107 protein-coding genes and 1 pseudogene (1 of these 108 running past the window's edge) are annotated in these 111,434 nt (G+C 71.0%); 55 read left to right on the top strand and 53 right to left on the bottom strand.

The window, feature by feature from the left end:
- The 3 genes from msrA to KVT45_RS25440 all read right to left on the bottom strand — a co-directional run.
- Positions 1 to 213, bottom strand: partial view of a peptide-methionine (S)-S-oxide reductase MsrA gene (gene msrA / locus KVT45_RS25450; RefSeq protein WP_217551216.1) — the 5' portion only. 300 nt of this gene lie to the left of the window's left edge; only the first 213 of its 513 coding nucleotides appear in the window; its start codon is at positions 211 to 213; its stop codon lies beyond the left edge, outside the window.
- A gap of 214 nt (positions 214 to 427) precedes the next feature.
- A complete protein-coding gene (locus KVT45_RS25445) occupies positions 428 to 1,810 on the bottom strand; it encodes an APC family permease (protein ID WP_217551214.1) in 1,383 nt (460 codons plus the stop codon).
- 50 nt (positions 1,811 to 1,860) lie between these two features.
- Positions 1,861 to 2,733, bottom strand: a complete 873-nt coding sequence (locus KVT45_RS25440; protein ID WP_217551212.1) for a carbon-nitrogen hydrolase family protein — start codon at positions 2,731 to 2,733, stop codon at positions 1,861 to 1,863.
- A 79-nt stretch (positions 2,734 to 2,812) separates the two neighbouring features.
- On the opposite strand from KVT45_RS25440, the gene KVT45_RS25435 reads away from it, so the two are divergent.
- Genes KVT45_RS25435 through KVT45_RS25425 form a run of 3 tightly spaced genes read left to right on the top strand, consistent with a single transcriptional unit; the run spans position 2,813 to position 5,523 of the window.
- Positions 2,813 to 3,571, top strand: a complete 759-nt coding sequence (locus KVT45_RS25435; RefSeq protein WP_254647331.1) for a FadR/GntR family transcriptional regulator — start codon at positions 2,813 to 2,815, stop codon at positions 3,569 to 3,571.
- 58 nt (positions 3,572 to 3,629) lie between these two features.
- Entirely contained in the window at positions 3,630 to 4,748 is a 1,119-nt protein-coding gene (locus KVT45_RS25430; protein WP_217551208.1) for a serine hydrolase, read from the top strand.
- 31 nt (positions 4,749 to 4,779) lie between these two features.
- Positions 4,780 to 5,523, top strand: coding sequence for a hypothetical protein (locus KVT45_RS25425; RefSeq protein ID WP_217551206.1), 744 nt, complete (start codon positions 4,780 to 4,782; stop codon positions 5,521 to 5,523).
- Here the strand turns inward: KVT45_RS25425 and KVT45_RS25420 are convergent.
- Positions 5,505 to 5,888, bottom strand: a complete 384-nt coding sequence (locus tag KVT45_RS25420; protein WP_217551204.1) for a VOC family protein — start codon at positions 5,886 to 5,888, stop codon at positions 5,505 to 5,507. The genes KVT45_RS25425 and KVT45_RS25420 overlap by 19 nt on opposite strands.
- A 124-nt stretch (positions 5,889 to 6,012) precedes the next feature.
- Between KVT45_RS25420 and KVT45_RS25415 the strand changes: the two genes are divergently transcribed.
- The 3 genes from KVT45_RS25415 to KVT45_RS25405 all read left to right on the top strand — a co-directional run bounded on the left by KVT45_RS25415 (position 6,013) and on the right by KVT45_RS25405 (position 9,218).
- The gene (locus KVT45_RS25415; protein ID WP_217551440.1) at positions 6,013 to 7,029 is read left to right on the top strand and encodes an iron-siderophore ABC transporter substrate-binding protein; all 1,017 of its coding nucleotides are present in this window, start codon (positions 6,013 to 6,015) and stop codon (positions 7,027 to 7,029) included.
- Positions 7,030 to 8,022, top strand: coding sequence for an iron ABC transporter permease (locus KVT45_RS25410; RefSeq protein WP_217551202.1), 993 nt, complete (start codon positions 7,030 to 7,032; stop codon positions 8,020 to 8,022).
- 152 nt (positions 8,023 to 8,174) lie between these two features.
- Positions 8,175 to 9,218: an iron chelate uptake ABC transporter family permease subunit gene (locus KVT45_RS25405; protein ID WP_217551200.1), complete on the top strand. Its 1,044-nt coding sequence runs from the start codon at positions 8,175 to 8,177 to the stop codon at positions 9,216 to 9,218.
- 1 nt (position 9,219) lies between these two features.
- Here KVT45_RS25405 and KVT45_RS25400 read toward each other — a convergent pair whose 3' ends face one another.
- Complete coding sequence (locus KVT45_RS25400; RefSeq protein ID WP_217551199.1) at positions 9,220 to 10,263, bottom strand: NAD(P)-dependent alcohol dehydrogenase; 1,044 nt, start codon at positions 10,261 to 10,263, stop codon at positions 9,220 to 9,222.
- A 174-nt stretch (positions 10,264 to 10,437) separates the two neighbouring features.
- Between KVT45_RS25400 and KVT45_RS25395 the strand changes: the two genes are divergently transcribed.
- Positions 10,438 to 11,331, top strand: coding sequence for a helix-turn-helix domain-containing protein (locus tag KVT45_RS25395; RefSeq protein ID WP_217551197.1), 894 nt, complete (start codon positions 10,438 to 10,440; stop codon positions 11,329 to 11,331).
- A 120-nt stretch (positions 11,332 to 11,451) separates the two neighbouring features.
- Here the strand turns inward: KVT45_RS25395 and KVT45_RS25390 are convergent, their stop codons facing one another.
- From KVT45_RS25390 to KVT45_RS25370, 5 genes are all read right to left on the bottom strand, one after another.
- Complete coding sequence (locus tag KVT45_RS25390; protein WP_217551439.1) at positions 11,452 to 14,700, bottom strand: S8 family peptidase; 3,249 nt, start codon at positions 14,698 to 14,700, stop codon at positions 11,452 to 11,454.
- Positions 14,701 to 14,990: 290 nt separating this feature from the next.
- Positions 14,991 to 15,674 carry an ABC transporter ATP-binding protein gene (locus tag KVT45_RS25385; protein WP_217551195.1) on the bottom strand — a complete coding sequence of 228 codons (684 nt, stop codon included), beginning with the start codon at positions 15,672 to 15,674 and terminating at the stop codon, positions 14,991 to 14,993.
- Between the two features lie 232 nt (positions 15,675 to 15,906).
- On the bottom strand, positions 15,907 to 17,388 hold the full coding sequence (locus tag KVT45_RS25380; RefSeq protein WP_217551193.1) for an ABC transporter permease: 1,482 nt from the start codon (positions 17,386 to 17,388) through the stop codon (positions 15,907 to 15,909).
- Positions 17,370 to 17,681 (bottom strand): GMC oxidoreductase, encoded by a 312-nt coding sequence (locus KVT45_RS56460; protein WP_308310861.1) that lies wholly within the window; start codon positions 17,679 to 17,681, stop codon positions 17,370 to 17,372. Before KVT45_RS56460 ends, KVT45_RS25380 begins: the two co-directional genes overlap by 19 nt.
- A 93-nt stretch (positions 17,682 to 17,774) precedes the next feature.
- Complete coding sequence (locus KVT45_RS25370) at positions 17,775 to 19,040, bottom strand: MFS transporter (protein ID WP_308310860.1); 1,266 nt, start codon at positions 19,038 to 19,040, stop codon at positions 17,775 to 17,777.
- Between the two features lie 135 nt (positions 19,041 to 19,175).
- Here KVT45_RS25370 and KVT45_RS25365 point away from each other — a divergent pair, with 135 nt between their 5' ends.
- Complete coding sequence (locus KVT45_RS25365) at positions 19,176 to 19,781, top strand: ABATE domain-containing protein (RefSeq protein WP_217551189.1); 606 nt, start codon at positions 19,176 to 19,178, stop codon at positions 19,779 to 19,781.
- A gap of 92 nt (positions 19,782 to 19,873) precedes the next feature.
- Here KVT45_RS25365 and KVT45_RS25360 read toward each other — a convergent pair whose 3' ends face one another.
- The gene (locus KVT45_RS25360; protein WP_254647329.1) at positions 19,874 to 21,118 is read right to left on the bottom strand and encodes an Ig-like domain-containing protein; all 1,245 of its coding nucleotides are present in this window, start codon (positions 21,116 to 21,118) and stop codon (positions 19,874 to 19,876) included.
- Between the two features lie 223 nt (positions 21,119 to 21,341).
- Positions 21,342 to 21,689 (bottom strand): hypothetical protein, encoded by a 348-nt coding sequence (locus KVT45_RS25355; protein ID WP_217551186.1) that lies wholly within the window; start codon positions 21,687 to 21,689, stop codon positions 21,342 to 21,344.
- Between the two features lie 109 nt (positions 21,690 to 21,798).
- Between KVT45_RS25355 and KVT45_RS25350 the strand changes: the two genes are divergently transcribed.
- Both KVT45_RS25350 and KVT45_RS25345 read left to right on the top strand, forming a co-directional pair.
- The gene (locus tag KVT45_RS25350; protein ID WP_217551184.1) at positions 21,799 to 22,116 is read left to right on the top strand and encodes a hypothetical protein; all 318 of its coding nucleotides are present in this window, start codon (positions 21,799 to 21,801) and stop codon (positions 22,114 to 22,116) included.
- A 41-nt stretch (positions 22,117 to 22,157) separates the two neighbouring features.
- Positions 22,158 to 22,940, top strand: coding sequence for a hypothetical protein (locus KVT45_RS25345; RefSeq protein ID WP_254647328.1), 783 nt, complete (start codon positions 22,158 to 22,160; stop codon positions 22,938 to 22,940).
- Positions 22,941 to 23,066: 126 nt separating this feature from the next.
- Here the strand turns inward: KVT45_RS25345 and hutH are convergent, their stop codons facing one another.
- From hutH to KVT45_RS25330, 3 genes are all read right to left on the bottom strand, one after another.
- On the bottom strand, positions 23,067 to 24,605 hold the full coding sequence (gene hutH, locus KVT45_RS25340) for a histidine ammonia-lyase (protein WP_217551435.1): 1,539 nt from the start codon (positions 24,603 to 24,605) through the stop codon (positions 23,067 to 23,069).
- Between the two features lie 104 nt (positions 24,606 to 24,709).
- Complete coding sequence (locus KVT45_RS25335; RefSeq protein WP_217551182.1) at positions 24,710 to 25,855, bottom strand: sensor domain-containing diguanylate cyclase; 1,146 nt, start codon at positions 25,853 to 25,855, stop codon at positions 24,710 to 24,712.
- Positions 25,856 to 26,055: 200 nt separating this feature from the next.
- Entirely contained in the window at positions 26,056 to 26,856 is an 801-nt protein-coding gene (locus tag KVT45_RS25330; protein ID WP_217551180.1) for an enoyl-CoA hydratase/isomerase family protein, read from the bottom strand.
- Positions 26,857 to 27,068: 212 nt separating this feature from the next.
- Here KVT45_RS25330 and KVT45_RS25325 point away from each other — a divergent pair, with 212 nt between their 5' ends.
- The 3 genes from KVT45_RS25325 to KVT45_RS25315 all read left to right on the top strand — a co-directional run bounded on the left by KVT45_RS25325 (position 27,069) and on the right by KVT45_RS25315 (position 35,746).
- Positions 27,069 to 27,779: a hypothetical protein gene (locus tag KVT45_RS25325; RefSeq protein WP_254647327.1), complete on the top strand. Its 711-nt coding sequence runs from the start codon at positions 27,069 to 27,071 to the stop codon at positions 27,777 to 27,779.
- Positions 27,780 to 27,956: 177 nt separating this feature from the next.
- The gene (locus KVT45_RS25320; RefSeq protein ID WP_217551178.1) at positions 27,957 to 35,399 is read left to right on the top strand and encodes an RHS repeat-associated core domain-containing protein; all 7,443 of its coding nucleotides are present in this window, start codon (positions 27,957 to 27,959) and stop codon (positions 35,397 to 35,399) included.
- Entirely contained in the window at positions 35,396 to 35,746 is a 351-nt protein-coding gene (locus KVT45_RS25315) for a hypothetical protein (protein ID WP_217551176.1), read from the top strand. The genes KVT45_RS25320 and KVT45_RS25315 overlap by 4 nt, the downstream gene beginning before the upstream one ends.
- Before the next feature lie 18 nt (positions 35,747 to 35,764).
- On the opposite strand, the gene KVT45_RS25310 is transcribed toward KVT45_RS25315, so the two are convergent.
- The gene (locus KVT45_RS25310) at positions 35,765 to 36,877 is read right to left on the bottom strand and encodes an adenylate/guanylate cyclase domain-containing protein (protein WP_217551174.1); all 1,113 of its coding nucleotides are present in this window, start codon (positions 36,875 to 36,877) and stop codon (positions 35,765 to 35,767) included.
- A gap of 327 nt (positions 36,878 to 37,204) precedes the next feature.
- A complete protein-coding gene (locus tag KVT45_RS25305) occupies positions 37,205 to 38,080 on the bottom strand; it encodes a biotin--[acetyl-CoA-carboxylase] ligase (protein WP_217551172.1) in 876 nt (291 codons plus the stop codon).
- 110 nt (positions 38,081 to 38,190) lie between these two features.
- Here KVT45_RS25305 and KVT45_RS25300 point away from each other — a divergent pair, with 110 nt between their 5' ends.
- From KVT45_RS25300 to KVT45_RS25290, 4 genes are all read left to right on the top strand, one after another.
- Positions 38,191 to 39,783: an acyl-CoA carboxylase subunit beta gene (locus KVT45_RS25300; protein WP_217551170.1), complete on the top strand. Its 1,593-nt coding sequence runs from the start codon at positions 38,191 to 38,193 to the stop codon at positions 39,781 to 39,783.
- Positions 39,784 to 39,792: 9 nt separating this feature from the next.
- Positions 39,793 to 40,002, top strand: a complete 210-nt coding sequence (locus KVT45_RS25295; RefSeq protein ID WP_217551169.1) for an acyl-CoA carboxylase epsilon subunit — start codon at positions 39,793 to 39,795, stop codon at positions 40,000 to 40,002.
- A gap of 109 nt (positions 40,003 to 40,111) precedes the next feature.
- Positions 40,112 to 40,240, top strand: coding sequence for a morphogenic membrane protein MmpB (gene mmpB, locus KVT45_RS57735; RefSeq protein WP_093499434.1), 129 nt, complete (start codon positions 40,112 to 40,114; stop codon positions 40,238 to 40,240).
- Positions 40,241 to 40,277: 37 nt separating this feature from the next.
- Complete coding sequence (locus KVT45_RS25290; protein WP_217551167.1) at positions 40,278 to 40,880, top strand: nucleoside triphosphate pyrophosphatase; 603 nt, start codon at positions 40,278 to 40,280, stop codon at positions 40,878 to 40,880.
- On the opposite strand, the gene KVT45_RS25285 is transcribed toward KVT45_RS25290, so the two are convergent.
- Entirely contained in the window at positions 40,852 to 41,397 is a 546-nt protein-coding gene (locus tag KVT45_RS25285) for a hypothetical protein (protein WP_217551165.1), read from the bottom strand. The genes KVT45_RS25290 and KVT45_RS25285 overlap by 29 nt on opposite strands.
- A 375-nt stretch (positions 41,398 to 41,772) precedes the next feature.
- Between KVT45_RS25285 and KVT45_RS25280 the strand changes: the two genes are divergently transcribed.
- Together KVT45_RS25280 and KVT45_RS25275 are read left to right on the top strand one after the other, a co-directional pair.
- On the top strand, positions 41,773 to 43,545 hold the full coding sequence (locus tag KVT45_RS25280) for a biotin carboxylase N-terminal domain-containing protein (RefSeq protein ID WP_217551163.1): 1,773 nt from the start codon (positions 41,773 to 41,775) through the stop codon (positions 43,543 to 43,545).
- A 71-nt stretch (positions 43,546 to 43,616) separates the two neighbouring features.
- Positions 43,617 to 44,183: a TetR/AcrR family transcriptional regulator gene (locus KVT45_RS25275; RefSeq protein ID WP_217551161.1), complete on the top strand. Its 567-nt coding sequence runs from the start codon at positions 43,617 to 43,619 to the stop codon at positions 44,181 to 44,183.
- Between the two features lie 90 nt (positions 44,184 to 44,273).
- Here KVT45_RS25275 and KVT45_RS25270 read toward each other — a convergent pair whose 3' ends face one another.
- Positions 44,274 to 45,215 carry a DeoR/GlpR family DNA-binding transcription regulator gene (locus KVT45_RS25270; RefSeq protein WP_302832552.1) on the bottom strand — a complete coding sequence of 314 codons (942 nt, stop codon included), beginning with the start codon at positions 45,213 to 45,215 and terminating at the stop codon, positions 44,274 to 44,276.
- 189 nt (positions 45,216 to 45,404) lie between these two features.
- Entirely contained in the window at positions 45,405 to 46,853 is a 1,449-nt protein-coding gene (locus KVT45_RS25265) for an NAD(P)H-quinone dehydrogenase (RefSeq protein ID WP_217551157.1), read from the bottom strand.
- A gap of 96 nt (positions 46,854 to 46,949) precedes the next feature.
- Here KVT45_RS25265 and KVT45_RS25260 point away from each other — a divergent pair, with 96 nt between their 5' ends.
- From KVT45_RS25260 to KVT45_RS25245, 4 genes are all read left to right on the top strand, one after another.
- Positions 46,950 to 47,390, top strand: a complete 441-nt coding sequence (locus KVT45_RS25260; protein ID WP_217551155.1) for a gamma-glutamylcyclotransferase — start codon at positions 46,950 to 46,952, stop codon at positions 47,388 to 47,390.
- Between the two features lie 142 nt (positions 47,391 to 47,532).
- Complete coding sequence (locus tag KVT45_RS25255) at positions 47,533 to 48,357, top strand: purine-nucleoside phosphorylase (RefSeq protein WP_089099808.1); 825 nt, start codon at positions 47,533 to 47,535, stop codon at positions 48,355 to 48,357.
- Between the two features lie 422 nt (positions 48,358 to 48,779).
- A complete protein-coding gene (locus tag KVT45_RS25250) occupies positions 48,780 to 50,411 on the top strand; it encodes a phospho-sugar mutase (protein WP_217551153.1) in 1,632 nt (543 codons plus the stop codon).
- A gap of 182 nt (positions 50,412 to 50,593) precedes the next feature.
- Positions 50,594 to 51,781, top strand: a complete 1,188-nt coding sequence (locus KVT45_RS25245) for a hypothetical protein (RefSeq protein ID WP_217551151.1) — start codon at positions 50,594 to 50,596, stop codon at positions 51,779 to 51,781.
- Between the two features lie 279 nt (positions 51,782 to 52,060).
- Here the strand turns inward: KVT45_RS25245 and KVT45_RS25240 are convergent, their stop codons facing one another.
- Positions 52,061 to 53,035, bottom strand: coding sequence for a zinc-binding dehydrogenase (locus tag KVT45_RS25240; RefSeq protein WP_217551149.1), 975 nt, complete (start codon positions 53,033 to 53,035; stop codon positions 52,061 to 52,063).
- Positions 53,036 to 53,136: 101 nt separating this feature from the next.
- Here KVT45_RS25240 and KVT45_RS25235 point away from each other — a divergent pair, with 101 nt between their 5' ends.
- Entirely contained in the window at positions 53,137 to 53,469 is a 333-nt protein-coding gene (locus KVT45_RS25235; RefSeq protein ID WP_217551147.1) for a helix-turn-helix transcriptional regulator, read from the top strand.
- Positions 53,470 to 53,526: 57 nt separating this feature from the next.
- On the opposite strand, the gene KVT45_RS25230 is transcribed toward KVT45_RS25235, so the two are convergent.
- On the bottom strand, positions 53,527 to 53,886 hold the full coding sequence (locus tag KVT45_RS25230; protein WP_308310859.1) for an ATP-binding protein: 360 nt from the start codon (positions 53,884 to 53,886) through the stop codon (positions 53,527 to 53,529).
- A 329-nt stretch (positions 53,887 to 54,215) separates the two neighbouring features.
- On the opposite strand from KVT45_RS25230, the gene KVT45_RS25225 reads away from it, so the two are divergent.
- Positions 54,216 to 55,067, top strand: coding sequence for a helix-turn-helix transcriptional regulator (locus tag KVT45_RS25225; protein WP_217551143.1), 852 nt, complete (start codon positions 54,216 to 54,218; stop codon positions 55,065 to 55,067).
- A 10-nt stretch (positions 55,068 to 55,077) separates the two neighbouring features.
- Positions 55,078 to 55,260 (top strand): DUF397 domain-containing protein, encoded by a 183-nt coding sequence (locus tag KVT45_RS25220; protein ID WP_217551141.1) that lies wholly within the window; start codon positions 55,078 to 55,080, stop codon positions 55,258 to 55,260.
- A 21-nt stretch (positions 55,261 to 55,281) separates the two neighbouring features.
- Here the strand turns inward: KVT45_RS25220 and KVT45_RS25215 are convergent, their stop codons facing one another.
- The gene (locus KVT45_RS25215) at positions 55,282 to 55,923 is read right to left on the bottom strand and encodes a hypothetical protein (RefSeq protein ID WP_217551139.1); all 642 of its coding nucleotides are present in this window, start codon (positions 55,921 to 55,923) and stop codon (positions 55,282 to 55,284) included.
- A 363-nt stretch (positions 55,924 to 56,286) separates the two neighbouring features.
- On the opposite strand from KVT45_RS25215, the gene KVT45_RS25210 reads away from it, so the two are divergent.
- Positions 56,287 to 56,958, top strand: a complete 672-nt coding sequence (locus KVT45_RS25210; RefSeq protein ID WP_217551137.1) for a formylglycine-generating enzyme family protein — start codon at positions 56,287 to 56,289, stop codon at positions 56,956 to 56,958.
- Positions 56,959 to 57,101: 143 nt separating this feature from the next.
- Positions 57,102 to 57,866, top strand: a complete 765-nt coding sequence (locus KVT45_RS25205) for an SDR family NAD(P)-dependent oxidoreductase (RefSeq protein WP_217551135.1) — start codon at positions 57,102 to 57,104, stop codon at positions 57,864 to 57,866.
- Here the strand turns inward: KVT45_RS25205 and KVT45_RS25200 are convergent.
- From KVT45_RS25200 to KVT45_RS25190, 3 genes are read right to left on the bottom strand one after another with little or no spacing between them, the layout of a single operon-like run.
- Positions 57,853 to 58,479 (bottom strand): TetR/AcrR family transcriptional regulator, encoded by a 627-nt coding sequence (locus KVT45_RS25200; RefSeq protein WP_217551134.1) that lies wholly within the window; start codon positions 58,477 to 58,479, stop codon positions 57,853 to 57,855. The genes KVT45_RS25205 and KVT45_RS25200 overlap by 14 nt on opposite strands.
- Before the next feature lie 44 nt (positions 58,480 to 58,523).
- Entirely contained in the window at positions 58,524 to 58,853 is a 330-nt protein-coding gene (locus KVT45_RS25195; RefSeq protein WP_217551132.1) for a branched-chain amino acid transporter permease, read from the bottom strand.
- Positions 58,846 to 59,559 carry an AzlC family ABC transporter permease gene (locus KVT45_RS25190; protein WP_217551130.1) on the bottom strand — a complete coding sequence of 238 codons (714 nt, stop codon included), beginning with the start codon at positions 59,557 to 59,559 and terminating at the stop codon, positions 58,846 to 58,848. The genes KVT45_RS25195 and KVT45_RS25190 overlap by 8 nt, the downstream gene beginning before the upstream one ends.
- A gap of 62 nt (positions 59,560 to 59,621) precedes the next feature.
- Here KVT45_RS25190 and KVT45_RS25185 point away from each other — a divergent pair, with 62 nt between their 5' ends.
- Entirely contained in the window at positions 59,622 to 60,080 is a 459-nt protein-coding gene (locus tag KVT45_RS25185; RefSeq protein ID WP_254647324.1) for an Lrp/AsnC family transcriptional regulator, read from the top strand.
- A gap of 226 nt (positions 60,081 to 60,306) precedes the next feature.
- Here KVT45_RS25185 and KVT45_RS25180 read toward each other — a convergent pair whose 3' ends face one another.
- Positions 60,307 to 60,990 carry a PH domain-containing protein gene (locus KVT45_RS25180; protein ID WP_217551128.1) on the bottom strand — a complete coding sequence of 228 codons (684 nt, stop codon included), beginning with the start codon at positions 60,988 to 60,990 and terminating at the stop codon, positions 60,307 to 60,309.
- Positions 60,991 to 61,210: 220 nt separating this feature from the next.
- Here KVT45_RS25180 and deoC point away from each other — a divergent pair, with 220 nt between their 5' ends.
- From deoC to KVT45_RS25165, 3 genes are read left to right on the top strand one after another with little or no spacing between them, the layout of a single operon-like run.
- Positions 61,211 to 62,161: a deoxyribose-phosphate aldolase gene (gene deoC, locus KVT45_RS25175; RefSeq protein WP_217551429.1), complete on the top strand. Its 951-nt coding sequence runs from the start codon at positions 61,211 to 61,213 to the stop codon at positions 62,159 to 62,161.
- 20 nt (positions 62,162 to 62,181) lie between these two features.
- Positions 62,182 to 63,618 carry an aldehyde dehydrogenase family protein gene (locus KVT45_RS25170; RefSeq protein WP_217551126.1) on the top strand — a complete coding sequence of 479 codons (1,437 nt, stop codon included), beginning with the start codon at positions 62,182 to 62,184 and terminating at the stop codon, positions 63,616 to 63,618.
- Positions 63,611 to 64,498 carry an aldehyde dehydrogenase family protein gene (locus KVT45_RS25165; RefSeq protein WP_217551124.1) on the top strand — a complete coding sequence of 296 codons (888 nt, stop codon included), beginning with the start codon at positions 63,611 to 63,613 and terminating at the stop codon, positions 64,496 to 64,498. Before KVT45_RS25170 ends, KVT45_RS25165 begins: the two co-directional genes overlap by 8 nt.
- A 101-nt stretch (positions 64,499 to 64,599) precedes the next feature.
- On the opposite strand, the gene KVT45_RS25160 is transcribed toward KVT45_RS25165, so the two are convergent.
- Complete coding sequence (locus KVT45_RS25160) at positions 64,600 to 65,001, bottom strand: hypothetical protein (protein WP_217551122.1); 402 nt, start codon at positions 64,999 to 65,001, stop codon at positions 64,600 to 64,602.
- Between the two features lie 127 nt (positions 65,002 to 65,128).
- Between KVT45_RS25160 and KVT45_RS25155 the strand changes: the two genes are divergently transcribed.
- On the top strand, positions 65,129 to 65,767 hold the full coding sequence (locus KVT45_RS25155) for a uridine kinase (protein WP_308310858.1): 639 nt from the start codon (positions 65,129 to 65,131) through the stop codon (positions 65,765 to 65,767).
- 246 nt (positions 65,768 to 66,013) lie between these two features.
- Here the strand turns inward: KVT45_RS25155 and KVT45_RS25150 are convergent, their stop codons facing one another.
- Positions 66,014 to 66,751 carry a SigE family RNA polymerase sigma factor gene (locus KVT45_RS25150; protein WP_217551120.1) on the bottom strand — a complete coding sequence of 246 codons (738 nt, stop codon included), beginning with the start codon at positions 66,749 to 66,751 and terminating at the stop codon, positions 66,014 to 66,016.
- 248 nt (positions 66,752 to 66,999) lie between these two features.
- Here KVT45_RS25150 and afsQ1 point away from each other — a divergent pair, with 248 nt between their 5' ends.
- The 4 genes from afsQ1 to KVT45_RS25130 all read left to right on the top strand — a co-directional run bounded on the left by afsQ1 (position 67,000) and on the right by KVT45_RS25130 (position 70,758).
- Positions 67,000 to 67,677, top strand: coding sequence for a two-component system response regulator AfsQ1 (gene afsQ1 / locus KVT45_RS25145; RefSeq protein WP_174855921.1), 678 nt, complete (start codon positions 67,000 to 67,002; stop codon positions 67,675 to 67,677).
- A gap of 50 nt (positions 67,678 to 67,727) precedes the next feature.
- On the top strand, positions 67,728 to 69,230 hold the full coding sequence (locus KVT45_RS25140) for a HAMP domain-containing sensor histidine kinase (RefSeq protein WP_217551118.1): 1,503 nt from the start codon (positions 67,728 to 67,730) through the stop codon (positions 69,228 to 69,230).
- Entirely contained in the window at positions 69,230 to 69,862 is a 633-nt protein-coding gene (locus KVT45_RS25135) for a hypothetical protein (RefSeq protein WP_217551117.1), read from the top strand. Before KVT45_RS25140 ends, KVT45_RS25135 begins: the two co-directional genes overlap by 1 nt.
- 443 nt (positions 69,863 to 70,305) lie before the next feature.
- Positions 70,306 to 70,758, top strand: a complete 453-nt coding sequence (locus tag KVT45_RS25130) for a transposase (RefSeq protein WP_217551115.1) — start codon at positions 70,306 to 70,308, stop codon at positions 70,756 to 70,758.
- 258 nt (positions 70,759 to 71,016) lie between these two features.
- On the opposite strand, the gene KVT45_RS25125 is transcribed toward KVT45_RS25130, so the two are convergent.
- Entirely contained in the window at positions 71,017 to 71,952 is a 936-nt protein-coding gene (locus KVT45_RS25125; RefSeq protein WP_217551113.1) for a MerR family transcriptional regulator, read from the bottom strand.
- A gap of 131 nt (positions 71,953 to 72,083) precedes the next feature.
- On the opposite strand from KVT45_RS25125, the gene KVT45_RS25120 reads away from it, so the two are divergent.
- From KVT45_RS25120 to KVT45_RS25095, 6 genes are all read left to right on the top strand, one after another.
- The gene (locus tag KVT45_RS25120) at positions 72,084 to 72,455 is read left to right on the top strand and encodes a nuclear transport factor 2 family protein (protein WP_217551111.1); all 372 of its coding nucleotides are present in this window, start codon (positions 72,084 to 72,086) and stop codon (positions 72,453 to 72,455) included.
- A 125-nt stretch (positions 72,456 to 72,580) separates the two neighbouring features.
- A complete protein-coding gene (locus tag KVT45_RS25115) occupies positions 72,581 to 73,531 on the top strand; it encodes an alpha/beta hydrolase fold domain-containing protein (protein ID WP_217551109.1) in 951 nt (316 codons plus the stop codon).
- A 178-nt stretch (positions 73,532 to 73,709) separates the two neighbouring features.
- Complete coding sequence (locus KVT45_RS25110; protein ID WP_143604716.1) at positions 73,710 to 74,126, top strand: nuclear transport factor 2 family protein; 417 nt, start codon at positions 73,710 to 73,712, stop codon at positions 74,124 to 74,126.
- A 205-nt stretch (positions 74,127 to 74,331) separates the two neighbouring features.
- Complete coding sequence (locus KVT45_RS25105; protein WP_217551107.1) at positions 74,332 to 74,634, top strand: putative quinol monooxygenase; 303 nt, start codon at positions 74,332 to 74,334, stop codon at positions 74,632 to 74,634.
- A gap of 859 nt (positions 74,635 to 75,493) precedes the next feature.
- Positions 75,494 to 76,045 (top strand): VanZ family protein, encoded by a 552-nt coding sequence (locus KVT45_RS25100; protein ID WP_217551105.1) that lies wholly within the window; start codon positions 75,494 to 75,496, stop codon positions 76,043 to 76,045.
- 95 nt (positions 76,046 to 76,140) lie between these two features.
- Positions 76,141 to 76,338: a PspC domain-containing protein gene (locus tag KVT45_RS25095; protein WP_089099209.1), complete on the top strand. Its 198-nt coding sequence runs from the start codon at positions 76,141 to 76,143 to the stop codon at positions 76,336 to 76,338.
- An 82-nt stretch (positions 76,339 to 76,420) separates the two neighbouring features.
- Here KVT45_RS25095 and KVT45_RS25090 read toward each other — a convergent pair whose 3' ends face one another.
- Positions 76,421 to 76,774: an ATP-binding protein gene (locus KVT45_RS25090; RefSeq protein WP_217551103.1), complete on the bottom strand. Its 354-nt coding sequence runs from the start codon at positions 76,772 to 76,774 to the stop codon at positions 76,421 to 76,423.
- Between the two features lie 151 nt (positions 76,775 to 76,925).
- Positions 76,926 to 78,083, bottom strand: coding sequence for an adenosine deaminase (locus KVT45_RS25085; RefSeq protein ID WP_217551101.1), 1,158 nt, complete (start codon positions 78,081 to 78,083; stop codon positions 76,926 to 76,928).
- 123 nt (positions 78,084 to 78,206) lie between these two features.
- On the opposite strand from KVT45_RS25085, the gene KVT45_RS25080 reads away from it, so the two are divergent.
- Positions 78,207 to 78,971, top strand: a complete 765-nt coding sequence (locus KVT45_RS25080) for an alpha/beta fold hydrolase (protein WP_217551099.1) — start codon at positions 78,207 to 78,209, stop codon at positions 78,969 to 78,971.
- Between the two features lie 238 nt (positions 78,972 to 79,209).
- Here the strand turns inward: KVT45_RS25080 and KVT45_RS25075 are convergent, their stop codons facing one another.
- The 3 genes from KVT45_RS25075 to KVT45_RS25065 all read right to left on the bottom strand — a co-directional run bounded on the left by KVT45_RS25075 (position 79,210) and on the right by KVT45_RS25065 (position 81,555).
- On the bottom strand, positions 79,210 to 79,647 hold the full coding sequence (locus tag KVT45_RS25075; protein ID WP_254647322.1) for a hypothetical protein: 438 nt from the start codon (positions 79,645 to 79,647) through the stop codon (positions 79,210 to 79,212).
- Positions 79,648 to 79,700: 53 nt separating this feature from the next.
- The gene (locus KVT45_RS25070) at positions 79,701 to 80,216 is read right to left on the bottom strand and encodes a SigE family RNA polymerase sigma factor (RefSeq protein ID WP_308310857.1); all 516 of its coding nucleotides are present in this window, start codon (positions 80,214 to 80,216) and stop codon (positions 79,701 to 79,703) included.
- A 385-nt stretch (positions 80,217 to 80,601) separates the two neighbouring features.
- Positions 80,602 to 81,555 carry a LysR family transcriptional regulator gene (locus KVT45_RS25065; protein WP_217551093.1) on the bottom strand — a complete coding sequence of 318 codons (954 nt, stop codon included), beginning with the start codon at positions 81,553 to 81,555 and terminating at the stop codon, positions 80,602 to 80,604.
- Between the two features lie 63 nt (positions 81,556 to 81,618).
- On the opposite strand from KVT45_RS25065, the gene KVT45_RS25060 reads away from it, so the two are divergent.
- Complete coding sequence (locus KVT45_RS25060; RefSeq protein WP_217551092.1) at positions 81,619 to 82,887, top strand: MFS transporter; 1,269 nt, start codon at positions 81,619 to 81,621, stop codon at positions 82,885 to 82,887.
- 238 nt (positions 82,888 to 83,125) lie between these two features.
- Positions 83,126 to 84,139, top strand: a complete 1,014-nt coding sequence (locus tag KVT45_RS25055; RefSeq protein WP_217551090.1) for a sigma-70 family RNA polymerase sigma factor — start codon at positions 83,126 to 83,128, stop codon at positions 84,137 to 84,139.
- Here KVT45_RS25055 and KVT45_RS25050 read toward each other — a convergent pair.
- A complete protein-coding gene (locus KVT45_RS25050; RefSeq protein ID WP_308310866.1) occupies positions 84,023 to 84,298 on the bottom strand; it encodes an STAS domain-containing protein in 276 nt (91 codons plus the stop codon). The two genes, KVT45_RS25055 and KVT45_RS25050, sit on opposite strands and share 117 nt — an antisense overlap.
- Before the next feature lie 263 nt (positions 84,299 to 84,561).
- On the opposite strand from KVT45_RS25050, the pseudogene KVT45_RS25045 reads away from it, so the two are divergent.
- Positions 84,562 to 84,849: pseudogene (locus tag KVT45_RS25045) on the top strand (AEC family transporter); the annotation flags it as partial.
- A gap of 10 nt (positions 84,850 to 84,859) precedes the next feature.
- Here KVT45_RS25045 and KVT45_RS25040 read toward each other — a convergent pair.
- From KVT45_RS25040 to KVT45_RS25000, 9 genes are all read right to left on the bottom strand, one after another.
- Positions 84,860 to 85,444, bottom strand: coding sequence for a Uma2 family endonuclease (locus KVT45_RS25040; RefSeq protein ID WP_217551086.1), 585 nt, complete (start codon positions 85,442 to 85,444; stop codon positions 84,860 to 84,862).
- A gap of 95 nt (positions 85,445 to 85,539) precedes the next feature.
- The gene (locus tag KVT45_RS25035) at positions 85,540 to 86,817 is read right to left on the bottom strand and encodes a thymidine phosphorylase (RefSeq protein ID WP_217551425.1); all 1,278 of its coding nucleotides are present in this window, start codon (positions 86,815 to 86,817) and stop codon (positions 85,540 to 85,542) included.
- 73 nt (positions 86,818 to 86,890) lie between these two features.
- Positions 86,891 to 87,295 carry a cytidine deaminase gene (locus KVT45_RS25030; RefSeq protein ID WP_217551084.1) on the bottom strand — a complete coding sequence of 135 codons (405 nt, stop codon included), beginning with the start codon at positions 87,293 to 87,295 and terminating at the stop codon, positions 86,891 to 86,893.
- Entirely contained in the window at positions 87,292 to 88,554 is a 1,263-nt protein-coding gene (locus KVT45_RS25025) for an ABC transporter permease (protein WP_217551082.1), read from the bottom strand. The genes KVT45_RS25030 and KVT45_RS25025 overlap by 4 nt, the downstream gene beginning before the upstream one ends.
- Positions 88,554 to 89,675, bottom strand: coding sequence for an ABC transporter permease (locus KVT45_RS25020; protein WP_217551080.1), 1,122 nt, complete (start codon positions 89,673 to 89,675; stop codon positions 88,554 to 88,556). The genes KVT45_RS25025 and KVT45_RS25020 overlap by 1 nt, the downstream gene beginning before the upstream one ends.
- Positions 89,672 to 91,390, bottom strand: a complete 1,719-nt coding sequence (locus tag KVT45_RS25015) for an ABC transporter ATP-binding protein (RefSeq protein WP_217551423.1) — start codon at positions 91,388 to 91,390, stop codon at positions 89,672 to 89,674. The genes KVT45_RS25020 and KVT45_RS25015 overlap by 4 nt, the downstream gene beginning before the upstream one ends.
- A 272-nt stretch (positions 91,391 to 91,662) precedes the next feature.
- The gene (locus KVT45_RS25010) at positions 91,663 to 92,721 is read right to left on the bottom strand and encodes a BMP family protein (protein ID WP_217551078.1); all 1,059 of its coding nucleotides are present in this window, start codon (positions 92,719 to 92,721) and stop codon (positions 91,663 to 91,665) included.
- A gap of 266 nt (positions 92,722 to 92,987) precedes the next feature.
- Complete coding sequence (locus KVT45_RS25005) at positions 92,988 to 94,019, bottom strand: BMP family protein (RefSeq protein ID WP_217551077.1); 1,032 nt, start codon at positions 94,017 to 94,019, stop codon at positions 92,988 to 92,990.
- Between the two features lie 347 nt (positions 94,020 to 94,366).
- Positions 94,367 to 95,584 carry a M20 family metallopeptidase gene (locus KVT45_RS25000; RefSeq protein ID WP_217551075.1) on the bottom strand — a complete coding sequence of 406 codons (1,218 nt, stop codon included), beginning with the start codon at positions 95,582 to 95,584 and terminating at the stop codon, positions 94,367 to 94,369.
- Between the two features lie 260 nt (positions 95,585 to 95,844).
- On the opposite strand from KVT45_RS25000, the gene KVT45_RS24995 reads away from it, so the two are divergent.
- Positions 95,845 to 96,501, top strand: coding sequence for a class I SAM-dependent methyltransferase (locus tag KVT45_RS24995; RefSeq protein WP_217551073.1), 657 nt, complete (start codon positions 95,845 to 95,847; stop codon positions 96,499 to 96,501).
- A 47-nt stretch (positions 96,502 to 96,548) separates the two neighbouring features.
- Here KVT45_RS24995 and KVT45_RS24990 read toward each other — a convergent pair whose 3' ends face one another.
- The 3 genes from KVT45_RS24990 to KVT45_RS24980 form a co-directional block, all read right to left on the bottom strand.
- On the bottom strand, positions 96,549 to 97,637 hold the full coding sequence (locus KVT45_RS24990) for a glutamate--cysteine ligase (protein ID WP_217551071.1): 1,089 nt from the start codon (positions 97,635 to 97,637) through the stop codon (positions 96,549 to 96,551).
- Between the two features lie 486 nt (positions 97,638 to 98,123).
- Positions 98,124 to 99,032 carry a hypothetical protein gene (locus tag KVT45_RS24985; RefSeq protein ID WP_217551069.1) on the bottom strand — a complete coding sequence of 303 codons (909 nt, stop codon included), beginning with the start codon at positions 99,030 to 99,032 and terminating at the stop codon, positions 98,124 to 98,126.
- Positions 99,032 to 99,436 carry an ATP-binding protein gene (locus KVT45_RS24980; protein WP_217551067.1) on the bottom strand — a complete coding sequence of 135 codons (405 nt, stop codon included), beginning with the start codon at positions 99,434 to 99,436 and terminating at the stop codon, positions 99,032 to 99,034. The genes KVT45_RS24985 and KVT45_RS24980 overlap by 1 nt, the downstream gene beginning before the upstream one ends.
- Before the next feature lie 191 nt (positions 99,437 to 99,627).
- Between KVT45_RS24980 and KVT45_RS24975 the strand changes: the two genes are divergently transcribed.
- A complete protein-coding gene (locus tag KVT45_RS24975) occupies positions 99,628 to 100,470 on the top strand; it encodes a helix-turn-helix transcriptional regulator (RefSeq protein ID WP_217551065.1) in 843 nt (280 codons plus the stop codon).
- Positions 100,471 to 100,479: 9 nt separating this feature from the next.
- On the top strand, positions 100,480 to 100,716 hold the full coding sequence (locus KVT45_RS24970; protein WP_217551063.1) for a DUF397 domain-containing protein: 237 nt from the start codon (positions 100,480 to 100,482) through the stop codon (positions 100,714 to 100,716).
- Here the strand turns inward: KVT45_RS24970 and KVT45_RS24965 are convergent.
- The 4 genes from KVT45_RS24965 to KVT45_RS24950 all read right to left on the bottom strand — a co-directional run bounded on the left by KVT45_RS24965 (position 100,643) and on the right by KVT45_RS24950 (position 104,570).
- Entirely contained in the window at positions 100,643 to 101,725 is a 1,083-nt protein-coding gene (locus tag KVT45_RS24965; RefSeq protein ID WP_217551061.1) for a hypothetical protein, read from the bottom strand. The two genes, KVT45_RS24970 and KVT45_RS24965, sit on opposite strands and share 74 nt — an antisense overlap.
- A 48-nt stretch (positions 101,726 to 101,773) precedes the next feature.
- Positions 101,774 to 102,913, bottom strand: coding sequence for an SPFH domain-containing protein (locus tag KVT45_RS24960; RefSeq protein WP_254647321.1), 1,140 nt, complete (start codon positions 102,911 to 102,913; stop codon positions 101,774 to 101,776).
- 166 nt (positions 102,914 to 103,079) lie between these two features.
- Complete coding sequence (locus KVT45_RS24955) at positions 103,080 to 103,586, bottom strand: carboxymuconolactone decarboxylase family protein (protein ID WP_217551057.1); 507 nt, start codon at positions 103,584 to 103,586, stop codon at positions 103,080 to 103,082.
- 90 nt (positions 103,587 to 103,676) lie between these two features.
- Entirely contained in the window at positions 103,677 to 104,570 is an 894-nt protein-coding gene (locus tag KVT45_RS24950; RefSeq protein WP_217551055.1) for an AraC family transcriptional regulator, read from the bottom strand.
- An 87-nt stretch (positions 104,571 to 104,657) separates the two neighbouring features.
- Here KVT45_RS24950 and KVT45_RS24945 point away from each other — a divergent pair, with 87 nt between their 5' ends.
- From KVT45_RS24945 to KVT45_RS24935, 3 genes are all read left to right on the top strand, one after another.
- Positions 104,658 to 105,671 (top strand): aldo/keto reductase, encoded by a 1,014-nt coding sequence (locus tag KVT45_RS24945; RefSeq protein WP_217551053.1) that lies wholly within the window; start codon positions 104,658 to 104,660, stop codon positions 105,669 to 105,671.
- 68 nt (positions 105,672 to 105,739) lie between these two features.
- Positions 105,740 to 106,435 (top strand): TetR/AcrR family transcriptional regulator C-terminal domain-containing protein, encoded by a 696-nt coding sequence (locus KVT45_RS24940; protein ID WP_217551051.1) that lies wholly within the window; start codon positions 105,740 to 105,742, stop codon positions 106,433 to 106,435.
- A 102-nt stretch (positions 106,436 to 106,537) separates the two neighbouring features.
- A complete protein-coding gene (locus tag KVT45_RS24935; protein WP_217551049.1) occupies positions 106,538 to 107,527 on the top strand; it encodes an NAD(P)-dependent alcohol dehydrogenase in 990 nt (329 codons plus the stop codon).
- A 27-nt stretch (positions 107,528 to 107,554) separates the two neighbouring features.
- On the opposite strand, the gene KVT45_RS24930 is transcribed toward KVT45_RS24935, so the two are convergent.
- Complete coding sequence (locus tag KVT45_RS24930; RefSeq protein ID WP_217551047.1) at positions 107,555 to 108,340, bottom strand: IclR family transcriptional regulator; 786 nt, start codon at positions 108,338 to 108,340, stop codon at positions 107,555 to 107,557.
- A gap of 100 nt (positions 108,341 to 108,440) precedes the next feature.
- Here KVT45_RS24930 and KVT45_RS24925 point away from each other — a divergent pair, with 100 nt between their 5' ends.
- Both KVT45_RS24925 and KVT45_RS24920 read left to right on the top strand, forming a co-directional pair.
- Positions 108,441 to 109,928, top strand: coding sequence for an MFS transporter (locus tag KVT45_RS24925; RefSeq protein WP_217551045.1), 1,488 nt, complete (start codon positions 108,441 to 108,443; stop codon positions 109,926 to 109,928).
- A 47-nt stretch (positions 109,929 to 109,975) separates the two neighbouring features.
- On the top strand, positions 109,976 to 111,434 hold a 1,459-nt coding region (locus KVT45_RS24920), incomplete at its 3' end, for a thiamine pyrophosphate-binding protein (protein ID WP_217551043.1).

Raw genomic sequence — 111,434 nt, 5'->3', positions numbered from 1 at the left:
CTCCAGGAGTGCCCGGTAGTCGGTCTTCGTGGGGTCGAAGAGGATCTCGATGGCCTCCGCGTGCGTGCCGTGGTTGCGGTACGTCGCGTTCTCCACGTCACCCCCGGTGTATCCCACCCGGGTCGCCGTCACGCCCGGCTGCCTGCGGATCAGGTCCTGCATCCCCCAGAAACATCCGCCAGCCAGCACGGCCCTCTGCGCCTGCACAGTCATCGCGGCCCCTCCAATACTCGTCGGCCTGGTCATTCGGGCTACCCGGCTCGCACACCACCGGCGTCCGATGCCCACCCTCCTCAACGCGTGAGGGTTCCCGTCGATTCCGTGCCCCGTGCCTGTTCGGACACCGCGGGAAACGCAGGCGCCGCCGGCCGGGAGGGACCCGGTCGGCAGCGCCCGGTGCGTTCGCCGCGGGGGCTCGCGGCCGGGATCAGTGGGCCGGCTGCGGATCGGTCGCCGGGGCCGGTTCCTCGTCGAAGGTCATCTCCGGCGGGGCCTTGCGGAAGCCCCTGGTCAGGTAGGCGAGGTAGCAGACGCCGATGGCCAGCCAGATCAGACCGAGGGTGCGGGCCTTGTCGTCGAGGTGGCACAGCAGCCACACGTCGACGACGGCACCGATCGCCGGGAGCAGGACGTACGACCACACGGCGGGACGGCGGCCCGCGCGGCGCTCCCGGACGTAGGTCGCGATGACGGAGAGGTTGACGAAGGTGAAGGCGGTGAAGGCGCCGAAGTTGATGAAGGACGTGGACGTGGCGACGTTCAGGCGCAGCGCGATCAGGCCGACCGCGCCGGCGAGGAGGATGTTCAGGGCGGGGGTGTGGTACTTGGGGTGGATGCTGCCGAAGACCTTCTTGGGCAGTACCGAGTCGCGGCCCATCGCGTAGAGCAGCCGTGCCGTGCTGGCCTGCGCCGCGATCCCGGAGGCGAACTGGGCGACGATCAGGCCGGCCAGGAACACGGAGGAGAACACGTCGCCGCCGATCGCCTTGGCGATCTCGAACGCGGCGGAGCTGGAGTCGGTGAACGCGTACCCGGGGTGTGCCAGCTGGGTGGCGTAGGCGACGACGACGAAGATGCCGCCGCCGAGCAGCGCGGTCAGCATGATGGCGCGGGGGATGGTGCGCTGCGGTTCGACGGTCTCCTCGGTCAGCGTGGTGACGGCGTCGAACCCGAGGAAGGAGTAGGCGGCGATGGCGGCGCCCGCGGAGATGCCCGCGAGGCTGGTCGCGTGGTTCGTGAACGGCGTGGCGCTGACGAGTCCCGACGCTCCCTGGTGCTGGAAGACGTGCCGCAGACACAGCAGCGCGAAGATCACGACGACCAGCACCTGGAAGACCATCAGCAGGTCGTTCACCCGCTCCGCGGTCTTGATGCCCCGGATGTTGAGCGCGGTGGTGACGGCGATGAACGCGATGATCCACACCCAGAACGGCACCGAGGGGTACTCGGCCTGGAGATAGGCCCCGCCGATGAGCCAGATGACCATGGGCAGGAAGAAGTAGTCCAGCAGGGTGGCCCAGCCGACGAGGAAGCCGATCCGGGAGTCTATGGAGCGCCGCACGTAGGTGTAGGCGGACCCGGCGACGGGGTGGGCCGCGGCCATCTTCCCGTAGCTGTGCGCGGTGAAGAGCATGGCGCCGAGGGCCAGCAGGTAGGCCGTCGGGACGGAGCCGTGGGTGCTGTCGGCGACGACGCCGTAGGTGCCCAGGACGATGATCGGGGCCATGTAGGCGAGCCCGAAGAGCACGACGGATCTGAGGGTCAGGCTGCGGGTGAGGGTAGGCGGAGAGGCGGGAGCGGGAGCGGACATGGCGTTCCTTGTGCCGAGGGGACGGGGAGAGAGGGGGAACAGGCAGTGGCTCAGTTGTCGGCGATCCGCCAGCGGCGGGGGTCCAGGCGGCCGTCGTAGAGCGGGAGGTCGATGGGGGCGTCGGCCTCGGTGAACTGGTTCCACATGCGGTTCAGGCCGGCGGTGCCGAAGGTCCGTACGCGGGTCACGTCGTCCAGGTCGAGGACGTCGGTCAGCACGGTGGGCGCGGAGTCGGCGGCCTGGACGCGGACGCGTCCCTCGGGGTCGACCACCAGGCTGCGTCCGGTGCCGAGGGGGCCCGCGGTGTTCACGCTGACCACGTAGACCTGGTTGACGATGGCGTTGGCCCGGGCGAGGACGAGTTCCTGGGCGCGGTCCGCGGAGGTGGTCATGACCGGGTTGACGATGACCTCGGCGCCCATCCAGGCCAGGTGCCTGGCCACCTCCGGGAACCAGGCGTCGTAGCAGATGGCGAAGCCGACGCGGCCGGTGTCCGGGAGGTCCAGGACGACGAAGCGGTCGCCGGGGGCGTACGGCTCGAAGGGCCGCCACGGGAAGACCTTGCGGTAGTGGGCGGCGAGCCGCCCCTGCGGGGAGAAGGCGAGGGCGGTGTTGAAGAGCTCGCCGGCCGGACCGCGCTCGCAGACGGTGCCCGGGAACAGCCATACACCCAGGTCGCCCGCGAGTTCGGCGAGCTGTCGCACGCGGGGGCCGTCGAGCGGCTCCGCCGCGTCCTGCAGCCGGCTCTCCGACTCTGCGGGCGGGCCGTCGGTGCCGCACAGATGCAGCTCCGGGTAGGCGACGAGGCGGGTCTGCGGGAAGCGCGCCAGCACTTCCCCGACGTCTTCGGCGAAGCCGGACAGCGGGTCCGTGGCCAGGCGGGGAGGGGCCTGGACCAGGGCGACGGGGAGGGGTCGGGACATGGCCAGGAAATTAACTCAATATGAGTCCTTATACAATGGTCTCATTATGAGCAGTTTTACTGGCCGCTACATTGAGGGCATGACCGGCACCCCGAACGGATCCGCACCCGCGCACCCCGAGGGGACCGTCCTCGCCCTCAACTCGCCCAAGCTGAACGGGATCCGCCGGCTCACCGCGCTGGACACGGTGCGCGCCCGGATCGCCATGGCGGTCGACCTCGGGCTGCTCTCCCCCGGCGAGCGGCTGCCCCAGACCGACGCCATAGCCGAGGCGCTCGGCGTCGGGGAGATCACCGTGCGCCGGGCGCTGAGCACCCTGTGCACGGACGGCGTCCTGGAGCGCAGGCGCGGCCGCAACGGCGGCACCCTCGTCGCCGAGCAGCCGACCCGCGGGGTCGTAGACGCGGCCGAGGCGTACCACGGGCAGACCGCGGAGGTGCACCGCCTGATCGACGAGCGGGTCGTCCTGGAGTGCGGGATCGCCCATCTCGCGACCGGCGCCGCGTCCCCCGCCGCCCTCGACGAGCTCGACCTGCTGGTCGCGGCCATGGACCGGGCGGAGAGCTGGGCGGAGTTCCACTCCTGTGACGAGCGGTTCCACCTCGCCGTGGCCCACGCCACCGGCCTCGACGCGAGCGTGCAGACCTACGGGACCGTGCTGCGCCGGCTCTACGCGTACTACCTCCCCTACCCCCTCGCCGCCCTGCGCGAGTCCAACGACGAGCACCGGGCCCTGGTGGCGGCGCTCCGCGCGGGTGACGCGGCCCGGGCGGCCGACATCGCACGCCGCCACGTGGAGACCCTGCACCGGACGATGTTCGTCGGGTTGATGCATTGAGTACCGGTGCACGGATATTCGGTTGCCGGGCGGCGCTCGCGCGGGCTCAATGGCGTACATGGCCGACATCCAAGGCTCGTACGACGAGCTGTTCACCGCCGTGCCCACCGCACTCGCCGGACTGATCGACGACGGCGACGTGGGAGGTGCCGTGGCCGTCTTCGTCGACGGGAAGCCCGTGGTGGACGTGTGGGCCGGGTTCGCCGATGCCGGCCGGACCCGGGCGTGGGAGCGGGACACGATCGTCAACGTGTTCTCCGTGACCAAGACGATGACCGCGCTGTGCGCGCTCGTCCTGATCGACCGGGGCAGGCTGGACCCGGACGCGCCCGTCGCCCGGTACTGGCCCGAGTTCGCCGCGGCCGGCAAGCGACACGTGCTGGTGCGGCATCTGCTGTCGCACACCGCCGGGCTGCCCGACTGGGAGGGACCGGTCGAGGAGCTGTACGACTGGACGGCCGCCACGGCCCGGCTCGCCGGCCAGGCCCCGCAGTGGGAACCGGGCACCGCGGCCGGGTACCACTCGCTCACCCAGGGGTTCCTCGTGGGCGAGGTGCTGCGCCGGATCACCGGGCGGAGCGTGAGCGAGTTCTTCGCCGCGGAGGTGGCCGGGCCGCTGGGCGCGGACTTCCACATCGGCCTCGGCCCCGAGCACGACCCGCGGGTGGCGCCGACCGTGCCACCGCCGGGCAAGGACGAGGACTACACGGCCAGCGCACCGGGCCGCGACGCGACCGCCCCCACCGCCCCCACCGCCGCCACCCCCGTCCGCGTCCGGGACGGCAACAGCCTCGCCTGGCGCCGCGCGCAGATCCCCGCGGCGAGCGGCTACGGCAACGCCCGCTCGGTCGCCCTCGTCCAGTCGCTGCTCGCCTGCGGCGGAACCGTGGGCGGGGTGCGGGTGCTGTCCCCGCAGGGGTGCGAGCGGGCCCGGGAGCTCCAGTTCGACGGCGAGGACCGCGTCCTCGGCATGCCGACCCGGTACGGCCTCGGCTACGGCCTCTTCGGCAGCGCCCTCGGCTGGGGCGGCTGGGGCGGCGCGCTGGTCTGGGCCGACCCCGACGAGCGGCTGGCGATCGCGTACGTGACGAACCAGATGCGCGAACCCGCCGCCGACAACCGGGGCATCGAGCTGATCATGGCCGCCCAGGACGGGCTCAAGGGACTGCGGGCCTGACCGGGACGCAGGGCACGGGAGGGACCTCTTCGTGGGTGGCGGGACTTTTCTGATCGGTGGCGGCTGGGACGCGCCCGAGGTGTACGGGCCGCTGCTGCGGGCCTCGGGGGGCGGCCGTATCGGGTGTGTGATCGTCGACGAGGGGGACGGCGAGGAGCAGTTCGCGCGGTACGCGGAAGCGTTGCGGAGCGCGGGGGCGGGCGCGGGGACGGCGGTGCCGCTGCTGGTGCCGCTCGGCAAACGGTTCGAACCCGGCCCGCTGGTGGGCGGACTGGGCGGGCTGCTGGTGTGCGGTGGACTCACGCCCGCGTACCAGGACGCGTTCGCGGAGTGCGCCGGGCGGCTGACCGGGCGGCTCGCCGAACGCGGCATCCCCTACGCCGGGTTCTCCGCCGGTGCCGTGCTCGCCGCCCGGCGGGCCGTGGTCGGTGGCTGGCTGGCGGACGGTGTTCCGGTCTGCCCGCCGGACACCGCCGAGGATCTCGAAGAGGTCGAGGTACGGCCGGGGCTCGGTCTTGTGCCCTTCTCCGTGGACGTGCACGCGGCCCAGTGGGGCACGCTGGGGCGGCTGGTGGCGGCCGTGTCGCAGGGGTCGGTGCCGTACGGCGTGGCGATCGACGAGAACACCGTGCTGGAGGTGACCGGCGCGACGGGCCGGGTCGGCGGGCGCGGGCGCGTCCACGTCGTACGGCCCTCGGGCGCCGCGGCGGGTGCGGCCGTACGGTCGTACGCGCCCGGTGAGTCCGTCCCGCTTGGTCAGCCGCCGCTGCCGTAGGGGCGGGTGAGGATCTCCAGACGGTGGCCGTCGGGGTCGTCGAAGTAGGTGCCGCGGCCGCCGTCGTTGGTGTTGATCTCGCCGGGACGGCTGTGGTGCGGGTCGGCCCAGTAGCCGATGCCGGCCGCCCGGACGCGGGTGAAGATCTCGTCGAAGTCGTCCTCGGAGACCAGGAAGGCGTAGTGCTGCGGCGGGATGTCCCCGGGGGTGTCCAGGTAGTCGAGGGTGACGCCGTTCGGCAGCGCGACCGGGACGAACGGACCGTATTCCGGGCTGACTTCAAGACCGAGGATGTCGGCGAGGAACCTTGCCGACGCGTGCTTGTCGTGTGCGGCGACGATGGTGTGGTTCAGGTTCACGGTCATCGTGGGACCTCCTCCTGTCCAACGTACCCCCGGCACCGGCTAAGGTAAGGCTCGCCTTAGTCACCGATCGGAAGAGCTAGTCGTGCGTGCGTTGAGGTTGAGGACTGTCCTGGCCGTGTCCGCCATGTCCGTTATGGGCGGTCTGCTGGCCGGCTGCTCGTCGTCCGGCGGTGGCGACGACGCCGGTACCGCGCACGGCGACGGGACCGTGAACAAGGTCGCCGGCGCCTCCGAGGGCCCCTCCGCCGCGCCGAGCGCCCTCGCCGACGGGATGGGCTCCGACACCGACACCGACGGCGTCTTCCCGCGCACGGTCACCCACTTCGAGGGCACGACCACCATCAAGGCCGAGCCGAAGAAGATCGCGGTGCTCAGCACCGGGCAGCTCGACGACCTGCTCACCCTCGGCATCGTCCCGACCGCCGGCACCCGCGCCGACAACGCGGGACTCGTCCCCGACTACCTCACCGACGCCTTCCCGCAGTACAAGAAGAAGCTCGCCGCGATGACCGACGCGGGCACCCGCCAGTCCCCCAACCTGGAGTCGCTGGCCGCCGCCAAGCCCGACCTGATCCTGGTCAACGACTCGCTCGGCGACCTCTACCCGCAGCTGTCGAAGATCGCGCCCACCGTGGTCACCGCGGGCCAGGGCATCAACTGGAAGCGGGACCTGCTGCTGGTCGGGGACGCGGTCGGCGAAGGACAGAAGGCCCAGGAACTGCTCACCGACATCGTCGACAACGCGAAGGCCGGCGGGTCCGCCCTGAACGGTTCGGCCACCGTGTCCATGGTGCGCTTCACGCCCGACCGCACCCGGATGTTCGGCGTGTCCTCCTTCACCGGCTCGATAGCCGTCGACATGGGCCTCTCCCGACCCAAGTCGCAGCAGTTCAACGCCATTTCGCAGGACATCAGCGCGGAGAAGGTCGACACCGCCGACGGTGACTGGATCTTCTACTCCGTGCAGGGCGACGCGGCGAAGACGGACGCGGCGACCGTGCTCGCCGGGCCGCTGTGGAAGTCCATGAAGGCGGTCGAGGCCGGGCATGCCGTGCAGGTCGACGACGACCCCTGGTACCTCAACGCCGGTCCCACGGCGGCGCGTCTGGTCGTACGGCAGCTCGCCGAACACCTCCGGTAAGTGCGCCGCGCCCTCGTCTGGCCGACGGCCGCCCTCGCGGTGGCCGTCGTCGCCGTACTCAGCCTCGCGGTCGGCACCCGTGCGGTACCGCCGGCCGCGGTGTTCGACGCCCTCCTGCACGGCGGGTCCTCCCCCGACGCGCTCGTCGTCCGCTCCCTCCGCCTGCCCCGCACCGAGGTCGGCCTCACCGCGGGCGCCGCGCTCGGCCTCGCCGGCGCCGCACTCCAGGCGGTCACCCGCAACCCGCTCGCCGACCCCGGCATCCTCGGCCTGAGCCAGGGCGCGGCGGCCGGGGTCGTGCTCGCCATCGTCCTGGGCGGCTCCGGGTACGGCTTCGGGGCCTACGTCTGGTACGCGTTCACCGGCGCCGTCGTCGCCGCGTGCCTGGTGTACGGCATCGCGGCGCGGGGGCGGGGCGGTGCGTCCCCGGTGAAGCTGGCGCTGGCCGGCACGGCCCTGTCCGCGATGACCGCGGGCGCCACGACGGTCGTCCTCACCTCCAGCTCCGCCACCCTCGACCAGTTCCGGTTCTGGCAGGTGGGGGCGCTCAGCGGGCGGGACGCGGGGACGGTCGTACGGATGCTGCCGTTCCTGGCGGCGGGCGCCGTGCTGGTGCTGTCCTGTGCCCGGGGGCTGGACGCACTGGCACTGGGCGACGAGACCGCGCGTGCGCTGGGGCACCGGGTGCATGTCGTACGGGGGTGCGCGGCACTGGGGGCGACCCTGCTGACCGCGTCCGCGGTGGCGGCGGCCGGGCCGATCGCGTTCGTGGGGCTGGTGGTGCCGCATCTGGCGCGGCGGTTGGTCAGGGGCGGCGGGTACGGGCGGGTGCTGCCGCTGTCGGCGCTGCTGGGAGCGGGGTTGCTGGTGGCCGCGGATGTGCTGGGGCGGGTGGTGCGGGCTCCTGCGGAGGTGCCGGCCGGGGTGATGACGGCGTTGGTGGGGGTACCGGTGCTGGTGGCCCTGGTACGGAGGAAAGGTGCCGTGACATGAGACGTACCCGGGGCTGGGGGCGGGGGGTGTCGCTCACCGGCGCTGGCCGGGTGCCGCTGCGCCCACCCGTGCCGCCCCAGCGGCACGACTGCCCGCAGCTATGTAGCCCCGTAAGGGGCGCGGGGCTGTATTTGATTTGCGGCTGCCGCCGCGTGGACGCGACCAGCCTCCACCGGCCCGCAGTCGTAGTACTACGGCCCCACCCCCGCTTCTCCCTCGTCCTCCACAAGCGTTCGGTTCTCGTCGCCCTCGCGCTTCTCGGCCTCCTCGCCGTCGCCATGACCGCCTCCGCCTCCCTTGGCCAGACCTACATCCCCCCGGCCGACGTCTGGCGCACCCTCAGAGGCGGCCGAACCCCCTACGACCTCGTCGTCAACGAGCTGCGCGTCCCCCGGATCGTGCTGGGTGCTCTCGTCGGCGTCTCGCTCGGGCTCGCCGGAGCCCTGGTGCAGACCGTCACCCGGAATCCGCTGGCCAGTCCGGACGTGATCGGCGTCGGGCACGGCGCCGCCGCCGCGACCGTGCTCGCGCTGGCCACGGGGGCCGTCGCATCGCCCTCCGCGATGCCCGCGGTGTCCGTGGCCGGCGGCCTCGGTGCCGCCGCCCTCGTGTACGTGCTCGCCTGGCGGCACGGCATGCAGCCCAGCCGTTTCGTGCTCACCGGCGTCGGTATCGGCGTCGCCCTGTCCGCCGTCGTCCAGCTGTACCTCACCGACAGCGAGCTGGACGCGGCCGAGCAGGTCAAGCTGTGGCTGACCGGGAGTCTGAACGGGCGGGGGTGGGAGCAGGCCGGGCCGCTCGCCGTCGTGCTCGTCCTCGCCCTGCCGGGGCTGGTGTGGGCGGCCCGGGCGGCGCGGCCGCTCGGGCTCGACGCCGACACCGCCGCCGCCCTCGGCCTCCGGGTCGACCGGGCCCGGCTCGGTCTCACCGCCCTCGGCGTCGTGCTGGCCGCCACCGCGACCGGTGCCGCCGGGCCGATCGGGTTCGTCGCGCTGACCGCGCCGCAGCTGGCCAGGCGGCTCACCCGCACCCCCCAGCTGCCGCTGGTCTGCTCGGCGCTGACGGGCGCGCTCGTGCTGGTGACCGCCGACCTGGTGGCCCGCACCCTGGTCCCTCCGCTGGAGATCCCGGTCGGTGCGCTGACCTCCCTGGTCGGCGGCCCCTATCTGCTGTATCTGCTGGGCAGACGGAAGTGACTCAGATCGTCGCCGTGTCGATCACGAAGCGGTAGCGGACGTCGCTGTTGACGACCCGCTCGTACGCCTCGTTGATCTGGTCGGCGCCGATGAGTTCGATCTCGGCGCCCAGGTGGTGCTCGGCGCAGAAGTCGAGCATCTCCTGGGTCTCCGGGATGCCGCCGATGCCGGAGCTGCTCAGGCTGCGGCGGTTGCCGAAGACGGAGGAGAGGAGGATGCGGACGGGCTCCTCGGGGATGCCGACGTTCACCATGGCGCCGTCGGTCTTCAGCAGCGACAGGTACGCGTCGAAGTCGAGCGGGGCCGACACCGTGTTGAGGATGATGTCGAAGGTGCCCTTGAGCTCCTCGAAGGTCTTCGGGTCGCTGGTCGCGTGGTAGTGCGTGGCGCCCAGCTTCAGGCCGTCGTCCTTCTTGCGGAGGGACTGGGAGAGGACGGTGACCTCCGCGCCCAGGGCGGCGGCGATCTTCACGCCCATGTGGCCCAGGCCGCCGAGGCCGACGACGGCGACCTTCTTGCCGGGGCCGGCGTTCCAGTGCTTGAGCGGGGAGTACGTGGTGATGCCGGCGCAGAGGAGCGGGGCGGCGACGTCGAGGGAGAGGCCGTCGGGGATGCGGACGACGTAGTTCTCGTCGACGACGACCTTCTGCGCGTAGCCGCCGTAGGTGGGCTGCCCGTCCTTGCCGACGGCGTTGTACGTCCAGGTCGGGCCGCCGCCGGTGCAGTACTGCTGGAGCCCGGCCTTGCAGTTGTCGCACTCACGGCAGGAGTCGACCATGCAGCCGACACCCACCCGGTCCCCCACCGCGTACTTCGTGACACCCGGGCCGACCTCCGAGACGACGCCCGCGATCTCGTGACCGGGCACCATCGGGAAGATCGCCGTACCCCAGCCCTCGCGGGCCTGGTGGATGTCGGAGTGACAGATACCGGCGAACTGGATGTCGATGAGGACGTCGAACTCGCCGACCGCGCGCCGCTCGATCGTGGTCCGCTCCAGCGGGGCCTTCGCGGCAGGCGCGGCGTAAGCAGCAACAGTGGTCATGAGGGGGGTTCTCCTAGAGGTGTCTTCGCACCCGGTCGCCTTCTTCCGTCCCGGGCACGTCTACAGACTCCTCCACGCTACGTCCGTCACCCAGCCCCCGCCTCTGCGTACGTCTGCCGTGCCTACCACTGGCGGGGTCAGGTTCCTGTGCGTACGACCGTGAATACTGGATGTATGGAAGACCACCCCCTGCCCTCCTCCCCGCCCCTGGACCTGCGTGCCGAGCTCAGCGAGTTCCTGCGCACCCGGCGGGCGCGGCTGCGCCCCTCCGACGTGGGGCTGCCGGACTTCGGGCGGCACCGCAGGGTGCCGGGGCTGCGGCGCGAGGAGCTGGCGCAGCTGGCCGGGGTGTCGGTGGCGTACTACACGCGCCTGGAGCAGGGCAACGGGCGGAACGTGTCGGCGGAGGTGCTGGACTCGATCGCCCGTGCGCTGCGGCTCACCGACGCCGAGCACGCGCATCTCACGCATCTCGCCAAGGGCAAGCAGCACAAGAAGAAGGCGTCGGCGCGGCCGCAGCAGGTGCGGGCGTCGCTGGGACAGCTGCTGGAGTCGATGGAGGGCGTGCCGGCGTACATCGTGGGGCGGCGCTCGGAGGTCCTGGCGTGGAACCCGATGGCGGCGGCGCTCTTCGGTGACTGGGCGGAGCTGCCGGTGACGGAGCGCAACTGGGCCCGGCTGACGTTCCTGCGGCCCGACTACCGCGAGCTCTTCGTCGACTGGGAGCAGAAGGCGATCGACATCGTGTGCCAGCTGCGGATGGACGCGGGCTGCTATCCGGACGACACCCGGCTGTCCGCGCTGGTGGGCGAGCTCTCGGTGAAGAGCGAGGAGTTCCGCCGGCTGTGGGCGACCCACGACGTCAAGGAGAAGTCGTACGGGATGAAGCGGATGCACCACCCGCTGGTGGGTGAGCTGTCCCTGAACTACGAGTCGTTCCGCGTGCCCGGCGACCAGGACCAGGCCCTGGTCACGTACCACGCGGAACCGGGCTCGGCGTCGGCCCAGGCGCTGCGCCTGCTGGCCAGCTGGGGCACGGACGCGACCCGGGTCGCCCCCACCGCCTGAACCCGCCGCCTGAACTCACCGCCTGAACTCACCGCCTGAGCCCGCGCATGGAGAACGGCCCGCCGGAAGCCGCGCTTCCGACGGGCCGCTCGCTGGGGTTCTACTCAGCGGCCGACGCGCTCACTTGGCGTAGTACGCGTTGTAGATGGAGATCGTCGACTTGTTGCCCTTCTTGTCGGCGATCTTGGCGTGGAACGAGATGGCCTTGCCCTTGGCCGGGTTCTTGACGGTGATCTTGCCGTGGCTGACCGTCAGCTTCTTCCAGGTCTGGCCGTAGTCGTACGACACCCAGACCCCGAGGGACTTCAGGTTGCGGCCGGCGGCCGCGCCCTCGACGGTGACCGGGAAGGTGACCTTCTTGCCCGCCTCGACGCGGCTGTCCAGGCCGGTCTTGGCGCCGAAGTGGACGGTGGAGGCCGGGAGCTGGGCCAGCATGGTGCTGCTGCCCGGCTTCTTCGAGTGGAAGGTCCAGCTCGCGTCGATCCGGGTGGAGGCGGCGGCGACCTTGACCGAGCGGATGACCGAGGTGGTCAGCTTGTACTCGGCGTCAGCGGACGGCACGTTGAAGACGCCGTCGCCGAACAGCGGGTCCTTGTTGGAGCCCACCTTGGTGCCGTTGCGGTACAGGGTGGTGTTCACCGACAGGAAGTCGGAGGACCCGGCGTGCTTGGCGCTGTCGGAGAACAGCGGGACGATGCCGAAGATCTGGTTGCCGTCGCGGTACAGGCCGTAGTCGGACGTCAGGTGCGGGCCGAAGACCGCCGTGTTGAAGGTGTTCCCGTAGGACTTGCCGGCCTTGTACGTCTTCGGTTCGCCCAGCGTGTAGTAGGCGTCGATGATCGGCAGACCCTGGGGGTCGTGGCCGGAGTACTGCATGGCGTCGAAGGCCCACTGGGCGTCGTCCACGGTGGAGACGTGGAAGGTGCGGGTGCCGGGCAGCTTCTGCTCCACCGCGTCGCCCATGACGAGGTCCTCGCCGACCACGCCCCACGGCGCGACCGAGCCGGTCTTGTTGGAGGCGGAGGCGCCGACGGCGTTCTTGACCGTGGCGAGCTCACCGGTCTTGAAGTGCCGGACCTTGTCGCCCTGGATCTTCTTGACCTGGGCGCTGGTGGCGACGTCGTACTCCTCGTCGGCGCCCTTGGTGAACTGGCCGCTCCAGGTCTGGGTCAGACCGCTCGCGACCTCACCGCCGAGCGGTGCGAGCCGGATGTTGGCGAAGGTGTCGAAGCCGACCCCGAACCCGATGCCGGCCGGGTCGTACATGTAGTCGACGGTCGCCGAGTGCGGGGTGGCCTGGGCGTCCGGCACGGTGACGTCGGCGGCCTTGGTGGTGCGGGCGTCGATGGTGAGCGTGAGGTCCTTGGTGACGCTCAGCTTCGGGTTGACCAGCCAGTCGAGACCGCCGTCGAAGGTGGTGAAGTCCTTGGCGATCCAGGCGTCGAGCAGATACGTGCCCTTGGGCACCCGGAAGGTGGCGGTCCCGGAGTCGGAGACCGGCACGACGTAGTCGCGGCCGTTGCCGAGGCCCGAGTAGCCCGCGAGGTCGGTGGCGTAGACACCGGTCGGGTTGCCGTCGCGCCCGATGTGCTTGACGGTGACGGTGTACGACTGCACCTCACGCGTGACCGCGGCCGCCGTGCGGATGCTCTGCCCGCCGCCGGTCGCCGTGACGTACGCCGAGTAGGCCCCGTCGAGGGTGCCGCCCAGCTTGGTGTTGACGGTGAGGTCGACGGCGGCCGTGCCGCCCGCCGGGACGGTCACCTTGGTCGCGCCGAGCTTGAAGAAGCCGGCCGGGGCCGCCGCGCCCTTGGGGTCGGTGGCGATCGCCGCGAGGCTGAGGGTGACGTCCTTGGTGCCGGTGTTGCGGTAGGTCAGCTGCTTGGTGACCGCGGTGTCGTCGGTGTGCGGCCACTGCTGCACACCGAAGTTCACCGACACCGGGTCGGCGAGCACGGTCTGCTTGATGGCCTTGTCGACAGCGATCCGGCCCGAACCCTGCTGGAACGGCGTGTACTTGCCGCCCTTCGCGGAGCCGGTCAGGGCCGCCTTCAGCTGCTGGTAGCCCCAGTCGGGGTGCTCCTGCTTCAGGATCGCCGCGGCGCCCGCGACATGCGGGGTCGCCATCGACGTACCGGAGATGGTCAGGTAGCCGGGCGGGTTCTCGCCGACCTCCTGGTCGATGACGCTGCCCTTGGCCGCGGCCGCGGTGATGTCGACGCCGGGCGCGGTGACGTCCGGCTTGATGGAGCCGTCGGCGGCGGGGCCGGTGGAGGAGAAGTCGGCCAGCTTGTCGTTGCCGTCGACGGCGCCGACGGTGAGCGCGTCGGCCGCGCTGCCCGGCGAACCGATCGACTCGGGGCCCTCGTTGCCCGCGGCGATCGCGAACAGGATGCCCTTCTGCTCGGAGAGCTTGTTGACCTCGGCTTCGAGCGGGTCGATCTCCGGGGTGTCGAAGCCGCCGAGGCTGAGGTTGACGATGTCGGCGCCCTCGGTCGCCGCCCACTCCATGCCGGCGAGGATGCCGGAGTCGTCACCGGAGCCGGTGTCGTCCAGGACCTTGCCGTTGAGGATCTTCGCGCCGGGCGCGACACCCGTGTACTTGCCGTGCGACTTGGCGCCGGTGCCCGCCGCGATGGACGCGACGTGCGTGCCGTGGCCGAAGTGGTCCGAGGCGTCGGCGGCCGCGCTGAAGTTCTTGGACTCGATCACCTGGTCCTTGAGGTCCGGGTGGGTCGTGTCGACACCGGTGTCGAGTACGGCGATCTTGACGCCCTTGCCGTTGTAGCCGGCCTTCCAGGCCGTGGGCGCGCCGATCTGCGGCACGGACTTGTCCAGGCTGGCCTTGCGGACGCCGTCGAGCCAGACGTGCGCGATGCCGGAGGCGGCCTTGTTCCCGTTGGTGACCGCGTCCCAGAGCTCGGGCGTGTCCTTGACCGGGGTCTGCACGGCGTCGGCGTTGAGCGTCTTGAGGCTGTGCCGCAGGGTGCCCGCGTCCCGCACGTCGGCCTTGGTGGCCGTGGCGGCGCCGCTGTACCCGACGATGACCTTCAGGCCGTTCTTCTGCGCCCTGCGGGTCGCGGCCTTGTTCAACTCGGTGACGTCGAAGAGCCGTTGGTCCAGCTTGCCGGAGGCCACCAGCTGGACGGCGTCACCGGGGACGACGAGGGTGTGCCCGTCGACCTTGCTGATCCGGAAGGGTATGTGCTGGCGCCCCTTGGCCCGCTCCAGGCCGACGACACGGCCCTTGGCGTCCAGAGCGACCCGGTCGCCGGTGATCAGGGTGACGTGGTGCTTGGCGGTGAGCGAAGAGGCAGCGGCGGCCGAGGCGGCCCGCTGTTCCGGCTTCGCCGACGCCGGGCTGGTCATGCCCGCGGCGAGCGCGACGGCTGCTGCGGTGGCCACGGTGGCCGCGGCAGCTCTTTTCACTTGTCTGCGCAAGACTCCCCCAGGAGACGGTGTGCCGGGCGAATTCCCCGTTCACCCGGCCGGGGGCAGTCCCGTACGCACATACGTCAACCCCCCGGAATACGGAGTATGCCGGGGGGTGATCAGCGGGCTCAATAGATGAGAGGCCGGTAAGAAGAGTGCGGGCCAACTGTTACGCGCCGGGGCTGACACCGTTACACAACCGCGCGGTTGTACGCGGCGCGCCGGTGTTATGCGCCGGCGTTCTCCTTGACGGTGATCTTTCCCTTGCGGATGGTCGCGAGGCGCGGGGCCTTCTTCGCGATCGCGGAGTCGTGGGTGACCATGATGAAGGTCAGCCCGTGCTCCTTCCACATGCGCTCCAGTACGTCCATGATCTCGTCGCGCATGCCCTCGTCGAGGTTGCCGGTGGGCTCGTCGGCGAGCAGCACCTTGGGCTGCTTCACCAGGGCCCGGGCGATGGCGACACGCTGCTGCTGGCCGCCGGACATCTCGCCGGGCAGGTGGCCGAGGCGCTCGCCGAGACCGACCGACGTCAGCGCCTCGGCGGCGCGTTCGCGCCGTTCCTTGGTCTTGACCCCGAGCGGGACGAGGGCGGTCTCGACGTTCTCCTGGGCGGTGAGCGTCGGGATGAGGTTGAAGGACTGGAAGACGAAGCCGATGTTCTCGCTGCGGACCCGGGTCAGCTTGGTCTCGGAGAGCTTGGCCAGGTCGGTGCCGTCCAGGACGACTTCACCGGACGTCGGCCGGTCCAGGCCGCCCAGCATCTGCAGGAGGGTGGACTTGCCGCCGCCCGTGGGCCCCTGGATGACCAGGCGGTCACCGTCGGCGATGGTGAGATCGATGCCGTCGAGAGCGCGGACGGTGTCCTTGCCGCGCGTGTAGAGCTTGGTGACGTTTCTGAGTTCGTACATGGTGGCTCCTGGAGGGTGTTCGGGGTGGGGCGGTCGGGTGTCCGCTGCGGGCCGGTGGGGGTTGCTCGCGCAGTTCCCCGCGCCCCTGAAGGGGCGCTTCAGCCGCGGGCGCCTTGTCAGCTGACGTAGCTGCGGGCAGTCGTGCCGCTGGGGCGGCACGGGTGGGCGCAGCGGCACCCTGCAAGCGCCGGTAAGCGTTCCCACCCCCGCCCCCAGCCTCGACGGACGTCAGCTACTCGACGCGCCGAAGTGCATCCGCCGGCCGCAACCTGGACGCGCGCCAGCCGCCGAACGCGCCCGCGATCAGGCCGCCGGCCACCGCGAGGCCCACCGCCAGCGCGATCGTCGTCACGCTGACCGGGGCCGTGAGGGCGACCTCCAGGGTCTTCGCGGTCTGCCGGCCGGGACCACCGCCGAAGCCGCCGCCACCGGTGCCGCCGCCGAAGCCGCCACCACCGGTGCCGCCACCGCCACCGCCGCTGCCCAGGGAGGCCTGCAGGGTGGGGCTGATCGCGGTGACCACGTACGCGCCGACCAGACCGAGCCCGATCCCGAGCGCACCGCCGACCAGGCCGTTGACCATGGCCTCGCCGATGACCTGCCGGGTGACCCGGCCGGACTTCCAGCCCAGCGCCTTCAGCGTGCCGAACTCACGGACGCGGCGGGAGACCGCCGAGGAGGTGAGCAGGCCGGCGACCAGGAACGCGGCCACGAGCACCGCGATGGACAGCCACTTGCCGACGTTGGTGGCGAGCGAGGACGCCGTGGAGAGGGAGCCGGAGACGGTGTCCGCGAGGTCGGCGGAGGTGGTGACCGTGGTCCCCGAGACGTTGCTCTGGATGGTCTTCTTCACCGAGGAGATCTGCTTGGAGTCGGTCGCCTTGACGTAGATCGTGGTGACCTTGTTCTTCTCGTCGGCCAGCGTCTGCGCCTGCTTCAGCGGCATGTAGAGGTTGGCCGCGGCGTCACCGCTGTCGGCCGTCGCGATGCCGATGATCGTGTACTTGACCTTGTTGATGGTGACGGTCGAACCGACCTTGTACTTCTTCTCCTTGGCGAACGCCGAGTCGGCGACCAGCACCTTGGCGTTCGTCTCGGTGGTCTTGAAGGTACGGCCGCTGGTGATCTTCGACGAGGTCAGCGGGCCGATGTCCGTCTGGGTGACGTCGGTGCCGTAGATCGTGTACGAGTTGACGTCGAAGTTGGCACCGCCGCCCTGGACTTCACCCTGCGGCGCTCCGGTGCCACCGCCGCCGCGGGTGCCGCCGGTGCTGCCGGAGCCCTGGTCCTGCTGGAACTGACCCCGGGTGAACTGGCCGCTGATCTTGACCACGTTGAGGTTCAGCCCGCCGACCGCGGTCGCGACGCCCTTCTGGTCGCCGACCTTGGTGACGGTGGTGGAGGCGAGGGTGGTGAAGCCCTGCACCATGACGCGGTCACTGCTCTGCGTGCTCGACGAGCCGTTGTTCTGCGCGTCGAAGTTGAAGCGGGGGCGCTGGGAGGCGCTCGTGGACGCCGACGCGGCCTTGGTGACCGTCATGTCCGTACCCAGGCCGTACAGCGACTGGAGGACCTTGTCCTGCGCCTTCCCCATGCCGTTGGACACGGAGTTGACCACAATGACCAGTGCGATGCCCAGCGCGAGGCCGGAGGCGACGACGAGAGCCGCCTTTCTGCGGCGGCGCAGTTCGCGCCTCAGGTAGGTGAAGAACATGACCGCAAGGTAGGGACGCACCGTGATGGCTCGATAAGGCCTAAATAAGAGATGCATGAGAAGGCTGTACGGAGGCCAGGAATGACCCCGCACCGGGCTGTCAGCGGCGCCCGGGCACGCGGATTACGTCCGCGGCACGTTCGGCGGGCATGGTCACGGGGGCGTGGGTGTGCGCCCGTTACGAGGCCGGGCATCGCGGCGGCGTCCACCACCCGCAGACCGCTCACGCCCCGGACCGCTAACGCCGGGTCGGCCAAGGCGTGTTCGTCCGTACCCGTCCGGCAGGTGCTCACCGGGTGGTGGCGCTGCCGCCGGCTGATCCGCTGCTCGGCGCGTTCGGAGCAGGGCTGCGGGTCGTCGTGGTCCCAGCCGGCCAGGCCCGCCTGTCAGCGGGCGGCCGGCACGCCGTCCGGACCGGCGGCGGGGGCGGTGACCTGCTCCGCCGCCGGGGCCGCGGTCGGGCGGGCGCGCAGCACGTGCCGGAGGAGGGCGAGGCCGGCCAGGATCATGACCAGGCCGCAGACGCCGTTCCAGCCGAAGGCGGAGTACGCGCGCACGCCCAGCCATGAACCGGCGCTGCCGCCGAGGAACGCGCAGGTCATGTACGCGGTGTTGAGACGGGCGCGGGCCTCGGGGCGGAGCGCGAAGATACGCGCCTGGTTGGCGACCTGGCCGGACTGCATGGCCACGTCGAGCAGGAGCATGCCCGCACCCAGGCCCACCAGGCCGACGGCGCCGCCGAACTGACCGGTCAGCAGCAGGGCGCCGGCGGCGATGGCGCCCACCATGCACACCAGGTTGACGGCGTCGGGGCCCTGCCGGTCGGTGCGGCGCCCGGCGATCGGGGTGGCGAACATACTGGCCGCGCCCACCAGGGCGAGCACGCCGACGGCCGGGGTGCCCAGGTGGTAGGCCGGGCCGGTGATGTACAGCGCGAGGGCGGTCCACGCGGCGCTGAAGGCGGCGAACACCAGCACCTGGTTGAGGGCCGAGCGGCGCAGCTGCGGCTCGGTGCGCAGCAGGCGCAGGGAGGCCGTGAGCAGCGCCGGGTAGGGCTGGTCGGTGCTCGGCGTGGTGGTGGGGAGCGCGATGGCCAGGGCCAGGGCGAGGACGAGCACCAGGCCGGCGGCGACCAGGTAGGGGGCGCGCCAGCCCAGCCACTCGCCGAGGGTGCCGGAGAAGGCGCGGGCCAGCAGGATGCCGCCGATCAGGCCCGACAGCAGGGTGCCGGTGACCGCGCCGCGGCGCTCCGGCGCGGTCAGGCCGGCCGCCATGGGGATGAGGATCTGCGGGACCACGGTGGTCAGACCGACCAGCGCGCCGGCGCCGGCGAGGACCGGCAGGGCGGTGGCGGTGCCCGCGAGCACCAGACCGGCGCAGGTCACCAGCAGCAGGGTGGTGACCAGGGCGCGGTGGCGCAGCCGGTCGCCGAGCGGGACCAGCAGGAAGATGCCGGCCGCGTAACCGAGTTGGGCGCAGGTGACCACGACGGCCGCGGACTCCGGGGAGGTGTGCAGGTCGTCGGCGATGAGCGGGCTGATCGCCTGCGGGAAGTAGATGTCGGCCACCGCGACGCCACAGGCGACGGAGAGCAGCAGGATCAGGCGCCGGCTCAGCGTCGGCGCGGAGGGGGAGGGAGGCCCAGCGGACACGACACACCTCTGGCGAGGAAGGGGGACAGGGACAGGGACAGGGAAGAGGGGCGGAGCCGCGAGCTCCGCATGGAACCGTTTTAACCGGTTCATCGACGGTACCAGTTAAACCGGTTCCACAGTAGGGTGGTTCCCATGCCCGACACACCCGCGCCCACGGCCCCCCGCTTCCGCAGCGGCGCGGGCCGGATCTGCCTGGACTTCATGCGCACGCTCTGGCTGCGCGGCATGGACGGCGCCACCGAGGAACTGGACACCCCCGAGGCCCTGACCGCCTGGGTCGCCCAGCTGGGCCCCTATCCCGACGGCACGGCCGTCCCGGCCCCGGCCCCGGACGTGCTCCGCGAGGCACAGGCGGTACGGGAGGCGGTGCACGCGCTGCTGACGGCGGCCCGCTCTCCCGCCGGCCCGGCCGGCTGCCCGCCCGGGGAGCGGGAACTGCTCAACCGGGCCGCGGCCACGGCTCCCCCGGTTCCGGTGCTCGCCGAGGACGGCACGGTGGCCTGGACCGCCGCGGATCCGGTGGGCGCGGTCCTCGCCGACGTCGCGCGGGACGCGCTCGCGCTGGCGACCTCGCCGGCCCTGGACCGGGTGCGGGCCTGCTCCGGACCGCACTGCGCCGCCTGGTTCCTCGACACGTCCCGGCCGGGGAACCGCCGCTGGTGCTCGATGGAGACCTGCGGCAACCAGGCCAAGAAGCAGACCTGGCGCACCAGGCACGCGACCACGCCCACGGCCTGACGAACCGCCACCTCACCGGTAGTCCGTGGAACGCGGAAGGCGGCCGTCCCGAGGACGGCCGCCTTGCGTGTGGCGTGTGGTGTGCGGGTGGCTCAGACGGCCGAACCGGCCTTCCACTCCGTCCAGTTCATGTTCCAGCCGTTGAGGCCGTTGTCGGGGGCCACGGTCTTGTCGCCGGTGTGGGAGACGACCACGACGTCACCGATGATCGAGTGGGTGTACATCCAGTAGGCGGGCGTGGTGGTGTCGTTGGCGCCCTTGGTGTCGGACAGGCCGACACAGCCGTGGCTGGTGTTCACGGCGCCGAAGACGGACTTGGCGCCCCAGTAGTTGCCGTGCAGGAAGGTGCCGGAGCTGGTGAGGCGTATGGCGTGCGGCACGTCCTTGATGTCGTACTCGGCCTTGCCGTCGTTGTCGGTGAAGCCGACGGTCGTGCCGTTCATGCGCGTCTGCTTGTACTTCTCGGACATCACCATGATGCCCTCGTACGTCGTGTGCTCCGGCGAACCGGCCGAGATCGGGATGGTCTTGATGGTCTTGCCGTCCTCGGTGACCTTCATCTCCTTGGTCTTGGCGTCGACGTAGGAGACCTGGTTGCGGCCGATGTGGAAGGTGACCGTCTTCTGCTGGACGCCGTAGACACCGGAGGCGCCCTCGACACCGTCGAGCGCGAGCTTCAGCGTGACGGTGGAGTTCTCCTTCCAGTAGTCCTCGGGGCGGCAGTCCATGCGCTGGGTGGAGAACCAGTGGCAGACGACCTCCTGGCCGCTGCTGGAGGTGACCGTGATGCCCTTCTGGACGGCGGCCTTATTGGTGATCTGCTTGTCGAAGTTGATCGACACGGGCATGCCGACGCCGACGGTCGAACCGTCCTCGGGGGTGAAGGTGCCTATGAAGCTGTTGGTCGGGGAGACCGTGGTGAAGGAGGCGTTCTCGTGCGCGACCAGGCCGGCGGAGTCCTTGGCCTCGGCGGCGACCTTGTAGGTGGTGGACCGCTCCAGCTGGGCGTCGGGCTTCCAGCTCGTCTTGTCGGCGGACAGCGCGCCGGCGACCGCGGTGCCGTCGGCGGTGGTCATGGTCACGCCGGTGAGGGTGCCCTTGCTGACGGTGACGGCGGCCGAGTTGTTGATGGACGCGTTGTCCGAGCCGTCCTTGGGCGTGATCGTGATGTCGGCCTTGGACGACTTCTTGGCCGCCGCCGCGTCCGCCTGGGACTGCGCGCTCTCACCGCTGCCGGACGCCTTGTCGTCGCTGCCGGAACACGCCGTGAGCACCAGTACACCGCCGAGCAGTGCGGACGCGGCCATCAGGCCCTTGCGCCGCTTACTGTCCGTCATCACACGCTTCTCCATCGTTGCCGAGTCCGCGAACACACCGAGAGTCCCCATCAAGAAAGCTCAACGCTACGGCCGCGTCGCCCCGTTCCACATTCTTCGGATCTGTGGGGCACACCACGTCCACAGGGGCGGCCGATGCGGGAGGGGCGGGCCCGCGCGCCCTCTGAGACGACGAAACCCCGGACGGCGGTTGCCGCCCGGGGTCACCGGTTCCCCGGATCGCTCAGCCGATGCCGCCCTCTTCTTCGTCGTCGCGCTGGTCATCATCCTCGTCGAGATCCCAGTCCGGCGAATCAGGATCGTAGGAAATCGGCTCGCTGGACCAGGAGGCCTGCTGGAGCTCGATCCCGGGCACCTCGCTGACCAGGTCGAACGGATCGACGAGATAGGCGAGGGCCTCGGCGGTGTCTTCCGTCACAGCGACCTCGGACTGCGCCCGCTCGTCGGCCGGCAGGTCGGGATCCCCGGCGATCCGGCTCAGTGCGGCCTTGGTGACCTCGGCGGCGTCCTCGACCTCAAGGACCAGCTCCACCCGAAGCCGCACAAATCGTGATGTCTCTGGAGTGCTCATGGCGGGAGCGTACGACCGAATCGCCCCGTGACTTTCCCGTGACCCGCGATTTTCACTAACATCGCCTCACACGGCCAATTCGCCAGCGCCACAAGGGGATCGATATTCCGTGTCATCCGCTCGCCGCCCGTTGCTGACCGCCACCGCCGCAGGCACGCTCCTGTGCGCGCTGTGGTTCGTCCCGTCCGCCAACGCGTCGCAGGACGCCCCGGCGAGAACCGGCACGTCGGAGGGTACGGCGGCCCGTGTCACCCAGCAGGCCCGGGCACTGTCCGAGGCCACCTCCGAGGCGACCGGGGACGCCACCCAACTCGCCGACACCGGCAGCCCGGACACCACGCCGTACGTCATCGGCGGCACCCTTTTCCTCGCCGTCGGCGCGGGCTTCGTGGTCTATTCGGTCCGCCGCGAACGGCTGGAATTTTAAATAACTTGACCGACCTTTGACCCGGCGCTCACAGTCGCCCCATGAAGAGATCATCGGGCGTGCGGATCCGCGCCCTCGCCGTCGGCGGCGCACTGTCCCTCGCCCTCATCGCGGGCTGCTCCGGCGGGAGTTCCGAGGACACCGCGGGCACCGCGCGGGAGGCGTCCACCGTCAGGGCGCTGAGCACCGGGGAGTTGAAGCAGCGGATCCTCGCGCAGGGCGAGGTGGACGGCTACAAGGTCAACGCGATCGGCGAGGCCGCTCCGCCCCGGAGCACCATCAGGTCCGGCGACGCGAAGTGCCGCCCGCTGGCCTACGTCCTCACCGGCCTCGCCCCGGCCGCCCCGGCCACCGAGATCGGCCGCACGGTACGGGAGGACAAGAAGGACCCCACCGACGACGCGACCTCCCTCGACGACATGGCCGACGGCAAGTTCGAGAGCGCGCTCAAGGACTCCCTGAACCTGGACATCACCTCCGTCAGCCTGTCGTCGTACGACGGGAACGGCGCCGAGGAGGCCCTGCGGGCCCTCTCGACCGCCCTCAGGAACTGCACGACAGGCTTCACGGGCGGCGCCTCCGGCGACGAACAGAAGGTCACGAAGGTGACGGCGGCCAAGGCCTCGGGATCGGGCGACGAGTCCGTCGCCTTCACCGCCACCACCGACATGGACGGCGACAAGGGCCCCCTGCACGCGGAGGTGGTCCGCTACGGCAACACGGTCGCCACGTACTTCACGATGAACATCGGCGCGATGATGACCGGGAAGACGTACACCGTGCCACCCGCAGTGATAAAGGCCCAGTCGGCAAAGCTGGGGTGATTGCGCAGTTCCCCGCGCCCCTTCGGGGGCGCGGGGAACTGCGCATCTTGGGGGCGCGGGGCCGTATCGATATGCGGCTACCGCCGCGTGGGCGCGACCAGCCCCCACGCACCCGCGGCCGACGAACTACCGCAACGCCCCGGTCACCTTCTCCGCCGCCGCGACAACGCCCCCGCCCCGCACGAACTCCTCCGCGGCGGCCAGATCCGGCGCGAGGAACCGGTCAGGCCCAGGCCCCTGCACCCCCGCGGAGCGCACCGCATCGATCACCGCCTGCGAGGCCGGTGCCGGTGCCAGGCCCTCCCGCAACTCGATGGCCCGGGTGGCCGCATACAGCTCGACGGCGATGATCCGCGCCAGATTGCCCACCGCCGTCCGCAGCTTGCGCGCGGCCGACCACCCCATCGACACGTGGTCCTCCTGCATCGCCGAGGACGGAATCGAGTCGGCCGACGCCGGAACGGCAAGCCGCTTCAGCTCGCTCACCAGCGCCGCCTGCGTGTACTGGGCGATCATCAGCCCCGAGTCGACGCCCGCGTCGTCCGCGAGGAACGGCGGCAGACCGTGGCTGCGGTTCTTGTCCAGCAGCCGGTCCGTCCGCCGCTCGGCGATGGACCCGAGGTCGGCCACGGCGATGGCGAGGAAGTCGAGGACGTAGGCGACCGGCGCACCGTGGAAGTTGCCGTTCGACTCCACCCTGCCGTCCGGCAGCACAACCGGGTTGTCGACGGCCGACGCCAGCTCCCGCTCGGCGACCAGCCGCGCATGCGCCATCGTGTCCCGCCCGGCCCCGGCGACCTGCGGAGCACACCGCACCGAGTACGCGTCCTGGACGCGCGGCGCGTCGCCCTGGTGGTGCCCGGTCAGCTGGGAGCCCTGGAGCACGGCGAGCATGTTGGCGGCGCTGTCGCCCTGCCCCGGGTGCGGGCGGATGGCGTGCAGCTCGGGCGCGAGCACCTTGTCCGTACCGAGCAGCCCCTCAAGGCTCAACGCGGCCGTGACATCGGCGGACTTGTACAGCATGTCCAGGTCGGCGAGGGCCATGACCAGCATGCCGAGCATGCCGTCGGTGCCGTTGAGGAGCGCGAGCCCCTCCTTCTCGCGCAGTTCGACGGGGGCGATCCCGTGCTCGGCGAGCAGCTCACCGGCGGCCCGGACGACCCCGTCGGGGCCCTCGGCATCCCCCTCGCCCATGAGCGTGAGGGCGCAGTGGGAGAGCGGGGCCAGGTCGCCGGAGCAGCCGAGGGAGCCGTACTCGTGCACGACCGGGGTGATGCCGGCGTTCAGCACGTCCGCCATGGTCTGGGCGACCTCGGGACGCACGCCGGTGTGTCCGGAGCAGACGGTCTTCAGCCGCAGGAACATCAGGGCCCGTACGACCTCGCGCTCGACCCGCGGCCCCATGCCGGCGGCGTGCGAGCGGACGATGTTGCGCTGCAGCTGGGCCCGCAGCTCCTGGCTGATGTGCCGGGTCGCCAGGGCGCCGAAGCCGGTGCTGACGCCGTAGACCGGCTCCGGCTTGGCCGCCAGCGCGTCCACGATCTCGCGGGCCGCCGCGAGGGCCGTGACGGCCTCGGCGGACAGTTCGATCCGGGCGCCGCCGCGCGCCACGGCGAGAACGTCGGACGCGGTGACACCGGACGTCCCCACCACCACAGTGTGCATATCCATATTCAGGAGCGTACGCAGTGAATGCGCCCTCTGTCACTAGTGGGGCACGGGGTTGCCCCTTACTTGTACGTCACAGCTTGCATGTCACAGCCCGCATGTCACAGTCCCCGGCGCCCGCGGAAGCTCCGCCGCTCGGCCCGCTCCGTTGGCGGCGCGTCGGCCAGTCGCACGACGGGATCGTCCGGCCCTTCCCGCCCGGCCACCACCGGCCGGCCCGCGCGCAGCGCCTTGGCCCGGTACTGAGCCGCGTCGGCGAGCCGGAACAGCCGGCGGGCCGAGCGCACCGGCCCGATCGGGTCCGCGGTCGAGGCGACCCCGCACGCGACCCCCTCGCCCAGTTCCAACTCCCCTGCCCGGCGGCAGAGTTCGTCGGCCGCCTTGACCACGTCGTCGGCCGGCGGGCCGACCGCCAGCAGACAGAACTCGTCCCCGCCGAGCCGCGCGGCGAGCGCGCCCGGGAGCATCGCCCCGCACAGCGACAGCACGGAGCCGAAGCGTTCGAGAAGACGGTCGCCGACGGCGTGCCCGCAGGTGTCGTTCACCTTCTTGAGCCCGTTGAGGTCACAGACGACGAGGCTGACCACGGCCCCGTCCGCGCGGTGCTGCTCGACCGCCTCGTCGAGGCGCACGTCGACGGCACGGCGGTTGGCGAGCCCGGTCAGCGCGTCGGTGTACGCGAGCCGGCGGGCCTCCTCCAACTGCTCGGTCTGCGCGATCCCGGCGGCGACGACGGAGGCGAGGACGGTGGCGAAGTCGGCGTCGGCACGGTCGAAGACGGCGGCGCGGGCGGCGCGGGCCACGTACAGCTCGCCCCAGGCCCTGCCGTGCAGCACGATCGGGGCGACCAGGCAGCAGCCGCGGCCCCGGCGGCGCAGGGCGGCGACGCGCTGATGGGAGTAACCGGGGCGGCCGGCGGCGGCACCCTCGGCCGTCTCGACCCAGGCGTTGGGGCCGCCGCCGCCCGCCCAGCGTTCATGGAGGAACTCGGCGATCTCCGGGAACTGGTGCACCGGATAGGCCTCGGCCTCCGGGAACTCCTCCTCGTCCGGGGCGCGCTCCCCGACGTTCACCAGGACCCGCAGCCGGCCGAGCTCGCGCTCCCAGACGGAGAGCGCGGCGAAGCTGCCGTCCAGCGCACGGCAGGCGCCGGCCGCGGCGGCGTGCCAGCACTCACGTGGGGTGTGAGCCGCAGCCATGCCCTGCGCCAGCGCGACGACGGCAGCGAGCCGGTTGTCCTCACCCATCACTCCAGGTTAGGGATTATTTTGCACATTCGGGACATTGGTGCAGCGAACAGGTGTCGCGACGACCGGTCCCGACGCGGGCTGCCCCTCTTCAGCCACCCAGCTGCGGGCAGGCGTGCCGCAGGGCGGCACGGGTGGGCGCAGCGGCACCCTGCAAGCGCCGGTAAGCGTCCCCACCCCCGCCCCAGCCCACCCGCGCCTCACTCCCCCGGCCACTCCGGCGACCGCTTCTCGTTGAACGCCGCGACCCCCTCCGCCCGGTCCCCCGAGAACGCCACCGTCCGCCACGCCGCATCCTCGACCTCGAGCCCCGTCCGCAGGTCCAGCCCATGGCCCAGCCGCAACGCCCGCTTCGCCGCCCTCAGCCCCACCGGCGAGTTCGCCGCCATGCGGGCCGCCAGCGCCAGCGCCGCCTCCCGGTCCTGCCCCGCCTCCACCAGCTCGTCGACCAGGCCCAGCGCACGCGCCTCCGGCGCCTCCACCCGGCGCGCCGAGAAGATCAGCTCGGCCGCGCGGGCCGCTCCGACCCGGCGGGGCAGCAGCTGCGTGCCGCCGCCTCCCGGAATCACGCCCACCGACACCTCCGGCAGGCCCACCACGGCCGTACCGTCGGCCACGATCACATCGCAGGACAGCGCCAGCTCGAAGCCCCCGCCGAGGGCGTAGCCGTGCACGGCGGCGATCGTCGGCATCGGCAGCTCCAGCACGCCGGTGTACGCGCCGCGCGACAGCGGCCGGGACCGGAGCAGCTCCGCGTCGCTCATCCCGTTGCGCTCCTTCAGGTCGGCGCCGACGCAGAACGCCCGCTCGTGCGACGAGGTCACCACCACCACGCGCGCGTCCCGGTCACCGCCGAGCGCGGCGCACGCGGCGATGATCGAGCGGGCCATCGCCATCGACACCGCGTTCATCGCCTTGGGCCGGTCCAGCACGAGCTCCGCGACGTGTCCGTGCCGCCGCACCAGCACGAACTCCCCGTACCGCTCCTCGCTCCCGCTCATGTCACCCTCCGCTCGACTCGCCTACGAGTTAACGCCTGTTAACCCCCCGATCATCGCAGCCGGGGCAGGCCGGGGGAAAGGGGCGCCGGCCGGCCTGGACACCCTCGTTCGAGTGACATCCCGGGAGACTCCCGGCGCACGCCCCAAGGGAGCGCATAACGTGCGCTCGCCACGGCGCATCGGGGGCGCGAGCGCATCGGGGAGGGATCGTGATGACCGAGACGTCGACGCAGCCGACGCGAGACACCGACCTCACAGCCGCAGAGCCGACACGGCCGACACGGCCGACACGGCCGGTACCGACGACGCCGGCCACGGACACCGCGCAGCCGACGGCACGGACCGGCCCGGCGCCCACGGCCCGGCCCGCCACGGACACCACCCGGACCGGTCCGCACCTCTTCACCCCCCGCCCCCGCGGCCGGCATCGTCGCCCCCGCCCCCGCAGGGTCCTGCTCGTCGCGGGCGGTATCGCGCTGGCCGCCGGGGCCCTGAGCCTCGTCCGGGTGAGCGTCCATCCGGACGTCGGCGGCCCCGGTGCCGCCGAGGCCGAACCCCGGCTGGATCCGGGCACCGGGGCGGACCGGCCGACCCCCGCCGCCGCCACGGTCGCCACCGCCACCGCCATCCCCCGGGTGAGCCTCTCGCCGGCCTCGGTGACGAGTGGGGTGAGCACGACACCGACGACGGCCTCCGCCCTCGTCCTCCCGTCGGCCACGACCCCGGCCGCCACACAGGCCACCCCGGTCACGACCACCATTCCCGAGTCCCCGAACACACCGGCCCCCTCGACCACCCCACGGCCGAACCCGACACCGCCCCGCACCACACCCGCCGCCACGCCCACCCCCACACCCCAGCCCTCCACCCCCGCCCACCCCGGCCTCTGCGTCCCGGTCATCGGCCTGTGCGTGGGCCCCTAGACGCCGTCAAATCCGCAGATCCTGTGTGCCACCCATGCAGAAACTGTTGATCACCTGTTCACCGGCTGTTCCACCCTCATCACCGCATTGACATGGTCATGAATGCTTCGATCCTCCCGTTTTCCGATCAGTCATCCCGCCGCCTTTCTGATCGGCTTCCTGGTCAACGGGGGAACCATGCACTCTGTCGCCGTCCGGATCCGGCTGGTCTTCGTCATCGCCGTCGCGCTGCTCGCCGGGTTGCTCGGGCCGAGCGCAGGGCGGGCCGTCGCCACTCCGGTCGTGTCCAAGCCGCTGCCACCCGGCCAGGTCTCCGCACCGGCCGGACCGGCCCCGCACCGGCCCACCCAGAGCCGGGGCAGGGCGGGGGACGCCTGGCATCGCGCGATCGACCGCTTCCAGGACGGACTGCGGGCCCGCAACACCCGGCACGCACGGCTCTCCTCCCCGCCGACCAAAGCCGAGCGCAAGGCCCAGCAGCAGACCGCCGCACTGCGCGCCGCTCACCTGCTGCCGAAACGCCCGCCACAGCACGTCAGATGGCAGACCGGCAGCAGTGGCGGCACCGGCGGCCATGCGCACCGGACCACCCTGAGCGCCGCCACGGGGAACCCGTGCACCACATCGACCGGTGGCACACCGGCCCCTCCCTACGGCGCCACCTACGTCCCCGAGAAGCCCTTCGCGGTGCAGCCCGCGCACAACGTCGAGGGGGCCATGTGGGTCACCGTCACCAACACGTCGGGCAAGAGCTGGGCGGCCAACTCCGTCCTCCTCGGCTACCACGTGCTGTGGTCGGACGACAGCGTCTACAACTGCAACGGATACGGCGTTCTCATCGACAAGGCCGTGGGCGCGGGGCAGTCGATACGGGTCCTCTCCGACGTGATGAAGCTGCCCGCCGGCTCGTTCAAGATCGTCTGGGACGCCCGGCTCAACAGCGACGGCACCTGGTTCTCCTCGAAGGGCGTCCCCGTGGCGTCCGTCGGGTTTGTCCTCCAGCACGCGCCACCGACCTACGACCTTGTGGCACCCGTGTGGAACGCGACCACGCCCACGCTCACTCCGGAGCTGCGGATCAACCTGTCGGCCGACAAGACCGCGCCGGTCCAGTCCGAGTTCACGGTGTGCGAGGACCAGGCGGCGACCAAGGGCTGCCACGACTCCGGCTGGCTGGACGTCCCCATGGGGGACGGCTTCGACGCGGCCGCCACCTGGACCGTGCCGTACGACACGCTCAAGTGGAACAAGTCGTACTACTGGCGGTCCAGGATCAGGGACTCCGTGACCACGCCCTGGTCGCCGATGAGCCTCTTCACCCCCGTGGTGTCCCCGCCCGTCTCCGGCGGCGCGCACTACGGCGTGGACCCGTCCGGTCTCGACCCGGCCGGGGTGAACCTCTTCGCCGGCAACTACGCACGTGACGAGACCGATCTGAGCGTGCCGGTGCCGGACGGCTCGCAGCCGCTTGCCGTCGAGCGCGTCTACAACACCACGAACACGGTCAACGGCGCCTTCGGCACCGGCTGGTCGTCGATCCTGGACACGGCGATCGATCCGACCTCCGAGGGCTGGGTACGGGCCACCTTCAAGGACGGCAAGCAGATCCAGTTCGGCAAGAACCCCGACGGCAGCTGGGCGCCCTCGTTCGGCGAGGGCGACTCGGTGAAGTACGAGGTGGACAGCGCGGGCGTGCCCTGGCTGCGGTTCAAGGACGGTTCGTCCGAGGAGTTCTCGCCGATCGGCGGCCACCAGCCGGTACGGCGGATGTATTCACCGAACGGCAGCACGCTGTTCTTCACCGCCGGCGGCGGCCACATCACGGAGATCGGCCAGGTGCCCTCCGGCCGGTCGATCTTCCTGACCTGGACCGGCAGCCACGTCACCGCGGTGTCGGCGGGCCTGGTCTCCGGCGAGCGCTGGAACACCTGGAAGTACACCTACACCGGCAACCAGCTCACCAAGGTCTGCGACGCCGAACCGACCCCCCGCTGCACCTCCTACGCCTACGGCGCCACCGACTCCGGGCACACCGTGCCCCGGCTGACCCAGATCGACCGCGCCAACCCGGGCACCACCACCAAGCTGACGTACAGCGGCGACCGTCTGTACACCATCGCCCGGCCCTCGGACCTGGTCAGCGGCGGCTGGGACAGCTGGTTCTACAACCGCACCGACCCGCCGAGCGGCGACCTCGACGCCTCCGACGTCATCCACACCACCGACCCGACCGGCGTCAACGTCTACTACGAGTTCGACGCGCACGGCAGCCTGCTCTCCCGGTGGACCGGCGGGACCAAGCCCACCCACGGCAACACCCGCAGCTGGCAGTACGACTCCACCGGCCGGGTCGCCAGTCTGATGGACGAGAACGACAACATCACCGAGTACCACTGGGACAGCATCACCGGGCAGCTGCAGGACCAGAACCGCTACCGGGAAGCCGCCGGCCCGACCGTCAACACGCACTACGAGTACGACTCGACGCCGTACGCCAACACACTCTCCGTCGCCGACGGCAACCACCACGCCGTCACCATGACCTACAGCGGCGAACGCCTGAAGACCCGCACCACCCCGCCGACGAAGGCGGCTCCCAGCGGTGCGACGACCAGCTACGGCTACACCTGTGACTCCGGCAGCCAGCCGCCGGTGGTCAACGACCCCTCGGCCCCGGCCGGCAGCGTCCAGCCCTGCGGTCTGCTCGCCACGGTCACTGACCCGGACGGGCACGTCACCCGTTACGGCTACGACCGCTTCGGTGACCGCACCCTGGAACAGCTGCCCACCGGCGGCGCGGTCAACAGCTACTTCGACACGCACGGCATGATGACCCGCCAGGTCGTCTCCGACACCCCGGGCGGCACCGGGTACACGACCGCGTACACCTACGACACCCACGGGCGGGTGCTGTCCGCCATCGGTGACCCGGTGCACAGCCCGACCTCGAACCAGGACCACCAGCTCCAGGTCTTCAACACCTACGACGCGGACGGCAACCTCGCCTCCGCCTCACGGGTCGACTACCTCGGCCTGCCCGAGGAACCCAACGTCACGCGCTACCAGAGCTTCGGCTACGACGCCCGGGACCTCCTCGCCAGCACCACCCAGGACGGCCACGTCCTGTCCCACCAGCTCTACGACGGGGTGAACCACGTCGCGGACTCCTGGGACGCCGACAACATCCACTACCACTACACCTACGACCCGCGCGGCCAGCTCAACTCCGTCGCCATCCCCGCGTACACGGACACGCCCGGCCAGAGCGGCGCCGCCACCCGCAGCGTGCGGCTGAAGGCCTACGACTACGACAACGCGGGCCGGCTGGCGGACTTCTGGGACGCCAAGGGCCACGTCATCTCGTACGAGTACACCCACGACGACCTGCTGAAGTCCGAGACGTACATCGCGCACGCCGATCCGGACAACCCGGACTCCACCCGGGACGTCCCGCTGCACTCCTACACCTACGACCTGGCCGGCAACCTGCTCAAGGACGTCGAGGGCGGCGGCACCGACGCCCGCACGACGACGTACGGCTACGACGACGCCAACGAGCGGACCTCTACGAACGTCGACCCGGCCGGCCTGAACCGCACCACCGCCTACAGCTACGACAAGGCGGGCCTGCAGACCGGCACCACGGTCTCCGACGCCACCCGCACCGAGTCCACCACCCAGTCCTACGACCCGGTGACCGGTGCCATGACGCAGTCGGTGGTCCACAACGACGCCACCGCCGACCTCGTCACCCAGTACACCCGGGACGCCTTCGGCCGCGTTCTCACGGTCACCGACCCGCGCCGGAACACCACCTCGTACACCTACGACCCGATGGGCCGCACATCCACCGTGACCGGACCCGCGGTGCCGGTCGAGGACGGTTCGGGTGCGGGGGCGACGATGACCCGGCCCGTCACGAAGTACGGCTACGACGCCTTCGGCGAGACCGCGGGCGTCCGCGATCCCAAGGGCGGCGGCACCGGCTTCACCTACGACACGCGCGGCAACCTGACCGACGTCAGCCGCAACGACGGCTCGTTCGACCACCGCACCTACGACTACGCCGGGAACGTGCTGTCCCAGACGAGCAGCGACTCCGGCCGCACCGACTACACCTACGACGCCCGCAACCGGGTGCACACCGCGACCCGCTGGAACCGGGACACGAACAAGGCCGACGGCACCCCCGCCACCTACACCTACGACGACAACTCCAACCTGCTGTCGGCCGTCTCCTTCACCGGTGCCCAGACGCTGAGCACCTACGACGACATGGACCGCCGCCAGACCCTGGACAACGTCGTCCGCAACGGCACCGCCACCCCCGACCAGGACATCACCCAGTACCGCTACGACGACTTCGGCGAGCCGACGCACAGCTGGCAGACGATCGACGGCAAGGTCTTCGAGTCCCGCTCCGGCTACAACGCCGCGGGCGAGCTCAGCTCCGAGACCGAGACCGGCCGCGGCACCACGAACTACCTGCACGACGTCGCGGGCCGGCTCACCCTGGTCACCGACCCGCTGAAGCGCTCCACCGAGACCGACTACGACCTGGCCGGCCGCCGCACCGCGGTCGTCGCCAAGGACCCGCAGGGCACCGAACTGGCGCGCACCGACTACACCGTGGACCCGGCGGGCAACGTCACGGCCGTCAAGGACCCCAACCGGAACGTCTGGCAGGCGAGTTACGACGCCGGGAACCGGCTCACCGCCCTGACCGACCCGGCCCCGACCGCCGCCGACGGCACGGTCGCCCCCAACCCGGTCACCACCATCGGCTACGACGTGCTCGGCGACGCCACCCGCGTCACCGACGCCGACCAGCACACGACGTACCAGACGTACGCCGGCAGTTGGCTGCAGACCCGGGTGGAACCCGCCACCAGCGCCCATCCGGCCGCCGCCGACCGCACCTGGACCTACGAGCACAGCTCCGGGGTCGGAGGGCGCCTCACCAAGGTGACCGAACCCGGCGGCGTCTCCACGTCGTACAGCTACGACACCTACTACCGGAACACCGGCCAGAGCGGGACCGGCGGCGCGGGCGGCGCCGTGAACCGGTCGTTCGGCTACGACCCGGACGACCGGCCGACCTCGATCGGCACCCCCGGCGGCACCCAGACCTTCACCTACGACGACCGCGACCTGCTCACCGGCAGCAGCGGCCCCCTGGGCACCTCCTCCTACCGCTACGACTCGCTCGGCCGCCTCACCTACCAGCAGGACCCCGCGACCACGGTGTCCTACGGCTACAGCGGCCTGAAGGACGTCGGCAGCGTCTACGACGGGCTGACCGGCGACTCCCTCGGCTACACCCGGGACACGGCCGGCCAGGTCAAGCAGATCACCGGTGTCGCGCAGGGCGAGGGCTCCTACCCGACCAGGAACATCGACTACGACGACCTCGGCCGCGTCAAGTCCGAGACCATCACCCCCGACACCCCGTTCCAGGACCGCAAGAGCACCCTCTCCTACACCTGGGACAAGAACGGCAACCTCAAGACCTCCACCCGCACCGGCTCCTACATCGCCACCGGCACCACCAGCTACGACTACGACGAGGACAACCGGCTCGTCCGCTCCTCGACCTCCTCGGCGGACGGCGCCACGCCCACCGGCACCGACTACGCCTGGGACGCCGTCGGCAACCGCACCTGGACCACCCCCTGGTCGGGCAGCGCACACACACCGACCGGTGCCACGACCGCGGCACAGTACGACGAACGCAACCGCCTGACCCGGTCCGCCACCAACGGCGGCGACACCACCGGCTACGACTGGACGCCGCGCGGCACCCTGGCGAAGACCACCACGACCACGGCAGGCGGCGCGACCTCCGCCGCCGCGTCACTCTTCGACTCCTTCGACCGCCTGGTCGGCGACGGACAGCACACCTACTCCTACGACAGCCTGGACCGCCTGCTCTCCGTCTCCGACGGCACCACCACCCGGCAGCTGGCCTACGGCGGCGCATCGAAGGAACCCGTCAGCGACGGCACCTGGACCTACGCCCGCACCGCCGACGGCTCCCTGCTGTCCGGCAAGCCGGCCGGCGACTACGCCCGTCCCCTGGTCCAGGACGCCCACGGCGACGTCGTGGCCGCCCTGGGCATCGACTTCGGCGACGTGCTGGCCTCCCGCGCCTACGACCCCTTCGGCAAGGTCACCGCCCAGTCCAACGCGGCGACCATGACCGTCGGCTTCCAGGGCGGCTGGACCGACTCGACCACCGGCCGGGTCTCCGCCGAGTCCCGCTGGTACGACCCCGGCAGCGGCACCTTCGCCTCGGCGGACAGCGCCTCGGTCCCGGTCACCGGCGCGACCTCCACCAACGACTACCTGTACGGCGGAGCGAACCCCACCAGCCGCGTCGATCCCGATGGCCACCTGGAGTGGCCTGCGTTCTTCCGCCCGGCGGTATCCATGGGCTCCGACGTGCTGAGCGGAATCGAAGGTGCGCTCAGTTCGGGCGCGGGCGCCGCCGCCGAGGGCGTGGAGGCGGTGGCCGGCGCCGCCGTCGAGGGCGTGGAGGTCGTGGCCGGGGCCGCCGCCACCGTGGGCGCCGGCGAGGTGCTCCTCGTGGTCGGCGGTGTCGTGGTGGTCGTCGCCGCGTCCGCCATCCTCTACGACGCCGCCACCGGGACCGCCACCGTCGACGCCTCCGCCATCCGCACGCCCGCGGTGCCGCCGCCACCGACCACCCCGGTCAAGCCACAGCCGCCGCGCCCCACCAAGCCGGTCGTCACCAGCACCAAGCAGCAGACCCACACGACCAGTTGGCAGACCACCAGCAAGTGGTACGACGACACGTACCTCTACACCCGCACCGACTACTACAGCTACACCACCACCCAGCAGTGGACGTACTACGACAACGGCACCAGGGCCTACCGCTGGTGGCGCAGCCCCACGAGCCACCGCTGGACCATCGACCGCCAGCCCCTGTTCGGCCTCGACGACCCGATGCTGATCCCCACCACGGCACCGGCCAAGCCCACCGCCCCCACCATCACGGCCGTCGCCGACGACAAGGCCGCCTGCGGCACCCCGGGAGCGAGCGGCAACAGCTGCGCGGCGGGCAGCCGCAACAGCGGCCTCCCACCGGGCACCACCCCGGACACGGCCGCCGGCAACAACGGCCGCGGCATCCCGCCCGGCTCGTCGGCATCGCAGTGCATGCCGGATCCGGCGAACGGTTCCGAACACGGTGACGAGCGGGAGGCCCGGGGAGTCCGGCAGGGCGACGTCGAGCGCACCCTCGACAACTCGCTGGACAAGACCACCTATCTGTACGACGTCGCGGCGAAGTACGGCATCAATCTCCGCGGCTCCGGCCAGGACATCGGCATCCTCTTCGACCCGGACCTCAACATCGGTACGAACGGCGTCACGAGAGCCGCGGACGGCGGGAACCTGATCCGTGTCGGTCCGGACGGCATCTTCGACGACGCGACCGCGGCCAATACGATCGCCCATGAGCTGCGCCACGCCCGCTACTTCCTGAAGCACGGGACGTTCGAGGGCGAGGAGCACGGAGACGGCGACTCGCTGGACGACTGCACGCCGTACGGCTCGGGCAATGCCCTGGAGGACTGGATCGAAGGCAACAGATGAACGAGCCGACGGCATGGCGGGAGACGGACTCCGAGGAGCACCGGGTCTGGCGGAAAGTGTTCAACGAGGACTGGACCGGCCCGGACCTCGCCGGCCCGTGTCCCGTGTGCGGTGCCCGTGCGCTGCATCGCTGGTACCTGCTGGAGGACGTCGAGGCGAAGGTCTTCCGGGGGGTTCCGTTCAGCGGCCGCGGACGGCTGTGGGAGTGGTGCTCGGTGTGCCGGTCCTTCGAGCACTACCCCGACAGCCACGTCCCCGAGTGGTGGATCTCCCCCTACGACGTCCCGCCCGGGTCGCTCCGGTACGACCCGGCACCCGTCGAGGAGGCACGCGTGGCCGCGCTGTGACGGTGCGCCGACGACGGGTCAGGACGGTGACGCAGTGTCCCGCCGGGTGAGCAGCCACGGCTCCACGACCCCCAGGCCACGCACCGGGCGCTGCCACATCGGCTGGAGCGCGAAGCGGTACGTCGGGGGCTCCTCGCCCTCCTTCTCGGCGGTCGCCGCCTCCTCCGCGGCGGCCGCCTCCGAGGCCGGCGCCTCCCCCACCCGGATCAGCTCCTCCGCGAACGCGCTGTCGACGAGCACGGCGTCGCGCGGCGCTATCGAGGTGAGGCGGGAGGCGAGGTTCACGGTCGTGCCGAAGACATCGCCCATTCGGGTGGTGACCGTGCCGAAGGCCATGCCGACGCGCAGCTCCGGCATCGTCTCGTCGTTCGCCATGGTCTCGACCAGGCGCAGCGCGATGTCCGCCGCGATACCGGCGTCGTCGGCGGCGTACAGGACCTCGTCGCCCAGGGTCTTGATGAGCCGGCCGCCGCGGGCCGCCACCAGGTCGGCGGCGGTGGTCTCGAAGGCCTCGACCAGCTCGCCGAGCTCCTCCTCCTCCATGCGCCGGGTCAGCCGGGTGAACCCCACGAGGTCGGCGAAGCCGACGGCCAGCCGGCGGTCGACCATCTCCTCGTCGTCGGTGGCCTGCACGACCCGGCCGGCCGAGGCGGCGAGCTGGCGGCGCCAGACGTAGACGAGGAACTCCTCCAGCTCGGGCAGGAGCAGTTCGACGATCGGGTACGTGACCTCGGTGCGGGTCATACCCGGCTCGGGCGGCTCGGTCAGGCCCTCCAGGAAAGAATCCATCTGCCACTCCGCCAGACGGGCGGTGGTCTGCCCCGTCGACCGCGCCACCTGCACGGCCATGGCCTCGCTGAGCAGCCCCGCCTCGACGAGGCCGGCGAGCCGGCGCAGGGCCAGCACGTCGGCCTCCGTCAGCGCCTTGGCCTGCCCGATGTCGGCGAAGCCCATCGCCCGCCAGAACCTCGACGCCAGCTCCATGGAGACACCGGCGCTGCGGGCCGCCTGGAAGGGGGTGTAGCGGCGCTCCGCCCCGAGGATCAGGCCTTCGAGACGCAGCGCGAGAGGATCCTCGCCGGAGTCGGCGGCGTCCGCGCCCGCGCCGGAGCCCGTGTCGTCGACGGTCACGCCTGCTGCCCTTCCGATCTACCGCGGTCGCATACCGACCGGCCTCAACTCTACGGCAGCTGTGCGGTAGCTCACTTCGTGAGGTAAGCCGACATCGGGGTGGTGAGGGGTCGAGTTTCGGGTGCGGGTGGGTGGGGGTTGGTCACGCAGTTCCCCGCGCCCCTTACGGGGGCGCTGCAGTCGCGTCGGCTGCATAGCTGCGGGCAGGCGTGCCGCAGGGCGGCACGGGTGGGCGCTGGGGGTCCCCCCGGCCGAAGGCTGGGGGAGGCACCCGGCAAGCGCCGGTAAGCGTCCCCACCCCCCGGCCCCGGCCCACCCGCACCACCCTCACGCCGGCCGCAGATGCACGATGTCCCCCGCCCCCACCGGCTCCTGAACCCCTTCCCCCGTGGCGATCACCAGTCTCCCGTCGCCGTCGATCGCCACCGCCTCCCCGACCAGCGACCGGTCCCCGGGCAGCTCCGCCCGCACCGACCGCCCCAGCGTCGCGCACCCCGCCGCGTAGGCCTCCTGGAGCCCGCTCGCGTCCGGATCGCCGCCCGCCGCGCGCCAGCGCCCGTACCAGTCCTCCAGGGACCGCAGGACCGCCCTCAGCAGCGTCTCCCGGTCCGTGCTCACCGCCCCGGCCAGCGCCAGCGAACCCGCCTGCGGCACCGGCAGCTCCGCCGCGCGGAGCGTGACGTTGATGCCGACGCCGACCACCACACCGTCCTCGCCGGCCCGCTCCGCGAGGATGCCCCCGGCCTTGCGCTCCGCGTCACCCACGGTGACCAGAACGTCGTTCGGCCACTTGAGTGCCGTGTCGACGCCCGCCGCCCGCGCCAGCCCCGTCGCCACCGCAACCCCCGTGAGCAGCGGCAGCCAGCCCCAGCGGGCCACCGGCACCTCGGCCGGCTTCAGCAGCACCGAGAAGAACAGGCCCGAGCGCGGCGGCGCCGTCCACTGCCGGTCCAGCCGGCCACGCCCCGCCGTCTGCTCCTCGGCGACCAGCACCGCACCCTCGTCGGCGCCTCCCGCGACGGCCCGCGCCACGAGGTCGGAATTGGTCGAGCCGGTGCGGTCCACGACCTCGATGTCGCAGTACAGGCCCCCATGGCCGCCGTCCCGCACCAGGGCCTTGCGCAGCCCCGCCGCGTTCAGCGGTGGACGGTCCAGGTCGGACCAACGATTGTTGTTCGCATCTGCTGCATCTCGGGGCGTCATGCAAGCCACCCTAGGTGTGTTGTACGCCGCACTGCCGTTTGGTAGGCGCCCCACTACGCTACGGATGAGTAACCGTCCCCCCTTTTGAGCAGGCAGGGAGCCGCATCCCGATGTCCGAGCCGGAAGAGATCGACATCCACACGACCGCGGGGAAGCTCGCGGATCTCCAGCGCCGTGTCCACGAAGCGACACACGCCGGTTCGGAGCGCGCGGTCGAAAAGCAGCACGCGAAGGGCAAACTGACGGCCCGTGAGCGGATCGAGCTGCTCCTCGACGAGGGCTCCTTCATCGAGCTGGACGAGTTCGCCCGGCACCGCTCCACCAACTTCGGCCTGGACAAGAACCGCCCCTACGGGGACGGCGTGGTCACCGGGTACGGCACGGTCGACGGCCGTCCCGTCGCCGTCTTCTCGCAGGACTTCACCGTCTTCGGCGGCGCCCTCGGCGAGGTCTACGGCCAGAAGATCGTGAAGGTGATGGACTTCGCCCTGAAGACCGGCTGCCCGGTCATCGGCATCAACGACTCCGGCGGCGCCCGGATCCAGGAGGGGGTCGCCTCCCTCGGTGCCTACGGCGAGATCTTCCGCCGCAACACCCACGCCTCCGGCGTGATCCCGCAGATCTCGCTCGTCGTCGGCCCCTGCGCCGGCGGCGCGGTGTACTCCCCGGCCATCACCGACTTCACGGTCATGGTCGACCAGACGTCCCACATGTTCATCACCGGCCCGGACGTCATCAAGACGGTCACCGGCGAGGACGTCGGCTTCGAGGAGCTGGGCGGCGCCCGGACCCACAACTCCGTCTCCGGCGTGGCCCACCACATGGCCGGCGACGAGAAGGACGCCGTCGAGTACGTCAAGCAGCTGCTGTCGTACCTGCCGTCCAACAACCTCTCCGAGCCCCCGGCCTTCCCCGAGGAGGCCGACCTCGCCGTCACCGACGAGGACCGCGAGCTGGACACCCTGGTCCCGGACAGCGCCAACCAGCCGTACGACATCCACACGGTGATCGAACACGTCGTCGACGACGGTGAGTTCTTCGAGACGCAGGCCCTGTTCGCGCCGAACATCGTCACCGGCTTCGGCCGCGTGGAGGGCCACCCGGTCGGCATCGTCGCCAACCAGCCCATGCAGTTCGCCGGCTGTCTCGACATCAAGGCGAGCGAGAAGGCCTCCCGCTTCGTCCGCACCTGCGACGCCTTCAACGTCCCGGTCATCACCTTCGTCGACGTCCCCGGCTTCCTGCCCGGCGTCGACCAGGAGCACGACGGCATCATCCGCCGCGGCGCCAAGCTGATCTACGCCTACGCCGAGGCCACCGTCCCCCTCATCACCGTCATCACCCGCAAGGCCTTCGGCGGCGCCTACGACGTCATGGGCTCCAAGCACCTGGGCGCCGACCTCAACCTCGCCTGGCCGACCGCCCAGATCGCCGTCATGGGCGCCCAGGGCGCCGTCAACATCCTGCACCGCCGCACCATCGCGGAGGCCGAGGCCGCCGGAACCGGCGAGGCCACCCGGGCCCAGGTCATCCGGGAGTACGAGGACGCCCTCCTCAACCCCTACACGGCGGCCGAACGCGGCTACATCGACGCCGTCATCATGCCGTCGGACACCCGGCGCCACGTCGTACGCGGCCTGCGCCAGCTCCGTACCAAGCGCGAGTCCCTGCCCCCGAAGAAGCACGGCAACATCCCCCTGTAAGGAGCCGCTGTGACGATCAAGGTCATACGGGGCAACCCGACCCCGGAGGAGCTGGCCGCCGCACTGGCGGTGGTAAGGGCACGCGCCGCGGCCGCGGCGGCCGCCCCGTCCGACACCCCACCGCCAGGCAACGCCTGGTCCGACCCGGGCCGCATCGCCCAACGCCGAGTCCCGCACCCGAGCCCGAGCGCATGGACCCGCACGTACTGGCCGAGCTGACGGCAAAAGAGCAGGGGCGCGGGGAACCGCGCACTTAAGCGGAACCCCGAGCCCCAATCTGAGTACCCCTACTCAGGCGCCCCCGTCGGCCAAGCCCCACGCTAGTGACATGCTGTGGTCGGACCCCGAAGACGAGCCGCCGAAGGACCTGCAGGACATGCAGAACACCCTCCGGCGGCTCGGCGTCTTCCTGGCCCTGGTCATGGTGGTGCTGATGATCGTGCTCGGCGTGAGGTGAGCAGCCCCCTGTCGGCCCACACCGATACGCTGCCCCCATGCGCAGACTCGTCCTCGCCTCCCAGTCCCCCGCCCGGCTGAACCTCCTGCGCCAGGCGGGCCTCGCCCCCGAGGTGATCGTCAGCGGTGTCGACGAGGACGCCGTCACCGCCCCCACCCCGGCCGATCTGGCCCTCGCCCTCGCGGAGGCGAAGGCGTCCGTCGTCGCCGCCCGCCCCGACGTCCAGGGCGCGATCGTCATCGGCTGCGACTCGGTGCTGGACCTCGACGGCCAGGCCCTCGGCAAGCCGGCGGACGCCGAGGAGGCCACCGCCCGCTGGAAGTCGATGCGCGGCCGGGCCGGCACCCTGCAGACCGGGCACTGCGTGTGGGACACGACGAGCAAGCGCTGGGTGTCGGCGACCGCGTCCACCGTCGTACGGTTCGGCGAGCCCACCGACGAGGAGATCGCCGCGTACGTCGCCTCGGGCGAACCCCTCTACGTGGCGGGAGCGTTCACCCTGGACGGCCGCAGCGCGCCGTTCATCGAGGGCATCGACGGCGACCACGGCAACGTGATCGGCATCAGCCTGCCCCTGGTCCGCCGGCTGCTCAAGGAGCTCGGCGTCGGCATCACGGAGTTGTGGGCGCCGGCGGAGTGAACGGTGCCGCGGGCGGCGTGTCGTTCTTCGCCTCCGGCTCGGGCTCCGGTTCCGGGGCGCTCTCGGAGCCGGAACCGTCCCCGCCCCCGTCGCCGCCCGCCGCCCCGGCACCACCGGCCCCGTCCGCCACTTGGTCGTACGTCATCAGCAGCAGCACGACGAGCGCGAGGACGACCAGCATGTACCCGAACGCGGCAGGGCCGATCAGGCCCCACGCGATGGCGCCCAGCAGGCCGTGCACGACCGCGACGCTGACCAGGAGCACCCGGCCGAGGCCGGCGGGCGCGCGGTCGCGTACGGCGACCAGCAGGGCCACCAGGCCGCACAGCGCGAAGTAGAGGCCGAAGACGACGGCGCCCGCCTTCGCGGACATCGACATCCGGTCCGGGTCGAGGCCGGCCAGGGACATGTCCTGGCGGTCGACGACCACTCCCATGAACCAGTTGACTGCCGCGATCCCGAATGCCTCGACGAAAAGTATGACCGCCACCACCCACGCCACCGGTCTGCGCACCACCGGTCCCCACCCACTTTCGATCACGGCCCGGACCGAGCCGGTGTTACTTGAAGTACGTTCAAGACATCGCGAACGCTACTAACGGGTAAACCGCGGGACAAGGGTCCGGTCGGCAGCAAAGAAACGTTGGGCCATTCGTAGGGACTCAACAAAGAAACGGAGTGGGGCGCGGCACGCTCTCACAGAGACCTTGACCACATGACGGAGCTAGGGTTTCCCGAAGGAGTCCTGCGTACCGAGGTGCGACAAGGGATTTCGCGGGTCGGGTGAGCCCCGCATCACGCTCCGTGTGGGCAAGCTCACCACCGGGGACGGGTCGAAGTGCCGTGTCGGCAGTCCCTAAACTCGGCTTGTTTCAAGGAGGGAGCCTCAATCGTGCGCAAGGTGCTCATCGCCAACCGTGGCGAAATCGCTGTCCGCGTGGCCCGGGCCTGCCGGGACGCCGGGATCGCGAGCGTGGCCGTCTACGCGGACCCGGACCGGGACGCTCTGCATGTCCGCGCCGCGGATGAGGCGTTCGCCCTGGGCGGTGACACCCCCGCCACCAGCTACCTGGACATCCAGAAGGTGCTCAACGCCGCCCGCGAAGCAGGCGCGGACGCCATCCACCCGGGCTACGGCTTCCTCTCCGAGAACGCCGAGTTCGCGCAGGCGGTCCTGGACGCGGGCCTGACCTGGATCGGCCCGCCGCCGCAGGCCATCCGCGACCTGGGCGACAAGGTAGCCGCCCGGCACATCGCCCAGCGGGCGGGCGCGCCCCTGGTGGCCGGCACCCCGGACCCGGTCTCCGGCTCCGACGAGGTCGTGGCGTTCGCCGAGGAGCACGGCCTGCCGATCGCCATCAAGGCGGCCTTCGGCGGCGGCGGACGCGGCCTGAAGGTCGCCCGCACCCTCGAAGAGGTCCCGGAGCTGTACGACTCCGCCGTCCGCGAGGCGGTGGCCGCCTTCGGCCGCGGCGAGTGCTTCGTGGAGCGCTACCTGGACCGTCCCCGGCACGTCGAGACCCAGTGCCTGGCCGACACCCACGGCAACGTGGTGGTTGTCTCCACCCGTGACTGCTCGCTCCAGCGCCGCCACCAGAAGCTGGTCGAGGAGGCCCCCGCGCCCTTCCTCTCCGAGGCCCAGGTCGCCGAGCTGTACCGCGCCTCCAAGGCCATCCTCAAGGAGGCCCGCTACGTCGGCGCCGGCACCTGCGAGTTCCTGGTCGGCCAGGACGGCACGATCTCCTTCCTGGAGGTCAACACCCGCCTCCAGGTCGAGCACCCGGTGACCGAGGAGGTCGCCGGCATCGACCTGGTCCGCGAGATGTTCCGGATCGCCGACGGCGAGGAACTCGGCTACGGCGACCCGGAGCTGCGCGGTCACTCGTTCGAGTTCCGCATCAACGGCGAGGACCCGGGCCGCAACTTCCTGCCCGCCCCCGGCACGGTCACCCGCTTCGACGCCCCCTCCGGCCCCGGTGTCCGCCTGGACGCGGGCGTGGAGGCCGGCTCGGTCATCGGCCCCGCCTGGGACTCCCTGCTGGCCAAGCTGATCGTCACCGGCCGCACCCGCGCGGAGGCCCTGCAGCGGGCCGCCCGCGCCCTGGACGAGTTCCAGGTGGAGGGCATGGCCACGGCCATCCCGTTCCACCGCGTCGTCGTCCGGGACCCGGCGTTCGCCCCCGAGCTGAGCGGCTCCGAGGACCCCTTCACGGTCCACACCCGCTGGATCGAGACCGAGTTCGTCAACGAGATCAAGCCCTTCGCCGCCCCGGCCGACGCCGAGGCCGAGGAGGAGGCCGGCCGCGAGACGGTCGTCGTCGAGGTGGGCGGCAAGCGCCTGGAGGTCTCGCTCCCGGCGTCCCTGGGCATGACCCTGGCCCGCACCGGCCTCGCCGCGGGCGCCAAGCCGAAGCGCCGTGCCGCCAAGAAGTCCGGCCCGGTCGCCTCCGGCGACACCCTCGCCTCGCCGATGCAGGGCACGATCGTCAAGGTCGCGGTCGAGGAGGGCCAGGAGGTCAAGGAGGGCGACCTGATCGTCGTCCTGGAGGCCATGAAGATGGAGCAGCCGCTGAACGCGCACAAGGCGGGCACCGTCAAGGGCCTCGCCGCCGAGGTCGGCGCGTCCCTCACCTCCGGCGCCGTGATCTGCGAGATCAAGGACTGACGACACCCCGTACGGCATCGCCCGGCGAACGTCACCGCGTTCGCCGGGCGTCCGACCTTCCGGAACGGCCCATGCGCGCCGACGCCCGCCGCAACCACGACCGGCTGCTCGCCGAGGCCCGTACCGTCTTCGCCGAGCACGGCACGGACGCCTCCCTGGAGGACGTGGCCCGCCGGGCGGGCGTGGGCATCGGCACCCTCTACCGCCACTTCCCGAACCGGCACGCCCTGATGAGCGCGGTCTTCGAGGACGCGGTGAACGAACTCCTGGCCAGGGCCCGCGAGTTGCGGACCGCCCCCAACCCGTGCCAGGCCCTGCTGACCTGGCTCCACGAGGTGGTCGTCCACGCGGCGGCGTACCGGGGCCTGTCGAGGGCCCTGATGTCAGCGTCCCCGGACTCGGCCCTGTCCCGCTGCGGCACCCCGATGCGGGAGGCGGGCGAGGCCTTGCTGATCCGTGCTCAGAACACGGGCACGGTACGCCCGGACGTGCAGATCACCGATCTCCTCCAACTCACCCACGCCATCGCCCTGGCAGCGGAGGAGTCACCGGGAGACCCGCACTTGGCGCACAGATTGCTGACCTTGACTCTGAAGGGACTCAGACCTGAGAAACCCAGGGGCGCGGGGCTGTATTGATATGCGGCTCCGCCGCGTGGGCGCGACCGGCCACAGCGGACCCGCACCCGCGCAACAATCGAATCACCACGGCGCCTGGGCACCCGCCCCTCACCGGCGCCGCATATCAGCGACCCGCCCCCGCTCGGCCCCCGCCGGCGGCTCTCCGCCCAGCATCGACGCCGACCGCAACCCGGCCCCCGGCCCCTGACTCCGCCGCGGCCCCGGCAGGGCGACGTCCCGACGCTGTTGATGCTGCTGGCGCGCCGGGGCCTGGTCACCCCCCGGGTTCCCCGACGCCCCGGCCACGGCGATCTGCACCCCCTGATCGGCAAGGGCCTGCAGTTCGGTGACCGCACGGTCGTCGTGGGCCGGCGGCTCGTCCGTGACCAGCCGGGTGATGACATCGGTCGGCACGGTCTGGAACATGGTGTCCGTACCGAGCTTGGTGTGATCGGCGAGGATCACGACCTCCGCGGCGGCCTGCACCAGCGCCCGGTCGACGGAAGCCGACAGCATGTTGGACGTGGACAGCCCCCGCTCGGCCGTCAGGCCGCTCCCGGACAGGAAGGCCCTCGACACGCGCAGCCCCTGGAGGGACTGCTCCGCACCGGAGCCGACGAGCGCGTAGTTGGAGCCCCGCAGGGTACCGCCGGTCATCACGACCTCGACCCGGTTGGCATGGGCCAGGGCCTGTGCCACCAGCAGCGAGTTGGTGACGACGGTGAGGCCGGGCACTCTCGCCAGCCGGCGTGCGAGCTCCTGCGTGGTGGTACCCGCCCCGACCACGATGGCCTCGCCCTCTTCGACGAGGCCCGCGGCGAGATCGGCGATGGCCGTCTTCTCGGCGGTCGCGAGATGAGACTTCTGCGGAAAGCCGGACTCCCGCGTGAACCCGCCCGGCAGTACCGCACCGCCGTGCCGGCGGTCGAGGAGTCCTTCTGCCTCCAGTGCGCGCACGTCCCGCCGTACGGTCACTTCGGAGGTCTGGACGACGCGGGCGAGCTCACGGAGCGACACGGCCCCGTTCGCTCGCACCATTTCGAGGATCAATTGGCGACGTTCTGCAGCGAACACGAAACTGACAGTAACCCCAACGACCGTCTGCTTTCAGCAGTTTGCGCCGAATAGCAGAAGTTGTTCGCACAGCAGGGTCGGGAGTGGTATAGGGCTATCCATCCCGCCTATGCCGCACGCATGACCGACAACTCCCCGTGACCAGCGGGGAGTCGGTTCCGGCCGTCAGAGCTCGCTGCCGGTCTTCCGCGTGTGCAGCTGCCGCGCCACCTCGGCGATCGACCCCGAAAGAGAGGGGTAGACGGTGAACGCGTTCGCGATCTGTTCGACCGTCAGATTGTTGTCGACGGCGATCGAGATCGGATGGATCAGTTCCGAGGCCCGCGGCGAAACCACCACACCGCCCACCACGATCCCCGTGCCCGGCCGGCAGAACAGCTTCACGAAGCCGTCCCGGATGCCCTGCATCTTCGCGCGCGGGTTGCGCAGCAGGGGCAGCTTCACCACCCGGGCGTCGATCTTCCCGGCATCCACGTCAGCCTGCGTGTACCCCACCGTCGCGATCTCAGGATCGGTAAAAACATTCGACGAAACGGTCTTCAGGTTCAGCGGAGCCACCGCATCACCCAGGAAGTGGTACATCGCGATCCGCCCCTGCATGGCGGCCACCGACGCCAGCGCGAACACGCCCGTCACGTCACCGGCGGCGTACACCCCCGGAGCCGTCGTCCTGGACACCTTGTCGGTCCAGATGTGCCCGGAGTCGCGCAGCTTGACGCCGGCCCCCTCCAGCCCCAGCCCCGCGCTGTTCGGAATGGCACCGACGGCCATCAGGCAGTGCGAACCGCTGATCACCCGGCCGTCGGCCAGCGTCACCTCCACCCGGTCCCCGACCCGCTTGGCGGCGGCGGCCCGCGACCGCGCCATGACGTTCATGCCACGGCGCCGGAAGACGTCCTCCAGAACGGCGGCCGCGTCCGGGTCCTCACCCGGCAGCACGCGGTCCCGCGACGACACCAGGGTGACCTTCGACCCCAGCGCCTGGTACGCGCCCGCGAACTCGGCACCGGTCACACCCGACCCGACCACGATGAGCTCCTCGGGCAGCTCGTCGAGGTCGTAGACCTGGGTCCAGTTCAGGATGCGCTCGCCGTCGGGCAGGGCGTCGGGCACCTCGCGCGGATGCCCCCCGGTAGCGATCAGCACCGCATCGGCCGTGAGCGTCTCCTCACTCCCGTCCGCCGCGCTGACCACGACCTTCCGGGACCCGTCGAGCGCCTGCATGCCCTCCAGCCGCCCCCGCCCCCGCATGACCCGCGCACCGGCGCGCGTCACCGAGGCCGTGATGTCGTGCGACTGGGCAAGAGCAAGCCGCTTCACACGCCGGTTGACCTTCCCCAGATCGACCCCCACCACCCGGGCGGCCTGCTCCAGGGGCGGGGTGTCATCGGCAACGATGATCCCCAGCTCTTCATACGACGAATCGAAGGTCGTCATGACCTCGGCCGTAGCGATAAGGGTCTTCGACGGCACGCAGTCGGTCAGCACCGACGCTCCGCCCAGACCGTCGCAGTCGACGACGGTCACCTCCGCGCCGAGCTGCGCGGCCACCAGCGCCGCTTCATAGCCGCCGGGTCCGCCACCGATGATCACGATCCGAGTCACGTACTCCATTGTCCCGCACGCTTCAAGGTGCTACTGCCCGGGGGCGGCGCCCGGCGCTTCCCGGGACGGGAGTGACACCCGTGACGCCTGCCGTACCCTCTCTCCATGTCGTCGCTCTACGCCGCGTACGCCGGCAATCTCGACGCGCGGCTGATGTCCCGCCGCGCCCCCCACTCCCCCCTGCGCGCCACCGGCTGGCTGAACGGATGGCGGCTGACCTTCGGTGGCGAGCAGATGGGCTGGGAGGGCTCCCTGGCGACGATCGTCGAGGACCCCGTCTCCCAGGTCTTCGTCGGCCTGTACGACATCGCCCCGATGGACGAGGAGTCCATGGACCGCTGGGAGGGCGTCGCCATGGGCATCTACCGCCGCGCCCGGGTCCGCGTGCACACCCTGGAGGGCGAGGAGACCGCCTGGCTCTACGTCCTCGACGGCTACGAGGGCGGCCTGCCCTCCGCCCGCTACCTGGGCGAGATCGCCGACGCGGCCGAGTCCGCGGGCGCCCCTCACGACTACGTGATGGAACTCCGCAAGCGCCCCTGCTGAGGCCCAAGCCCCACAGACCACCCACAGCCCACCCAAAAGTTACCCGCGTCACACCCCTCATCGGAAACGACAAGACAACGATCGCAATCCCAGGAGCTCCGTCATCTACGCGCGTAGGCCCAGACCAGCTACTCTCATGCGCGTGAACGCATCTCTTCTTCCGGACGACATCCAGGGCGACCCCCACGCCGCCGCCGACGCGGCCGCCGCTCGCCTGCGCGAGCTCACGGGCGCCGAGACCCACGACGTCGCCCTCGTGATGGGCTCCGGCTGGGCTCCGGCCGTCGACGCCCTGGGCGCCCCCGACGCCGAGTTCCAGGTCACCGAGCTGCCCGGCTTCCCGCCGCCGGCCGTGGAGGGACACGGCGGCAAGATCCGCTCGTACTCCTCCGGTGACAAGCGCGCGCTGGTCTTCCTGGGCCGCACGCACTACTACGAGGGCCGGGGCGTCGCCTCCGTCGCACACGGCGTCCGCACCGCCGTGGCCGCCGGCTGCAAGACGATCATCCTCACCAACGGCTGCGGCGGCCTGCGCGAGGGCATGCGCCCCGGCCAGCCGGTCCTCATCAGCGACCACATCAACCTGACGGCGACCTCCCCCATCATCGGCGCCAACTTCGTCGACCTCACCGACCTCTACTCCCCCCGCCTGCGCGCCCTGTGCAAGGAGATCGACCCCAGCCTCGAAGAGGGCGTCTACGCGCAGTTCCCCGGCCCGCACTACGAGACCCCGGCCGAGATCCGCATGGCCCGCGTCATCGGCGCGGACCTGGTGGGCATGTCGACGGTCCTCGAGGCGATCGCTGCGCGCGAGGCGGGCGCCGAGGTCCTGGGCATCTCCCTGGTGACGAACCTCGCCGCGGGCATGACCGGCGAGCCCCTCAACCACGAGGAGGTCCTCCAGGCGGGCCGCGACTCGGCGGCACGGATGGGCGAGCTGCTGGCGCAGGTACTGGGCAGGCTCTGAGGACGCCATCCGGGTTGCCACCTGCGGTCCGAGTGCGTCTGCGACTCCATCGTGGCCGTTCGCGCAGTTCCCCGCGCCCCTTACGGGGCGCTGCAGTCACCCCATGCCAGGATCGGAACGGGACGCTGCAGTCACCCCATGCCAGGACCGAGACGGGGCGCTGCAGTCACCCACCCCATGCCATGGTCGGGACGCTGCGACTGCCGTCTGTCGCAATGGTTCGCAAGGGGACGGGGCGGGGAGTTTCCGCCCGCAGCGGCCGGCGTTCGTCACCCCGCACCATCCGAGATGCACCACCGCCGGTCCGAGGACGGAGACTCCCCGCCCCGGCACCGACCCACCACCACCCGTAGGCGCTACGCGCACCCCCACCGAAGCAGCACAGGCGCCGCAGGCACACCACGAGAGGTTGGACGACGACCGTGCACGACGATCTCACCGCCCGGGCCCGAGCCTGGCAGTCCGAGGACCCCGACCCGGAAACCCGCGACGAGCTCGCCAAGCTCATCGAGGCCGGTGACCTCACCGAGCTGTCGGCCCGCTTCAGCGGCACCCTCCAGTTCGGCACCGCCGGCCTGCGCGGCGAGCTCGGCGCCGGCCCGATGCGCATGAACCGCTCCGTCGTCATCCGAGCCGCCGCCGGCCTCGCCGCGTACCTCAGGAAGCAGGGCCAGGGCACCGGCACCGTCGTGATCGGCTACGACGCCCGCCACAAGTCCGCCGACTTCGCCCGCGACACCGCCGCCGTGATGACCGGCGCCGGCCTCCAGGCCGTCGTACTCCCCCGCCCCCTCCCCACCCCGGTCCTGGCGTTCGCCATACGGCACCTGGGCGCGGTCGCCGGCGTGGAGGTCACCGCCAGCCACAACCCGCCCCGCGACAACGGCTACAAGGTCTACCTCGGCGACGGCTCCCAGATCGTCCCGCCCGCCGACGCGGAGATCGCCGCCGAAATCCAGACGATCGCGAGCCTCCACGAGGTCCCCCGCCCCGACACCGGCTGGGAAACCCTCGACGACACCGTCCTGGACGCCTACCTGGCCCGTACGGACGCCGTCCTGGCCCCCGGCTCCCCCCGCACCGCCCGCACGGTCTACACGGCCATGCACGGCGTCGGCAAGGACACCCTCCTCGCCGCCTTCGCCCGCGCCGGCTTCCCCGCCCCCGCCCTCGTCACCGAACAGGCCGAGCCGGACCCCGACTTCCCGACCGTCGCCTTCCCCAACCCGGAAGAGCCCGGCGCGATGGACCTCGCCTTCGCGAAGGCCCGCGAGACGGACCCCGACCTGATCATCGCGAACGACCCGGACGCCGACCGCTGTGCCGCGGCCGTCAAGGACAACGGCACCTGGCGCATGCTCCGCGGCGACGAGGTCGGCTCCCTCCTCGCCGCCCACCTGGTCCGCCGCGGCGCCACCGGCGTCTTCGCCGAGTCGATCGTCTCCTCCTCCCTCCTCGGCCGCATCGCCGAGAAGGCCGGACTGCCGTACGAGGAGACCCTCACCGGCTTCAAGTGGATCGCCCGCGTCGACGGCCTGCGCTACGGCTACGAGGAGGCCCTCGGCTACTGCGTCGACCCCGACGGCGTCCGCGACAAGGACGGCATCACCGCGGCCCTCCTGATCACCGAGCTCGCTTCCGTCCTCAAGGAGGAGAACCGCACCCTCCTCGACCTCCTCGACGACCTCGCCGTGGAGCACGGCCTGCACGCCACCGACCAGCTCTCGGTCCGCGTCCAGGACCTCTCCGTGATCGCCCAGGCCATGCGGACGCTCCGCGAGCACCCCCCGACCGAACTCGCGGGCCTCCCCGTCACCAAGGCCGAGGACCTCACCCAGGGCACCGAAAGCCTGCCTCCCACCGACGGCCTCCGCTACACCCTCACCGGGGCCCGCGTCATCGTCCGCCCCAGCGGCACCGAGCCCAAGCTGAAGTGCTACCTGGAGGTGGTCGTCCCCGTGACGACGCACGCCGGCCTCCCCACGGCCCGCGCCACCGCGACCGACCTGCTCACGGCGATCAAGCGCGACCTGTCCGCGGCAGCCGGCATCTGACACACCGGAGGGCGCCCCCCCAGGGGGGGCGCCCTCTGCGTTGACCCATGTACGGGTCCGTAGCACCCCATCGGGTGATTTACCGGCGGCAGTTGACGCGGGCTCCGCGCACCGCCCCGGCGGCCGGGAAACGGTGAACGGGTAACACCCGCCGAAGCAGCCGTCGCACTGGAGCCGCCGCCGTGTCCTCGACCGCCCCCGACACCGCCCCCCGCGGGCACATCCCGGGCACCCGACGACCCCACCACCCCACCGCGACCGCCGCCCCCCGGCACGCCCTGCGCCGGGCGGCTCCCGCACTCGCCGCGTACCTCGCCGTACGGCTCACCGGACTGGTGTTCCTCGCCGTGTGGGCGCACCGGCGGCACCACGGGGTGTGGCCGATGCTGGCGACGCAGTGGGACTCCCGCTGGTACCTGGGCATCGCGGACCACGGGTACGCCCACACACTCGGCACCGCCTACGACCACAACAACCTGGCGTTCTTCCCGCTGTATCCGCTCCTGGTCAAAGCGGTCGCGGTCCTGACGCCGGGCACCCGGGCCAGTACCGGCCTGGCGCTCGCCTGGCTGGCGTCCCTGATCGCCGCCTGGGGCGTGTTCGCGGTGGGCGACCGGCTGGCCGGCCGCCGTGTCGGGGTGCTGCTCACCGTGCTGTGGGCGGCGTACCCGGTGGGCCTGGTCCAGTGGATGGGCTACACGGAGTCCCTGTTCACGGCGTTCGCCGCCTGGACGCTGTACGCGGTGCTGACCGAGCGCTGGCTGTACGCGGCGGCCGGCTCGGTACTGGCCGGACTGACCCGACCGACGGGCATCGCCGTGGCCGCCGCCGTGACGGTCACCGCGCTGCTCTCCCTCCGCTCCCGCTTCTCGGCCCGCGCCCTGACGGCGGCGCTGACCGCCCCCCTCGGCTGGTGCGCGTACGTCGGCTGGGTGGGCGTCAGACTGGGCCGCTGGGACGGCTACTTCGCCGTGCAGCGGATGTGGCACAACGAGCTGGACGGCGGCGCGGAGACCCTGCGCTGGCTGCGGCACCTGTTCGGGCAGGTCTCGCGGCCGGAGCTGTTCCTGGTGGTGGTGAGCCTGACGATGCTGGTCTCCGTCGTCCTGTTCGGACTGTCGGCGGCGGACCGGCAACCGCTCCCGCTCCTGGTGTTCAGCGCGGTCCTGCTGCTGATCGTGGCGGCCAGCGGCGGCGTCTACTTCCCGCGCGCCCGCTTCCTCCTCCCCGGCTTCCCCCTCCTGCTGCCGGTGGCCGGCTGTCTCGCCCGCGCCTCGACACGCGTACGTGTACTCGCCCTGACGACGGCCGTCGCGGGCTCGGCGTACTGCGGGGCGTACATGCTGCTGGTGTGGCCGAGCGCACCGTGAGCGGTCAGTCCCGCACGAGGTAGCTGAACCCCGTGTCCGGCCAACCCACCGCACGGCGTCCGCGCAGGCGTCCACCTCCTCCTGCCCGCCGCGGATCACGCCCGCGGACGGTTTCCTCCAGGAACGCCGAGACCGTCGCGGTGAACGCCTCCGGCACGGGTCCTGCCCCGGATCGGCGTTCACCAGCGGCCGAACCACCATCCCCGGTCAGCGGTTCGGGTGCTCAGCCACACGGTTCCGGCCCCGACCTTCAATGGCCTTCGACAGCCGACAACGCCGTCAGACCGCGACCCGCAACAGGAGCTTCCCCGTGCTCGTCCGGGCGCCCATCAGGCGGTGTGCCTCCGCCGCCTCCTCCAGGGCGAACTCGGCCGTGACCGGCAGGGTCACCGTGCCGTCCACCGCCTTCGCGAAGGCCCGGGCGGACAGCTCGCGCAGCACGTCCGGCGCCGTCTGGGCCAGCGTCAGGATGGAGAAACCGGCGACCGACAGGCCCCGCGGATACAGCTCCGGCTGGCCCGCCGTCCAGGCCGGTTCGCCGCTCGCGTTGCCGTAGGAGACCAGGCGGCCGAAGCGGGCCAGGGACGACAGGCCCGCGCGCAGCGTCCGGCCGCCGACGGGGTCGAGGGCCAGGTCGACTCCCCTGCCGCCGGTGGCCTTCTGGACCGGCTCCTCGAAGTCGCCGACGAAGACCTCGTCGTAGCCGTGGTCCCGCGCATACGTCGCCTTCGCCGCGCTCGACACCACGCCGTACACCGCGGCCGCGCCCGCCGCCTTCGCCAGTTGCCCGGCCGCCGTGCCGACCCCGCCCGCCGCACCCTGCACGAGGACGGTCTCGCCTGGCTGGAGGCGCCCGACGGTGTGGACGAGGGCGTATGCCGTCGGCAGGACGGACGGGAGCGTGGCTCCGGTGCGCAGGTCCGCCCCCGCCGGCAGCGGGAAGACCGCCGTCGCCTCCGTCACGACCACGTCCGCGTAGGCGCCGCCCTGTGTCAGCGCGGCCACCTCCTGGCCGACGGCGAGGTCCGTGACGCCGGCGCCGAGGGCCCTGACCCGGCCCGAGACCTCCAGTCCCGGACGGAACGGCAGGCCCGGCACGCGGTAGCCCTCCGAACGCGCCTTGAGGTCGGCGAAGTTCACGCCCGCGTACGCCACATCGATGCTCACCTCACCGGGGCCCGGCTCGGGGACGTCCGCCTCCACCGCCTTCAGGACCTCAGGACCGCCGTATTCCTGCAACTCGACCGCGCGCATGGCACACCCCTCAGCGAGTGTTCAACATGAATCGAACACTCGGGAGTGTATGGTTTTCATCGAACACTCGGCAAGCGGAACACGGCAGTGAGGAGGACGGCATGGCCGGCACGAGCCACCGGGCCGCCCCCGAGCACACCCACCCCGACGAGGTGCCCGTCCTCACCGCGCTCGCCGCGCTCGCCGACCCCGTACGTCTCACGCTCGTCAGGGAGTTGGCCGCCAGCGCCGAGTGGTCCCGCAGCTGCGGCAGCTTCGACGTGCCCGTCGGCAAGGCCGCCCTCAGCCACCACTTCTCCGTGCTGCGGGCGGCCGGTCTCGTCGAACAGCGGGACGAGGGACCGCGCCGGGTCAACCGCCTGCGGCGAGCGGAGTTCGAGACACGCTTCCCGGGACTGCTCGACCTCGCCCTGCGGCCGGAGCCGCACCTGTAGGACCCGGCGGGAGGACTTACGAACCCTGACCCTCAACGCCGCACACGAGACACTCCGTCACGGGCTTCCCTTCCCGCCCACCTCGAACCAGAGCAGTTTCCCGGCGCCGCGCTCCAGGGGGCCGTCCCCGAGGGGCCAGCCGCCCCATCTGTCGGCGTACTCCGTCACGAGGCACAGCCCACGCCCGCTCTCGGCATCCGCCGGCGCGGGCGGCACCCGATTCCACGGCGGCTCACCGAAGGGGGCGGGGACATGCGGATGACTGTCCCAGACCCCGACCCGCAGCCGCCCGTCGGCAAGGGCGGTGAGGCGCAGGGAGACGGGCCCGCCGCTGTGCAGGTAGGCGTTGGTGACCAGTTCGGAGGTCAACAACTGCACGGCGTCGAGGACTTCGCCTCTGCCGTGACTGTCCAACACGGACCGTACGGTCATACGTGCGACACGTGCGGCGCGGGGGTCATGAGGCAGGCGGAGGGCGTACGCCCAGGTATCGCGCGGGGCTACGGTGACCATGACGGCTCCTACGGTGGGAGGACTCGGCTCACTCGACAATCCGACCGGGCGGTGGCAGTGCCGCGCACGGGCAGGGCGGCGCGGTGCGCTTCCGACTTACGGGGCGGGAGTTGAGCGGCTTGAGCCAACCGTAGACTTCAACACCTGAAGGTTTTGCAGCTTCGAGCAAAACCTTCAGCAATCTCCTTCGTGTGGGTGACCACTACGCCAGGTGTATGAAACGGAGTGAGGACATGGCACCGAGGCCCACCCCCACGGCACGGCGCCTCCGTATCGGTGTAGAACTGCGCCGGCTACGCGAACGCGCAGGCATGACCGCCGCCGAGGCCGCCAGATCCCTGGGCACGACACAAGCGCAGATCAGCAACATCGAGGCGAACCGCTTCGGCATCAGCGCGGAACGCGTACACACGCTCGCCCACATCTACGGCTGCACGGACCAGCCCTTGGTCGACGCCCTCGCCGCCATGGCCGCCGACCGCACCCGGGGCTGGTGGGAGGAGTACCGGGATACTTTGCCGCCCCGTCTCCTCGACCTGGCGGAACTGGAACACCACGCCACAGGGCTGCGCGTGACACAGGTCATCAACGTCCCCGGTCTGCTCCAGACACCGGAACACGCCCGGGCGCTGTTCCGTGAAGCGGTTCCTGCACTTCGCCCCCACGAGATCGAGTACCGGATCTCCCACAGGATCAAGCGGCAGGCCATCCTCCACCGCGAGCAGCCGCCGTCGTACACGGCGATCGTCCACGAGGCCGCCCTGCGCATGCAGTTCGGCGGTCGCGAGGTGGCCAGGGCCCAACTGCAGCACCTCGCCGAGATCAGCAAGCACCCCGCCGTCAGCCTCCGGGTGATCCCCTTCGACGGCACCTCGTTCCCCACGACAGGCCACGCCGTCGACTACTTCCACGGGCCGCTGCCCGCCCTCGACACCGTCGAGGTGGACACCGCGCACGGCAGTGAACTCGTCGACGGGGCAGGGCGATTGGAGATGTACCGGCTCGTCCTGGACCGCATGGAGGCCGTCGCCCTTAAACCCGCCTCCTCGCTCGACCTCGTCCACCGCATCGCCCAAGACATCTGAGAGACGAACCATGACCGAACCTACTTGGCAGAAGTCGACCTACAGCGAACAAGGCTCCGCCTGCGTCGAGATAGCCCCCACCCCGACCACGATCCACATACGCGACTCCAAACACCCCGCCGGCCCCCACCTCACCCTGCAGCACACCGCCTGGGCGAACTTCGTCTCGTACACGGTGCAACCGGGCCGCTGAGCGTGGGGCAGTTGGTCCTCGTCACCGCGTGGCCAGCCTCGCCAGCCAGGAGTGTCCGGGATATACGTGCGTCAGCCACCCGCCGAGAACTTCGCGCCGCGTCCGGCCCAGCAGGGGCAGAACCCCGTCGAAGTCGGCCTGGTCCTTGGGCCGGGTCTCCTTCGCCTTGAACAACAGCACCAGCTCCGGCACCAGGTAGGGGATGCCGTCCGCCGTCCGGTCGATGACCGCGCCGTACGGCAGCCGCAGGCTCTCGTCCCGCCTGCAGATCCAGGTCCCGCCCTCGTGCGGCTCGCGGAAGACGTCGAAGAGGAACTGGCCACTCGCCGGATCCCGTATCCATGTCTGGTGCGTCGCCGCGAGTGCCTCGTCTCCTGCCGTTGCCCAGACACGTCCTGAGCCCACCGCGTCGAACACGTACCCGGGGAAGCGGTCACGTACCTCCGCGAACCCCGCCACGGGCACGGCGATCTCCAGGTCACCGTGATCCCGCGACTGCTCCCCGCGGAACAGGTCCAGCGCCCATCCCGCCGCGACACACCAGGGCACACCGACCCCGCCCAACCGCTCCGCGACCTGCTCCGGCCGCCAGGCGTCCGCCCAGCGAGCGGTCAGTTCGTCCGCATCGAGAACTACGCCACCGGGTGGCAGGGAATCGGTCATCGGCAAACCGTACCGCCGCGAATCACAAGATGCTTTATGCCGGTTCGGGATTGACCTGACTCGTTGTCGCAGGTGGAAAAGCGGGATCCAAGCCATGGTGAGGCGCCTGACCGTTCGGGCTGATGCGGCCATAGAGTTACCGAGCTTGGTTGTCCAGGGAGGGGGGAGCCCAGTGAGTGCTGAGCAGTGGTCCAGGACCGTTTACGTCTCCCTCAGCGTGGTTTCGGCTGCAGTGTTCATCGGGTTGATGATTGCCCTGTTCAGGGCCGGATAGTGAACCGTGGGCGATGAGGGTGGCGGCTGTCGGCACCACCAACTCGCCGTGAAGTCGAGGTCTCCGCGAGCCCTTAGAATCTCCTGATCATGGACGTGATGACGGGGCACGAGATGATCGCCATCCCGCCGGGGCAGGTGACGCTGTCGGACCGGCGGACACGGCGCAGTTGGCCGGTCGAGCTTTCGCCCTACCAGCTCGCGGCATCCCCGGTCACCCAGGCGTTGTATGCCGAGATCACAGGCCGACGGCCGAGCACCGCCCAGGGGGACCGGCTGCCCGTCGAGTCCGTCTCCTGGTGGGACGCGGCGCGGTTCTGCAACGCCCTGTCCCAGCACGACGGATTCACGCCCGCGTACCACCTCCGCGCCGAAGGCGAAGGCGTCAAGTGGGACGTGTCCGCCGACGGGTACCGCCTGCCCACCGAAGCCGAGTGGGAGCGCGCCTGCCGTGCCGACACGACAGGACCTCGTTACGGGGAACTCGACGACATCGCCTGGTACCGCGGCAACTCGCACGAGCGCATCCACGACGTGGGCGGAAAACGCCCCAACGCATGGGGGCTCTACGACATGCTCGGCAACGTCTGGGACTGGTGCTGGGACGTCTACGACGCCGAGGTCTACGGCACTTACCGGGTGCTCCGTGGCGGTGGTTGGTTCGATGAGCACTGGAGTTGCCGGGCCTCCGCACGGCGCCGCAGCCACCCGACCTTCCAGGTCGACGACGTCGGATTCCGCATCGCGCGTTCCCTTGCGTGAGGGGACTCGATCATCTGAGCCTTCGAGTCCGTGACTGCCGGGCGCTCTGCGCCCCATGCAGATTTCTGGACTTGCCGGTCCATTTCCCCGGGCGCACAGTGGTCCGCACCTGACGGCGAACCGAGTGACACGGAGGGTTGATCATGGCCATGCGGCTGACGGGCAGGACCGCGCTGGTGACCGGCGCGACCAGCAACATCGGGCGGGCGATCGCGGAGGCCTTTGCCGCCGAAGGGGCGCATGTCGTCGTCTCGGGGCGCAGTGGCGCGCGTGGGGCGGAGGTGGTCGAGGGAATCCGTGCTCGCGGCGGCCGTGCCGACTTCGTGCGGGCCGACCTGGACGGCAGCGCCGCCGCCTCGCGGGCGCTGGCCGAGGAGGCGACACGGGTCCTGGGCGGCCGTATCGACGTGCTCGTCAACAACGCGGGCATCTACCCCGCCGACACGACCACCGCCACCGACGAGAAGACCTTCGACCAGGTCTACGCGGTCAACGTCAAGGCCCCGTTCTTCCTGACGGCGGCCGTCGCGCCCGCCATGGCGGAGGCCGGTGGCGGGGCGATCGTCAATCTGGGGTCCTGGATCGCGCGTCTGGGCATCCCCGTCGGCGCGCTCTACAGCTCCACCAAGGGGGCCGTGGAGACGCTGACCCGCGCCTGGGCTGCGGAGTTCGGGCCGCGGGGGGTACGGGTGAACGCGATCTCGCCGGGTGTGGTGCCGGCGGCGGACGCCGAGGACACCGGCGTCGCCGAGGTCATGATGAGGGGGACGCCGGCGGGCCGGACGGGCACGCCGGAGGAGATCGCGAGCGCGGCCGTCTATCTGGCGGCCGAGGAGTCGTCGTTCGTGCACGGCATCGTGCTCGACGTGGACGGCGGCCGTACGACCGCGGCGGTCATCGCCGCGTAGCCGCCCCGGCGGACTCCAGGTCGCGCCGCAGGTCGGCGATCCCCTGGTCGAGGGCGGCCCGCAGATGGGCGGACTGCCCCGTCGACAGGAGGATGGACACCCCGCCCTGGATCGAGGCGAGCAGCGCGGCGGCCCGTGCGTCGACGTCCACAGCGGTCCCGGGACCGCTGTTCGCCCGCACCGCGCGGATGCCCGCCGCCAGGCTCTCCTGCCACTTCCGCATCAGCTCGACCACGATCGCCCGCGCACCGGGCGTCGACCGCCCGACCTGGAGGAACAGCGATCCGAGCGGGCAGGTGTCGCCCTGCGCCTCGTAGCGGGCGATCACCAGGTCCCGCCAGCGCTCCCAGTCCTCCCAGGATTCGAGGCGGCCGAGATACGGCTGCTGGTCCTCCAGCACCTGCTCCGCCTCGAACCGCGCGACGGCGAGCAGCAGTTCGTCCTTGCCGTCCGGGAAGTAGTGGAAGAGCTGGCTCTTGCTGGTGGCGGTCCGCGCCATGACGTCCTCGAGCGTCGCGGAGCCGACCCCCTGTTCCCGCAGCACCTCGGCGGCCCCCTCGACGATCCTGCGCCGGGTGGCCTTCCCCTTCGCCGTCAGCTCCTTGCCCCGCATCGCCCGACCTCCGCCCAGTGGACCGTACAGTCCACTCTATGGGCTCAGCCGGCGAAGACGGTGCTGGCCAGGGCCACGCTGACGACGGTGCCGCCGATGATGCTCAGCAGGGCGTTGCGGCGCCACAGGTGCAGTCCGACGGTGACCGCGAGCGCGGCCAGCGGCGCGGTGACGCGGGACTGGGTCAGCGGCAGGTCGCGCAGGCAGTAGACGAAGAGGATCACCATCACACCGGCGGGCATCCGGGCGCCCAGGTAGCGCACGGTCCTGCTGGCCCGCAGCGTGGCCAGCGCGGTGAAGGGCAGGGCGCGCAGCGCCCAGGTGACGGCGGCCGAGACGGCGACGGCCAGGAGCAGGTAGCGGGTGTCAGGCACGAGCCCCCTCCTTGCGGCTCCGGACCAGCAGCGCGGCGGTGAACAGGGCGAACGCGGCCAGCAGCAGCTGTCCGGGCAGGACCAGCCGCGCGACCAGCGCACTGAGCAGGGCGAGGACCGGGGTGGGCAGGTCGCCCCGGCGCTCCCGGACGGCGTCCAGGGCAAGTACGGCGAACAGGGCGGTCATCGCGAAGTCCAGCCCGGTGACGCCGTCGGGCACCACCGAGCCGAGCAGGGCGCCGACGGTGGCACCGCCGACCCAGTACGACTGCATGAAGAGTTGCAGCCACAGGATGCGGGCGCCGGACCAGGACCGGGCCCGCTCACCGGCGGTCAGGGCGTACGCCTCGTCGGTCAGCGCGAACGTGCTGTACGCCTTGCCGAGCCGGCCCCGCACGCGGTCGAGCGGGAAGGACAGCGCGTAGAACACGTGCCGGACGTTGACCAGGAACGCGGTCAGCGCGACCGTCGCCAGCGGGGTGACCGCGACGGCCAGGCTCACCAGCAGGAACTCGAACGAGCCGGCGTAGATGACGGCGGTGAACAGGCTCGCGCACCACCAGGGCAGGCCGGCGTGGGTGATGAGCACCCCGAAGGCGAGGCCCAGCGGGAGCAGACCGAGCCCCACGGAGGCGGAGTCCTTGAGGGCGGCGAGGGCCTCCGGCCGGGGGGCGGTCGAGGGCGGCGCGACCAAAACCGTATGCATGCTGAAATTTTAGGAGGATTGTCGCCACATATGGTTTCCAATAATTCCCGTAAGCTGATGTCATGGGAAATGAAATGCACCTGGATGCCACCGACCGGGAAATTTTGTTTCACCTGCGCCAGGACGGCCGTCTGACCAACGTCGAGCTGGCCAAGCGGGTCGGCCTCACCCCGCCGCCGTGCCTGCGCCGGCTGAAGCGGCTGGAGGACGCCGGGGTCATCACCGGTTACCGAGCCGTCATCAACCCGAAGGCCGTCGGCCGGGGCCTGGAAGTCATGATCGACATCGAGGTCTCCGCGAACGACCTCAGAACCATCGAGACCCTGGAGGAGACGCTCTCCTCCTACGAGGAGGTCATCGAGTTCCGCCGGATGTACGGGCGCCCCGACTACTTCCTCCGCGTCGCCGTCGCCGACGACGCCGCGTACAACACCTTCCTCACCGGCAAACTCACCGGCCTCCCCGGCATCCTGCGCGTCGAGTCCCACCTGACCCTGAAAAAGATCAAGACCGACGACTGACAGCCGCCCGGACCTCTTCGACACACGGCACCGTCACCCCCCAGGGGCGCTGGGGGTACCCCCGGCCGAAGGCTGGGGGAGGAACTGCGCGAACAACCTCCACCGGGCCGCACCCGGGCGACCACCCGCACCCCCACCGCCCCAGGGGCGCGGGGAACTGCGCGAACGCCCCCACCGAGCCGCACCCGGGCGACCACCGGCACCCCCCTCGACGCCCCCCTACGGCCTACCCCACCGCCAGCAGAATCGCCAGCAACACCGCTCCCGCCACCGCCGGCGCAGCCACCTCGTACGCCCACCGCACCGTGATCTCGCCCTGCGCCGACTCCGCCGGCCCCCTGCTCTCCAGCATCTCCCGCAGGTCGTCCATGACCTTGTCGGTCTCCGCGCGCATCGGCCCGGTCGCGTGCTCGGGCTCGACATGCCCCCCGAACCCCCCGGACGCACCGAACCCGCCGAACCCACCCAGTCCGCGCCCGGCGCCCCCCGCCCCCGGCCGCCCGCGCTGCGCGTCCGCCTGTGCCTTCGCCGTCCGGCGCGCCGCCTTCTTGCGGCTCCGCAGGGACACCGGGATCGCCCAGAGCTGGTACTTCGCACCGGACTTGACGATCACCTCGTTCGAGTAACCGGACCGCAGGGAGGCGATTTCCCCCCACGGCAGCGTGATCACCCGGAACGGGTTCCGTACCCGCAGCCGGTCCTCGCCCGCGAACACCGCGGGGCGCAGGGTGAACGCGACGACCAGCGGCACAATGAGGATGAGCGCGGCGAGGGCCAGCCAGGGGGTACGGCCGCCCCCCCGGAACAGCGCGTCGATGCCGAGCCAGCCGACGATGGCGAGGAGCAGGACGCCGCCGATCAGCGCCTGGGGCGATCGGTAGATGCGGTCCTTGACGAGGGGCGTGGTCATAGCGCCGATTCTGCACCAGACGTTCGCATTGGCGCGGTGGGGGCACCATCGCCGTATGCGAGTGCGGGTCGCATGTGGTTGCTCGCGCAGTTCCTCCCCCAGCCTTCGGCCGGGGGTACCCCCAGCGCCCCTTCAGGACGCGGACCCACCCGCCCCCAAGAAGAAGAGCCCCCTCGGGGTGTACAGCCGCTACGCGCGTAGATATGCTCGGCTGGTGACCATGCCCACCACCGCACCCCACGCACTTGCTGACGTCACCGCGTCCCACAGCACGCTGCGCCGCTTCCTCCACGGGCTGCCCGGCGTCGACGCGGTCGGCCTGGAGGCGCGTGCCGCCTCCCTCGGCACCCGTTCCATCAAGACCACCGCGAAGGCGTACGCCATCGACCTCGCCATCTCGATGGTCGACCTGACGACGCTGGAAGGCGCGGACACCCCGGGCAAGGTCCGGGCGCTCGGCGCCAAGGCGGTCCACCCGGACCCGACGGACCGTACGACGCCCGCCACGGCCGCCGTCTGCGTCTACCCCGACATGGTGGCCGTCGCCAAGGAGGCCGTCGCCGGCTCGTCCGTCAAGGTCGCGTCCGTCGCCACCGCCTTCCCGGCCGGCCGCGCGGCGCTCGACGTCAAGCTCGCCGACGTACGCGACGCCGTGAGCGCCGGCGCCGACGAGATCGACATGGTCATCGACCGCGGAGCGTTCCTCGCCGGCAACTACATGAAGGTGTACGACGAGATCACCGCCGTGAAGGAGGCCTCGGGCGCCGCCCGCCTTAAGGTCATCTTCGAGACCGGCGAGCTGTCGACGTACGACAACATCCGGCGGGCGTCCTGGCTGGGCATGCTCGCGGGCGCCGACTTCATCAAGACGTCGACCGGCAAGGTCGCCGTCAACGCCACCCCGGCGAACACCCTCCTCATGCTGGAGGCCGTGCGCGACTTCCGGGCGCAGACCGGCGTCCAGGTCGGCGTCAAGCCCGCCGGCGGCATCCGGACCAGCAAGGACGCGATCAAGTTCCTCGTCCTGGTGAACGAGACCGCGGGCGCGGACTGGCTGGACAACCACTGGTTCCGCTTCGGCGCCTCCTCGCTCCTGAACGACCTGCTGATGCAGCGTCAGAAGCTGGCCACCGGCCGCTACTCCGGCCCCGACTACGTGACGGTGGACTGATCACCATGGCCAAGGAAAAGATGACCACCGCATTCGAGTACGCACCGGCGCCCGAGTCCCGCTCCGTCGTCGACATCGCGCCCTCCTACGGCCTCTTCATCGACGGCGAGTTCACGGAGGCCGCCGACGGCAAGGTCTTCAAGACGGTCAGCCCGAGCACCGAGGAGGTGCTGTCCGAGGTCGCCCGGGCCGGCGCCGAGGACGTCGAGCGTGCTGTGAAGGCCGCCCGCAAGGCCTTCGAGAAGTGGTCCGCGCTGCCGGGCTCCGAGCGCGCCAAGTACCTCTTCCGGATCGCCCGGATCATCCAGGAGCGCAGCCGTGAGCTGGCCGTCCTGGAGACCCTGGACAACGGCAAGCCGATCAGGGAGACCCGCGACGCCGACCTGCCCCTGGTCGCCGCGCACTTCTTCTACTACGCGGGCTGGGCCGACAAGCTCGACCACGCCGGCTTCGGCGCGGACCCGCGGCCGCTCGGTGTGGCCGGCCAGGTCATCCCCTGGAACTTCCCGCTCCTGATGCTGGCCTGGAAGATCGCCCCGGCACTCGCCACCGGCAACACGGTGGTCCTCAAGCCCGCCGAGACGACCCCCCTCTCCGCGCTCTTCTTCGCGGACATCTGCCGCCAGGCGGGCCTGCCCAAGGGCGTCGTCAACATCCTCCCCGGCTACGGCGACGCGGGCGCCGCGCTCGTCGCCCACCCCGACGTCAACAAGGTCGCCTTCACCGGCTCCACCGCCGTCGGCAAGGAGATCGCGCGGACCGTCGCGGGCACCCGCAAGAAGCTCACCCTCGAACTGGGCGGCAAGGGCGCCAACATCGTCTTCGACGACGCCCCGATCGACCAGGCGGTGGAGGGGATCGTCACCGGGATCTTCTTCAACCAGGGCCAGGTCTGCTGCGCCGGCAGCCGTCTGCTCGTCCAGGAGTCGATCCACGACGAGCTCCTGGACTCCCTGAAGCGCCGCCTGTCGACGCTCCGCCTCGGCGACCCGCTGGACAAGAACACCGACATCGGTGCGATCAACTCCGCCGAGCAGCTCGCCCGCATCACCACCCTCGCCGACCAGGGCGAGGCCGAGGGCGCCGAGCGCTGGTCCCCCGCCTGCGAGATCCCGTCCGCCGGCTACTGGTTCGCCCCGACGCTCTTCACGAACGTCACCCAGGCGCACACCATCGCCCGCGACGAGATCTTCGGCCCTGTGCTGTCGGTCCTGACCTTCCGCACGCCCGACGAGGCGGTCGCCAAGGCCAACAACACCCAGTACGGCCTCTCGGCGGGCATCTGGACCGAGAAGGGGTCGAGAATCCTGGCGGTCGCGAACAAGCTGCGCGCCGGCGTCGTCTGGTCCAACACGTTCAACAAGTTCGACCCGACCTCGCCGTTCGGCGGGTACAAGGAGTCGGGCTTCGGCCGCGAGGGCGGTCGCCACGGCCTGGAGGCATACCTCGATGTCTGATCGCCTGTCTGTCTTCAAGACCTACAAGCTGTACGTCGGCGGGAAGTTCCCGCGTTCCGAGAGCGGCCGGGTGTACGAGGTGACCGACTCCAAGGGCAACTGGCTGGCCAACGCACCGCAGTCCAGCCGCAAGGACGCCCGGGACGCGGTCGTCGCCGCGCGCAAGGCGTTCGGCGGCTGGTCCGGGGCCACGGCCTACAACCGCGGCCAGGTCCTCTACCGCGTCGCGGAGATGCTGGAGGGCCGCCGGGACCAGTTCGTGCGCGAGGTCGCCGACGCCGAGGGCCTCGGCAAGTCCAAGGCCGCCGCCGTCGTGGACGCGACCGTCGACCGCTGGGTCTGGTACGCGGGCTGGACCGACAAGATCGCCCAGGTGGTCGGCGGCGGCAACCCGGTCGCGGGCCCCTTCTTCAACCTCTCCTCCCCCGAGCCGACGGGCGTCGTCGCCGTCCTGGCCCCGCAGGAGTCGTCGTTCCTGGGCCTGGTGTCGGTGGTCGCGCCCGTGATCGCCACCGGCAACACGGCCGTCGTCGTCGCGAGCGAGAAGGCGCCGCTCCCGGCCCTCTCCCTCGCCGAGGTGCTCGCCACCTCCGACGTCCCCGGCGGAGTTGTCAACGTCCTCTCCGGCCGTACCGCGGAGATCGCGGCGCCGCTGGCCGCGCACCAGGATGTCAACGCGATCGACCTCGCGGGCGCCGACGAGGTGCTGGCGAAGGAGCTGGAGATCGCGGCAGCCGACAATCTGAAGCGCGTTCTCCGTCCACAGCCTGTGGACGACTGGACGGCGACACCGGGCCTCGACCGCCTGACGGCCTTCCTGGAGACGAAGACGGTCTGGCACCCGACGGGTGCGCTGGGCGCGTCGGGGTCTTCGTACTGATTCACTCCCTCCGGGTGGGGAACTGCGGGCCGTTCGTGGCTGGTCGCGCCCACGCGGCGCCAGCCGCATATCGATCACGGCCCGCGCCCCTTACGGGGCGCTCAGTGCACCGAGCCCAGAAGCTGCCCCACCACCGGAAGCGACCCGATCGACGGCGCCTGCGCCAGCGGCCCCGTCAGCATCTTCGACGTCAGCGGCTTGAAGTCGGCCAGCTGCGTCCCCACCCCGTTGTCCAGCGGGTCGACACCCGTGCCCGCGAGCGGGTTGGGCTTCAGGCCCGTCAGCGGGCCCGTGACGTACGGCAGTACGCCGCCCAGCGCCCGCATGCCCGCCTGCGGGTCGATCTGGCCGAGCGAGGTGGGCCGGGTCCGCACCACGTCCACCACGGGCTGGGTTTCCGCGGCGGCCGTCGCGGCGCCCGCGCCGAGCGCCACACCTGCCGTGGCGAGGGCGGCCAGGGCGCGCCGGGCGGTCGGGGTCGGGGAGGACGCGTGTCGGGACATCGCCGGTGCCACCTTCTGGTGCGCAGGGTAATCGTATCGGCACACAGGGTAGTTGAGGTGTGACTCACGCGCCAAAGCCGACCCGCGGGGTCGGCAGGAGGCTCCCCATACGTCAAACTGGTGTTCCGTGAGCATTCATCCCCCGTCCCCCGCCCGCGTCGTGCTGCTGTGCGGCCCCTCGGGCTCGGGCAAGTCACTCGTCGCAGCCCGTTCCGGGCTCCCCGTCCTACGCCTCGACGACTTCTACAAGGAGGGCGACGACCCGACTCTGCCGTTGGTGGCGGGGAGTTCGGACATCGACTGGGACCATCCGGAGTCCTGGGACGCGAAGGTCGCGGTCGAGGCCATCGGGCGGCTGTGCGCGACGGGGGCGGCACCCGTACCGGTATATGACATAGCACTGAGCGCCCGCACCGGCGCCGAGACGCTGGACATCGGCCGCACCCCCCTGTTCATCGCCGAGGGCATCTTCGCCGCCGAGATCGTGGACCGCTGCCGCGAGCTGGGGCTCCTGGCCGATGCGCTCTGCCTGAGCCGGGGTCCGGTGAAGACGTTCCGCCGCCGTTTCCTGCGCGATCTCAAGGAGGGCCGCAAGTCGGTGCCGTTCCTGCTGCGGCGCGGCTGGCGGCTGATGCGGGCGGAGCGCACGATCGTGGCCCGCCAGGTGTCGCTGGGTGCGTACCCGTGCGACCGGGACGAGGCGCTGGGCCGGATGGCGGCGGCCGCGGTGGGCCGGCAGTCCCACGACCGGACACCGGCCGCCTGACCGCTTGTCCGCCGCGGCGGACAAAAAAAGCGGGACTGGATGGACCCCCCGGCCCTCCAGTCCCGCTTCCCCCGTCGCTCCGCCGAACACCCCCGTGTCCCCCGTGGCGGAGCTCCCCCGTGCTTCCCCCCAGGTCCCCCCGGACCCGCTTTCCCCCGTGTTTCCCGTGGGTCCCCCCGGACCCTCCCCCAGGTCCCCCGTTTCCCCCGGTTTCCCCCGTCAGGATCCCCCCGGATCCCCTTACCCTCAGGCGACAAGCTCCCCGAAGGCGCTCTCCTCGTCACGGCCGAAGCTGAGGACCTCGTCCTCGCGCAGCCGACGGAGCGACCGCCAGATGCTGGACTTCACCGTGCCGACACTGATGTCGAGGATCTCCGCGATCTCCGGGTCCGTGCGGCCCTCGTAGTAGCGCAGGACCAGCATGGTGCGCTGGAGTTCGGGAAGCCGGGCCAGCGCCTGCCACAGGACCGCGCGCAGCTCCGTGCCGCTCATCGCGTCCGTGTCGCCGGGCGTCTCCGGCAGTTCCTCGGTCGGGTACTCGTTGAGCTTGCGGCGCCGCCAGGCGCTGATGTGCAGGTTGGTCATCGTCCGGCGCAGGTAACCGCCCACGGCCGCCTTGTCGCTGATGCGGTCCCATGCCTTGTACGTCGAGAACAGCGCGCTCTGCAGCAGGTCCTCGGCCTCGTAGCGGTCACCGGTCAGGTGGTAGGCGGTCGCGTACAGGGAGGCGCGGCGCTCCTGGACGTAGGCGGTGAACTCCGCCTCGGTCAGCGAGCGGCGCTCCCCCGTGTCCTCCCCGTACGCGGATCCCCCGTGTGCTTCCCCCGTGAAGCTGTCAACCACCGTCATGTAGCCGGTGTGCTGACGTCCGGTGCCGCGAGCGCACCCCCGCCCGCTCACGGCACCGGACTTCTCGGAACCCCGGTTCACGTCGTGCAGACGCGTGATCACTGCGCTGGTGCTGTGGCTGATCAGCGTGTTCATCTCGCGCCCCCCGTCGTGGACTTCCGGTAGTTCGGTCTGCCCAGGCCGTCCGCTCGCGCGGTTGCCTGTGCCGAGAACTCTGCCGGGCCACCTTCACGGCCGTATCCGCCGTCTGTCACAGACCTGTCACAGGGGTCCGACACAGAGCGTCCACAGAAGATGCACAGGCTGTGGCGCTACAGAGGTTTGCGGGGAGCTGCGGGCCGCACAGGTCGTACGACGGGCCCTGCATGGGCCAGAATGAGCCCGTGCCTTCCCTGTTGCTGATCGAGGACGACGACGCCATCCGTACGGCCCTGGAGCTCTCACTGACGCGCCAGGGACACCGGGTGGCCACCGCTGCGACCGGTGAGGACGGTCTGAAGCTGTTGCGTGAGCAGCGGCCCGATCTGATCGTCCTCGATGTCATGCTGCCCGGCATCGACGGGTTCGAGGTGTGCCGGCGGATCCGGCGCACGGACCAGTTGCCGATCATTCTGCTGACCGCGCGCAGTGACGACATCGACGTGGTGGTCGGGCTGGAGTCCGGGGCCGACGACTATGTCGTCAAACCCGTCCAGGGCCGGGTGCTCGACGCCCGGATCCGGGCCGTGCTGCGCCGCGGGGAGCGGGAGTCCAGCGACTCGGCGACCTACGGCAACGTCGTCATCGACCGGTCCGCGATGACCGTGACGAAGAACGGCGAGGACCTCCAGCTGACGCCGACCGAGCTGCGGCTGCTGCTCGAGCTGAGCCGGCGGCCGGGGCAGGCGCTGTCCCGGCAGCAGTTGCTGCGGCTGGTCTGGGAGCACGACTACCTCGGTGACTCGCGGCTCGTGGACGCGTGTGTGCAGCGGCTGCGCGCCAAGGTGGAGGACGTGCCCTCGTCCCCGACCCTGATCCGTACCGTGCGCGGTGTCGGCTACCGCCTGGACGCCCCTCAGTGACGGACCGGCAAGGGGGTTTCCGCGGCTGGGCCGCGGATCGCAAGGGAGCCATGTCCCGGCTGCGCTTCACCAGTCTGCGGCTGCGGCTCGTCGTCGTCTTCGGGCTCGTCGCGCTGACCGCCGCCGTGTCCGCGTCCGGCATCGCGTACTGGCTCAACCGCGAGGCCGTGCTCACCCGTACCCAGGACGCGGTGCTGCGCGACTTCCAGCAGGAGATGCAGAACCGGGCCGGCGCACTGCCCGTGCATCCGACACAGGACGAACTCCAGCGCACGGCAGGGCAGATGGCCAACAGCAGCCAGCGGTTCAGCGTGCTGCTGGTCGGCGACGACACCAACGGCAAGACGGTGTACGGCAGTTCGGACGGACTCAGTGCGTTCGCGCTCGACGACGTGCCGACGTCGCTGCGGAAGGCCGTCGACAAGCAGCAGAAGGAGACGGACGGCAACAAGGCGGCGTACCACCTGTACTGGCAGCGGGTCGTCGACCACGGCACGCCGTATCTCGTCGCAGGGACGCGGCTGATCGGGGGCGGGCCGACCGGCTACATGATGAAGTCCCTGGAGCCGGAGGCGAAGGACCTCAACTCGCTGGCGTGGTCGCTGGGGATCGCGACCGGGCTGGCGCTGATCGGCTCGGCGCTGCTGGCGCAGGCCGCCGCCACGACCGTGCTGAAGCCGGTGCACCGGCTGGGAGTGGCCGCGCGGCGGCTCGGCGAGGGCAAGCTGGACACCCGGCTGCGGGTGTCGGGGACGGACGAACTCGCGGATCTGTCCCGGACGTTCAACGACGCGGCCGAGGCGCTGGAGAAACGGGTCGACGACATGGCCGCGCGGGACGACGCGTCGCGGCGGTTCGTCGCGGACATGAGCCATGAACTGCGTACTCCGCTCACCGCGATCACCGCCGTGACGGAGATCCTGGAGGAGGAGCTGGAGGCGGAGTCCGGGTCGATGGACCCGATGATCGAGCCCGCCGTCCGCCTGGTCGTCAGCGAGACGCGCCGCCTCAACGACCTCGTCGAGAACCTGATGGAGGTCACCCGCTTCGACGCCGGCACGGCCCGGCTGGTCCTCGACGACGTCGACATCGTCGACCAGATCACCGCCTGCATCGACGCCCGCGCGTGGCTGGACGCGGTGGATCTGGACGCCGAGCGCGGCATCCACGCCCGCCTCGACCCGCGCCGCCTCGACGTCATCCTCGCCAACCTGATCGGCAACGCGCTCAAGCACGGCGGTTCGCCGGTGCGGGTGTCGGTGCGGATCGACGGAGAGGTTCTGGTCATCGCCGTACGGGACCACGGTCCGGGGATCCCGGAGGACGTGCTCCCGCATGTCTTCGACCGGTTCTACAAGGCCAGCGCCTCCCGGCCGCGCTCCGAGGGCAGCGGCCTGGGCCTGTCCATCGCGACGGAGAACGCCCGCATCCACGGCGGCTCGATCACCGCCGCGAACTCCCCGGAGGGCGGCGCGGTGTTCACGCTCCGGCTTCCCCGGGACGCCTCGCAGCTGGCGGAGGAGAGCAACGAGTCCGGGGAGAAGGGCGCCTGATGCAGGTACGAGGACTCCGGGCGGTACGACGGCGGGGCGGGCCGGTGCTGGCCGTCGCCGGGCTCGCGCTCGCGCTCTCCGGGTGCGGGATCCGGGCCACCGAGGTGCCGACCGACTTCGGCGGGGCGCCCTCGCGGGTGCCGTGCTCGATGACGCAGCCGGATCTGTCGGCGCAGGACGAGCACGGGGTGCCGGTGCAGGTGTTCCTGCTGTGCGGTTCCTCGCTGGTGACCGTCGACCGGGAGGTGCGCGTCCCCGACGGTTCGGCGGACGCCAAGCGGCGGGTGATAGTCGCCCAGGGGCTGCTCGACCAGCTCGCCGAGACGCCGTCGGCCGCCGAGAAGGAGGCCGGCTACACGACGTACGTGCGGGGCGGGATGAGCGTCTGGGGGCCTCGGGCCGGGGATCCCGACGACACGCTGCGGCTGAGTACGTCGCCGCCGCAGCTGACGTCGTACGCGCTCGCCCAGATCGTGTGCACGCTGTCCGACTCGGCGGCCGCGGAGGGGGACGGGTCGGTGATCCTGGGCGGGCCGGGGAGGGAGGCGTTGCGGCGGTACGAGTGCACAGACGCCGTGCGTAACTCTCCGAGTGGCAGCCGACCCCCGTCCACTGAGGTGGCTTCTGGGTGAGGGGCGTTTGGGGCGCCTAAGGGGGTGCCGCCCGAGGGTGTGGGCGAGTGCGGGTTGTGAGGGGTTGCTCGCGCAGTTCCCCGCGCCCCTTTGTGGCGCGTCTCCTGGGGCGCCTCGTCAGGGGCATAGGCGCAGGGCCTTCTGCACAGCTCGTGGGTGTCGAAGTCCATAGCAAACAGGAGGCCCTGTGGTGCGGTGTTCCCTGTTGATGCCGCCCGGGTCCAAAGATGATCGACGCTGTGCGATATCTGGTCGCGAGAGGCATCACCTGGCGGGCGATGCCTGCGGACTTTCCGGCCTGGACCGGGTCTACGCCTTCCACCGGCGCTGGCGCCTGAAGGGCTTGCTGGCAGAACTGCACGATCGGCTGCGCGGCCTGGTCCGCGAGGCCGAGGGCCGCGACCGGGAGCCAACCGCGGCGGTCATCGACGCGCAGTCACTGCGTGCCGCGCGCCACGTCCGGGTGGGACAACGGGAAGAAGGTCGGCGGTCGCAAGCGGCACGTCGTCGTGGACTGCCTTGGGCTGCTCCTGGTCGTGACGGTGACCGCCGCGAACGTACAGGACCGGGACGCGGCCGGGCCGTTGCTGGAGCGTCTGAGGGACCGCTTCCACAAGATCGTGCCGGTGTGGGCCGACGACGGCTATGCGGGGCGGCTGGTGACCTGGGCTGCAGAGAAGCTGCGGCTCACCTTGGAGATAGTCAGGCGAAGTGATGACGCCTCGGGGTTCGTGGTGCTGCCCAGGCGCTGGGTGGTCGAGAGGACGTTGAGCCGGCTGATGCGATCGCGGCGGCTGGTGCGCGACTACGAGGCCCTGCCTGAGGTTCATGAGGCCATGGTGCTGTGGTCGATGACCATGCTCATGAGTCGGCGGCAGGCCCGACAGCGAACGTGAACCTTCCCGGGACCGGCTCGGCCGGCCAGCCCCGGTCCGTCAGCCGCTTGGCCCGCGAGCGCACCCGGCCCTCGATGATCGCCGAGGTCGGCTCCAGCCCGAGGCCGGCCGCGAACTCCTGGCACGATACCGACTCACCGCCTGGCGAAGACCTCCCGGCCAGCAGAGCGAGGATGCGCTGGTAGCCGACCGCGAGTGCACCCTGCCGCGAGCCCGGGACGCCACACCGGCACGATCACGCTGTGCTCCCTGGCTTCGTCAGTTGGATGGCTTCGCCCATTGAGGGCCGGTTCTCCTGGCTCGGTTCGTGAGGAGCGGCGTCGTCCGTTGCTGGCCGCCGTCGCCCTTGGGCTCGGCGGGCTGGTGGGGGGACGGTCCGGTGTGGAAGATCGGCCAGCAGATTTCGGTGCGCCATGTGGCCGGGTCCGGGCTCTCGCGGCGTGCGACGGGGTAGTACTCGCGGATCGGGCCGTCCACGGCCAGTGCGTGTTCGGCGACGTAGGCGCCGAGGGTTCCGTAGGCCAGGTCGATGTTCGTGTGCGGGCCGCGGTGGATGATCGTCGCCAGCTCGGCAGGCGGTACCACCAGCGCGTCGACCCGGCCCATCGGGCGTACGGGTTCGGTGCAGGGCACGAAGACCGTTGCCGGTCCGTGTTCGTGGGTGAACAGGTCGGTGCTGAAGATCCCCCCGGCGGGTGAGCCGGCGGCCAGACCCTGGGCGTCGAGCGTCGCATAGATCTCACCGAGCGCACCCTGGTACCAGGTCAGCGCCTCGGCGACGTCCACGGTCTCGGTGATCGCGGCCGCCGGCGTGGCGGGAACGCTGCGGCGCCCGATCTCGGCCCGGGTGCCGCCCGGCGGGCGGGTGAGCAGGTCGCGCAGCGAGACGACCGCGCTCTGGGTGCGCGCCAGCTCCTGCTCCATCTGGTGCAGGTGCGCGGCGAGCAGGGCGTTGCGGGTGTCGAGGTCGGGGGCGGCCAGTACCTTGGCGATCTGCTCGACGGGCATGTCCAGGGCGCGGAAGCGGCGGATGATCTGCGCGGTGGGGATCTGTGCAGTGGTGTAGTACCGGTGGCCGGTGTGCCGGTCGACCTCGTCCGGTTCCAGCAGGCCCACCCGGTGGTAGTAGCGCAGCGTCTTCACGCTCAGGTGGGTGGCCCTCGCGAAGTCCCCGATCGGCAGTGTCGCGTCCATGCCTGCCACTGTGCCATCTCCCCTTAGGGGAGATGCGCGGGCGCTCGCGGGTCTTGTACCTCTCGTCGGGGCAGGTCCGAGGCTGTGTGCAGGCGGTCAGCCGGGCCGCCGGCCTGAAGGGAGCCTTGATCATGACCACGCCCACGACTGCGGTTGTGCCGTCCGTCGTCGCCGAGTACCTGGCGGCGGTCAACGCCTTCGACCTGGACCGGATGGTGGCCACCTTCGCCGAGGACGCCTACGTGAATGACGCGCGCCGCGAGATCCGGGGCATTGGTGCCATCCGGGCCTGGGCGGAGAAGGAGATGATCGGCGACCGCGTCACGATGGAGCCGGTCGAGGTCGTCGAGCACTACGGGCAGATCATCGTGCGCTCGCGTTATGACGGCACCTACGACAAGACCAGCCTTCCGGTGGAACTGGTGATGTCGGACTACTTCAGCGTGCGCGACGGCAAGATCGTCAGCCTCGCCGTGATCCGCAACCAGCCCTGCCCGTACTGAGGGGTGCCGCGCCGTCCGGCCCGCCCGAGGCCCGCGGCGCACGCAGAGCGTCCCGCCGGGCTGCGTGCACCGCCACCTCGTTGCGCCCGCATCCGTCCACCTCTGGAAAGCGAGAACCACGTCCCGTGAACTACACCCTCGACCCGGAACTCGTCCCCCTCCTGACAGCCCTCGCGGGGCAGGCCGCCGGCGCGCCCGCCCGCGAGCGCGGGGACTGGAAGGCGATCCGCGAGGCCGGCACCCTGGGCCAGGCCGCCATGGCGGCCTTGGTCCCCCCGGTCACCGGGATCAGGACCGCCACCTACTTCGCCACGGCGCCCGACGGCGCCCGGATCGAACTGCGCTGGTACACCTCCGGGGAGACCATGGCGCCGGGCCCGGCGGTGCTCTACGCCCACGGCGGCGGCATGATCCTGGGCGACCTGGACGCCTACGACACCCTGCTCTCCTGGTACGTCGCGCACAGTGGGGTGCCGTTCCTGTCCGTCGGCTACCGCCTGGCGCCCGAGGCGAGTGGCACCATGCTCGCCGAGGACGTCTTCGCCGGCCTGACCTGGCTCACCGGCCACGCGCACGAACTGGCGGTGGACACCGCACGCATCGCGGTGATGGGCGACAGCGGGGGCGGCGCACCCGCCGCGGCCACCGCCATCCTGGCCCGCGACCGGCACATCCCCCTGGCCCGCCAGATCCTGGTCTATCCCATGCTCGACGATCGCAACCAGAGCCCCGACCCGGCCCGCGAACCCTTCCTGACCTGGACCTACGACGACAACTACACGGCGTGGAAGGCGGTGCTCGGCGACACGCTGGGAACCGCGGATGTCTCCCCGGTCGCCGCACCGGCCCGCCTGAGCGACTTCACCGGCCTGGCCCCGGCCTACATCGACACCGGAGACCTCGACATCTTCCGCGACGAGGACATCGCCTACGCCGCGCGCCTGGCCGCCGCGGGCGTCCCCGTTGAACTGCACGTCCATCCCGGCGTCCCGCACGGATGGGACCGCCTCGCCCCGCACTGCGGGGCCGCCCAGCGCGCCTTCGCCGACCGCCTCCGCGCCCTGGCCGCCCTCTGAACGGCCCGCTCCTCGGGGAAGCCCCCAGGTGACCAGCACAGGCGGCACGCCCCGGGGCAGGAGACCTCTCCTCAGGGGAGGTCTCGCCGCCGGGCCGGGTCTTGCACCTCCCCTGACGGCACACCGCAGGCTTGCCCGTAGCGGCCGATCAAGGCCGCAAGACGAAAGGAGCAACGTCATGACGACGATCGAGCAGGACAAGGAAGCCATCATCGCCATCGTCCGCGAGATGGCGGAGTCGATGACCGGCGCGCAGAGCACCCGCCACTGGGCGCCGGACGTGCTCTGGTTCGACATCCCCCCGTTCGCGTCCAGGGGCATCGCGCCGGCGCGCAAGCTGTTCGACGACACCTTCGCCAACTTCGAGTCCTGCAAAGTCGACATCCTCGAACTGGACGCGAAGGTCAACGGAGACATGGGCATCGTCTGCACGGTGCAGAGCACGGACATCGTGCTCAAGAACGGCGCCACCAAGCACGTCATGGCCCGGCAGACCGACTGCTTCGAACGGCGGCAGAACGGCTGGGAACTGATCCACCAGCACGCCTCCGTCCCGTCCGGCGGCGAGTGGGACGGCACGATCACCACCGCCTAGGACCCGGCCCGCGCCGCGACCAGCCTCCCCGACCACGGCCGCGCCCGCGACGGCATACCCACCCAGCCCCGCCGCGGGCAGCAACCCAGCCCCCCTTGACCACGCCTCGCCCCAGAACGTCCGGCCCGTCACGGCACCGGCCGAACTCATCGCTCGCCACCGCCCAAACCGTGCACAACAACCTCCCCAGGAGAGGGGGCTCACCATGAGCGTGTACGTCACGACCGAGCTGAAGACCCGGCCCGAACACACCGAGCAGGCCGTCAACAAGCTCCGCGAAGCCCTGCCCGAAAGCCTCGACCACGACGGCTGCGAGGCCATTCACCTGCGCCGGGACCAGGACGACCCCACCCACATCGTGTCCTTCACCCAGTGGGCCGGCCGCCGCGACTACGAGAACTACCTCAAGTGGCGAACCGAGACCGGATCCATGGACGAAATGGACGAACTCTTCACCGATCCCCAATCCATCACATACTTCGACACCATCACCGGCACCACCCGGTAGCGGCGCCCGTCACATGTGGAGTCAATTCGCGGTGAGGCCCGGACGGAGGATGCCTCCAGTTGAGCTGGCTGGTGCGCGACTACGAGGCCCTGCCTGAGGTTCATGAGGCCATGGTGCTGTGGTCGATGACCATGCTCATGAGTCGGCGGCAGGCCCGACAGCGAACGTGAACCTTCCCGGGACCGGCTCGGCCGGCCAGCCCCGGTCCGTCAGCCGCTTGGCCCGCGAGCGCACCCGGCCCTCGATGATCGCCGAGGTCGGCTCCAGCCCGAGGCCGGCCGCGAACTCCTGGCACGATACCGACTCACCGCCTGGCGAAGACCTCCCGGCCAGCAGAGCGAGGATGCGCTGGTAGCCGACCGCGAGTGCACCCTGCCGCGAGCCCGGGACGCCACACCGGCACGATCGAGCCCGGCCTGACCGGCCTCGCCGAAGAGGCGCAGACTGCTCCGGCGAGGCCACAGGAGCGGGGTCCCCACCTGCGGACGTCGGTGCAACCGCAGATGCCCCCGTCTTCGGGGATTCAGCAAGGACTTCGCCAACACGCTGCCGGGCGATCACCCAGCCCTTCCAATCGGTCTCGGCATCGGCGAGTTCGGCCAGGACCCGGTCAACCTCCTCCCGCAGCCCCTCCACACGCTCCCGCGCGGCCAACTCCCTTGCTTCCAGCAGACCCACGACCGACGCCACCCAACACCTCCGCCGACGAAGCAACCCGCCGGTCCAACCCTTCCGCACCCGGGGCAAGATCACACCTGACCTGCGGAAACCCGTCCATCAGGTTCGGTACAACAACGCCGTCCGAGGCCTCACCCTCACATCCGGAACCGATCGTGTGCGCGGGCGCGTCTTGGGGGGCGTGCAGCGTCAAGGCTCCATCGGCGGCAGCGCCGCGATCCGCGTCCGTGTGGCAGGGGGTGTCCTCCTTGTCGCACATCTCGTGTTCGTCGCCTGGCTGATGCTGCGGCCGCTGGACGTGCCCTGGGTGATGCCCGCCAACCTGCACCCCTTCGCCGGTATCCGTGCCGACCTGGCGCTGGGCTGGCGCGAGGCGGCGCACCGGATCGGCGAGGGCCTCGCGCTGCTCGCCCCGCTGGGTGTGCTGCTTCCGATGACCCACGGGAAGCTCCGGGTCTCCCCGCTCGCCTCCCTGATCAGTTCGGCCGCCGCGGGCGCCATGATCTCGCTGGGCATAGCCCTGCTGCAGACCGGGGTGCCCGGCCGTGTGGTGGACGTCGACTCGATACTCCTCAACACGGCCGGCGTCGTCATCGCACATCTGGCGGTGGTTCCGGCGGCCCGCACCCGGCTCCGTCGGCGGGGTGAGCGGCGACGGCCCGCCGCCCTCCCCCAGGAGGAAGCGGCTCAGGGTCGTACCCCGACGATTCCCAGGGTCGGGATCGCCCCGTAGAGCGACGCTTCGACCCGGTTCGTCTCCGTAGCGTGGAGGGCAGACGAGGGGCCGTACGGGTCGCCTCGCACCGGACGCTCACGAAGGAGCCGCAGATGTCCAGCCTCGCCCGCCCCACCCATGGCCGCATGATCGGCGGAGTGTGCGCCGCGCTGGCCCGGCGCTTCGGCACCTCCGCGACCACGATGCGGGTGATCTTCCTGCTGTCCTGCCTGCTGCCGGGCCCGCAGTTCCTGCTCTACATAGCGCTGTGGATCCTCCTCCCCTCGGAGGAGAAGGCCACGGCCTGGTAATCCCCTTGTACGAGAAAGCCGTTGGGGCGCTCCGGTAGACACCGGGGCGCCCCAACGGCGGTGCCGATCGGCCGGGGAGAGGTCAGCCGAGCGGAATCCCGTTGATCGGCAGGCCATGCGTGGGCAGGCCGTGGAGCGGCAGTCCGCCGAGGAGGCCGGCGACGGGCTTGGCCGGGCCGTCGGCGAGGATCTGCTCGACGGCGGGCTGGGCGGCGGTCAGGCCGGCGCCCAGGGCGGTCTGCCCCTGCGCGAGGGCCGCACCGGCGTCCGGCAGGGCCTTGGAGACGTTCTCGGCCGGCAGCGTCTTGGTGACGGTGCCCAGGGCCTGCGAGGCGTCCGGGACGGCCGGGGCCGCGTTGGCCGCGCCCGCGCCGACGGCGGCGAAGGCGGCACCGAGGGCGGCGACACCGAGGGTCTTGGCAGCAGACTGCTTCATCGTTAATGCGTCCTTGGAATGCGGTGACGGGGATCGATAACGCGCTGAGCGGTCCTCGACCGTAAACATGCCGGGCCGCCCGCCGCAAACACCGAAATGCGGACGGACAGTGAAGGTCCGTCCGCATTCCGTTCCCCGCCCGGATGTCCGATCAGCCCTCCGGATCGTCAGAACCGCTGGTGGAGGCGGTCTGCCGGAACAGCCATTCGGATTTCAGCTCCGCATATCCGGGCTTGACGACGTCATTGATCATGGCAAGCCGTTCATCGAAAGGAATGAACGCTGATTTCATCGCATTGACGGAGAACCACTGCAGGTCGTCGAGCGTGTAACCGAACGCCTCGACGAGATGCTCGAATTCCCGGGTCATGCTGGTCCCGGACATCAGCCGGTTGTCGGTGTTCACGGTGGCCCGGAAGTGCAGCCGGCGCAGCAGCCCGATCGGGTGCCCGGCATAGGAGTCGGCGGCCCCGGTCTGGAGGTTGGAGCTGGGGCACAGCTCCAACGGGATCCGCTTGTCGCGGACGTACGACGCCAGCCGGCCGAGCTTGACCGTGCCGTCCTCGTGGACCTGGATGTCGTCGATGATCCGCACCCCGTGCCCGAGCCGGTCGGCGCCGCACCACTGGAGCGCCTGCCAGATGGACGGCAGCCCGAAGGCCTCGCCGGCGTGGATGGTGAAGTGGTTGTTCTCGCGCTTGAGGTACTCGAAGGCGTCGAGGTGCCGGGTGGGCGGGTAGCCCGCCTCGGCCCCGGCGATGTCGAAGCCCGCCACGCCCAGGTCCCGGTAGCGGTTGGCGAGCTCGGCGATCTCCAGGGAGCGGGCCGCGTGCCGCATGGCGGTGAGCAGGGCGCCGACCCGGATCCGCCGGCCGTTCTCCCGGGCGAGGGCCTCGCCCTGCCGGAAGCCCTCGTTGACGGCCTCGACGACCGCTTCGAGGGAGAGCCCCTGCTCCAGGTGCTGCTCGGGGGCGTAGCGCACCTCGGCGTAGACGACGCCGTCCTCGGCGAGGTCCTCGGCGCACTCGCGGGCGACCCGGACGAGGGCGTCCCGGGTCTGCATGACACCGACGGTGTGCGAGAACGTCTCCAGGTACCGCTCCAGCGAACCGGAGTCGGCGGCCTCGCGGAACCAGATGCCGAGCTTGTCCGGGTCGGTCTCGGGGAGGCCGGCGTACCCGGTCTCCCGGGCGAGGTCGGCGACGGTGCCCGGACGCAGGCCGCCGTCGAGGTGGTCGTGCAGCAGAACCTTCGGCGCCCGGCGGATCTGCTCCGGCGTCGGGGTGTTCGCGGTGCTCTGGCTCGTCATTTCCGCACTGTAACTCCTACGCGCGTAGATCGCTCGGTACTCGGAGATTCCCGTTTCCGTCGATACGCAATGGTGACCGCACGGACGGGTCGCGTACACCGCCTCTTCTGACACTGTTCTGTCATGGCACAGCAAGCGACGCCGGCCCGAACGGCCAGCCTGAGCAGGGCAGTAGGCCAGGAGCCGACGACGGCCACCGGGGCCGTCCTGCTCCTCCCCGGCGGGGAGGAGGTCTCCGCGCGCAAGCCGTCCCTCGTATGGGCGACGGCCCTCGTCCGCGCGCTCGGCCGCCGGCTCGCCCGCGACGGCCGCGGCGAGGGGCTGGCCGCGCACGTCGTCCACTACCGCTATCGCGGCTGGAACGGCAGCGAGGCGCATCTCGCGGGGGACGCCACCTGGGCGGCGGACGAGGTGGTACGGCGCTACGGCGATGTGCCGGTGTGCCTGCTCGGCGTCGGGATGGGCGGGCGGGCCGCGCTGCACGCGGGCGGGCACGAGGCCGTCAACTCCGTTGTCTCCATCGCCCCCTGGCTGCCCGAGGCGGACGTGGCGGCGTCCGAGGAACCGGTTCGGCAGCTGGTGGGGCGGCGGGTCCTGATCGTGCACGGCACGAACGACGAACGGACCGACCCGGAGCTGTCGTTCCGGCTGGCGGCGCGGGCGAAGAAGGCGAATCGGGAGGTGTGCCGGTTCGAGGTGCACTCGGACGGCCACGGGCTGCATCAGCACCGGGACGAAGTCCTCGCTCTCGCTTCGGACTTCGTCATGGGGGCGCTGTACGGGCGGTCGGTGTCGCGGCCGGTGGAGGACGCGCTGGCCGCGCCGCCGCCGATCGGGTTGCGGATGCCGTTGGCCGCGGGGTTCGGCCGGTCGCTTCGCAAGGGCTGATCTCCGGTTCGGGGTGCGGGTGCGTCGTGGTCGACCGCGCCCACGCGGCGGAGCCGCGCGAGGCGGTCACACGACAGGGACGACGAGCCGGACTCCACGCACGCGAGCGCGGAAGACCGCGGCAACCGGGCCTCCCGGTACTCGGTCGGGATCGCACCCCCAACTACCAGGAGGCCCTGCTGCCAGGCGCCGAGCCGCGCGCGATCACCCGGTCAGGAACCTGGTTCGACCGGCCGGATCAGCCGGCGCACAGGGTCAGGTCGACCGTGTCGCCGGACTTGACGATCTTCGGGGTGTGCGGGTCCACACCTACCACCGAACCGGGCTTGCAGTTCTCGACGGCCTTCTTGGTCACGGTGCCGAGCTTCGTCTGCGTCTTCAGGAGCACCTCCTTGGCGAGCACCAGGTCCAGGCGCGAGAAGTCGATCGGGACGGTCACGCCGTGGTCGTCGAACAGCAGCGTGGTGGCGTCGCCCTTGGTGACCGTGCTGCTCGCCGCCGAGTGCGAGCCGCCCGCGACCGAGGTGGCCAGAGCGGTTCCCCCGCCCGCCACGAGGAGGGCGGCGGCGACGACGCCTATGCCTACGGCCCGCCTGCGCCGGGTGCGGCGCACGATCCGGGGCGCGTCGAAGTCAGGCGCCTCGGCGGAGTTCGCGTAGCGGTTCATGGCGTTCATCAGTTCCTCTTCGAAAGGTGTGCAGCCGGAAGGCCGTGCGTCTCCGTACGAAGTCATCGGATTCCTTCCGTGTGCTGCCGTGGTGAAGGGGCGGAGAGCGCGGGGAACTGGCTTCTGAGCTTCTCGATCCCCCGGGCGAGCTGGGAGCGCACCGTACTCGGCGAGATGTCCAGGTCGGCCGCGATCTCGGTGTCCGAGAGGTCGTGGAAGTACCGCAGTACCACCACCGTCCGCATCCGCATGGGCAGTTGCTGCAGCGCGCGCACCAACTGGTCCCTGCTGTCGACCTGTCCGTACTCGTCGCCGCGGGCGGCCCGGTCGGGGCTGTCCGCCTGCAGGGCCGCACGGCGGAAGCGGCGCCAGCGGTCGTTGGCCAGGTTGACCATGATCCGCCGCACATAGGCCTCCGGGGCGTCCTTGGCGGAGATCGTGCGCCACTTGCGGCAGGCCCGCTCCAGGGTCTCCTGGACCAGATCCTCGGCGGCGTCGCGGTTCCCCGTCAGGACGAGGGCGCCCCGGAACAGCGCGGTCGACCGGGCGGCGACGAAACCGTCGAAGTCCGTCTCCACACGCTCCTCCCTTCCTGTCACCCCTCCTCGACGGCGACACCCCGGGATCTGCTGCACGCACGCGATGAGACCTGAGTCACAGCGGCAACAGGGCTGTGCGGCACCCGGGCGGGTCGACATTCCCGCCGACCCGGTTGCGGCAACCGGCACAGGGCGAGCGCCGCACCAGCAGCGCCGAGGCGATGATCTACTGCTCGATGACCCTGCTCATGACCAAGCCGGGTTGGCACCTGAGATCGTTCGCGCATGAGCTACGACCTGGCCGTGTGGGACGGAGAGCCGCCGCGCGGCGACCGTCACGGGCATCGTTCCTTCAAGGCCGGGCTCCATGGTGGCTGCGCGGATCGCCCATCACCCACCCACCAGGTACGTCGGAGCAACTCGTCTAGGTGGAGAGCAGGTTGCCCCTTCTCGACAGCAGGAACTTCTTGAAAGCCGCCACCGGCGGGGTGTCCGGGTGGCCCTCCAGCCACGCCACGCCGATTTCTCTCGCCGCCCTCGGGGCCGTGACCGTCAGTTCGGCGACTCCCGGGCGGGGGACGGCCGGTGGCGGCAGAAGGGCCACTCCCAGCCCCGCCGCCACCAGCCCCCGCAGCGTCTCCGCCTCCTCGCCCTCGAAGGCGACGCGCGGGCGGAAGCCGGCCTCCTTGCAGAGGTCGTCGGTGATGCGGCGCAGACCGTAGCCCGGTTCCAGGGTCACGAAGGTCTCGTCGGCCGCCTCGGCGAGGCGGATGCGCTTGCGGGTGGCCAGCGGATGATCCGCGGGCACCACCAGACGCAGCTTCTGTTCGTCGAGGCGACGGGCGGCCAGGTCCGGGGCGTCCGGTACCGGGGAGGTCAGGCACAGGTCCAGCTCGCCCGCCCGCAGCTTCTCGATCATCGCCTCGCCGTAGTTCTGGACGAGGCTGAAGCGGATGCGCGGGTGGTCGATCCGGAACGCCTGGAGCAGGCCCGGGACCGTCTCCGCACCCATGGTGTGCAGGAACCCGAAGGCGACCTTGCCGGTGGTGGGGTCGGCGTCGGCGCGTACCTCGTCGGCGGCGCGCCGGACCTCGCCGAGGGCGCGCTCGACCGAGGTGAGGAAGGTGCGGCCGGCGGGGGTGAGGGAGACGGTGCGGCCGTGCCGGGTGAAGAGGTCGACGCCCAGGTCCTGTTCCAGGCGGGCCATCGCGCGGGAGAGGGTGGACTGGGGGACGTTGAGCTCCTGGGCGGCCCTGGTGACATGCTCCGTGCGGGCCACGCCGGCGAAGTACGCGAGGCGGGGCGCGAGCAACATCGTCATGTCTTCTGTGTCACTGTACGGTGACAGACGCTCCGCTGACCTCTGCTGATGCTCCATGGGAACGATTATGGCGATTCCATGCATTGGACGGATCAACCTGGGGGTCCGTACGTTCGAAGCATGTCTCCCGCCAGTACCGGGGCGTCCACCACCGTGGACGCCGTCCCGTCCCTCCCCGCCTCCGACTCCCGCCTGACCCCGGGCGGTCCCGGCTACCGCCGGATGAGCTTCGCGCTCTTCCTCGCCGGTGTCGCGACCTTCGCCCTCCTTTACTCCACGCAGGCCCTGCTCCCGCTGATCTCGGACGGCTACGGCATGTCCGCGAGCGACGCGAGCTGGACGGTGGCGGCGGCGACCGGCGGCCTGGCGCTGTTCGTCATCCCGATGAGCGCCCTGTCAGAGCGTTTCGGACGTCGTACGGTCATGACGGCCTCGCTGGCGGTGGCGGTGACCGTCGGGCTGCTGGTCCCCTTCGCGCCGTCCCTCGGCGTACTGGTGGTGCTGCGGGGCGTCCAGGGCGCGGCGCTGGCCGGCCTGCCGGCGTCGGCGACCGCGTATCTGGCGGAGGAGGTCCGCCCGAAGGCGCTGGTCACGGCCATCGGCCTGTTCGTCGCGGGCAACAGCGTCGGCGGGATGAGCGGCCGGGTCATCACCGGCTGGGTCGCGCAGGAGTGGGGCTGGCGGGTCGCCGTGGGCGTCATCGGTGTGATCGCCGTCGGCTGCGCGGTGGCCTTCCGCCTCCTCCTCCCCGCCCCGCAGCACTTCAAGGCGGGCTCGCTGCACCCCCGCCGGCTGCTGGGCACGGTCCGCGACCACCTGGCCGACCCGCTGCTGCGCCGCCTGTACGCGATCGGCGCGCTGTTCATGACCGTCTTCGGCGGCGTCTACACGGTGATCGGCTACCGCCTGACCGAGGAGCCGTTCTCGCTCCCCCAGGGCGTCATCGGCTCGATCTTCCTGGTGTACCTGGTCGGCACGGTGTCGGCGTCGACGGCGGGACGGCTCGTGGGCCGGCTCGGCCGCCGCGGGTCCCTCTACCTGGCCGGCGGTACGACGGCCAGCGGCCTCCTGCTCTCCCTGGCCGACTCGCTCCCCCTGGTCCTGCTGGGCCTCGTCCTGATCACCGCGGGCTTCTTCGCGGGCCACGCGGTGGCCTCCTCGGCGGTCAGCAAGACGGCCACCCATGGCAGGGCCCAGGCCTCGGCCCTCTACCAGTCCGCGTACTACATCGGCTCCAGCGCGGGCAGCACGGTGGGCGCGCTGGCCTTCCACGCCGAGGGCTGGTCGGGCACGGTCGGCGTAGGACTGCTCGCGATCCTGGGCGTGGTGACGATCACGGTCCTGGGCTCGGTGGCCGCGCGCAGGCAGGTCCTGGCGAACGCCCACTGATTTCTTTCAGGGGCGCGGGGCTGTATTGGATATGCGGCTTCCGCCGCGTGGGCGCGAGCAACCACGACGACGCCGCACCCGCCCGCGAACCGCACCACCCGAGTTCGCGGGCGCACCCCATCTCACCTGCACGTTTCCCCACTCCGGGGGCCATTGTCAGTCCCCTCCTGTAGCTTCCGAAGTGCTGGAGCGCAAGGGCGCGCGGACAGGAACGGCCACAGGGGTGGGTGGACGGACGATGAGTGACAGCACGGCGACTGCGGAGCTGGACGTCGCACTGGAGAGGTACCGGACCGAGCTGACCGGGTACTGCTACCGCATGCTCGGCTCGTCCTTCGAGGCCGAGGACGCCGTGCAGGACACCCTGGTGCGGGCCTGGCGGAGCTACGAGAAGTTCGAGGGCCGTTCCAGTCTGCGGTCGTGGCTGTACCGGATCGCGACGAACGTGTGCCTGGACATGCTCAGCGCGGGCAGCAAGCGGGCCCGGCCGATGGACCTGAGCGAGTCGACGCCGCTCGCCCAGGCGGCGCTCTCCCCCCGGCCCGACAACACCTGGCTGGAGCCGGTGCCGGACGCGCGAGTGCTGCCGACGGTGGACGACCCGGCGGAGGCGGCCGTGGCCAAGGAGTCGATCCGGCTGGCCTTCATGGCCGCCCTCCAGCAGCTGCCGCCCAAGCAGCGGGTGGTGCTGATCCTGCGCGAGGTGCTGGCCTGGAGGGCCAACGAGGTGGCGGAGCTGCTCGGCACCTCGGTCGCGTCGGTCAACAGCGCGTTGCAGCGGGCCCGGGCCACCCTGGCCGAGCAGCGGCAGTCGGGCGCCGGCGCCGAGGTCTCCGACCCGCTCGACGAGGAGCAGCAGAAGCTCCTGGAGCGCTATGTCGCGGCCTTCGAGGGCTACGACATGACGGCGCTGACGGCACTGCTCCACGAGGACGCCGTCATGACGATGCCGCCGTTCGACCTGTGGCTCACCGGCCACGACGACATCACCGGCTTCATGACCACCATCGGCTCCGCCTGCGAGGGCTCGCGGCTGTTCCCGGTCCAGGTCAACGGCCTGCCCGGGTTCGCCCAGTACAAGCCCGACCCGGACACCGGCGGCTGGAGCCCCTGGTCCGTGCAGGTCCTGGAGATCTCAGACGGCCGGCTGACCGGGTTCCACTTCTTCCTCGACACCAAGCGCTGGTTCCCGCTCTTCGGCCTCCCCCTCCACCTGGAGGCGAAGGCCGACGAAACGGAGGAGGGAGCGTAGGGCGGGGTCGGGGTCGCGGAGCCGTATCCGCCCTCCCGCCCTCCGGGCCGCCAGCTCCAGCCGGGCCAGCAGGTCGACGGCCGCCAGGCCCGGCGGTCCGAGACCGGCCACGTCGCAGACGACGACTCCGGCGCCGGTGACCGCCAGCAGCTCGCGCACGTCGTCGCAGAGCCCCGGCACCTCGTCCCTGGCGGCGGGGCCCGACAGCACGAGCACGGCGGGGGTCACGGCATCCACGAGGCGGTAGACCGGTGACGCCCTGATAACTCATCGGTAGATACGGCGTGCTCCCGCACGGTCGCGCAGATCACAAGCATCACACCGTTGACCTGCACCTGACCGACCCAGAGGGTTGGCTGCATGCCCCACGGATCAGCAGCGCCCGGTACGTCCTACGGTCTCCTCCCCCGTAAGGGGGTCCCGTGCAGGGGGTGCTGAGCGGCTTCGTGGTGATCGCGATCGTCATCGCCGTCGGCTACGTCCTGGGCCGCGGCGGCCACCTGGGGGCGAACGGCCGCGAGGTCCTCACCAAGCTCGCCTTCCACGTCGCCTCCCCCGCCCTGCTCTTCACCACCCTCGCGAAGGCAGACCTGGCGGTGATCTTCTCCAGCCGCCTCCTGGTGACGGCCCTGAGCACGGCAGCGGCGGCGGGCGCGTTCGTGGCGGTGGGCGTCGTACGGCACTGGGGCGTGGGACGTACGACGATCGGCGTGGCGGGGGTCAGTCGGCGGGGAACTCGGCGGTGTCGATCGTGAGGTCGAACGGCTCCGGCAGCTTGAGGGGGTCGCCGAACTTGACCGCGCTGAGGACCCGGTAGACATCACCTTTCGGCTCGCCGTAGAGCGTCGCGGTGGGGCCGCCTGGGGCCCAGCGGTCGATGAGGAGGTAGAGCGGAATGCCCGCGGTGGCATAGGCGGCAGGCTTGCTGACGCGGTCGTGGCGGGCGTTGGACTTGGAGGTCACCTCGACGACCAACTCGGCCAGCGCGGCCGGGATGTGGGACTCCGCCTCGGGGTGCTCCGGCAGTCGGGTCACCACCAGGTCCGGGATGAGCATGCCGAGCCGGGACGGCACGGAGATCGCCAAGGTCTGGAAGACCTCCCACTCCTCCGGGATCACTGAGTAGAGGCGACGCTGGATACGTGCCGCGATCACCTTGTGGCGGACGGCGGGAGCAGGTGACACGGTGATGATCCCCTCGATGATCTCCACCTTGCTGCCCTCGGGCCATTCCATCTCCTCCCAGTACCGGACGAGGTCGTCCCAGTTCTGGTCGGGGTCCTGGCTGACGGTGAGTGCGCTCACGGCGGTCTCCTATCGGTGCGTCACCGATCCCAGCATGCCGAACGGGACCGGTGCAGGTCCACCGGTCCCGTTCACTCGATCGAGCAATCCCCTGGTCAGGCGATACGTTCCAGTACGACGGGCGACGCCGTGAACGCCGTACCCGGCGCTCCGATGTCGTACGACCCCTCGACCGCCTGGAGCGCGTACTCGAAGCGTTCCGGGGTGTCCGTGTGGAGGGTGAGGAGGGGCTGGCCCGCGGTGACCGGGTCGCCCGGCTTGGCGTGCAGCTCGATGCCCGCGCCGGCCTGCACCGGGTCCTCCTTGCGGGCCCGGCCGGCGCCCAGGCGCCAGGCGGCGACGCCGATGCCGTAGGCGTCGAGGCGGGTCAGGACGCCGGACGACGGCGCCTTGATCACGTGCTGTTCCTTCGCCACCGGGAGCACGGCGTCCGGGTCGCCGCCCTGGGCCGCGATCATCCGGCGCCAGACGTCCATCGCCGAGCCGTCGGCCAGGGCCTTCGCCGGGTCGGCGTCCTTCACTCCGGCCGCGTCGAGCATCTCGCGGGCCAGGGCGAGGGTCAGCTCGACGACGTCCGCCGGGCCGCCGCCCGCCAGGACCTCCACCGACTCGCGGACCTCCAGGGCGTTGCCGGCCGTGAGGCCGAGGGGGGTGGACATGTCCGTGAGGAGCGCGACCGTCTTCACGCCGTGGTCGGTGCCGAGGCCCACCATGGTCGAGGCCAGTTCGCGGGCATCGGCCAGCGTCTTCATGAAGGCGCCGGTGCCGACCTTCACGTCCAGGACCAGGGAGCCGGTGCCCTCGGCGATCTTCTTCGACATGATCGAGGAGGCGATCAGCGGGATCGCCTCGACCGTGCCGGTGACGTCGCGGAGCGCGTAGAGCTTCTTGTCGGCGGGGGCCAGGCCGTCGCCCGCCGCGCAGATCACCGCGCCGGTGCCATCCAACACCGACAGCATCTCCTCATTCGACAGCAGGGCGCGCCAGCCGGGGATCGACTCCAGCTTGTCGAGGGTGCCGCCGGTGTGGCCGAGGCCCCGGCCGGAGAGCTGGGGGACGGCCGCGCCGCAGGCGGCGACGAGGGGCGCGAGCGGGAGGGTGATCTTGTCGCCTACGCCGCCCGTGGAGTGCTTGTCGGCGGTCGGGCGGGAAAGGGAGGAGAAGTCCATGCGCTCGCCGGACGCGATCATCGCCGCGGTCCAGCGGGCGATCTCGCGGCGGTTCATGCCGTTGAGCAGGATGGCCATCGCGAGCGACGACATCTGTTCGTCGGCGACCTCGGCGCGCGTGTACGCGTCGATGACCCAGTCGATCTGCTCGTCGCTGAGCTCACCGCGGTCCCGCTTGGTGCGGATGACGGAGATGGCGTCCATGGTGGCCATGGCGTTCCCTTCGAAGAAGTGCGAAGCGTACGGCCCCTCCGAACGCGGAGGGGCCGTACGGGAGTTACTTGGTGAGATGGGCCGGGCCGAAGGCCTGGGGCAGCATCTCGGAGAGGGGCAGGACGCCCTCCGGGGTGTCCAGGAGGAGGTCCGGGCCGCCGAACTCGTAGAGCAGCTGGCGGCACCGGCCGCACGGGACGAGCAGCCCGCCGGTGCCGTCCACGCAGGTGAAGTGCGTGAGGCGGCCGCCGCCCGTGCGCTGGAGCTGGGAGACCAGCCCGCACTCGGCGCACAGGCCGAGGCCGTACGACGCGTTCTCCACGTTGCAGCCGGTGACCGTGCGGCCGTCGTCCACCAGGGCCGCGACCCCGACCGGGAAGCCGGAGTACGGAGCGTACGCGTGGGACATGGCCTCGCGGGCCTCCGTGCGCAGGGACTCCCAGTCGAAGCCGGCGGCCGCGGTGGTCACTTGCCCTGTCCCTTCCGGTACGGCAGGCCGTCCGCCTTCGGCATCCGCAGGGACTGCGCGGACAGCGAGAGGACGAGGAGGGTGACGATGTAGGGGGTCGCGGTCACGAGCTGACGCGGGACATCGTTGGTGGAGGCGTACCAGATGAACATCAGGACCGAGATGACGATCGTGATGACGGCCGGGACGTACTTCTTGCGCCAGGCCAGGTAGGCGGCGCCGAACACCAGCAGGATCGCGATCAGCAGGATCAGCGCGTGGACGTTCACCGTGCCGCCGCGCAGGTTGAGGCTGTCGGTGTAGCCGAACAGGCCCGCGCCGAGGGCGAGGCCGCCCGGCATCCAGTTGCCGAAGATCATCGCGGCGAGACCGATGTAACCGCGGCCGGCCGTCTGGCCGTCGAGGTACACGTTGGAGGCGACGATGGAGAGGAAGGCGCCGCCCAGGCCCGCGAAGCCACCGCTGATGAGCACGGCGATGTACTTGTACTTGTAGACGTTGACGCCGAGGGACTCGGCCGCGACCGGGTTCTCGCCGCAGGAGCGCAGGCGCAGGCCGAAGGCGGTGCGCCACAGGACCCACCACGTGATCGGTACGAGGGCCACCGCGATCACCGTCAGCGGGGACAGGTCGGTCAGCAGGCCGCCGACCAGGCCGCCGATGTCCGAGATCAGGAACCAGTGCTTCTCGTTGAGCGTGTTCAGCCAGTCGGACAGGCCGGGGACGCTGAACGTGCCTAGTGAGTCGATCGGCGGGGACTGCTTGGAGGAGCCGCCCTCGGCGTTCTCGAAGGTGAACTTCGAGAGGTAGCGGGTGGCGCCCAGGGCGAGGATGTTCAGGGCCACACCGGAGACGATGTGGTTGACGTTGAAGGTGACGGTGGCGACGGCGTGCAGCAGGGCGCCGAGCGCGCCGCCGAGGATGCCGAAGACCACGCCGACCCACGGGCCCCACTGGTAGCCGGCCCAGGCGCCGAACCAGGTGCCGAGGATCATCATGCCTTCGAGGCCGATGTTGACGACGCCCGCGCGCTCGGCCCACAGACCGCCGAGACCGGCGAGGCCGATCGGCACGGCGAGGCGCAGCGCGGTGGACATCTGGCCGGTCGAGGTGATGCCGTCGGCGCCGGTGATCAGGCGTACGGCGGAGGTCAGGATCAGGACGCCCGCGATGACCAGCAGGAGTACCGGGAGCGACATTCGGCGGCCGCCCTTGCCGGGCTGCTTCGCCTGCGGCTTGGCGATGGTCGCGGTGGACATCAGGCCGCCACCTCCTTCTTGGTGTTCTGGGCGGCGGCCGCGGCGAGCTCCGCGCCCACCTGGCGCTGCTGGCGGCGCAGGCCCCACTGGCGTACGGCTTCGTAGGAGATGACGACGGAGAAGACGATCAGGCCCTGCATGATCGTGGCGATCTCCTTCTCGTACGCCACCGGGGTCGCGTAGTCGAGGGCGGGCGAGGCCTTGTCGAGGAAGGCCCACAGCAGGGCGGCGAAGGCGATGCCGCCCGGGTTGTTGCGGCCGAGCAGGGCGATGCCGATGGCGGTGAAGCCGAGGCCGGCCGGGAAGTCGAGGCTGTAGGTGTGGGAGTCGCCCAGCAGCAGCGGGAGGCCCGCGAGGCCGGAGACGGCACCGGAGATCAGCATGGAGACCAGGACCATGCGCTTGGCGTCGACACCGGAGGCGGCCGCGGCGGACTCGGACGCGCCGGTGGCACGGAGGTCGAAGCCGAAGCGGGTGCGGTTGAGGACGACCCAGTAGCCGATGCCGAGGGCGATGGCGACGAAGACCATGCCGTAGATCTCGCCGACGTCGGAGCCCAGGTTGATGCCGGGGAACCAGCCGGACTTCTTCATCACGCCGGTCGTCATGTTGTTGCCGACCTGGACGCCCCACACGTTGGCGAGGGTGATGTAGCCGATGACGCTGGTGGCGATGGCGTTCAGCATGATCGTGGCGACGACCTCGCTGACCCCCCGGGTGACCTTGAGGACGCCCGCGATACCGGCCCAGAAGGCGCCGGTGAGCATGGCGACCAGGAGCAGCATCGGGATCTGCAGGAAGGCGGGCAGGCCCACGTTGGCGCCGACCACGGCCGTCATCACGGCGGCGAGGCGGTACTGGCCGTCGACGCCGATGTTGAACAGGTTCATGCGGAAGCCGAGGGCGACCGCGATGGCCGCGATGTAGTACATCGCCGCCTGGTTGATGATCAGGACCTGGATGTCCGAGTACGGCAGCTGCTGGAGCATCAGCACGTACGGCTCGAACGGGTTGCGGTTCGAGGCCAGCAGGACGATCGAGGTCAGCGCGATCGCCAGGACGAGCGCGATGACCGGGCCGGCCAGCGCGAGGAGCACCCGCTCCTTGTCGAACTTCTTCATCGGGCCTCGTCCTCCGGACCAGCGGCGCCTTCGTGTTCTTCTGGGGCGGTGTCTACGTGTTCCAGGTGGCCGGACGCGGCACCCGTCATGGCGGAGCCCAGCTCCTCCGGGGTGATCGTGGCCGGGTCGGCGTCGGCGACCAGCTTCCCGTCGTAGATCACCCGCAGGGTGTCCGACAGGCCGATCAGCTCGTCCAGGTCGGCGGAGATCAGGAGCACGGCTAGGCCCTCGCGGCGGGCGTCCCGGATGCGGTCCCAGATCTGCGCCTGGGCGCCGACGTCCACACCGCGGGTGGGGTGGGCGGCGATCAGGAACTTCGGGTTGTGGCTCATCTCGCGGCCGACGATCAGCTTCTGCTGGTTGCCGCCGGAGAGCGAGGCGGCGGTTACGTCGATGCCGGGGGTGCGGACGTCGAACTCCTCGACGATCCGGCGGGTGTCGGCCTGGGCGCCCTTGATGTCCAGCCAGAAGCCCTTGGCGTTGGGCTTCTCGGTGACGTGGCCGAGGATGCGGTTCTCCCAGAGCGGGGACTCCAGGAGCAGGCCCTGGCGGTGGCGGTCCTCGGGGATGTAGCCGACGCCGGACTCCCGCCGCTTGCGGGTCTGCCAGCCGGTGATGTCCTCGCCGAGGAACTCGATCGCGCCGGAGTCGGCGTGCCGGGTGCCGATGAGCGCGTCGATCAGCTCGGTCTGGCCGTTGCCCTCGACACCGGCGATGCCCATGACCTCGCCGGCGTGGATGGTGAAGGAGACGTCGTCGAGGACGCGCTTGGCGGCGCCGGGGGTGGTGGCCTCGTCGAGGACGTCGCCGCGCGCCGTGGCGCCGGCCGAGCCGACCGTCGCGGTCTCGGGCTGCGCGCCGACCTCGCCGAGGGAGGCGATGCCGCCGCCGGCGTAGACGGTGAGGTTCTTGACGGTGACGACGGCCTTGTCGGTGACCGTGGACTCGGCGGTCTCCGGGGTGGGCAGCTCGCTGCCGACCATCAGCTCGGCGAGCTGGCGGGGGGTGGTCTCGGAGGGGATCGCGGTCCCGACCGTCGTACCGCGGCGGATGACGGTGATGTCGTCGGCGACGGACAGCACCTCGCCGAGCTTGTGGGAGATGAAGATGACCGACAGGCCCTCGGACTTCAGCTCGCGCAGGTTGTCGAAGAGTGCGTCGACCTCCTGCGGGACGAGGACGGCGGTGGGCTCGTCGAGGATCAGGGTGTTGGCGCCGCGGTAGAGGACCTTGAGGATCTCCACCCGCTGCCGGTCGGCGACGCCGAGGTCCTCGACCAGGACGTCCGGGCGGATGCCGAGGCCGTACCGGTCGGAGATCTCCTTGATCTTCTTCCGGGCGTTGCCGCCGATGCCGTACAGCTTCTCGCTGCCGAGCACGACGTTCTCCAGGACCGTCAGGTTGTCCGCCAGCATGAAGTGCTGGTGGACCATGCCGATGCCGCGCGCGATGGCGTCGGCCGGGGACGAGAAGACGGCCTGCTCGCCATCGATCGCGATGGTGCCCTCGTCCGGCTTCTGCATGCCGTAGAGGATCTTCATCAGGGTCGACTTGCCGGCCCCGTTCTCACCGACCAGGGCGTGCACGGTGCCCTTGCGGACGGACAGGTGGATGTCGTGGTTGGCTACGACACCCGGGAATCGCTTGGTGATCCCCGCCAGCTCGACCGCGGCTGTCGTCTCTGCGGTGAGCGGAGGGCTGCTGGACGCGTCGATGGCGCACTCTCCTAGGGAAAGGGGCCGCTCTACGCGCGTAGCGCCCCTGCTTTAAATAGTGCCCGGACCTGACCGAGCTTTTCCGGCTCTCGATCCGTTCCGAGCATTCTGCCGCGCGAACGGGGTGTGTCCCTGCCGTAGATCGTCCGAAGGTGCCGGATCTACGGCAGAGGCGCGGGAAGGTCATCCTTCCCGCACCCCGTTCCGTGGCCGTAACGCTGCCATTACAGCGTTCTTTTGACCATGCCTACGACAAGGTCATGACCCCTGTGTCAGGAGGTCTTGACCGTGATCGAGCCGTCCTTGATGCCGGCCTCGGCCTTCTTGATCGCGGCCTGCAGGGTGGCGTTGTTCTTGAAGACCGGGTTGGAGTCGGCCAGGCCGACGCCGCCGTTGGTCAGGGAGCCGCGGATCTCGCCGGACAGCGGCTTCTTGTCCTTGATGACGGACTTGGCCAGGTCGTACACCGCGCCCTCGACGTTCTTGAGGGCCGAGGTCAGGATGTAGTTCTTGTACTTCGACAGCGCGGCCTGGTTGTACTGGTCGGAGTCGACGCCGATCGCCCACACCTTGTGCGCGGCGGCGGCCTTGATGACGCCCTGGCCGGAGAGACCGGCGGCGGCGTAGACCACGTCGGCACCGGCGCCGATCTGGCCCTCGGCGGCGGCCTCGCCCTTGTCGGGGCTGGAGAAGCCGCCCTCCTGGGCCGTCTGGGTCAGGTACTGGGCCTTGACCGTGATGTTCTTCTTGGTGTCCTTGACGCCCTGCTCGAAGCCCGCCTCGAACTTGTGGATCAGCGGGACGTCCACGCCGCCGATGAAGCCGACGGTGTTCGACTTGGTGGTCAGCGCGGCGGTGACGCCGGCCAGGTACGAGGACTGCTCCTCGTGGAAGACCATGTCGGCGACGTTGCTCGCCTGGTCCTCGTTGTCGTCGATGATGCCGAAGCTGACCTTCGGGAACTTCGCGGCGGCCTCCTTGACGGCGGGCGCGTAGGCGAAGCCGACACCGATCACCGGGTTGTAGCCGGCGCGGGCCAGGGTCTCCAGCCGCTGCACCTTGTCCGCGTCGGTCTCGCCGTCCTGCGGCTCGACGTCCCGGCCGGTGACGCCGAAGTCCTTGTCGGCCTTCTGGAAGCCGGCGTACGCGGCGTCGTTGAAGGACTGGTCGCCCTTGCCGCCGACGTCGTACGCGAGGCCGACGCCCTTGGACGCGCCCCCCTTGCCGGTGGACGAGCTGGACGAGCTGGACGAGCTGCCGCACGCTGAAACGGTGACGGCGAGGGCTGCGGTTGCAACGCCTGCAACGGCAATACGGGACACCCGGCGCATGGAACGAGACTCCTTCGTGCAAGCGCCCAAACCAGGCGCTGGTTCCGCGGCAGCGTAACGCGCGTAGACCAGACGGAAAACCCCCAATGTCCGGTCCGTTATCTAGCTGTGGCCACAGTCACGGCCAAGGCTACGCACAGCAGTACGCCCCTTGCGGTAGGCAAGGGGCGCATGAACTGCAACGGCAGGCGGGCGGCCGCACCTCCGGCCGTCCCTAGCCGTCTGTATACGGCCGGGTGATCACCCGGCCGTATATATATGTCGCATTACTTGGTGTTGACGGTGACCTTGCCGTCGATGATGTCCTGCTTGGCCTTGTCGACGGCGGCGACGACCTTGGTCAGAGCCTTGTACTTCGGGTTGGTGTCCGCGAAGCCGACGCCACCGGTCTTGAGGGTGCCGTTGACGACACCGCTCTCCGGCTTGCCCTCGTGGACCGACTTCACCAGGTCGTACACGGCGCCGCCGACGTTCTTCAGAGCGGAGCCGAGGATGTAGTCCTTGTACTTGGCGAGCGCGCTCTGGCTGTACTGGTCGGAGTCGACACCGATCGCCCACACCTTGGCGGTGGAGGCGGCCTCGATCACGCCCTGGCCGGAGAGACCGGCCGCGTGGTAGATGACGTCGGCACCGGCGTCGATCTGCCCCTGCGCCGCGGCCTTGCCCTTGTCGGGGCTGGAGAAGCCGCCCTCCTGGGCCGTCTGGGTCAGGTACTGCGACTCGATCTTGATCTTGGGGTTGACCGACTTGGCGCCCTGGTCGAAGCCCGCCTCGAAGGTGTGGATGAGCGGGATGTCGACGCCGCCGATGAAGCCGATGTGGTCCTTCTTGGTGGCGGACGCCGCGGCCACACCCGCGAGGTACGACGACTGCTCCGCCGCGAAGACCATGTCGACGACGTTGCTCGCCGTCACCTCGTTGTCGTCGATGATGCCGAAGGTGATCTTGGGGTACTTGGCCGCGACCTCCTTGACGGCGGGCGCGTAGGAGTAGCCGACCCCGATGATCGGGTTGTAGCCGGCCTTGGCGAGCGTGTCGAGGCGCTGCACCTTGTCGGCGTCGGACTCGCCGTCCTGCGGCTCGATGTCCCGGCCGCTGATGCCGAAGTCCTTCTCGGCCTTCTGGAAACCGGCGTAGGCGGCGTCGTTGAAGGACTGGTCGCCCTTGCCGCCGATGTCGTAGGCGAGGCCGATGCCCTTGCCGTTGTACTTGCCGGACGAGTTGGTGCTGGTGGCACCACTGTCCGAACTGGACTTGCCGCATCCGGCGGCCGCGAGGGCGATGACGGCAACGGTCACCGCAGCTTGGGAGAACCGAGTTTTCCGACCCGAGATATAACGCACAGCAAGCACCCCTTCGTCCCCACGGCACCGTCATCGGTCCGCTTCCCCAACCGTCCACCCTCGGTGGCGATTTCGGCGCACAGTAACGCGCGTAGAAGGGGAGGGGAACGGGGTTTCTCCGGGCCGTTATCGAACCGTGCCGACTCCGGGTTACAAGCGGAGACCAACGGTTACGGCGGGGTGACACAAGGGGGCGAAGGGGCACCGAACGGGCACCCCTTCGCCCCCTGCGGGCAGTACGGCGGCGGATGCGGCAAGCTGACCGTTTCTCCCGCCGTCTGATACGACTTCCGCCGATACGACTACATGGTCGCGTCGATCAGGGCGGCGGCCGTGAACAGCTCCACCCCGACGGTGATGGCCCGCTCGTCGGCGTCGAAGTCGCCCTGGTGCAGATCGCGCGCGGTCCGCTCGCCCGGCGTGCGCACCCCGAGCCGCGCCAGCGCGCCCGGCACGTGCTCCAGGTACCAGGAGAAGTCCTCGCCGCCGAGGCTCTGCTCGGTGGTCTCGATGGACTCGGTGCCGCGCCGGGCGGTCATCGCGTCCCGCAGCAGCTCGGTGATCACCGGGTCGTTGACGACCGGCGGTACCCCGCGCACGTAGTTGATCTCGGACTTGGCCCGGTGCAGGGTCGCGACCTCGTCGATCGCCGCGTGCACGACGTCCGGCGCCGTCCGCCAGGCCGCCAGGTCCAGGCAGCGCACGGTCCCGGACAGCTCGGCGTGCTGCGGGATCACGTTGGGCGCGTGCCCGCACTCGATCCGGCCCCAGGTCACGGCGAGCCCGCTCCGGGTGTCGACGCGCCGCCCGATGAGCGCGGGCACGTCGACGGCGACCCGGGCGGCGGCGGTGACCAGGTCGGTCGTCAGATGCGGGCGTGCGGTGTGCCCGCCGGGCCCGTCCAGGGACACCTCGATCCGGTCGCAGGCGCTGGTGATGGCACCGGTCCTGAGCCCGATCCGCCCCACGTCCACCCGGGGGTCGCAGTGCACGGCGATGATCCGCCCCACCCCGTCCAGCACCCCGGCCTCGATGGCGTCGGCGGCACCGCCGGGCAGCACCTCCTCGGCGGGCTGGAAGAGCAGCCGTACGGGCCGCGGCAGCTGCCCGCGCTCGTGCAGGTCGGCGAGGACCAGACCGGCGCCCAGCACCACTGTCGTATGCACGTCATGCCCACAGGCGTGCGCCCGGTCCGGCACGGTGGACCGGTACGAGCACTCGGCCTTCATGTCCGGGATGGGCAGGGCGTCGATGTCGGCGCGCAGGGCCAGCACCGGAAGCCCGTCCCCGACCGGCCCGATGTCACAGATGAGTCCGGTCCCCGACGGAAGGACGCGCGGCCGGAGACCGGCCTTCTCCAGCCGTTCCTTGATGGCGGCCGTGGTGCGGAACTCCTGGTTGCCTAGCTCGGGATGCATGTGCAGGTCGCGGCGGAAGGCGACGAGTTCGGCGTGCAGTTCCTCGCTGAGCACGCCGGGGAGCACATCCCCGGGAAGGTCGGCCTCGGTCTCTGTGGACATCAATTGGTTCACCCTCTGAAGGGTAGGACGCCCGAAGGGTCAACTGACCCGAGATCAACAAAAGTTCAGCCCGTTAGGGGAAGAAAATCTGACCGCGGACGCATGACCTCGGACGTGGCTGGGTAACACCTATGTTTCCTCTTCCACGCATACCACGCCTGGCGACGATCACGCCGGTCCTGTCCACCTACCGAAACGGGACCGAGCCGCAACCGCGACTTCGCCACGCGGGCCACGTCCGCCCGGTAGCGTGCGCGACCGTGACGGACTCGGAGACGCCCGACTTCATACAGACCACCCGTACGTCCTACGACGCGATCGCCAAGGACTACTCCGCCGCCTTCCCCGGCCTCCCCGAACGGCCGGTAGACATGTCCATGATCGCCGCTTTCGCCGCGCTGGTGAAGGCGAACAGCACCGCCCCGGTGGCCGACCTGGGCAGCGGCCCCGGCGACATCACGGCCCACCTCAACGACCTGGGAGTCCCGGCCTTCGGCATCGACCTCTCCCCCGCCATGGTCAGCCTGGCCCGCGAGGCCCACCCCGCCGTGCGCTTCCACCGGGGCTCCATGACGTCCCTGGAGCTGCCCGACGAGACCCTCGGCGGCATCCTCGCCCTCTACTCGATCATCCACGTCCCGGACGACCACCTCCCGGCGACCTTCGCCGGCTTCCACCGCGCCCTGGTCCCCGGCGGCCACGTCCTGCTGTCCTTCCAGAAGGGCGAAACGCCCGGCCTCCACCTCACCGAACGCTTCGGCCACGAGATCGACCTGCGCTACTACTGGCGCCCCGCGTACGCGGTCGGCGACATGCTCGCCAAGGCGGGCCTGGACGTGGCGGCGACCCTGATCCGGGAGCCGGTGGAGTCGGAGAAGTACCCCCGGGCATTCGTCCTGGCCCGCAAGCCGGGCTGAGCGGGCGCCGGGCGAGGGGCGAGGCGAGGTGCGGGTCGCTGGGCGCGTCATTCCTGGGTGCGCTGCACGCACCCGGTGACGACGTCCCGCAGGCTCCCGGTGCCCGCCAGCAGCTCCCGCTGCTCCTCGGCGCCGTTGCCGTCCCGCAGCAGCCGCTCGACGCTCTCCTCCACGGCCGCCAGGTCACCGCTGCCGGCGAGGGCGTCCCCGGTGTGCGCGAGCAGTGCGTCCAGTACGGCAGGTGCCGCCCGGGGCCGCAGCGTGCCGGGATCCAGCAGCTCCCCGCCGAGCCCCGACCGAGCGGCCTGCCAGGCGGCCAGCCGCTGCAGCCCCACCCCGTGATCGGCGGGTTCGCGCCCGCCCCGCCACTCCCGCCCAGCGATCTCCACCAGCGCACGGGCGAGGGTGGCCACGAGGACGGCGGTCCGGGCACGCAGGCAGACATCCGCGACCCGGATCTCCACGGTCGGATAGCGCCGGGCCAGCCGGGCGTCGAAGTAGACCATCCCCTCGTCCAGGATGACGCCGGTGGCCACCATGTCCGCCACCAGCCGGTGGTAGCGCTCGGCGGACCGGAAGAGCTCCACCGGACCGGCCGACGGCCAGCGCGACCACACCCGGCTGCGATAGCTGGCGTATCCGGTGTCGTTGCCCTGCCAGAAGGGCGAGTTGGCGCTGATCGCGACGAGCACCGGCAGCCACGGCCGCATGCGGTCGAGCACCGCCACCCCCTCCTCGTCGGACTCCACGGCAACGTGCACATGGCATCCGCACACCAGCTGGTCCCGGGTGGCGATGCCGTACCGCTCGGCCAGCCACTGGTAGCGCGGGTTCACACTGATGGAGGGGCTGACGGGCAGCGGCGAAGAGGCAAGCGCGACGACGGCGCACCCGAGCTCCCCGGCGAGCCGGGCGGCCTCCTTACGACACCGGATGATCTCCTCCCCCAGCTCGGCCATGTCCGACTGCGGCTGGGTGGCGAACTCCAGCATCTGCCCGTAGAGCTCCTTCTCGAACACGTCCTGCCCGGGATCGGCCAGCGAGGCCCGCGCCAGCACGGCCGCGGCCGACGCCTTGGGCTCGCCGGTCACCGGGTCGACGAGCAGAAGCTCTTCCTCCACTCCGACGGTACGCACCTGAGGCCGCCCTCCGTCCACGCCGCGACCGTACGCGGCAGGCTGTACCCACCGACTTCCCAGACGGCGCCATGGGACACCTCCCTCTGCGCCCGCCCCGCCCCTCAGGCCACGGCCCTTCGATCGGAGGATTCGTGCCACCCCTACCCCCCGTCCTCCGCTCACCCCGACGGCACAAATCCACCAATTACCACCCACCCACCCACCACCCACCGCCCACCACCCACCACTCACCGCAAGCCGCCAGAATCTCCGCGTACGGACGAGCCGCGCCCGCGCCCGCCGACCGACGGCGAGCACGCAGCGCGCGGCACCCGCAAACCCCGCCGGGCCCCCGCCTTCCCAGGCCGCCCGCTCGCTTCTCACCCGTGCCGGAGCGAGCCGGGTCAAGGGTGACCCGAAGGGTCATCGCCGCAGGCGACGCGCAGCGCCCTTGAGGCGGCTCGCGGAGGCACGACACTGCAAGGAAGCGGGCGGCCCCGACGTTCACCCCTCGACGAACAGCTCCGCGGCGTCGGTGACGTGCACCGCACGCTGGGCCCAGATTTCGAGCTGGTCGAGATCGGTGCAAGCGTCCACCCGCTCGCGCACCGGGTCACTGACCGGCACGCCCCGCCACTCCAGAAGCCGCAGAACCATCTCGGCACACTGCTGGACACGCCCCTCCTCGCGGCCTTCCTCGCGGCCTTCCTCGCGGCCTTCCTCGCGCACCTGCTCCGCCAGCGGATGCCGCCAGAAGTACTGGATGTCCGTCATCAGGTCCCTCCACATCTGCTTCGCCTGGGGATCGACCAGGCACGAGTCGACGAACTGCACGAACACCGCGGCACTGTCACGGTCGATGGTCTTCAGGGCGGCTGCGAGCGATTCCAGTATGGCCGGGGCCTGCCGCCCCCGCCCATGCGTCATGGCCGACAGCACCGCAAGGGGTACGTCCCGTACGGCGTCCCGCTCATCCGCGATCACCGGAACGTTGTCCGGCCCCAGCACCAGCGGACGCACCGTCATCGACTCCCACCCCGGGAAACCGAGCTGGATCGGCTGCGCCGCCCACTTCGCCGTCGCGCTGCTCTGGGTGGTCACGATCAGTACCGGCTCGCACCGGTACTTCTCATACAGGTACGACAGGTAATAAGGCCAGCTCCCCCGCTTACGGTCGTCGGGCTTCCCCTGCGACTCGACCACCAGCAGATACGTCCCCTCCTCCGTCTCCGCCCGCAACAACGTGTCCACCCGACGCTCGACCGGCTCGATCTCCGTCAGGTCCACATTCATCGCCGCGATCTCCCGAGGCTCCGGAAACGGAACGCCCAGTACCCGCTGTAACGCATGCGTCAGCAGCCCGGGATCCTTCTGGAAGATCCGATGCAACGCCTCATGCGACGACCCCACCATCACGCCACCCCCAACTCGCACCACACGAACTTGCCCCGCTCCCCGAACCGAGCGGACGGCTGCCAGCCCCAGCAGTCCGCCCACGCCACCACCAGCCCCAGCCCCAGCCCCTGTTCCCGGTCCGTCACCACCTCCAACGACCCCGGCGGCTCCGGAGGCACGGGATCCGCATCCCACGCCCCGATCCACACGGCGCCCTCCGGGGAACGCCGGACCCTCAACGCGGCCGGCCCCTTCGTGTGCCGCACGGCATTCGACACCAGCTCCGCCGCCAGCAGCTCCGCCGTGTCCACCAGCCCGATCAACCCGTGCATCGTCAGGATCAGGCGCAGAGTACGACGGGAGATCGTCACCGCTCTCAGGTCGTTGGGTACGTAGAGCGTGTAGTCCCAGGTCTCGGGCATGCGTCATCAACTCCGGTCAGGTGAAGGGGATTTCACACACGGTGGCATCGCCGCACCAGAACGGTGCGGTGCACTTCCGCAGCGTGTGCGTTACGTCACCGACGGTAGGGATAATTGTTTATGCGCCGCAAGTCGCTCCCGTAAAGTGACGCCGAACGAGCCACGCACTCAAGCGCCTTGGGAGGCAGTCGATGGCACTGAGGAGCGAGCCGACAGCGCGCCAGTTGCGACTGGCGGTCGAGCTGCGCAGGCTCCGGGACGCGGCAGGTCTCACGGCACGGGAGGCAGCAGCTCTGCTCGGGGTCACCGCTCCGGTCATCAGCCAGATCGAGTCCGGCATCGCGGGCGTGAGCGAGAAGCGGCTACGGCGTCTCGCGGCGAACTACTCCTGCGGGGACTCCGAGTTGATCGACGCGTTGGCGACCATGGCCGCCGATCGCACAAAGGGCTGGTGGGAGGAGTACCGGGAGCTGTTGCCGACACCGTTCCTCAACCTCGCCGAGCTTGAGCACCATGCCACGTTCCTGCAGGAGGTCCAGTTCCTGTTCATCCCCGGACCTCTTCAGACGGCGGACTACGCACGCGCCGTCTTCTCCGATCGGGTTCCGGAACTCCCCGCTGAGGAAGTCGAGTTGCGTGTTCGGCATCGGATGCGCCGCGCGGCAACCCTGGCGCACACCCCGTACGAGGCGGTCGTGCACGAGGCCGCGCTGCGCATCATGGTCAGCGACCGCAACACCGCACGGGCTCAACTCGCGCAGGTCGTGGAGTCTTCGGAAGCGGAACACGTCACCGTCCGCGTCATCCCCTTCCGCCTGGAGGGGTTCACCAGCGCCGCGAGCGCCATGACGTACGCGGGAGGCTCGGTACCGAAGCTGGACACAGTCGTCCGCGACGGCCCGCACGGCGCCGCCTTCATCGACTCCGAGGCCCAGCTGGGCGCCTTTCGAACGCTCTTTCATAAGGTGGAAGCCGCGTCGCTCGACCCCGAGCGCTCACGCGACTTCATCCACAAGCTGGCGAAAGAGCTGTGAGGCACCCCCATGGACACCTGGCGGAAGTCGTCCTACTCCGGACCCGGCGACGGCGACTCCTGCGTAGAGATAGCGAACTCCCCCACCCGCATATCCGTCCGCGACTCCAAGGACCCCACCGCCGGTACCGTCACCTTCCCGCCCGCGTCCTTCGCCTCCTTCGTCGAGGCCCTCAATTGCGCAGCATCATCACGAGCAGCACCACCAGGGCGATCAGAAGCGCGGCGGCCACCGACGCCAGGGTGATCTTCACCGCGCTGTAGGGCCGTTCTCCGATGACCTCGCCGGTACGGGCATTGACCATCACCGGCCACGCCTTGCCGGCGTGGAGGTAGGTCAGGAACCAGACGGGCAGCAGTACCAGCTTGTAGGTGAGGCCGCTGTAGGCGGTGGACATCGAGTGCACCCGCTGCTCGTCGCCGCCGATGTCCCGCAGGCAGTCGGCGCGGATCACCGGCGCCATGCGCGCCTTCGCCGCCTCCAGGCCGGCCTCCGGCTCGACGTCGTACCGGACGGTGCGGAAGCCCGCCAGGTACTCCTCCTGGTAGGGAACCGTCTCCTCCAACGGCCAGGGGGTCAGCTTGTCCAGTTCCTTCACCGGCACCTGGCCGCTGCCGGGCACCAGCACGTCGTCGAAGAACCGGCCGACCGTCCCGGACGCGTGATGCCAGCGGGTGTGCCGCACCTGCCGCTTGCGGCCCTCGGAGTCCTCCTCCTCCACCCAGTAGTGCTCGCCGCGTTCGCCGGTGTACCAGGTGGTGGTCTGCGCGTCGTACGTCCAGTGCGGCAGGTAGCTGCCCCGGAAGGTCTCCGCCTCGGTGACCTTCTTCAGCTCGTCGGGCGCGAACCAGCGGGACTTGGTCCACTTCGCCAGCGCCTCGCGGGCCTGCTCACGGCCCACTCCGAAGGGCAGTACCGCCTCGGGTACCACCCGCTCGGTGTCGGAGGCGTCCGCGACCAGCGGGGTGCCACAGAACTGGCACTTGTCGCTGAGCGTGTCGCTCTCGGTCGCCGCGTGGCAGCCGGGGCAGGTGTACACCTTCACCCGGACCGGTGCGGGTGCCCGGCGGGGCAGCGCGGCCAGCTCCTCGATCGGGTGCTCGGTCACCTGCCGCGGTATCGGCGTGATGTCCTGCTCGTGCTTGCAGTACGGGCAGCGCAGCACGTACGTCCCGGGCGCGTACTCGCTGACCCCGCCGCACGCCTCGCACCGGAACGCCCGGTCGGGCGCCGGCACGACGTCCTGATCCGTCAACTCACTTCTCCTTGTGCCCTGTTGCCGGGAGGTTCCGGGTGGCGGAGCTCAGCCCTGCGGGGGCAGCGGCGGCGGGACGTCGGCGAGCAGCGACGTCAGTTCCGGGACCTGGTCCGCGGGCTGCCAGGTGGCCTGCCCGCTGCGCCAGACCAGGGTGGTCCGGGTCAGGTGGCCGGCCGCCACCTGCCCGGCCAGCGCGCTCTCGTCGTACGGGCCCTGCTGCTGTCCGCCGACCGCGATGAACCAGCGCGGCGCGGTGGGCAGCGGCGGCGGGACGTCGGCGGAGGCGGGGGCGGGGGCGGGGGCGGGCTGCGCCGGGGCCTGCGCCGCCGGGGCAGCCGCCGCACCGGACGTGCTCTGCACGATCCGCTGGCCCAGCGCCATGCCCACGCCCAGCCCGAGGGCGTCGCCGCCGGTGCCGGGGTTGGCAGCGGCGATCGGGATCGCGTCGGCCGCCTGGAGCTTGGCGTAGTCGTCCAGGTTGCCGGTGATCGCCATCCGGGAGCGGGTGTCGATCGCCGCCTCGACCTCGGGCGGGACGCTGATGTTCTCGATGTAGAACCGGGGGATGGCGATGCCGGTGGCGGACAGCTCCAGGGTCAGCGTCTTGGCCAGCTGCTGCCCGATGCCGTCCTGCCGGGCGGCGAGGTCCAGCAGCGGCACGCCGGACGAGCCCAGCGCGGAGCCCAGCTTGGAGACGATCAGCTGCCGCAGGTGCTCGCCGACCTCCTCGGTGCGGAACTGCGGGTCGGTGCCGACGAGTTCGCGCAGCAGCGCGGCGGCGTCCACCACCTGGGCGGCGAAGGTGCCGAAGGCGCGCACCCGGACCATGCCGAACTCGGCGTCCCGCAGGATCACCGGGTTCTGGGTGCCCCATTTGAAGTCGGTGAACTGCCGGGTGGTGACGAAGTAGACCTCGGCCTTGAACGGCGACTCGAACCCGTGCTTCCAGCCCTTCAGCGTGGACAGGACCGGCATGTTCTGGGTCGAGAGGGTGTACGTGCCCGGCTCGTAGACGTCGGCCAGCCGTCCCTCGTTGACGAAGACGGCCACCTGCGACTCGCGCACCACGAGCCGGGCACCCATCTTGATCTCGTTGCCGTAGCGCGGAAAGCGCCACACGATGGTGTCCCGGCCGTCGTCGGTCCACTCGACGATGTCGATGAACTCACCGCGGATGCGGTCCATCAGCCCCACAACGATCCCCCCACTCCGCGCGTTTCCGGAGACCACCGCTTTCCGGCCGGTCCCGGGACGACCGCCACGCGGCGATCAAACGATCAGCCGACAGTATGCCCAATACGGTCAGTGCGGCTACGGGCGGGCGCGGGCTCCTGGGGTGCGCAGCGGGTCGTCACTTCCACGGCGCGTTGAACGCCCGCCCCGGTACCGGCTTGGCGATCAGGGCGACCGGGATGAAGAAGTTGACCTGGCCGATCACGAACATCAGGGTGGCGAGGGCTTTCGGCTCGTACACCTCGGCCGCCTGCGCGTACAGCTCGTCGGGGACCCGCTCGCCGCCCGCCGAAGGCCGCAGCACCGCCTCCGTCAGAGCCAGCGCGGCCCGTTCCGCGGCCGTGAAGTACGGCGAGTCCTGCCATGACGCCACCGACGTGATCCGTTCCTCCGACTCCCCCGCCTTCCGCAGGAACCCCGTGTGCAGGACCGTCAGGTACGTGCTGCCGACGATCTGACCGGCCCGCAGCTGGACCAGGCTGATCGTCGGGCGCGGTACCGAGCCGTTGCCGGTGGCCCGGAACAGCGCCGCCGACACGTCCGCCAACTCGGGGACGAGCTGCGCGGGATCGTCGGACATCCGCGGGGCCGTCGGAACCTCTGCCGTGATCGAACGTGCTTCCATCGCCGTCTCCTCAGTGAGCGCTTCGGTGTCGCTGTCACTGCACTGACGGACCCCGGCAGAGAAATGTGACGGCGGACGGCGCCCGCGCGGTCACGACCCCGTCGGCGCGGGGCCCGTCCGGGCCAGTCCGGCGCGCAGGCGCGCCGCGTCCTGGACCGGCGGGAGGCCGTAGGCGCTGCGGTACTCGCGGTTGAACTGGGTGGGGCTGACATAGCCGACGGCCTGGGCGATCTGAGCCGCCGTGGCGTCGCCGACGGCCAGGCGGCGCCGGGCCTCCTGGAGACGCAGGTGCTTCTGGTACCTGAGCGGGCTCATGCCGGTGGCCGCCTTGAAGTGCCGGTGCAGGCTCGCGGCGCTCATGTGCGCCACCGCGGCGATCTCGTCGATGCTGAGCGGCTCCGCGTAACGGGCGCGGATCCAGCGGGTCACCTCGCGCACCCGGGTCGTGGTGGAGTCGGCCAGCGACCACTGGCTCAGGACGGGGCCGAGGGCGCTGCGCAGCAGCCGGTAGAGGATCTCGCTCTCGATACGGCCGGCGAGGGGACGGATGTCGTCGGGGGTGTCGAGGAGCCGGACCCAGCGGGTGACCGCGTCGGCGAGTTCGGGGGACATCGGCGCGGCGACGTGCGCGGAGGCGGCCGCCGGGGTGGGCCGGCCCGTCTCGTCCAGCTCCACCAGCAGTTCTGCGAACGCCTCGCCGTCGAGACGCAGGGACGCGGACCGGTACGGCACCTGCTCCAGGTCGGCGGTGACGGGCAGGTCGATGGTGGTGAGGAGCATCTGGCCGGGGCCGGCGACCCGGACCAGTTCGCCCGCGGTGGTGCGTTTCGTGCCGGCGGCGACGAAGCAGATCGTCGGCTCGTAGAGGAGATGGGCGGGCTCGACGGGCTCGTCGACCACGGCCAGGGAGAGCCGGGGAACCGCGGTGTCCGAACCCGACGCGACACAGTGCCGGTCGACGGCCGCGACGAGTCGGTCCAGCACAGCGCACTCCGTTCCTGAGAGGATCAGGCAATCCTATGCGACCGACAGCCCATGCCTCCCGGGCGTCGCGTCCCTAGCGTGGACGGCATGGCAGAGCACACCACACACCTTCCCCGGCGCACCCTCGGCACCCAGGGCCTCACGGCCGGGGCGATCGGTCTGGGCACCATGGGCATGACGATGGCGTACGGCGCCCCGGACGAGCGGAGCAGCGTCGCCACCCTCCACCGGGCCCACGAACTCGGGGTCACCCTCTTCGACACGGCCGAGCTGTACGGCCTCGGCACCGGCAGCAACGAGCAGTTGCTGGGGCGCGCGGTGAAGGGCTTCCGCGACGAGATCCTGATCGCGACCAAGTTCGGCTTCGACCTCTCCGATCCGGCCCGGATCGGACACGCCCTGGACAGCCGCCCCGAGCACATCCGGGAGGTGACCGAGACCAGCCTGCGCCACCTGGGCACGGACCGTATCGACGTGCTGTACCAGCACCGCGTGGACCCGGACGTCCCCATCGAGGACGTGGCGGGCACGGTCGGCGAGCTGATCGCCGAAGGCAAGGTCCGCTACTTCGGGCTGAGCGAGGCCGGGCCCGAGACCATCCGCCGCGCCCATGCCGTCCACCCCGTCTCGGTGCTCCAGACCGAGTACTCGGTGTTCGAACGGGCCGTGGAGGCCGAGGTGCTGCCCGTGGTCCGGGAACTGGGCATCGGTTTCGTGCCGTACTCCCCGCTCGGGCGCGGCTTCCTCACCGGCGCCGTCAAGCCGGCCGCGGAGTACGACGCCGACGACATGCGGCACACCATCGACGAGCGCTGGCGGCCCGGCAACTACGAGAAGAACGTCGCGGCGGTACAGCGGCTGACCACCCTGGCGGAGAGCAAGGGCGTCACGGTCACCCAGCTGGCGCTGGCCTGGCTGCTCGCGCAGGGCGACGACATCGTGCCCATCCCGGGCACCCGCAGCCCGCGTCGGGTGGCGGAGAACGTGGCCGCCGCGTACGTCGACCTGACGCCCGGGGACCTCGTCCGCATCCAGGAGATCCTGCCGCGGGGAGCGGCCGGTTCCCGCTACCCGGCCGCGGTCATGCCGACCTGGCGGTGATCGGGCCGCCGCCGCGTTCGGCGGGCCCTGTAGATTCGGCGGATGGCCGGTGAGAGGGGTTGGTCGAGATGGCCACGCAGGCCGGTGCCGTCGCACAGCCGCGGGTTCCCCTGAGCCGGACGCGGGTGCTGGGCGCGGCCGTCGCCCTCGCCGACGACGGGGGCGTCGACGCGCTCAGCATGCGCCGGATCGCGCAGGCGCTGGGTGTCGTACCCATGGCGCTGTACAAGCACGTGGCCAACAAGAACGAGCTGCTGGACGGGATGATCGACGTCCTGGTGGGTGAGATCGATCCCCCGACGCCCGGCATCGACTGGAAGGAAGCCGTACGGCGCCGCGTGCTGTCGGCCCGCCGCATGCTGCTGCGCCACCCGTGGGCGCCCGCGGTCATCGAGGCGCGCATGAAGGCGCGGGCCACCCCGACCCCGGCCCTGCTGGAGTACCTGGACTCGATGGTCGGGATCTTCCGGGCCGGCGGGTTCCCGATCGGTCTGGTCCATCACGCGCTGCATGTGATGGGCAGCCGGCTGCTGGGTTTCTCGCAGGAGCTGTTCGAGGACAAGCCCGGCCGGGCCCCGGACGCGGACGCGCTGCCGGCCGAGGAGATGGCCGCGCGCTTCCCGCACCTCACCGAACTGGCCATGGCGGTCGCCCACGACCCGGAGTCGGTCGTCGGCTCCGGCTGCGACGACCAGTTCGAGTTCGAGTTCGCCCTGGACCTGACGCTCGACGGCCTTGACCGGCTGCTCCGGAACGCTTCCTGAACTCCTTTCGAACCCGCACCCGGCCCCTTGACGGGTGTACGGCGTACACCTACCTTGCCCTCAAGAGGGTGTACGCCGTACACCACAAGGGGGGAGATCCCGATGAAGGCGATCGTCCAGGACCGGTTCGGGCCGCCGGACGTGCTGCGGCCTGCGGAGATCGAGCCGCCGGCGGCCGGTCCGGGCCAGGTGCTGGTACGGGTGCGGGCAGCGGCCGTCAATCCGTACGACTGGCATCTGCTGCGCGGCGACCCGTATGTGGCGCGGCTGACGGGAGGGGTCGGCCTGACCCGGCCGAAGTCCCGGGTGGCCGGGATCGACGCGGCCGGGGAGGTGGCGGCGGTCGGTGCCGGGGTGGACGGGCTGCGGCCCGGCGACGAGGTGCTGGGCTTCTGCCCGGGCGCCTTCGCCGAGTTCGCGTGCACCACCCCCGACCTGCTGGTGCCGAAACCCGCCGGGCTCACCTTCGAGGAAGCCGCGGCCGTGCCGATGGCGGCGGTGACCGCGCTGCGCGGGATCCGGACCGTCGGCCGGGCGGCGGCCGGGCAGCGGGTGCTGGTCAACGGGGCGGGCGGTGGCATCGGCACCTTCGCCGTACAGATCGCCGTGGAGCTGGGCGCCGAGGTCACCGGCGTGTGCAGCACGCGCAACGCCGAGCTGGTGCGCTCGCTGGGCGCGGCACACGTCGTCGACCACACCCGGGAGGACTTCACCGACCGGGGCGAGCGCTACGACCTGATCCTCGACAACGTGGGCGGCCGTCCGCTCGGCCGGCTGCGCCGGGCCCTCGCCCCGCGCGGGACGCTGGTGGCCAACGGCGGCGGTTCGCCCGGCCATGTCTTCGGGGCGACGGGCTCGCTGCTGCGGGTCGTCGCGACCGACCCGTTCGTCCGGCAGCGACTGCGGCCGCTCGTCCCCACGGTCCCGGACGGGCCCGTCCACCAGGACCTGCTCGCCGTGACCGCACTCATCGAGGCCGGCCGGCTCGCCCCGGTGGTCGACCGGACCTACCCGCTGGCCGACACGGCCGCGGCCGTAGGGCACGTGGAACAGGGCCACGCCCGCGGCAAGGCCGTGATCACCGTGGCGTGAGGACGCCGGCGGCCTCCGCCGTGGGCATCACCCCAGGTCGGTGGCGATGCCGGCGGCGGCCGCGCGCAGCGGCGGAAGAAGTCCCTCGATGTCGGCGTGCCCGAGCCGGGTGCCCGGCGCCGAGACGGTGACCGCGGCCACGCACACTCCGGCCGGGTCACGGACCGGCACGCCGATCGCATGCACCTCGGCGACGCTCTCGTCGAAGTTGAGGGCGTATCCCCGGGCCCGGCTGACGGCCAGGTCGGCCAGGAGGGCTTCGAGGTCGGGGAGAGTGCGGGGGGTGAGGCGGCTGAGGCCCTGCGGGTAGCGCATCCGTACCGTCTCGGGGGGCAGTTCGGCGAGCAGCGCCTTGCCTCCGGCCGCGCCGTACGCCGCCAGATGGTCGCCCGTGCGCGCGGCGACCCGCAGCGTGCGCGGACCTTCCGCCCCGTCGAGGAAGAAGGCGTCGGGCCCGTCGAGGACGAGCAGGTTGGCCGTCTCCTGGGTGGCCTCGCGCAGCGCCTCCAGATGCGGGCGCGCGACCCGGATCAGCGCCCGTTCGTCGACCATGCCGCGCGCCAGGGCGAGCAGCGCGGGACCGAGCCGGTACCGCTTTCCGCCTAGCTCCTGCTCCACGAAGCCGTGCGTGCGCAGGGTGGACAGCAGGCGGTGTGCCGTCGAACGCGCGATGCCCAGGTGATCGCTGACGTCCGTGAGCCGCACGGACTCGCGCCCGCGCAGAAACAGCAGCGTGCGCAGGGCGTTGGCCACGGAGGCGGCGCCGTAGGGGTCCCGGGCGGACGTGTCTGACGCAGAGTCGCTTTTCGGCATAGCAGAAATACTAGTCGGCATTGTTCCGCAAGGTGGGAGTACTTCCTACGGTAGGCCCACGAAAGGCACCGACCGTCCCCGCCCGCCCTGGAGAGCCGCCATGCAGTCCGAAACCGCAGACACCCCACCCCCCGTGGCGCCGGCCGAGCCGGACCGAGCCGTCGACGCACCCGGCCGGAGGATCAGGCCCTGGCACAGCCTGTGGCTGCTGCTGATGCTCGGCTGGACGGTGAGCGCGGCCGACCGCTCCGTCACCGGACCCGTCGTCACCTGGATGATCAACAACAACGTCGGCTTCCTCGCCGACGCCGACCGGCCCTACGCGCTGGGCGGTCTGATCGGCGGCCTGTTCTTCGCCGGCTACATGCTCACCCAGTTCCCCGGCGGCTACCTGGGCGACCGGTACGGCCACCGGACCCTGATCGTGGTCAGCCTCGTCTGGGCCGGTATCGCCACCCTGGTCACCGGGCTCATCGGCGGACTCGTGACGTTCATCGTCGTACGCGTCGTCACCGGCCTCGGGGAAGGCGCCTACTACTCCAACGACCGCACGGTCATCACCGAGACGACCCCGGAACGCCAGCGCAGCCTCGGCCTGGGCGTGGTCATCACCGGCCTGGCCCTCGGCATCACCATCGCCACCGTCTTCACGCCGGACTTCATCGACCTGGGCAAGCTGTGGCTGCCCGACGTCGACGCCTGGCGGATGACCTTCTACATCCTCGGCACCGCCACCCTGCTGGCGGCCGCCGCCCTCGCCTGGCGGTTCCGCAGGGACCTGAGCGCCCGCGTGGTGGGCCGCGCCACGCTGCACCTGGCCGGATACTCCGCGGTCTCCCTCGCCCTGATCATGGCCGTCTACCTGCTGGGCACCCGGGCCGGTCTCTCGGACCTGTGGATCGCCGTGCTGGAGGTCGTCCTCGCGGTCGGCGTGGTGCTGTTCGCCCTGGCCCGCAAGGGCGAGGAACTCGGGCCGGTCCTGAAGAACCGCAGCCTCTTCCTGATCTACCTCTCGTACATCGCGGTGCTGTGGAACCTGTGGTTCTTCAGCTTCTGGTCGGTGTCGATCGTCGCGGGCGCCGCCCACTCCTCCTTCGCCAACGCCGCCCTGACCGCGGGTTTCAACGCGGGCGCCGGCATCCTCGGCTTCCCGGCCGGCGGCTGGCTCTCGGATCTCGCGGTACGCCGCGGCTGGGGCCGCAAGCCCATGCTGCTGTCCTTCACCGGCATACAGGCCGTGCTCACCGTGGTGTTCGCCTGGTACCTCGCCGCCGCCGGCAAGCCCTCGCTGCTGGTCATGGGGGTGCTGCTGTTCACCGCGAGCCTGTTCTTCAACGCGCTGCAGCCCATCGGACACGCCCTCACCGCCGAGCTCGCCCCGCCGCGGCTGCGCGGTTCGGCCTTCGGCATGCAGAACCTCATCGGGGAGACGGGCGCCGTGCTGTCGCCCGCCGTCGGCGGGGTGCTGCGCGACCAGACCGGTGGCTGGACGGCGGCGGTGTGGCTGGACGCCGCGATCATCGTCGCCGGGTTCTGCCTGCTGATACCGGTACGCGACCCGCGCCGCGGCGGCGGTACGCCGGTCTGATGGCCGACCTGTCCGGAAATCCCGTCACGAAAGAGGAACCCCCCACCATGCGTACTGTGCGAGACGCCGCCTTCGACGTCCTGCGCCTGCACGGCCTCACCACCCTCTTCGCCAACCCGGGTTCGACCGAGGTGGCGCTGCTCACCGACCTGCCCGACGACCTGGACTTCGTCCTGGCCCTGCACGAGGGGTCGGTGGTCGGCGCCGCCACCGGCTGGGCCATCGCCCGCCAGGAGCCCGCCCTGGTCCTGCTGCACACCACGGCCGGACTGGGCAACGCCGTCGGCGCCCTGGCCACCGCCCGGGAGAACCGGGCGCCGCTGGTGGTACTGGTCGGCCAGCAGGACCGCCGCCACCTCGCCCAGGAGCCCTTCCTCGCCGGGCGGCTGGCGGGACTGGCCGGTGACTATCCGGTACGGGTGGAGACACCGGCGCGCGCCCAGGACGTACCCGGCGCGATCGGCCGGGCGGCCCACGCGGCGCGCGTCGGGCGGGGCCCGGCGCTGGTGGTGGTGCCGATGGACGACTGGGCGCAGCCGGCGGACGACCTCCCGGTGCCCGCCCCGAGCGCGCTGCGGCAGGCCACCGGCGCCGACGCCGGCACGGTCCGGGAGGTGGCCGCCCTGCTGGACGCGGCCGCCCGCCCCGCGCTCGTCGTCGGAGCCGGCGCGGACGACGCGGCGACCTGGCGGGCGCTCACCGCGCTGGCCGAACGGCTGCGCTGCCCGGTGTGGCAGGAGCCGTTCGGGGCGCGCGCCGGCTTCCCGCAGGACCACCCGCTGTTCGCCGGGCATCTGCCCGCCGAACGCGGGCGGCTGCGCGCCGCGCTCTCCCCGTACGACCTGGTGCTGGCCGTCGGCGCTCCGGTGCTGCGCCAGAACCTGTACGAGGACGGCCCCCTGGCCGGCGCCGGGACGCGGCTGGCGATCGTCACCGACGACCCGGCCGAGGCACAGCGCGCGCCCGTCGACCTGGCCGTCGTCACGCCGCTGCCGGCGTTCTGCGGCCAGCTGGCCGCCGGCGTGCGGGCCCGCGCCGAGGCCCCGCCGCCGGTCCTGAACCGGCCGGCCGCGCCCCGCCCGCCGCGCGCGGGCGAGGACCTGCGCGCCCCCCAGGTCCTGGCCGCCCTCGCCGAGCGGCTGCCGCCGCACACCGTCCTGGTGGAGGAGACCCCGTCCAGCCGCCCCGACCTGCACGCGCTCGTACCGGCCCGGCAGCCGCTCGGCTTCCTCAGCGCGGCGCAGGGCGGGCTCGGCTTCGCGCTGCCCGCCGCGATCGGGGTCCGCATGGCCGCTCCGGAACGGCCGGTGGTCGCGGTCGTCGGCGACGGATCCTCGCTCTACCAGATCCAGTCCCTGTGGACGGCGGCCCACTACGGCGTCGGCGCGCTCTTCGTCGTACTGGCCAACGGCCGCTACGCGGTCTTGCGCCCGCTCGCCCACCGGCCCGGCGGCCGCGCCCGGGGCGGGCGCCTCCGCCGGCTCCGGAACCTCTTCCACGGCGCCC

The sequence above is a fragment of the Streptomyces sp. GbtcB6 genome (assembly GCF_019091475.1).
In the GTDB taxonomy this organism is placed as follows: Bacteria; Actinomycetota; Actinomycetes; order Streptomycetales; family Streptomycetaceae; genus Streptomyces; species Streptomyces hyaluromycini.
The sequence above is the reverse complement of the archived record's forward strand: the minus strand, read 5'-3'. Positions and strand labels throughout refer to the sequence as shown.

What these genes read in the sequence shown, in the direction of transcription:
- KVT45_RS25445 (WP_217551214.1), bottom strand. Translation starts at nt 1,810, where the DNA reads ATGTCCGCTCCCGCTCCCGCCTCTCCGCCTACCCTCACCCGCAGCCTG.
- KVT45_RS25440 (WP_217551212.1), bottom strand. Translation starts at nt 2,733, where the DNA reads ATGTCCCGACCCCTCCCCGTCGCCCTGGTCCAGGCCCCTCCCCGCCTG.
- KVT45_RS25435 (WP_254647331.1), top strand. Translation starts at nt 2,813, where the DNA reads ATGACCGGCACCCCGAACGGATCCGCACCCGCGCACCCCGAGGGGACC.
- KVT45_RS25430 (WP_217551208.1), top strand. Translation starts at nt 3,630, where the DNA reads ATGGCCGACATCCAAGGCTCGTACGACGAGCTGTTCACCGCCGTGCCC.
- KVT45_RS25420 (WP_217551204.1), bottom strand. Translation starts at nt 5,888, where the DNA reads ATGACCGTGAACCTGAACCACACCATCGTCGCCGCACACGACAAGCAC.
- KVT45_RS25415 (WP_217551440.1), top strand. Translation starts at nt 6,013, where the DNA reads ATGTCCGTTATGGGCGGTCTGCTGGCCGGCTGCTCGTCGTCCGGCGGT.
- KVT45_RS25400 (WP_217551199.1), bottom strand. Translation starts at nt 10,263, where the DNA reads ATGACCACTGTTGCTGCTTACGCCGCGCCTGCCGCGAAGGCCCCGCTG.
- KVT45_RS25395 (WP_217551197.1), top strand. Translation starts at nt 10,438, where the DNA reads ATGGAAGACCACCCCCTGCCCTCCTCCCCGCCCCTGGACCTGCGTGCC.
- KVT45_RS25390 (WP_217551439.1), bottom strand. Translation starts at nt 14,700, where the DNA reads ATGACCAGCCCGGCGTCGGCGAAGCCGGAACAGCGGGCCGCCTCGGCC.
- KVT45_RS25385 (WP_217551195.1), bottom strand. Translation starts at nt 15,674, where the DNA reads ATGTACGAACTCAGAAACGTCACCAAGCTCTACACGCGCGGCAAGGAC.
- KVT45_RS25380 (WP_217551193.1), bottom strand. Translation starts at nt 17,388, where the DNA reads ATGTTCTTCACCTACCTGAGGCGCGAACTGCGCCGCCGCAGAAAGGCG.
- KVT45_RS25365 (WP_217551189.1), top strand. Translation starts at nt 19,176, where the DNA reads ATGCCCGACACACCCGCGCCCACGGCCCCCCGCTTCCGCAGCGGCGCG.
- KVT45_RS25360 (WP_254647329.1), bottom strand. Translation starts at nt 21,118, where the DNA reads ATGACGGACAGTAAGCGGCGCAAGGGCCTGATGGCCGCGTCCGCACTG.
- KVT45_RS25355 (WP_217551186.1), bottom strand. Translation starts at nt 21,689, where the DNA reads ATGAGCACTCCAGAGACATCACGATTTGTGCGGCTTCGGGTGGAGCTG.
- KVT45_RS25345 (WP_254647328.1), top strand. Translation starts at nt 22,158, where the DNA reads ATGAAGAGATCATCGGGCGTGCGGATCCGCGCCCTCGCCGTCGGCGGC.
- hutH (WP_217551435.1), bottom strand. Translation starts at nt 24,605, where the DNA reads ATGCACACTGTGGTGGTGGGGACGTCCGGTGTCACCGCGTCCGACGTT.
- KVT45_RS25335 (WP_217551182.1), bottom strand. Translation starts at nt 25,855, where the DNA reads ATGGGTGAGGACAACCGGCTCGCTGCCGTCGTCGCGCTGGCGCAGGGC.
- KVT45_RS25330 (WP_217551180.1), bottom strand. Translation starts at nt 26,856, where the DNA reads ATGAGCGGGAGCGAGGAGCGGTACGGGGAGTTCGTGCTGGTGCGGCGG.
- KVT45_RS25325 (WP_254647327.1), top strand. Translation starts at nt 27,069, where the DNA reads ATGACCGAGACGTCGACGCAGCCGACGCGAGACACCGACCTCACAGCC.
- KVT45_RS25320 (WP_217551178.1), top strand. Translation starts at nt 27,957, where the DNA reads ATGCACTCTGTCGCCGTCCGGATCCGGCTGGTCTTCGTCATCGCCGTC.
- KVT45_RS25315 (WP_217551176.1), top strand. Translation starts at nt 35,396, where the DNA reads ATGAACGAGCCGACGGCATGGCGGGAGACGGACTCCGAGGAGCACCGG.
- KVT45_RS25305 (WP_217551172.1), bottom strand. Translation starts at nt 38,080, where the DNA reads ATGACGCCCCGAGATGCAGCAGATGCGAACAACAATCGTTGGTCCGAC.
- KVT45_RS25300 (WP_217551170.1), top strand. Translation starts at nt 38,191, where the DNA reads ATGTCCGAGCCGGAAGAGATCGACATCCACACGACCGCGGGGAAGCTC.
- mmpB (WP_093499434.1), top strand. Translation starts at nt 40,112, where the DNA reads ATGCTGTGGTCGGACCCCGAAGACGAGCCGCCGAAGGACCTGCAGGAC.
- KVT45_RS25290 (WP_217551167.1), top strand. Translation starts at nt 40,278, where the DNA reads ATGCGCAGACTCGTCCTCGCCTCCCAGTCCCCCGCCCGGCTGAACCTC.
- KVT45_RS25275 (WP_217551161.1), top strand. Translation starts at nt 43,617, where the DNA reads ATGCGCGCCGACGCCCGCCGCAACCACGACCGGCTGCTCGCCGAGGCC.
- KVT45_RS25265 (WP_217551157.1), bottom strand. Translation starts at nt 46,853, where the DNA reads ATGGAGTACGTGACTCGGATCGTGATCATCGGTGGCGGACCCGGCGGC.
- KVT45_RS25260 (WP_217551155.1), top strand. Translation starts at nt 46,950, where the DNA reads ATGTCGTCGCTCTACGCCGCGTACGCCGGCAATCTCGACGCGCGGCTG.
- KVT45_RS25240 (WP_217551149.1), bottom strand. Translation starts at nt 53,035, where the DNA reads ATGCGCGCGGTCGAGTTGCAGGAATACGGCGGTCCTGAGGTCCTGAAG.
- KVT45_RS25235 (WP_217551147.1), top strand. Translation starts at nt 53,137, where the DNA reads ATGGCCGGCACGAGCCACCGGGCCGCCCCCGAGCACACCCACCCCGAC.
- KVT45_RS25225 (WP_217551143.1), top strand. Translation starts at nt 54,216, where the DNA reads ATGGCACCGAGGCCCACCCCCACGGCACGGCGCCTCCGTATCGGTGTA.
- KVT45_RS25220 (WP_217551141.1), top strand. Translation starts at nt 55,078, where the DNA reads ATGACCGAACCTACTTGGCAGAAGTCGACCTACAGCGAACAAGGCTCC.
- KVT45_RS25215 (WP_217551139.1), bottom strand. Translation starts at nt 55,923, where the DNA reads ATGACCGATTCCCTGCCACCCGGTGGCGTAGTTCTCGATGCGGACGAA.
- KVT45_RS25210 (WP_217551137.1), top strand. Translation starts at nt 56,287, where the DNA reads ATGGACGTGATGACGGGGCACGAGATGATCGCCATCCCGCCGGGGCAG.
- KVT45_RS25205 (WP_217551135.1), top strand. Translation starts at nt 57,102, where the DNA reads ATGGCCATGCGGCTGACGGGCAGGACCGCGCTGGTGACCGGCGCGACC.
- KVT45_RS25200 (WP_217551134.1), bottom strand. Translation starts at nt 58,479, where the DNA reads ATGCGGGGCAAGGAGCTGACGGCGAAGGGGAAGGCCACCCGGCGCAGG.
- KVT45_RS25190 (WP_217551130.1), bottom strand. Translation starts at nt 59,559, where the DNA reads ATGCATACGGTTTTGGTCGCGCCGCCCTCGACCGCCCCCCGGCCGGAG.
- KVT45_RS25185 (WP_254647324.1), top strand. Translation starts at nt 59,622, where the DNA reads ATGGGAAATGAAATGCACCTGGATGCCACCGACCGGGAAATTTTGTTT.
- KVT45_RS25180 (WP_217551128.1), bottom strand. Translation starts at nt 60,990, where the DNA reads ATGACCACGCCCCTCGTCAAGGACCGCATCTACCGATCGCCCCAGGCG.
- deoC (WP_217551429.1), top strand. Translation starts at nt 61,211, where the DNA reads ATGCCCACCACCGCACCCCACGCACTTGCTGACGTCACCGCGTCCCAC.
- KVT45_RS25170 (WP_217551126.1), top strand. Translation starts at nt 62,182, where the DNA reads ATGACCACCGCATTCGAGTACGCACCGGCGCCCGAGTCCCGCTCCGTC.
- KVT45_RS25165 (WP_217551124.1), top strand. Translation starts at nt 63,611, where the DNA reads ATGTCTGATCGCCTGTCTGTCTTCAAGACCTACAAGCTGTACGTCGGC.
- KVT45_RS25160 (WP_217551122.1), bottom strand. Translation starts at nt 65,001, where the DNA reads ATGTCCCGACACGCGTCCTCCCCGACCCCGACCGCCCGGCGCGCCCTG.
- KVT45_RS25150 (WP_217551120.1), bottom strand. Translation starts at nt 66,751, where the DNA reads ATGAACACGCTGATCAGCCACAGCACCAGCGCAGTGATCACGCGTCTG.
- KVT45_RS25140 (WP_217551118.1), top strand. Translation starts at nt 67,728, where the DNA reads ATGTCCCGGCTGCGCTTCACCAGTCTGCGGCTGCGGCTCGTCGTCGTC.
- KVT45_RS25135 (WP_217551117.1), top strand. Translation starts at nt 69,230, where the DNA reads ATGCAGGTACGAGGACTCCGGGCGGTACGACGGCGGGGCGGGCCGGTG.
- KVT45_RS25125 (WP_217551113.1), bottom strand. Translation starts at nt 71,952, where the DNA reads ATGGACGCGACACTGCCGATCGGGGACTTCGCGAGGGCCACCCACCTG.
- KVT45_RS25120 (WP_217551111.1), top strand. Translation starts at nt 72,084, where the DNA reads ATGACCACGCCCACGACTGCGGTTGTGCCGTCCGTCGTCGCCGAGTAC.
- KVT45_RS25110 (WP_143604716.1), top strand. Translation starts at nt 73,710, where the DNA reads ATGACGACGATCGAGCAGGACAAGGAAGCCATCATCGCCATCGTCCGC.
- KVT45_RS25105 (WP_217551107.1), top strand. Translation starts at nt 74,332, where the DNA reads ATGAGCGTGTACGTCACGACCGAGCTGAAGACCCGGCCCGAACACACC.
- KVT45_RS25095 (WP_089099209.1), top strand. Translation starts at nt 76,141, where the DNA reads ATGTCCAGCCTCGCCCGCCCCACCCATGGCCGCATGATCGGCGGAGTG.
- KVT45_RS25090 (WP_217551103.1), bottom strand. Translation starts at nt 76,774, where the DNA reads ATGAAGCAGTCTGCTGCCAAGACCCTCGGTGTCGCCGCCCTCGGTGCC.
- KVT45_RS25085 (WP_217551101.1), bottom strand. Translation starts at nt 78,083, where the DNA reads ATGACGAGCCAGAGCACCGCGAACACCCCGACGCCGGAGCAGATCCGC.
- KVT45_RS25080 (WP_217551099.1), top strand. Translation starts at nt 78,207, where the DNA reads ATGGCACAGCAAGCGACGCCGGCCCGAACGGCCAGCCTGAGCAGGGCA.
- KVT45_RS25075 (WP_254647322.1), bottom strand. Translation starts at nt 79,647, where the DNA reads ATGAACGCCATGAACCGCTACGCGAACTCCGCCGAGGCGCCTGACTTC.
- KVT45_RS25065 (WP_217551093.1), bottom strand. Translation starts at nt 81,555, where the DNA reads ATGGAGCATCAGCAGAGGTCAGCGGAGCGTCTGTCACCGTACAGTGAC.
- KVT45_RS25060 (WP_217551092.1), top strand. Translation starts at nt 81,619, where the DNA reads ATGTCTCCCGCCAGTACCGGGGCGTCCACCACCGTGGACGCCGTCCCG.
- KVT45_RS25055 (WP_217551090.1), top strand. Translation starts at nt 83,126, where the DNA reads ATGAGTGACAGCACGGCGACTGCGGAGCTGGACGTCGCACTGGAGAGG.
- KVT45_RS25035 (WP_217551425.1), bottom strand. Translation starts at nt 86,817, where the DNA reads ATGGACGCCATCTCCGTCATCCGCACCAAGCGGGACCGCGGTGAGCTC.
- KVT45_RS25025 (WP_217551082.1), bottom strand. Translation starts at nt 88,554, where the DNA reads ATGTCCACCGCGACCATCGCCAAGCCGCAGGCGAAGCAGCCCGGCAAG.
- KVT45_RS25020 (WP_217551080.1), bottom strand. Translation starts at nt 89,675, where the DNA reads ATGAAGAAGTTCGACAAGGAGCGGGTGCTCCTCGCGCTGGCCGGCCCG.
- KVT45_RS25010 (WP_217551078.1), bottom strand. Translation starts at nt 92,721, where the DNA reads ATGCGCCGGGTGTCCCGTATTGCCGTTGCAGGCGTTGCAACCGCAGCC.
- KVT45_RS25000 (WP_217551075.1), bottom strand. Translation starts at nt 95,584, where the DNA reads ATGTCCACAGAGACCGAGGCCGACCTTCCCGGGGATGTGCTCCCCGGC.
- KVT45_RS24985 (WP_217551069.1), bottom strand. Translation starts at nt 99,032, where the DNA reads ATGGTGGGGTCGTCGCATGAGGCGTTGCATCGGATCTTCCAGAAGGAT.
- KVT45_RS24980 (WP_217551067.1), bottom strand. Translation starts at nt 99,436, where the DNA reads ATGCCCGAGACCTGGGACTACACGCTCTACGTACCCAACGACCTGAGA.
- KVT45_RS24975 (WP_217551065.1), top strand. Translation starts at nt 99,628, where the DNA reads ATGGCACTGAGGAGCGAGCCGACAGCGCGCCAGTTGCGACTGGCGGTC.
- KVT45_RS24970 (WP_217551063.1), top strand. Translation starts at nt 100,480, where the DNA reads ATGGACACCTGGCGGAAGTCGTCCTACTCCGGACCCGGCGACGGCGAC.
- KVT45_RS24960 (WP_254647321.1), bottom strand. Translation starts at nt 102,913, where the DNA reads ATGGACCGCATCCGCGGTGAGTTCATCGACATCGTCGAGTGGACCGAC.
- KVT45_RS24955 (WP_217551057.1), bottom strand. Translation starts at nt 103,586, where the DNA reads ATGGAAGCACGTTCGATCACGGCAGAGGTTCCGACGGCCCCGCGGATG.
- KVT45_RS24945 (WP_217551053.1), top strand. Translation starts at nt 104,658, where the DNA reads ATGGCAGAGCACACCACACACCTTCCCCGGCGCACCCTCGGCACCCAG.
- KVT45_RS24940 (WP_217551051.1), top strand. Translation starts at nt 105,740, where the DNA reads ATGGCCACGCAGGCCGGTGCCGTCGCACAGCCGCGGGTTCCCCTGAGC.
- KVT45_RS24935 (WP_217551049.1), top strand. Translation starts at nt 106,538, where the DNA reads ATGAAGGCGATCGTCCAGGACCGGTTCGGGCCGCCGGACGTGCTGCGG.
- KVT45_RS24930 (WP_217551047.1), bottom strand. Translation starts at nt 108,340, where the DNA reads ATGCCGAAAAGCGACTCTGCGTCAGACACGTCCGCCCGGGACCCCTAC.
- KVT45_RS24925 (WP_217551045.1), top strand. Translation starts at nt 108,441, where the DNA reads ATGCAGTCCGAAACCGCAGACACCCCACCCCCCGTGGCGCCGGCCGAG.